At 72.1% G+C, this 111,694-nt stretch carries 103 protein-coding genes (1 of these 103 cut by a window edge); 57 read left to right on the top strand and 46 right to left on the bottom strand.

Going from position 1 to position 111,694, the window contains the following annotated elements; genetic code table 11:
• Window positions 1-453, bottom strand: the 5' portion of a protein-coding gene (locus JTN19_RS02895; RefSeq protein ID WP_206930291.1) for an enoyl-CoA hydratase/isomerase family protein. Its footprint begins 336 nt before the window's first position; only the first 453 of its 789 coding nucleotides appear in the window; its start codon is at window positions 451-453; its stop codon lies off the left edge, out of view.
• A gap of 10 nt (window positions 454-463) precedes the next feature.
• Window positions 464-1,444 (bottom strand): Bug family tripartite tricarboxylate transporter substrate binding protein, encoded by a 981-nt coding sequence (locus tag JTN19_RS02890; RefSeq protein WP_206930288.1) that lies wholly within the window; start codon window positions 1,442-1,444, stop codon window positions 464-466.
• Between the two features lie 121 nt (window positions 1,445-1,565).
• Between JTN19_RS02890 and JTN19_RS02885 the strand changes: the two genes are divergently transcribed.
• Window positions 1,566-2,441 (top strand): LysR family transcriptional regulator, encoded by an 876-nt coding sequence (locus tag JTN19_RS02885; RefSeq protein WP_206930286.1) that lies wholly within the window; start codon window positions 1,566-1,568, stop codon window positions 2,439-2,441.
• 229 nt (window positions 2,442-2,670) lie between these two features.
• Here the strand turns inward: JTN19_RS02885 and JTN19_RS02880 are convergent, their stop codons facing one another.
• From JTN19_RS02880 to JTN19_RS02870, 3 genes are read right to left on the bottom strand one after another with little or no spacing between them, the layout of a single operon-like run.
• A complete protein-coding gene (locus tag JTN19_RS02880; protein ID WP_206930284.1) occupies window positions 2,671-3,261 on the bottom strand; it encodes a DUF4189 domain-containing protein in 591 nt (196 codons plus the stop codon).
• A 42-nt stretch (window positions 3,262-3,303) separates the two neighbouring features.
• Complete coding sequence (locus JTN19_RS02875; protein ID WP_206930274.1) at window positions 3,304-5,061, bottom strand: glycosyltransferase; 1,758 nt, start codon at window positions 5,059-5,061, stop codon at window positions 3,304-3,306.
• Window positions 5,062-5,064: 3 nt separating this feature from the next.
• The gene (locus JTN19_RS02870; protein ID WP_206930272.1) at window positions 5,065-6,492 is read right to left on the bottom strand and encodes a mannose-1-phosphate guanylyltransferase/mannose-6-phosphate isomerase; all 1,428 of its coding nucleotides are present in this window, start codon (window positions 6,490-6,492) and stop codon (window positions 5,065-5,067) included.
• Between the two features lie 83 nt (window positions 6,493-6,575).
• On the opposite strand from JTN19_RS02870, the gene JTN19_RS02865 reads away from it, so the two are divergent.
• Together JTN19_RS02865 and JTN19_RS02860 are read left to right on the top strand one after the other, a co-directional pair.
• On the top strand, window positions 6,576-7,922 hold the full coding sequence (locus JTN19_RS02865; RefSeq protein ID WP_206930270.1) for a glycosyltransferase family 4 protein: 1,347 nt from the start codon (window positions 6,576-6,578) through the stop codon (window positions 7,920-7,922).
• Window positions 7,919-8,476, top strand: coding sequence for a DUF4214 domain-containing protein (locus JTN19_RS02860; protein WP_206930268.1), 558 nt, complete (start codon window positions 7,919-7,921; stop codon window positions 8,474-8,476). The genes JTN19_RS02865 and JTN19_RS02860 overlap by 4 nt, the downstream gene beginning before the upstream one ends.
• Before the next feature lie 384 nt (window positions 8,477-8,860).
• On the opposite strand, the gene JTN19_RS02855 is transcribed toward JTN19_RS02860, so the two are convergent.
• From JTN19_RS02855 to JTN19_RS02835, 5 genes are all read right to left on the bottom strand, one after another.
• A complete protein-coding gene (locus JTN19_RS02855) occupies window positions 8,861-9,604 on the bottom strand; it encodes an SDR family NAD(P)-dependent oxidoreductase (protein WP_206930266.1) in 744 nt (247 codons plus the stop codon).
• Window positions 9,601-9,921: a YdhR family protein gene (locus JTN19_RS02850; protein ID WP_206930265.1), complete on the bottom strand. Its 321-nt coding sequence runs from the start codon at window positions 9,919-9,921 to the stop codon at window positions 9,601-9,603. The genes JTN19_RS02855 and JTN19_RS02850 overlap by 4 nt, the downstream gene beginning before the upstream one ends.
• Window positions 9,914-10,765, bottom strand: a complete 852-nt coding sequence (locus JTN19_RS02845; RefSeq protein WP_206930264.1) for a fumarylacetoacetate hydrolase family protein — start codon at window positions 10,763-10,765, stop codon at window positions 9,914-9,916. Before JTN19_RS02845 ends, JTN19_RS02850 begins: the two co-directional genes overlap by 8 nt.
• A gap of 51 nt (window positions 10,766-10,816) precedes the next feature.
• The gene (locus tag JTN19_RS02840; protein WP_206930263.1) at window positions 10,817-11,806 is read right to left on the bottom strand and encodes a M14 family metallopeptidase; all 990 of its coding nucleotides are present in this window, start codon (window positions 11,804-11,806) and stop codon (window positions 10,817-10,819) included.
• A 69-nt stretch (window positions 11,807-11,875) separates the two neighbouring features.
• Window positions 11,876-12,604 carry a DsbA family protein gene (locus JTN19_RS02835; protein WP_206930262.1) on the bottom strand — a complete coding sequence of 243 codons (729 nt, stop codon included), beginning with the start codon at window positions 12,602-12,604 and terminating at the stop codon, window positions 11,876-11,878.
• A gap of 191 nt (window positions 12,605-12,795) precedes the next feature.
• Here JTN19_RS02835 and JTN19_RS02830 point away from each other — a divergent pair, with 191 nt between their 5' ends.
• The 6 genes from JTN19_RS02830 to JTN19_RS02805 all read left to right on the top strand — a co-directional run bounded on the left by JTN19_RS02830 (window position 12,796) and on the right by JTN19_RS02805 (window position 19,319).
• Window positions 12,796-14,163 carry a gamma-glutamyltransferase gene (locus tag JTN19_RS02830; RefSeq protein WP_206930261.1) on the top strand — a complete coding sequence of 456 codons (1,368 nt, stop codon included), beginning with the start codon at window positions 12,796-12,798 and terminating at the stop codon, window positions 14,161-14,163.
• 46 nt (window positions 14,164-14,209) lie between these two features.
• Window positions 14,210-15,331 (top strand): pyridoxal phosphate-dependent aminotransferase, encoded by a 1,122-nt coding sequence (locus tag JTN19_RS02825; protein ID WP_206930400.1) that lies wholly within the window; start codon window positions 14,210-14,212, stop codon window positions 15,329-15,331.
• Window positions 15,332-15,379: 48 nt separating this feature from the next.
• A complete protein-coding gene (locus JTN19_RS02820; RefSeq protein WP_206930260.1) occupies window positions 15,380-16,288 on the top strand; it encodes an EamA family transporter in 909 nt (302 codons plus the stop codon).
• A gap of 209 nt (window positions 16,289-16,497) precedes the next feature.
• Window positions 16,498-17,046 (top strand): GcrA family cell cycle regulator, encoded by a 549-nt coding sequence (locus JTN19_RS02815; RefSeq protein ID WP_206930259.1) that lies wholly within the window; start codon window positions 16,498-16,500, stop codon window positions 17,044-17,046.
• A 53-nt stretch (window positions 17,047-17,099) separates the two neighbouring features.
• Entirely contained in the window at window positions 17,100-17,966 is an 867-nt protein-coding gene (locus tag JTN19_RS02810) for a DMT family transporter (RefSeq protein WP_206930257.1), read from the top strand.
• Between the two features lie 39 nt (window positions 17,967-18,005).
• The gene (locus tag JTN19_RS02805; protein ID WP_206930255.1) at window positions 18,006-19,319 is read left to right on the top strand and encodes a carbohydrate porin; all 1,314 of its coding nucleotides are present in this window, start codon (window positions 18,006-18,008) and stop codon (window positions 19,317-19,319) included.
• Window positions 19,320-19,343: 24 nt separating this feature from the next.
• On the opposite strand, the gene JTN19_RS02800 is transcribed toward JTN19_RS02805, so the two are convergent.
• The 11 genes from JTN19_RS02800 to JTN19_RS02750 form a co-directional block, all read right to left on the bottom strand.
• Window positions 19,344-20,459 (bottom strand): branched-chain amino acid ABC transporter substrate-binding protein, encoded by a 1,116-nt coding sequence (locus tag JTN19_RS02800; RefSeq protein ID WP_206930253.1) that lies wholly within the window; start codon window positions 20,457-20,459, stop codon window positions 19,344-19,346.
• 140 nt (window positions 20,460-20,599) lie between these two features.
• A complete protein-coding gene (locus JTN19_RS02795) occupies window positions 20,600-21,310 on the bottom strand; it encodes an ABC transporter ATP-binding protein (protein ID WP_456315785.1) in 711 nt (236 codons plus the stop codon).
• The gene (locus JTN19_RS02790) at window positions 21,307-22,146 is read right to left on the bottom strand and encodes an ABC transporter ATP-binding protein (RefSeq protein WP_206930250.1); all 840 of its coding nucleotides are present in this window, start codon (window positions 22,144-22,146) and stop codon (window positions 21,307-21,309) included. The genes JTN19_RS02795 and JTN19_RS02790 overlap by 4 nt, the downstream gene beginning before the upstream one ends.
• Complete coding sequence (gene livM / locus JTN19_RS02785) at window positions 22,146-23,450, bottom strand: high-affinity branched-chain amino acid ABC transporter permease LivM (RefSeq protein ID WP_242530804.1); 1,305 nt, start codon at window positions 23,448-23,450, stop codon at window positions 22,146-22,148. The genes JTN19_RS02790 and livM overlap by 1 nt, the downstream gene beginning before the upstream one ends.
• The gene (locus JTN19_RS02780) at window positions 23,447-24,361 is read right to left on the bottom strand and encodes an ABC transporter permease subunit (RefSeq protein ID WP_206930248.1); all 915 of its coding nucleotides are present in this window, start codon (window positions 24,359-24,361) and stop codon (window positions 23,447-23,449) included. The genes livM and JTN19_RS02780 overlap by 4 nt, the downstream gene beginning before the upstream one ends.
• A gap of 70 nt (window positions 24,362-24,431) precedes the next feature.
• Complete coding sequence (locus tag JTN19_RS02775; protein WP_206930247.1) at window positions 24,432-24,821, bottom strand: DsrE family protein; 390 nt, start codon at window positions 24,819-24,821, stop codon at window positions 24,432-24,434.
• Complete coding sequence (locus JTN19_RS02770) at window positions 24,818-25,618, bottom strand: HesA/MoeB/ThiF family protein (RefSeq protein WP_206930245.1); 801 nt, start codon at window positions 25,616-25,618, stop codon at window positions 24,818-24,820. The genes JTN19_RS02775 and JTN19_RS02770 overlap by 4 nt, the downstream gene beginning before the upstream one ends.
• An 18-nt stretch (window positions 25,619-25,636) precedes the next feature.
• Window positions 25,637-26,071 (bottom strand): dUTP diphosphatase, encoded by a 435-nt coding sequence (dut, locus tag JTN19_RS02765; RefSeq protein WP_206930243.1) that lies wholly within the window; start codon window positions 26,069-26,071, stop codon window positions 25,637-25,639.
• Window positions 26,068-27,249, bottom strand: a complete 1,182-nt coding sequence (coaBC, locus tag JTN19_RS02760; protein ID WP_206930380.1) for a bifunctional phosphopantothenoylcysteine decarboxylase/phosphopantothenate--cysteine ligase CoaBC — start codon at window positions 27,247-27,249, stop codon at window positions 26,068-26,070. Before coaBC ends, dut begins: the two co-directional genes overlap by 4 nt.
• 2 nt (window positions 27,250-27,251) lie before the next feature.
• On the bottom strand, window positions 27,252-28,595 hold the full coding sequence (locus JTN19_RS02755) for a glutamate--cysteine ligase (RefSeq protein ID WP_206930241.1): 1,344 nt from the start codon (window positions 28,593-28,595) through the stop codon (window positions 27,252-27,254).
• Window positions 28,573-29,337, bottom strand: coding sequence for an RsmE family RNA methyltransferase (locus JTN19_RS02750; RefSeq protein ID WP_206930239.1), 765 nt, complete (start codon window positions 29,335-29,337; stop codon window positions 28,573-28,575). Before JTN19_RS02750 ends, JTN19_RS02755 begins: the two co-directional genes overlap by 23 nt.
• Between JTN19_RS02750 and ubiA the strand changes: the two genes are divergently transcribed.
• From ubiA to JTN19_RS02665, 17 genes are all read left to right on the top strand, one after another.
• A complete protein-coding gene (gene ubiA, locus JTN19_RS02745) occupies window positions 29,330-30,265 on the top strand; it encodes a 4-hydroxybenzoate octaprenyltransferase (RefSeq protein WP_206930237.1) in 936 nt (311 codons plus the stop codon). The genes JTN19_RS02750 and ubiA overlap by 8 nt on opposite strands.
• Window positions 30,262-30,906, top strand: coding sequence for a class I SAM-dependent methyltransferase (locus tag JTN19_RS02740; RefSeq protein ID WP_206930235.1), 645 nt, complete (start codon window positions 30,262-30,264; stop codon window positions 30,904-30,906). Before ubiA ends, JTN19_RS02740 begins: the two co-directional genes overlap by 4 nt.
• A 29-nt stretch (window positions 30,907-30,935) precedes the next feature.
• Entirely contained in the window at window positions 30,936-31,358 is a 423-nt protein-coding gene (locus tag JTN19_RS02735) for a type IV secretion protein Rhs (RefSeq protein ID WP_206930233.1), read from the top strand.
• A 65-nt stretch (window positions 31,359-31,423) separates the two neighbouring features.
• Window positions 31,424-31,843, top strand: a complete 420-nt coding sequence (locus tag JTN19_RS02730; protein WP_206930224.1) for a MaoC family dehydratase — start codon at window positions 31,424-31,426, stop codon at window positions 31,841-31,843.
• Window positions 31,836-32,432 carry a TIGR00730 family Rossman fold protein gene (locus JTN19_RS02725; protein ID WP_206930221.1) on the top strand — a complete coding sequence of 199 codons (597 nt, stop codon included), beginning with the start codon at window positions 31,836-31,838 and terminating at the stop codon, window positions 32,430-32,432. Before JTN19_RS02730 ends, JTN19_RS02725 begins: the two co-directional genes overlap by 8 nt.
• On the top strand, window positions 32,429-33,346 hold the full coding sequence (locus tag JTN19_RS02720; RefSeq protein WP_206930219.1) for a bifunctional riboflavin kinase/FAD synthetase: 918 nt from the start codon (window positions 32,429-32,431) through the stop codon (window positions 33,344-33,346). The genes JTN19_RS02725 and JTN19_RS02720 overlap by 4 nt, the downstream gene beginning before the upstream one ends.
• A gap of 147 nt (window positions 33,347-33,493) precedes the next feature.
• On the top strand, window positions 33,494-36,298 hold the full coding sequence (gene ileS / locus JTN19_RS02715; RefSeq protein WP_206930217.1) for an isoleucine--tRNA ligase: 2,805 nt from the start codon (window positions 33,494-33,496) through the stop codon (window positions 36,296-36,298).
• A complete protein-coding gene (gene lspA / locus JTN19_RS02710) occupies window positions 36,295-36,798 on the top strand; it encodes a signal peptidase II (protein WP_340643267.1) in 504 nt (167 codons plus the stop codon). The genes ileS and lspA overlap by 4 nt, the downstream gene beginning before the upstream one ends.
• Complete coding sequence (locus tag JTN19_RS02705) at window positions 36,795-37,373, top strand: DUF3035 domain-containing protein (protein ID WP_206930214.1); 579 nt, start codon at window positions 36,795-36,797, stop codon at window positions 37,371-37,373. The genes lspA and JTN19_RS02705 overlap by 4 nt, the downstream gene beginning before the upstream one ends.
• Before the next feature lie 64 nt (window positions 37,374-37,437).
• On the top strand, window positions 37,438-38,844 hold the full coding sequence (locus tag JTN19_RS02700) for a M16 family metallopeptidase (RefSeq protein ID WP_206930212.1): 1,407 nt from the start codon (window positions 37,438-37,440) through the stop codon (window positions 38,842-38,844).
• Window positions 38,844-40,124, top strand: coding sequence for a M16 family metallopeptidase (locus JTN19_RS02695; protein WP_206930210.1), 1,281 nt, complete (start codon window positions 38,844-38,846; stop codon window positions 40,122-40,124). The genes JTN19_RS02700 and JTN19_RS02695 overlap by 1 nt, the downstream gene beginning before the upstream one ends.
• A 36-nt stretch (window positions 40,125-40,160) precedes the next feature.
• A complete protein-coding gene (gene pgi, locus JTN19_RS02690; protein ID WP_206930208.1) occupies window positions 40,161-41,795 on the top strand; it encodes a glucose-6-phosphate isomerase in 1,635 nt (544 codons plus the stop codon).
• On the top strand, window positions 41,792-43,486 hold the full coding sequence (gene mutL / locus JTN19_RS02685) for a DNA mismatch repair endonuclease MutL (protein WP_206930206.1): 1,695 nt from the start codon (window positions 41,792-41,794) through the stop codon (window positions 43,484-43,486). Before pgi ends, mutL begins: the two co-directional genes overlap by 4 nt.
• Window positions 43,487-43,503: 17 nt before the next feature.
• A complete protein-coding gene (locus tag JTN19_RS02680; protein ID WP_206930196.1) occupies window positions 43,504-44,166 on the top strand; it encodes a histidine phosphatase family protein in 663 nt (220 codons plus the stop codon).
• 54 nt (window positions 44,167-44,220) lie between these two features.
• Window positions 44,221-45,273 carry a peptide chain release factor 1 gene (gene prfA, locus JTN19_RS02675; RefSeq protein WP_206930194.1) on the top strand — a complete coding sequence of 351 codons (1,053 nt, stop codon included), beginning with the start codon at window positions 44,221-44,223 and terminating at the stop codon, window positions 45,271-45,273.
• Window positions 45,273-46,145, top strand: coding sequence for a peptide chain release factor N(5)-glutamine methyltransferase (gene prmC / locus JTN19_RS02670; protein WP_206930192.1), 873 nt, complete (start codon window positions 45,273-45,275; stop codon window positions 46,143-46,145). Before prfA ends, prmC begins: the two co-directional genes overlap by 1 nt.
• 147 nt (window positions 46,146-46,292) lie before the next feature.
• Window positions 46,293-46,754 (top strand): DUF4167 domain-containing protein, encoded by a 462-nt coding sequence (locus tag JTN19_RS02665; RefSeq protein WP_408901844.1) that lies wholly within the window; start codon window positions 46,293-46,295, stop codon window positions 46,752-46,754.
• A 99-nt stretch (window positions 46,755-46,853) separates the two neighbouring features.
• Here the strand turns inward: JTN19_RS02665 and mltG are convergent, their stop codons facing one another.
• The 3 genes from mltG to JTN19_RS02650 form a co-directional block, all read right to left on the bottom strand.
• Window positions 46,854-47,822: an endolytic transglycosylase MltG gene (gene mltG / locus JTN19_RS02660; protein WP_206930188.1), complete on the bottom strand. Its 969-nt coding sequence runs from the start codon at window positions 47,820-47,822 to the stop codon at window positions 46,854-46,856.
• Window positions 47,823-47,883: 61 nt separating this feature from the next.
• Complete coding sequence (fabF, locus tag JTN19_RS02655) at window positions 47,884-49,167, bottom strand: beta-ketoacyl-ACP synthase II (RefSeq protein ID WP_340643266.1); 1,284 nt, start codon at window positions 49,165-49,167, stop codon at window positions 47,884-47,886.
• Between the two features lie 24 nt (window positions 49,168-49,191).
• A complete protein-coding gene (locus tag JTN19_RS02650) occupies window positions 49,192-49,434 on the bottom strand; it encodes an acyl carrier protein (protein WP_184382379.1) in 243 nt (80 codons plus the stop codon).
• 184 nt (window positions 49,435-49,618) lie between these two features.
• On the opposite strand from JTN19_RS02650, the gene JTN19_RS02645 reads away from it, so the two are divergent.
• Window positions 49,619-51,085, top strand: coding sequence for a cytochrome P450 (locus JTN19_RS02645; protein ID WP_340643265.1), 1,467 nt, complete (start codon window positions 49,619-49,621; stop codon window positions 51,083-51,085).
• Here JTN19_RS02645 and JTN19_RS02640 read toward each other — a convergent pair.
• Window positions 51,036-51,596, bottom strand: coding sequence for a hypothetical protein (locus JTN19_RS02640; RefSeq protein ID WP_206930177.1), 561 nt, complete (start codon window positions 51,594-51,596; stop codon window positions 51,036-51,038). The genes JTN19_RS02645 and JTN19_RS02640 overlap by 50 nt on opposite strands.
• A 195-nt stretch (window positions 51,597-51,791) precedes the next feature.
• Between JTN19_RS02640 and JTN19_RS02635 the strand changes: the two genes are divergently transcribed.
• From JTN19_RS02635 to JTN19_RS02615, 5 genes are all read left to right on the top strand, one after another.
• Window positions 51,792-53,792 carry a hypothetical protein gene (locus JTN19_RS02635; protein WP_206930175.1) on the top strand — a complete coding sequence of 667 codons (2,001 nt, stop codon included), beginning with the start codon at window positions 51,792-51,794 and terminating at the stop codon, window positions 53,790-53,792.
• Window positions 53,793-53,795: 3 nt separating this feature from the next.
• Complete coding sequence (locus JTN19_RS02630) at window positions 53,796-54,485, top strand: glutathione S-transferase family protein (protein ID WP_206930173.1); 690 nt, start codon at window positions 53,796-53,798, stop codon at window positions 54,483-54,485.
• Between the two features lie 114 nt (window positions 54,486-54,599).
• Window positions 54,600-55,568, top strand: coding sequence for a Bug family tripartite tricarboxylate transporter substrate binding protein (locus tag JTN19_RS02625; protein ID WP_206930171.1), 969 nt, complete (start codon window positions 54,600-54,602; stop codon window positions 55,566-55,568).
• A gap of 7 nt (window positions 55,569-55,575) precedes the next feature.
• Window positions 55,576-56,007, top strand: a complete 432-nt coding sequence (locus tag JTN19_RS02620; RefSeq protein WP_206930169.1) for a tripartite tricarboxylate transporter TctB family protein — start codon at window positions 55,576-55,578, stop codon at window positions 56,005-56,007.
• Window positions 56,008-56,025: 18 nt separating this feature from the next.
• Window positions 56,026-57,522 carry a tripartite tricarboxylate transporter permease gene (locus tag JTN19_RS02615; protein WP_206930168.1) on the top strand — a complete coding sequence of 499 codons (1,497 nt, stop codon included), beginning with the start codon at window positions 56,026-56,028 and terminating at the stop codon, window positions 57,520-57,522.
• Between the two features lie 108 nt (window positions 57,523-57,630).
• On the opposite strand, the gene JTN19_RS02610 is transcribed toward JTN19_RS02615, so the two are convergent.
• Window positions 57,631-58,401 carry an SDR family NAD(P)-dependent oxidoreductase gene (locus JTN19_RS02610; protein ID WP_206930157.1) on the bottom strand — a complete coding sequence of 257 codons (771 nt, stop codon included), beginning with the start codon at window positions 58,399-58,401 and terminating at the stop codon, window positions 57,631-57,633.
• 126 nt (window positions 58,402-58,527) lie between these two features.
• Here JTN19_RS02610 and JTN19_RS02605 point away from each other — a divergent pair, with 126 nt between their 5' ends.
• From JTN19_RS02605 to JTN19_RS02585, 5 genes are all read left to right on the top strand, one after another.
• Complete coding sequence (locus JTN19_RS02605) at window positions 58,528-59,520, top strand: TAXI family TRAP transporter solute-binding subunit (protein ID WP_206930155.1); 993 nt, start codon at window positions 58,528-58,530, stop codon at window positions 59,518-59,520.
• Window positions 59,521-59,658: 138 nt separating this feature from the next.
• Window positions 59,659-60,891, top strand: coding sequence for a CaiB/BaiF CoA transferase family protein (locus JTN19_RS02600; protein ID WP_206930153.1), 1,233 nt, complete (start codon window positions 59,659-59,661; stop codon window positions 60,889-60,891).
• Window positions 60,888-61,727 (top strand): HpcH/HpaI aldolase/citrate lyase family protein, encoded by an 840-nt coding sequence (locus JTN19_RS02595; RefSeq protein ID WP_206930151.1) that lies wholly within the window; start codon window positions 60,888-60,890, stop codon window positions 61,725-61,727. Before JTN19_RS02600 ends, JTN19_RS02595 begins: the two co-directional genes overlap by 4 nt.
• 100 nt (window positions 61,728-61,827) lie before the next feature.
• The gene (locus JTN19_RS02590) at window positions 61,828-62,814 is read left to right on the top strand and encodes a tripartite tricarboxylate transporter substrate binding protein (protein ID WP_206930149.1); all 987 of its coding nucleotides are present in this window, start codon (window positions 61,828-61,830) and stop codon (window positions 62,812-62,814) included.
• A gap of 320 nt (window positions 62,815-63,134) precedes the next feature.
• Complete coding sequence (locus JTN19_RS02585; protein WP_206930147.1) at window positions 63,135-64,622, top strand: flavin monoamine oxidase family protein; 1,488 nt, start codon at window positions 63,135-63,137, stop codon at window positions 64,620-64,622.
• A 105-nt stretch (window positions 64,623-64,727) separates the two neighbouring features.
• Here the strand turns inward: JTN19_RS02585 and JTN19_RS02580 are convergent, their stop codons facing one another.
• Window positions 64,728-66,854, bottom strand: coding sequence for a DUF294 nucleotidyltransferase-like domain-containing protein (locus JTN19_RS02580; RefSeq protein WP_206930138.1), 2,127 nt, complete (start codon window positions 66,852-66,854; stop codon window positions 64,728-64,730).
• Window positions 66,851-67,483, bottom strand: coding sequence for a hypothetical protein (locus JTN19_RS02575; protein ID WP_206930127.1), 633 nt, complete (start codon window positions 67,481-67,483; stop codon window positions 66,851-66,853). The genes JTN19_RS02580 and JTN19_RS02575 overlap by 4 nt, the downstream gene beginning before the upstream one ends.
• 283 nt (window positions 67,484-67,766) lie before the next feature.
• Here JTN19_RS02575 and JTN19_RS19985 point away from each other — a divergent pair, with 283 nt between their 5' ends.
• From JTN19_RS19985 to JTN19_RS02550, 5 genes are all read left to right on the top strand, one after another.
• Window positions 67,767-68,033, top strand: a complete 267-nt coding sequence (locus JTN19_RS19985) for a DUF4212 domain-containing protein (RefSeq protein WP_242530803.1) — start codon at window positions 67,767-67,769, stop codon at window positions 68,031-68,033.
• A 15-nt stretch (window positions 68,034-68,048) separates the two neighbouring features.
• Window positions 68,049-69,899, top strand: a complete 1,851-nt coding sequence (locus tag JTN19_RS02565) for a sodium:solute symporter family protein (protein WP_242530802.1) — start codon at window positions 68,049-68,051, stop codon at window positions 69,897-69,899.
• A gap of 108 nt (window positions 69,900-70,007) precedes the next feature.
• Entirely contained in the window at window positions 70,008-70,409 is a 402-nt protein-coding gene (locus JTN19_RS02560) for a hypothetical protein (protein ID WP_206930116.1), read from the top strand.
• A 71-nt stretch (window positions 70,410-70,480) separates the two neighbouring features.
• Entirely contained in the window at window positions 70,481-71,239 is a 759-nt protein-coding gene (locus JTN19_RS02555) for an enoyl-CoA hydratase/isomerase family protein (RefSeq protein WP_206930106.1), read from the top strand.
• Window positions 71,236-72,555, top strand: a complete 1,320-nt coding sequence (locus tag JTN19_RS02550) for a Zn-dependent hydrolase (RefSeq protein WP_206930105.1) — start codon at window positions 71,236-71,238, stop codon at window positions 72,553-72,555. The genes JTN19_RS02555 and JTN19_RS02550 overlap by 4 nt, the downstream gene beginning before the upstream one ends.
• Window positions 72,556-72,570: 15 nt before the next feature.
• Here JTN19_RS02550 and JTN19_RS02545 read toward each other — a convergent pair whose 3' ends face one another.
• The gene (locus JTN19_RS02545) at window positions 72,571-73,968 is read right to left on the bottom strand and encodes an aminotransferase class I/II-fold pyridoxal phosphate-dependent enzyme (RefSeq protein WP_206930103.1); all 1,398 of its coding nucleotides are present in this window, start codon (window positions 73,966-73,968) and stop codon (window positions 72,571-72,573) included.
• A gap of 164 nt (window positions 73,969-74,132) precedes the next feature.
• On the opposite strand from JTN19_RS02545, the gene JTN19_RS02540 reads away from it, so the two are divergent.
• From JTN19_RS02540 to JTN19_RS02530, 3 genes are read left to right on the top strand one after another with little or no spacing between them, the layout of a single operon-like run.
• The gene (locus JTN19_RS02540) at window positions 74,133-74,378 is read left to right on the top strand and encodes a DUF1127 domain-containing protein (protein WP_206930101.1); all 246 of its coding nucleotides are present in this window, start codon (window positions 74,133-74,135) and stop codon (window positions 74,376-74,378) included.
• A 28-nt stretch (window positions 74,379-74,406) separates the two neighbouring features.
• Window positions 74,407-75,279 (top strand): class I SAM-dependent methyltransferase, encoded by an 873-nt coding sequence (locus JTN19_RS02535; RefSeq protein ID WP_206930099.1) that lies wholly within the window; start codon window positions 74,407-74,409, stop codon window positions 75,277-75,279.
• Between the two features lie 17 nt (window positions 75,280-75,296).
• A complete protein-coding gene (locus JTN19_RS02530) occupies window positions 75,297-75,776 on the top strand; it encodes a glutathione peroxidase (protein WP_206930096.1) in 480 nt (159 codons plus the stop codon).
• A gap of 114 nt (window positions 75,777-75,890) precedes the next feature.
• Here JTN19_RS02530 and JTN19_RS02525 read toward each other — a convergent pair whose 3' ends face one another.
• From JTN19_RS02525 to JTN19_RS02515, 3 genes are read right to left on the bottom strand one after another with little or no spacing between them, the layout of a single operon-like run.
• The gene (locus tag JTN19_RS02525) at window positions 75,891-77,117 is read right to left on the bottom strand and encodes an MFS transporter (RefSeq protein ID WP_206930094.1); all 1,227 of its coding nucleotides are present in this window, start codon (window positions 77,115-77,117) and stop codon (window positions 75,891-75,893) included.
• 51 nt (window positions 77,118-77,168) lie between these two features.
• Window positions 77,169-77,561, bottom strand: a complete 393-nt coding sequence (locus tag JTN19_RS02520; protein WP_206930092.1) for a hypothetical protein — start codon at window positions 77,559-77,561, stop codon at window positions 77,169-77,171.
• Window positions 77,558-78,601 carry a hypothetical protein gene (locus JTN19_RS02515; protein ID WP_206930090.1) on the bottom strand — a complete coding sequence of 348 codons (1,044 nt, stop codon included), beginning with the start codon at window positions 78,599-78,601 and terminating at the stop codon, window positions 77,558-77,560. The genes JTN19_RS02520 and JTN19_RS02515 overlap by 4 nt, the downstream gene beginning before the upstream one ends.
• Before the next feature lie 94 nt (window positions 78,602-78,695).
• On the opposite strand from JTN19_RS02515, the gene JTN19_RS02510 reads away from it, so the two are divergent.
• Both JTN19_RS02510 and JTN19_RS02505 read left to right on the top strand, forming a co-directional pair.
• The gene (locus tag JTN19_RS02510; RefSeq protein ID WP_206930087.1) at window positions 78,696-79,667 is read left to right on the top strand and encodes a 2-hydroxyacid dehydrogenase; all 972 of its coding nucleotides are present in this window, start codon (window positions 78,696-78,698) and stop codon (window positions 79,665-79,667) included.
• A gap of 210 nt (window positions 79,668-79,877) precedes the next feature.
• Window positions 79,878-81,605, top strand: coding sequence for a DEAD/DEAH box helicase (locus tag JTN19_RS02505; protein WP_206930085.1), 1,728 nt, complete (start codon window positions 79,878-79,880; stop codon window positions 81,603-81,605).
• 3 nt (window positions 81,606-81,608) lie between these two features.
• Here JTN19_RS02505 and JTN19_RS02500 read toward each other — a convergent pair whose 3' ends face one another.
• Window positions 81,609-82,934: a cytochrome P450 gene (locus tag JTN19_RS02500; protein ID WP_206930083.1), complete on the bottom strand. Its 1,326-nt coding sequence runs from the start codon at window positions 82,932-82,934 to the stop codon at window positions 81,609-81,611.
• A gap of 121 nt (window positions 82,935-83,055) precedes the next feature.
• Between JTN19_RS02500 and JTN19_RS02495 the strand changes: the two genes are divergently transcribed.
• Entirely contained in the window at window positions 83,056-84,285 is a 1,230-nt protein-coding gene (locus tag JTN19_RS02495; RefSeq protein ID WP_206930081.1) for an NAD(P)/FAD-dependent oxidoreductase, read from the top strand.
• A 3-nt stretch (window positions 84,286-84,288) separates the two neighbouring features.
• Here the strand turns inward: JTN19_RS02495 and JTN19_RS02490 are convergent, their stop codons facing one another.
• The 4 genes from JTN19_RS02490 to aroB form a co-directional block, all read right to left on the bottom strand.
• Window positions 84,289-85,590: a PRC-barrel domain-containing protein gene (locus JTN19_RS02490; protein ID WP_206930079.1), complete on the bottom strand. Its 1,302-nt coding sequence runs from the start codon at window positions 85,588-85,590 to the stop codon at window positions 84,289-84,291.
• A 123-nt stretch (window positions 85,591-85,713) separates the two neighbouring features.
• Window positions 85,714-86,706: a hypothetical protein gene (locus JTN19_RS02485; protein ID WP_206930077.1), complete on the bottom strand. Its 993-nt coding sequence runs from the start codon at window positions 86,704-86,706 to the stop codon at window positions 85,714-85,716.
• A gap of 258 nt (window positions 86,707-86,964) precedes the next feature.
• Window positions 86,965-87,984: an NADP-dependent oxidoreductase gene (locus JTN19_RS02480; RefSeq protein ID WP_278008334.1), complete on the bottom strand. Its 1,020-nt coding sequence runs from the start codon at window positions 87,982-87,984 to the stop codon at window positions 86,965-86,967.
• Window positions 87,981-89,660, bottom strand: coding sequence for a 3-dehydroquinate synthase (aroB, locus tag JTN19_RS02475; protein WP_340643264.1), 1,680 nt, complete (start codon window positions 89,658-89,660; stop codon window positions 87,981-87,983). The genes JTN19_RS02480 and aroB overlap by 4 nt, the downstream gene beginning before the upstream one ends.
• Window positions 89,661-89,714: 54 nt before the next feature.
• Between aroB and JTN19_RS02470 the strand changes: the two genes are divergently transcribed.
• Both JTN19_RS02470 and JTN19_RS02465 read left to right on the top strand, forming a co-directional pair.
• A complete protein-coding gene (locus JTN19_RS02470; RefSeq protein ID WP_184382349.1) occupies window positions 89,715-89,861 on the top strand; it encodes a hypothetical protein in 147 nt (48 codons plus the stop codon).
• Between the two features lies 1 nt (window position 89,862).
• On the top strand, window positions 89,863-90,759 hold the full coding sequence (locus tag JTN19_RS02465; RefSeq protein ID WP_206930072.1) for a tyrosine recombinase: 897 nt from the start codon (window positions 89,863-89,865) through the stop codon (window positions 90,757-90,759).
• Window position 90,760: 1 nt separating this feature from the next.
• On the opposite strand, the gene JTN19_RS02460 is transcribed toward JTN19_RS02465, so the two are convergent.
• A complete protein-coding gene (locus JTN19_RS02460; protein ID WP_206930061.1) occupies window positions 90,761-93,079 on the bottom strand; it encodes a methyl-accepting chemotaxis protein in 2,319 nt (772 codons plus the stop codon).
• A gap of 126 nt (window positions 93,080-93,205) precedes the next feature.
• Here JTN19_RS02460 and JTN19_RS02455 point away from each other — a divergent pair, with 126 nt between their 5' ends.
• Together JTN19_RS02455 and JTN19_RS02450 are read left to right on the top strand one after the other, a co-directional pair.
• A complete protein-coding gene (locus JTN19_RS02455) occupies window positions 93,206-93,847 on the top strand; it encodes a flavin reductase family protein (protein ID WP_206930059.1) in 642 nt (213 codons plus the stop codon).
• A gap of 72 nt (window positions 93,848-93,919) precedes the next feature.
• Window positions 93,920-95,575, top strand: a complete 1,656-nt coding sequence (locus JTN19_RS02450) for an ABC transporter permease (RefSeq protein ID WP_206930057.1) — start codon at window positions 93,920-93,922, stop codon at window positions 95,573-95,575.
• Between the two features lie 22 nt (window positions 95,576-95,597).
• Here the strand turns inward: JTN19_RS02450 and JTN19_RS02445 are convergent, their stop codons facing one another.
• Genes JTN19_RS02445 through recG form a run of 6 tightly spaced genes read right to left on the bottom strand, consistent with a single transcriptional unit; the run spans window position 95,598 to window position 102,551 of the window.
• On the bottom strand, window positions 95,598-96,053 hold the full coding sequence (locus JTN19_RS02445) for an NUDIX hydrolase (protein WP_206930056.1): 456 nt from the start codon (window positions 96,051-96,053) through the stop codon (window positions 95,598-95,600).
• Complete coding sequence (locus JTN19_RS02440; RefSeq protein ID WP_206930054.1) at window positions 96,053-97,045, bottom strand: DUF4340 domain-containing protein; 993 nt, start codon at window positions 97,043-97,045, stop codon at window positions 96,053-96,055. The genes JTN19_RS02445 and JTN19_RS02440 overlap by 1 nt, the downstream gene beginning before the upstream one ends.
• Complete coding sequence (locus JTN19_RS02435; protein WP_206930052.1) at window positions 97,045-98,964, bottom strand: Gldg family protein; 1,920 nt, start codon at window positions 98,962-98,964, stop codon at window positions 97,045-97,047. The genes JTN19_RS02440 and JTN19_RS02435 overlap by 1 nt, the downstream gene beginning before the upstream one ends.
• On the bottom strand, window positions 98,964-99,695 hold the full coding sequence (locus JTN19_RS02430; RefSeq protein ID WP_206930050.1) for an ABC transporter permease subunit: 732 nt from the start codon (window positions 99,693-99,695) through the stop codon (window positions 98,964-98,966). Before JTN19_RS02430 ends, JTN19_RS02435 begins: the two co-directional genes overlap by 1 nt.
• A complete protein-coding gene (locus JTN19_RS02425; protein WP_206930048.1) occupies window positions 99,692-100,405 on the bottom strand; it encodes an ATP-binding cassette domain-containing protein in 714 nt (237 codons plus the stop codon). The genes JTN19_RS02430 and JTN19_RS02425 overlap by 4 nt, the downstream gene beginning before the upstream one ends.
• 55 nt (window positions 100,406-100,460) lie before the next feature.
• Window positions 100,461-102,551 (bottom strand): ATP-dependent DNA helicase RecG, encoded by a 2,091-nt coding sequence (gene recG, locus JTN19_RS02420; protein ID WP_206930046.1) that lies wholly within the window; start codon window positions 102,549-102,551, stop codon window positions 100,461-100,463.
• A 19-nt stretch (window positions 102,552-102,570) separates the two neighbouring features.
• Here recG and JTN19_RS02415 point away from each other — a divergent pair, with 19 nt between their 5' ends.
• Window positions 102,571-102,876 carry an FAD assembly factor SdhE gene (locus tag JTN19_RS02415; RefSeq protein ID WP_340643263.1) on the top strand — a complete coding sequence of 102 codons (306 nt, stop codon included), beginning with the start codon at window positions 102,571-102,573 and terminating at the stop codon, window positions 102,874-102,876.
• The gene (gene mfd / locus JTN19_RS02410; RefSeq protein WP_206930043.1) at window positions 102,873-106,307 is read left to right on the top strand and encodes a transcription-repair coupling factor; all 3,435 of its coding nucleotides are present in this window, start codon (window positions 102,873-102,875) and stop codon (window positions 106,305-106,307) included. Before JTN19_RS02415 ends, mfd begins: the two co-directional genes overlap by 4 nt.
• A 58-nt stretch (window positions 106,308-106,365) precedes the next feature.
• On the opposite strand, the gene JTN19_RS02405 is transcribed toward mfd, so the two are convergent.
• Window positions 106,366-107,082: a haloacid dehalogenase type II gene (locus tag JTN19_RS02405; protein ID WP_206930041.1), complete on the bottom strand. Its 717-nt coding sequence runs from the start codon at window positions 107,080-107,082 to the stop codon at window positions 106,366-106,368.
• Between the two features lie 157 nt (window positions 107,083-107,239).
• On the opposite strand from JTN19_RS02405, the gene JTN19_RS02400 reads away from it, so the two are divergent.
• A complete protein-coding gene (locus JTN19_RS02400; RefSeq protein ID WP_206930034.1) occupies window positions 107,240-107,635 on the top strand; it encodes a nuclear transport factor 2 family protein in 396 nt (131 codons plus the stop codon).
• Window positions 107,636-107,953: 318 nt separating this feature from the next.
• Here JTN19_RS02400 and JTN19_RS02395 read toward each other — a convergent pair whose 3' ends face one another.
• Window positions 107,954-109,033, bottom strand: a complete 1,080-nt coding sequence (locus JTN19_RS02395) for an Ldh family oxidoreductase (protein ID WP_206930032.1) — start codon at window positions 109,031-109,033, stop codon at window positions 107,954-107,956.
• A 93-nt stretch (window positions 109,034-109,126) separates the two neighbouring features.
• Between JTN19_RS02395 and JTN19_RS02390 the strand changes: the two genes are divergently transcribed.
• Together JTN19_RS02390 and JTN19_RS02385 are read left to right on the top strand one after the other, a co-directional pair.
• Window positions 109,127-110,377: an NAD(P)/FAD-dependent oxidoreductase gene (locus tag JTN19_RS02390; RefSeq protein WP_206930031.1), complete on the top strand. Its 1,251-nt coding sequence runs from the start codon at window positions 109,127-109,129 to the stop codon at window positions 110,375-110,377.
• Window positions 110,374-111,687, top strand: a complete 1,314-nt coding sequence (locus JTN19_RS02385; RefSeq protein ID WP_206930022.1) for an MATE family efflux transporter — start codon at window positions 110,374-110,376, stop codon at window positions 111,685-111,687. The genes JTN19_RS02390 and JTN19_RS02385 overlap by 4 nt, the downstream gene beginning before the upstream one ends.
• The last annotated feature ends 7 nt before the right edge of the window (window positions 111,688-111,694 follow it).

Genomic DNA, 111,694 nt, shown 5'->3' with positions numbered 1-111,694 from the left:
GCCGCCATCGGGGATCAGCCCGCGGGCGATGAAGCTCATGGTGAAATGGGCGCTCTCGGCGGCCATGATGAAGTCGCAGCACAGGGCCACGTCGCAGCCGAGCCCCGCCGCCGCGCCGTTCACGGCCGCGATGGTGGGCTTGGGGAAGTTGTGCAGCAAAGCGACGGCGCGGTGGGTGCGGCCCTGGCGGCGCCAGCCGTTGAAGGCCACCTCCTCGGGCGGGGCCGAGAGCCGCTGCTGCATGCCGCGCACATCGCCGCCCGCGCAGAAGGCGCTGCCCGTGCCGGTGACGACCAGGGCGCGCACGGCCGGGTCCACCGCCGCCGCCTCCAGCGCCTCGATCATCAGGCCGCGCGTCGCGTCATCAATGGCGTTGCGGCGCGCGGGGCGGTTGAGGCGCAGGGTGGCCACGCCCTCATGGGTGGTCAGGAGGATGGCGCTGTCTTCGGTCATGCTGTGTTCCTCAATCGACGCGCAGGCGCGCGCGTTCCACCACCTGCGTCCAGCGCGTGCGGTCCTCGGCCAGGAAGCGCGTCAGGTCGGCGGGCTGGGCGCTGGGGGCGATCTCGTCCACGCCGCTCTCCACCAGGCGGCGGCGCACCTCGGGCTCGGCCAGCACGGCGTTCAGCGCGGCGTGCAGCGCGGCGATGCGGTCGGGCGGCGTACCGGCCGTGGTCAGGATGGCATACCAGGTGGCGGAATCGAGGTCCGGGAAGCCCTGTTCCACGCTGGTGAACAGGTCCGGCAGGGCGGCGCTGCGCGTGCGGCCCGCGATGGCCAGCGGCCGCAGCTGCCCCGCCGCGATGGGCGGCAGCAGCGGCGCCGAGGCGTTGGTCAGGATATCAATCCGCCCCGCGATGGCATCCGCCATGGACGGCCCGGTGCCACGGTAATGGATGGCGTCCAGCTCCACCCCCAGCACCACGCCGATCATGGCCCCCAGCGCATGGCCGGTGGTGCCCACGCCCGGCGTGCCGAAGCGCAGCGGCGTGCGCGCGGCGCGGGCCACGCGCTGCAAATCCGCGAGGTTGCGCGCCTCGACCGAGGGATGGACGGTGATGACGTTGGGTGCCGCGCCGATATAGCCCACCGGCGCGAAATCCCGCACCGGGTCATAGGGCAGGCGCGGCTGCACCAGCGAGGAAATCAGGAAGCTGCCGCTGCCGGCCAGCAGCAGGGTGTGGCCATCGGCCGGCGCCTTGGCCACCAAATCGTTGCCGATCAGCCCGCCCGCGCCGCCGCGGTTCTCGACCACGATGGGCTTGCCGAGGCGGGCCGACATGCCCTCCGCGATCAGGCGGCCCACGATGTCGTTGCTGCCACCGGGCGTGAAGGGAATGACCAGGCGGAGCGCGCGGTCGGGGAAGGCGGGCTGCGCGCTGGCCAGGGCCGGCAGGCCGAGGCCCAGCGCGGGGGCGAGCCGCAGGGCAGTGCGTCGGTTCATTCTGGGTGTTCCTCCGTCGCGCCGGTCTTGGCCGGCACGCGGCATTCAAAGCACCATCGCGCACGGCACGGGAAGCCGCAGAGTTTCGCACCCTGCCCCAACCCCATGTTATGCTGCGCCGATGCCGAGCGCCCTGCCCCCGCTGGACAGCCTGCGGGCCTTCCACCTGATCGCCGAGACGGGCAGCGTGACGCGCGCCGCCGCCGCGCTGGGGGTGACGCAGCCCGCCATTAGCCGCCGCCTGCGGGAGCTGGAGGCGGCGCTGGGCTGCGCCCTGGTGCACCGGAGCGCCAACGCGCTGCGCCTGACCGAGGCGGGCACGCGCCTCGCCACCGGGCTGCGCGAGGGCTTCGCCCGCATCGAGGAAGCGGCGCGGGAGGCCGCGGCCCAGACCGCCCCGCTGCGCATCCGCGCCTACACCACCTGGGCGCTGCGCTGGCTGATCCCGCGCCTGCCGGACTTCAAGCGCCGCCATCCGGGGCTGGACGTGGAGGTCAGCACCTCCATCGCCCCCGTGGATTTCGCCCGCGAGGGCGTGGATGCGGCCGTCCGCACCGCCCCGCTCGGCGCGCCCCCCACCCCCACGGCGCGGGCGCTGCAACCCGTCACCATCGCGCCTTTCGCGGCACCCGCCCTGGCGGCGCAGCGCGGGCCTGAAACCCCCATCCCGGGGCGGATGCTGGGCAGTCGGGTGCGGCCCGGTGATTGGGCGCGGTGGCGGCAGGGCGCCGGACTGCCCGAGGCCCCGCCGCCCTTGCTCTATGAGAGCACCACCCTCGCCATCCAGGCCGCGCTGGAGGGGTTGGGCACCGTCATCTGCCCGCCCGCCTTCGTGCGGGAGGAGGTGCGGGCGCGGCGCCTCGTCCCGCTGGCGCGCGCGGCGCTGCCGGCGGGCGATGGCTATTGGCTGGTGCTGCCGCCGGGGCGGGTCTCCGCGCCGCTCGCGCTCTTCGCGGAATGGCTGGTCGCGGCGGCGCGGGAGGAGGAGGGCGCCTGATCCGCGAAGGCGATATCGCCGGAGCGGTGAATCAGCCGCCCAGATATGCCAGCGCCTGATCCGCGGAGGCGATATCGCCGGAGCGGTGAATCAGCCGCCCAGATATGCCAGCGCCTGATCCGCGGAGGCGATGTCGCCGGAGCGGTGAATCAGCCGCCCAGATACGCCAGCGCCTGATCCGCGAAGGCGATATCGCCGGAGCGGTGAATCAGTCGCCCCAGAAAAGCCCTCACCGCGCGCAGATCGAGGCGATGACGCGGCAGATGGCGCCCCGCTGGCGGCGCTGGCACTGGTCCATGCCGTCGCGCGTCGCGTCCTCCACGGTGAAGCCCGCGCCGGCCACCGCCAGCATCACCGGCTGGTTGGGGTCGGGCGTGGTGAAGGGCAGCAGCCGGTCGTCGCGCGCGCCCTGCACCAGCACGGCGCAGCCCTGCTGGATCTCGACCAGGCGGCGGCAGGTGTTGCCGCCCGGCCCGGCGCGGCATTGCGCCTCGGCCCGCTGGTGGGCGATCAGCCGGTCGCGCGTGGCGGGGCTGATGCCATAGGCGCGGGCCGGCGGCGCCGCGGCATGGATGGTGGCCCAGACCACGGGCGTCTGCGCCCCGCGCTGGGCCGTGGCGGGCGGCGGCGGCGGCGCGGTGGGCACGGGCTGGGCGGGCGGTGCCGCGCGCATCGGCGGCGCGGGCGGGGTGGGCGGCGGCGGCAGGGGCAATAGCGGTTCCGCGGCGCGGCCGCGCTGCGGCTGCGCCTGTCCCGCCCCGGGCGCGCCGACAAGAACGGCGCCGACCAGGATGCCGAAAATCACCCAGACCAGCCTCATTCTCTCGAAAACTATGATATTCGCAGCCCCTGCGATAGGGCATCAGCCCAGGCGCGACAGGTGCAGCCGCTCGCCCAGGTATTCATAGGTGCGCTGCAGGTCGTGGTCGGCCGTCAGCATCAGCCCGTGCAGCATCAGGGAGAACAGGCGGTCATCCTCCGGGATGGGCCGCGCGCCGGCGGTGTCGAATTCCACCAGGATGTCTCCCGCCGGGCCGGCGGGCAGGGTCATCTCCAGGTACCGGCGCTCCTGCGCGGCCAGGCGCAGGGTCAGCCACTCCCCGGTGGAACCGTCGGGCAGATGCAGCCGCAGCCCCGTCTCCGTGGCGACGGGCGGGCCACTGACCTCGAGGAAGAGGCGCATCCCGCTGCGCTCCAGCGCGGGCAGGCGCAGCCGGGCGCGGCCCTTGGTCAGCCAGACGCCATAGGCCTCGGGGATGCTCCAGCCATCCCCCTCCAGGATCAGCGCGTTGCCCACATGGGCGGCGCGCATGGCGGCGGGGGGCATGGGGGGCTGGATCTCGAAGCCGATGCGCCGCCCGGCGATGGACCCCGCGCGCGCGAAGGGGCTGGGCAGGGCGGCCAGCGGCGCCGCCAGGTCCCGCACCAGGCCCTCCACCACCTCGCGCCAGCTTCTGAACCGCACGCGACCCGGCAGCGCCGCCTCCAGCGCCGCCCGGCGGGCAGGGTCGCGGATGAGGCCCCAGGCGAGTTCGGCCAGTTCCGGCTCGCTCTGCGGGGTGAAGTAGAGGGCGGCGGTGCCGCCGGCCTCGCGCAAGCTCGAATGGTCGGGCGCGATGACGAGCTTGCCGTGCGACAGCGCCTCGGTCACCGGCAGGCCCCAGCCCTCATAGAAGCTGTTGAAGATGGTGAAGAGGCAGCCCTCATAGAGCCGCGCGAGCTGCGCGTCCGACACGTCGCGCAGCCAGACGGCGTTGCGGCGCAGTTCGGGCGCGTGCTCCAGCAGGCGCAGCGCGGCATCGGCGCCGAAGCCCTTGCGCCCCACCAGCACCAGGCGCGGCAGCGCGTGTTCGCCATGGCGGCGCAGCAGGGTCAGCCAGGCGTGCAGCAGCAGCACATGGTTCTTGCGGCTCTCGAGCGTGGAGACGCAGAGCACATAGGGCCGCCCATCCGCCAGCGCCGCGGGCCAGGGCACGTCCTCGCCCCCGCCGCCCACCGGCGGCAGCGGCGCGTCGAGCGGCATGGCCACCACCGGGATGTCCAGCTCCGGCAGCAGGCGGCGCTGCCATTCGCGGAAGTCGCGCGCCGCGCAGGCGCTGGTGGCCACCACCCGGTCGGTCTGCAGGCAGACAGAGAGCAGATTGTCCGCGAAGCCCGAGGTGAGTTCCGGCGTGCAATGCTCCGGCACCACCAGCGGGATGGCGTCGTGGAACAGGGCGCAGAGCGCCACGCCGTGCCATTGCCGCAGCTCACGCAGGCGGTGCATCTGGCCGGGCACCAGGAAAGGCAGGCCGGGGGTGAAGACGCGGTCGCCGGCGGCGAAGGCGATCTCGGGGGCCGCCTGGTGCGCCTCGGCCAGGGTGGCGCGGGCGGCCACCCAGTCCGGCGCCTCGATGTCGGCGCCCCGGCGGGCGGTGGCGAGGAGGGCCAGCAATTCCTCGGCCGGCAGCGCGCGGAACCGGCCGCTGACCGGGTCGAAGGCCATGGGCTCCAGCAGGGGCTCGGGCGCGGCCAGCGCCGCCTCGGTCAAGGCCATCTGGACCCGCGGCACGCCCAGCGGCAGCCGGTTGATGCGGAAATAGTGCAGCAGGTCCGTCAGGTCGGTGAGGAGGCGCAGCATGCGTCAGCTGCGCCCGTAGGTGTCCTCGATCCGGACGATGTCGTCCTCGCCGAGATAGGAGCCGACCTGGACCTCGATCAGGTGCAGCGGGATCATGCCCGGGTTCTCCAGGCGGTGGACGCAGCCGAGCGGCAGGTAGACCGACTGGTTCTCGGCCAGCAGGATGCTCTCGGCGTCACGCTGCACCTGGGCGGTACCCTTCACCACCACCCAGTGCTCCGCGCGGTGGTGGTGCTTCTGCAGGGACAGCTTGCCGCCCGGCCGCACCACGATCTCCTTCACCTGGAAGCGGTCGCCCATGATGAGGCCGGAGTAGTGGCCCCAGGGGCGATAGACGCGGCGATGCGCCCCCGCCTCGGCCGCGCCCTCTGCGCGCAGCGTCTCCACCACCTTCTTCACGTCCTGCGCGCGGTGGCGCGGCATGGCCAGCACCGCGTCCTCGGTGACGACCACCACCACGTCCTCCAGCCCCAGCACGGCGGTACGGATGCCCTCGCTGCGGACCAGGCAGTTGCGGGCGTCCACGGCCGTGACGGGGCCCTGCAGCGCGTTGCCCAGGCCATCCTTCTCCGCGATGGTCCAAAGCGCGTCCCAGCTGCCCACATCGGACCAGCCGAGCTCGGCCGGGATGACGGCGGCGTGGCCCGTGCGCTCCATCACCGCGTAGTCAATGGAGATGGAGGGCGCGGCGCGGAAAGCCTCGGCACCCAGGCGGATGAAGTCCAGGTCGCGCGTGGCCGCGGCCAGGGCGGCGCGGGCGGCGGCGATGACCTCGGGCGCGTGGCGCTCCAGCTCCGTCACGAGCGTCGCGGCGGTGGCCACGAACATGCCGCTGTTCCAGACATGCTTGCCATCGGCCAGCAGGGTGGCGGCGGTGGCGGCGTCGGGCTTCTCGGTGAAGCGGGCCACGGCGTGCACGCCCGGCGCGTCGGCGAGCGGCGCGCCCATCTCGATGTAGCCGAAGCTCGTCTCGGGCGCGGTGGGCCGCATGCCGAAGGTGACGATGCGCCCCGTCTCGCGCGCCGCATGGGCGGCTTGGGCGAGGGCCGCGTGCAGGGCGGGCACGTCCTCGATCGCGGCATCGGCCGCCATGATCCAGAGCACCGCGCCCGGCGAGGCCTCGGCCACCAGGGCCGCGGCGGCCGCGATGGCGGGGGCGGAATTGCGGCCCTCGGGTTCCAGCAGGATGCGGGGGGCCGCGATGCCCACCTCGCGCAGCTGCTCCGCGATCAGGAAGCGGTGCGCCTCGTTCGCCACCACGACCGCCGGCGCGAAGCCCTCGCCCACCGCGCGCAGCGCCGTCTCCTGGATCATGCTGCGGGCCGAGACCAGCGGCCAGAACTGCTTCGGGAAACCCTCGCGCGAGAGGGGCCACAGGCGCGTTCCCGTGCCGCCGGAGAGCAGGACGGGCACGATGTCGTTCAGGCTCATGCGAATGTGACTTCCTGTGGTCTGGGCGCGGCGGCGGCGGGGCTGACCTTGTCCCGATCGGGGGACGGAGGCAAGTTGCGCCCATGCCGAACGACGCGCCCCGGGGATCGCCCCGCGTCTGGATGGATGGCTTCGGCCTCTCGCTCGTGGGCGGCACGGGCATCGCGACCTATTCACGGGGTTTGGCCGCCACTTTGGGCGAAACCGGGCTCAGACTGGGGCTGCTCTATGGCAGGCCCATCGGGGCGGGCGGCACGCCCATGGCGCGCGAGATCGCCTTCTTCGACAGCCGCACCCAGCTGGACTACCGCCTGGCGCGCCGCCTGGCGGGCATCTGGGGCCCGCAGCGCGCCATCGCCGTGCCCGCCGCGGGGGCGGTGGAGCGCGGGCTGACCTCGACCGGGCTGCACCAGACCTTCTCCACCGCCAATGTGCCGCCCTGCGACGCGCTGTGGAACGCGCATGACATCTTCGGCCGCGCGGTGGTGAACATGCGGGTGCGGCGGCGGCTGCTGCGCGTCTCGGTGCAGGGCGCGCCGCCGCCGGCGCTGATGCACTGGACGCACATGCACGGCGTGCGCCTGGAGGGCGCGCGCAACATCTACACCATCCATGACGCCATCCCGCTGCGCCTGCCCTGGGCCACGCTGGACCACAAGGATGCCTGGGTGCGGACCGCGCGCGCCGTGGCCGCGACGGCGGACCATATCCTCACCGTCTCCGAGCATTCCCGCCGCGACCTGATCTCGCTGCTGGGCGTCCCGGAGGAGCGGATCAGCAACATCTACCAGCCCGTCTACCCGCCCGCCCATGGCCTTGATCCGCGCATGTCGCGTGAGCGGCTGGCCTCGGTCTTTGGGCTGGAGGACCGGGGCTACCACCTCTGCCTCTCGGCGGTGGACCCGCGCAAGAACCTGGCCCGCGCGCTGGACGCCTACATGGCGTCCGGCATCACGCGCCCCATGATCATCGTGGGCGGCAAGAGCGGCAACGCGGAACCCGAGCTGCGCCTGCTGACCGAGGCGGGCGGCACCCGCTCCCGCGACGGGCGCATCCGCCACCTGGGCTACCTGCCGCGCACCGATGTGGAGGTGCTGCTGCGCCACGCGCGCAGCCTCTGCTTCCCCACCCTGTATGAGGGCTTCGGCCTGCCCGCCATCGAGGCCATGCAGGCGGGCACGGCGGTGCTGACCTCCAACGCCTCCTGCATGCCGGAGGTGGTGGGCGATGCCGCGCTGAAGGTGAACCCGGTGGACCTGCGCGCGCTGACCGAGGCGATGATCGCGCTCGACACCGATGACGACCTGCGGCGGCGGCTGGAGGCCGAGGGCCCCGCCCGCGCCGCCCTCTTCACCCCCGAGCGCCACGCGGCGCGGCTGGCCGCGCTGCATGCGCGGCTCGGCGTGCCCTGGCCGGAGCCCCCCGCATGACCCTCCGCGCCGCCGACCTGCTGCATGGCTCCGACGAGGATGTGGTGGTGAACCTCTATCTCGGCATCCTCGGCCGCTGGCCGGACGAGCAGGGCTTCGCCCACTACCTGGAATTCATCACCAACCGGCCGGAGCACCGGGCCGAGGCGCTGGCGACCATGATGGCCAGCGAGGAAGGGCGCCGGCGCGGCACCAGGCTCGACCCCAGCCTCGTCGCCGTGCCGCCGCACGAGGCGCTGGCCACCCAGATGCGGCTGCGCACCGAATGGTTCCGCCAGGAACTGGCCCGGCGCGACGCCGCCGCCCCCGCCACCGCCCATGACCCGGCCACGCTGGAGGAGGTGATGGCCCTGCGCCAGGAGGTGGCGGCGCTGCGGCGGGAGATGGAGGCGCGGCTGGCCGCCATCGAGGCCCGGCTTTCGGGCGAATTGCCGGCGGCGCCCGCCCTCTCGCCCGCGCTGTCGGTGGGTTACGTCAATGACCTGCTGGAGACGCTGCGGGCCGAGATGCTGGAACGGGTGCGGCGGCTGGAAATCCGGCAACTCGGCGGATAGGGCATGATGCGTTGAGGCGGAATCGCCGACAACGCTGAATCATTCTCCAGAAAAGGTTAGGCGAGGCGGCGTGAGCACAAGCGAACGCCGCATGGCCTATCCTCTGCTTGCACCGCAAAAAGAAGCGGGCCGACCGAAATGAATTCGGCCGGCCCGTGGCGCATAGGCCAGTATGGCTTCGGCTTGCCGGGAAATAGCCTCCACCGTTGTCATTGCCGACAATTCTTTCGAACTGCGGAACGACAGGGTGATTATTGCCCGGCTTTGGCGATCTGGGGCATAAGATCGGCCTTAAATTGCCGCAATGGAGAGCGCGGCGCTCGGTCTTGGCGCGGGATGGCTCAAGGCCCCGCGCCCCAGAAGGGACGGAGCGGGCCGCGTGACCTACAGCGCGATCCCACCATTCACATGCACGAGTTGCCCCGTGACATAGCCCGCGCCCGGGCTCGCCAGCCAGGCCACGGCATGGGCCACGTCCTCCGGCGTGCCGAGGCGGGCCATGGGGATGCGCGCGATGGTGGCCTGCCACTGCTCGGGCGTCATGGCCGCATGGGCGCCGGGGTCCTTGCGGGTGTAGCCGGGGGCGATGGCGTTCACCGTGACACGCGGCGCCCATTCGATGGCCAGCGCGCGGACCAGCGCCTCCACGCCCCCCTTGGCCGCCGCGGTCGCGGGGAAGGTGGCCGCGTCATTGCGGAACATGTGCGCGACGAAGGAGGAGATGGCGATGAGCCGTGGCGCCTCCCCCGCCGCCAGATGCGGCTGCGCGGCGCGGGCCAGGCGCAGGAAGGCCCAGAGCACGGCGTCCAGGCTGCGGGCGAAGCCCTCATCGGTCAGCTTGCCCACGGGCGTGCGGTCCGCGAAGCCGGCATTGGAGACCACCACATCCAGCCCGCCCAGCAGGCGCGCCGTATCCTCGACCAGCCGCGCGGGGGCGTCGGGCTCGGCCAGGTCCGCCAGCAGCAGATGCGCCTCGCCCCCCTGGGCGCGCACCTGGGCGGCCACCGCCTCCAGCCCCTCCCTGTTATGGCGGGCGTGCAGCAGCAGCGCGGTGCCGGGGGCCGCCAGCGCGCGCGCCACGGCGGCGCCGATGCCGGAGGAAGCGCCCGTGACCAGCACGCGCCTCATGCGCGGATGCCCCTGGTAACTGCGGAAAGTTCCATGTTGATGTCCCAGATGCGCGCCTGGATGTCGGTGGCGCCGCGTGCCGTCACGCGCGCCGTGTGCATGGCCTGGTATTCCAGCGCGGCCGCGCGGGTGGTGAAGGCGTAGAGGCCGCCGGCGCGGCCGGCTGGCTCATCCTCGGTCCAGATCTTCCAGGCGAGGCCGGGTGTCTCGGCCGCGATGGAATGGGCCAGCGCCCGCAGGGCCTCGCGCCGCGCCTCGCCCCAGGGTGGGGGCGAGGCGAAGTCCATCTGCAGGATGACGGTCGGCGTCTCAGGCACCGTAGGCAACGGTGCGGCTGCGCTGCTCGCCCAGGCCCTCGATGCCCACGCGCAGCTCCTGCCCGGCCTTGAGGAACCAGGGCGCCGGCTTCTTGCCGAGGCCCACGCCCGGCGGCGTGCCGGTGAAGATCACGTCGCCCGGATGGAGCGTGATGCACTGGCTGACATAGCTGACCAGCTGCCGCACGTTGAAGATCATGGTGGCGGTGCTGCCATCCTGCTCGCGCTTGCCGTCCACATCCGTCCACATGCGCAGCGCCTGGGGGTCCGGCACCTCGTCCTTGGTGACCAGATAAGGGCCGAGCGGGCCGAAGGTCTCGAAGCCCTTGCCCTTGTCCCAGGTGGGGCCGCGCTCGGCCTGCCATTCGCGCTCGCTCACGTCGTTGCCGACGGCGTAGCCGGCCACATGGTTCATCGCATCCGCCTCGCTGACATAGCGCGCGGTGGTGCCGATGATGACGCAGAGCTCGCATTCCCAATCGGTCTTGCGGCTGTGCGGCGGGATGATGATGTCGTCGAAGGGCCCGTTCAGCGCGCCGAGCGATTTCAGGAAGACGATCGGCTCCTTGGGCGGCTCCGCACCCGTCTCGGCCGCGTGGTCGGCGTAGTTCAGCCCGATGCAGATCAGGTTGGTCATGCCCGTGACGGGCGGCCCGAGCCGCGTGCCGGCGGGCACGGCCGGCAGTTCGGCCGGGTTGATGGCGGCGAGCTTGGCCAGCACGCCCGGCGCCAGCGTGTCGCCATTGATGTCGTTCAGCACGGAGGAGAGGTCGCGGATGACGCCCTGGGCGTCGAGCATCCCGGGCTTTTCCTGGCCCTTGGGGCCGTGGCGCAGCAGCTTCATGGAGGTTTCCTCACTGATCTGGCCGCATTCCGCCGCCTGGAGACCAGACCGTCAACCGGGGGGCGGAACGAGCCGTGCCAGCCGCACCGCCGTCTGCCCCGGCTGCGGCAGCAGCGAGGGCAGGACCAGCAGGCAATCCGCATAGGGGGTGCGGACTTCCGCCCCGCCATCGGTCGCGATCAGGGTGCCCTGGCGCGGCACCACCTCGCCGCCGCGCCAGGGGCGGGTGAAGGTGAAGTCCGCCGTGCGCGCGGTGACGGTGTGCGTCACCTGCGCCTGGCGGGAGGGCGCGGCGTCGGGCGCCAGGGGTGCGCCGGGCAGCACGCCCGTCTCGTGCAGCAGGCGGCGGGTGACGCGCTCCATGCGGGAGACGGTCGCCTTCTCCCAATGCCAGCCGCCCTCCAGCAGCAGGCCGCGCCGCCCGCTGCCCGCTTGGCCGAAGGGGCCGTAGTCAATGACGCGGCTGCCCGCCACATGGCCCATATCGGCCACCACCAGCGGCGGCACGCCGAGGCGCGTGGCCAGTTCCACCGCCGGCGAACGCCCGCTGACGAGGAAGAGCGGGTCCGACGGCCAGAGCATCGAATGCAGGTCCAGCACCACATCGGCCGTGTCCAGCACGGGGCGCAGGGCGCGGGCGCGGCGCAGCTCCGCGCTGCGGCGGGGGCCTTCCAGCACCTCCACGTCCCAGAGGCGGTTCATGTCCTCCTCCAGGAAGCGCGAGGCCGTGGGGTCGTCCGGGTCGAAGCGGGAGAAGGCGTCGAGATTGGCGAAGACCAGCGTCAGCCGCCCCGCCGCCGGGCGCGTGGCCGCACGCAGCAGCCGGTCCAGCACGATCCCGCCCGCGATCTCGTTGCCATGGGTCAGCGCCATCACGCAGACATGCGGGCCGGGCGCCTCGGCCGCGAAGCTCCAGACGCCGGGAATGCCGTTGCCTGCGCGCCAGGGCCCGATATCGGGCGCGCGCAGCACCAGGCTGCGCGGCGGCGCGCCGGCCTCGTCCAGCAGCGCGGCCAGGGCGGGCGGCTGAGGCGGGCTCATCGCGGGGGAAGGTCCAGACCCATGGGGGGCAGATTACCCAAGCGTGGCGGTCAGTCTACCGGGGGTGGGTCAGCCGCGCAGCTGCGCGGTCAGGCGCTGCAGGGTGGCCAGGTCCACCGCGCCGGGCAGCAGGGTGGTGCCGCCCAGGATGGCGGGCGTGCCCTGGATGTCCAGCGCGCGGGCGAGGCCGAGGTTCCGCTCGATGCGCTGGGTGGTCGCGGCCTCGTCCATCTCCCGCCGCAGCCGGGCCCAGTCGAGGCCCGCGCGCTCGGCCTCGCGGCGAATCACGGGTTCGGTGATCTCCTCGCGCAGGCGCAGCAGGGCGTCGTAGAGAGGCACGTAGCGGCCCTGGCGCTGCGCGGCCAGCAGCGCGCGGGCGCCCAGCACCGAGGCGGGGCCCAGGATGGGCAAATCCACCAGCACCACGCGCACGTCGCTCTCGCGCCGGATAAGCTGGTCCATGACGGGGTGCAGCTGCTTGCAGAAGCCGCAGCGCACGTCGAAGAACTCGGCCAGCACCACGCGGCCCTGGGGGTTGCCCTTGATGGGCGCGGCGGGGTCCTGGAACAGGGATTGTGCGTGGCGGGCGATGGCCTCCGCCTGGGCGGTGGCGCGGGCCTCCTGCTCGGCGCGCTCCAGGCTTTCGAAGGCCTCGCGCAGGATACTGGGGTCCTCGCGGAGCGCCCGGCGGAGGATGTCCAGCACCTCCGCCCGCTGCGCCTCGCTCAGGCCCTGGGCCAGGGCCGTGCCGGGCAGCAGCGCGGCGCCGGCCAGCGCGATCAGGCGGCGTCGGTTCATGGGGCAAGCTCCTTCGTGCGGGCGCATGTTCCCCCGATGGGCCGCCCGCGCCAAGGGGCGCGCCTCAAAGGGGGGTCAGGGAGGGGCGCGGTTGCCGCTGGGCCGGAAGGCGTCTAAGCCCGGAGCATCATGAATACCGCAGGCGCGGCCCCTTCCGGGCGCCGCCGACGCAGGGGACGCACGACGCCAGCATGACCAGCACGGCCACCATTCCGCACTCCGCCCCGCGGGCGCTTCGCCCCCTGGTGCTCGGCGCCGCCCTGCTGGCGCTGGCGGGCTGCGGCACCGCCCGCAACCTGGTGGGCGCGCAGCCCAGCATCCCCGCCGGCACGCCCGGCTTCGTGCAGGGCTTCCTGGGCGGGGTCGCGGCCGAGGAACCCCAGGCGGCGGCGGTGGCGCGCAACGTGCTCTCGGCCGGCGGCAACGCGGCGGATGCGGCGGTGGCGGCGGGCTTCGCCATGGCGCACACCCTGCCCTCGCGCGTGGGGCTGGGCGGCGGCGGGGCGTGCCTCGTCTTCGACGCGCGGCGCAACACGACCGAGGCGCTGCTCTTCCTGCCCGGCGCCCGCAGCGGGGCGGGCGGCGACCGCCCGGCGGCCGTGCCCATGCTGGCGCGCGGCCTCTTCGCCCTGCACACGCGCATCAGCGGCGGGCGGCCCTTCGAGGAGTTGATCTCGCCCGCCGAGCAGCTGGCCCGCTTCGGCGCGCCCATGTCGCGCGCCCTGCACCAGGATCTGACGGCGGTGCGCGGCCCCCTCTTCGCCGATGCCGAGGCCCGCGCCGTCTATGGCACGCCCGCCGGCGACGTGATCCCGGTGGGCGGCAGCTTCCGCAACCCGGCGCTCTCGGCCACGCTCGCGCAGCTGCGCACGGCCGGCGTGGGCGACCTGCACCAGGGCGCGATGGCGCGGCGGCTGGAGGAACTGTCGGGTGCCGCGGGCGGCGGCGCCTTCACGGTGGCGGAACTCCGCCCCGCTCTGCCCCGCGTGGTGGACCCCGTGGTGGTGGAAGGCCGGGGCGGCGACCGCATCGCCTTCCTCCCGGCCGAGGCCGATGGCGGCCAGGCGGCGGCGGCCCAGGCCTTCCGCGCGCTGGCGGCCGGGCAATCCCCCGCGCCGCAGCCGGCCCTGCTGCCGGCCAGCGCGGGGCTGATGGTCTATGACCGCAACGGCAATGCCGTCAGCTGCGCCTTCACCCTAAACAACCTCTTCGGCACCGGCCGCACCATGCCGGGCATGGGCTTCCTGCTGGCCGCCGCGCCGCAGCCGGGCCGCGCGCCGCTGCTCTCGGCCTCGCTCGGCTGGTCGCCCAATATCCGCGCCTTCCGCATGGCGGCGGCGGGCTCGGGCCAGGGCGCGGCGCCGCTGGCGGTCGCCGCGCCCACGCACGCCATCATGCTGCAAGGCGCGGCGCCCGACGCCACGCTGGCCGCGGTGCCGGAGCCCGGGCGCGTGCAGCTCGGCGCCTGCGCGCGCTACCTGCCGGGGCTGCAAGGCGCCTGCACCACGCTGACCGACCCGCGCGGCGCCGGCGTCGCGCTGGGTGCCACGGACCGCTGAGGTGCTGAAGGTCGGGCGCGGGGCGCAATCCCCGCCCTTCCTGGTCATGGACGTGATCGCGGCGGCCAATGCGCGCGCCGCGACCCTGCTACCCGGCGCGCCGGGCATTTTGCGGATGGAGGTGGGCCAGCCCGGCCATGGGGCGCCGCAGGGCGCCGTGGAGGCCGCCACGCGCGCCATGCGCTCGGGCCATGCGCTGGGCTATACGGAGGCCTTCGGCCTGCCCTCGCTGCGCGCACGCATCGCGCGGCACTATCTTGAGCATTATGGGCTGGTGGTGCCGGTGTCGCGCATCGCGGTCACGGTGGGGGCGTCAGGCGCCTTCCCCCTGGCCTTCCTCGCGGCGTTCGACCGGGGCGACCGCATCGCCATGGCCACCCCCTTCTACCCGCCCTACGCCAACATCCTGGAGAGCCTCGGCATGGAGGCGGTGCTGCTGGAATGCGGCCCCGAGACGCGCTTCCAGCCCACCCTCGCCCTGCTGGAGGCGATGGACCCGCGCCCGGACGGGCTGGTCATCGCGAGCCCCTGCAACCCCGCCGGCACCATGCTGCCGCCCGGGGAGCTGGAAGCCATCGCGCGCTGGTGCCACGCCAACGGCGTGCGGCTGGTGTCGGACGAGATCTATCACGGGCTCTCCTGGGGCACGGTGGCCGAAGCCAGCGCGGCGGGTTTCAGCGACAGCGCCATCGTGGTGAACAGCTTCTCCAAATACTGGTGCATGACGGGCTGGCGCATCGGCTGGATGGTGCTGCCCGAGGATCTGGTGCGGCCGGCCGAATGCGTGGCCCAGAACATGTTCATCAGCCCGCCGCACATCGCCCAGGTGGCGGCCGAGGCGGCGATGGATTGCGTGGGGGAGCTGGAGGCCATCAAGGCCGGCTATGCCCGCAGCCGCGCCCTGTTGCTGGACGGGCTGCCGCGCGCGGGGCTGGACCGCATCGCGGCGGCGGATGGCGCCTTCTACCTGTGGTGCGACGTGGGGCACCTGACGAATGACAGCCTCGAATTCTGCACCCGCATGCTGGAGGGCGCGGGCATCGCGGCCACGCCGGGCGTGGATTTCGACCGCGCGCGCGGCGGCCGCTTCCTGCGCTTCAGCTATTGCGGCGTCGAGGCCGAGATGACCGAGGTGCCCTCCCGGCTGCGGGCCTGGCTGGGGGGCTGACGCGGCGCGGCGCCGGGTCTAGCGTGGCTCCACTTCGGGGGCCGCAACTTGTCGCTTTGGGTTCTGATCACGCTCTGCGCCGCGCTGTTCCAGACCTGGCGCACGGCCTTGCAGCAGCGGTTGCGCGGGCAGCTCTCCCTCAATGGCGCGGCGGTGGTGCGCTACCTCTATGGCGTGCCCTTCGGGCTGATGATCCTGGGCACCTACTGGCTCATCTTCGGCGGCAGCTTCGGCGCGCCGACGCTGTGGTTCCTGGCCCTCTGCGCCATGGCGGGGCTGGCACAGATCTTCGGCACGAACCTGCTGATCTCCTCCTTCGGGCCGCGCGGCTTCGCGGTGGGGACGGCCTATTCCAAGACCGAGGCGGTGCAGGCCTCCATCATCGCGGTGGTGGTGCTGGGTGAGGTGCTCTCGCTGACCTCCTGGGCCGGCATCGCGATCAGCGTGGGCGGGGTGATGTATCTGACCCTGGCGGGCCGCGGGCTGAGCCCCGCCGAAATCCTGCGCGCCACCACCCAGCCGGCGGCGCTGCGCGGCATGTCGTCGGGCTTCTGCTTCGCGCTGACGGCCATCTGCATCCGCACCGCCAATGCCGAATTGCCGGGCGAGGACGTGCTGCTGAAGGCGCTCTTCGCCGTGGTGCTGACCAATGCGATGCAGACCGTGATGCAAGGCGGCTGGCTGCTCTGGCGTGAGCCCGGGCAGATCACCGCCGTGTTCCGCACCTGGCGGGACAGCGCGAAGGTGGGGGCGCTGTCGGCCGCCGGCTCCTCCTGCTGGTTCATGGGCTTCGCGCTGGCGCCGGTGGCCCTGGTGCGCGCGGTGGGGCAGGTGGAGATCCTGTTCACCCTGCTGTTCAGCCGCTTCTTCCTGGGCGAAAGGCTCAAGGGCAAGGACGTGCTGGGCGCGCTGATCCTGGTGGCAGGCGTGGTGCTGGTGCTGCTGGGCACGCGCTGAAAGAATTGCATTCCGTTAAAATTCAGTGGGATCGCCATAAAATGGCAACGTGTTAATGATTCCCAATGAGTCCCTGAGGATTCGGCCACCACCCGAAGTGGAGTGACAAGGCTTTTCCACAAGTTTCTGCCGACTCGAGACAATCCAGCGCTTGTAGGTCAATAGTCCGCTTTGCTACATCATCTGGTATTCAGCCAAGGGGCATCCAGATGGATTGGACGTCGGAAGCGATCGAGCGCCTTCGCGCGCTGTGGTCCGAAGGGCATTCCACCGCGGAGATCGGGCGCCGCATGGGCGTCTCGAAAAATTCCGTTGTGGGTAAGGCGCATCGCCTGCAATTGCCCGCGCGGCCGAGCCCCATCCGCCGCGACCCCGCCGCCCCGCGCCCCGTCGCGGCCGGCCGCCGGCCGACGCTGCCGCCGCTGCGCGTGGTGGCCGCCGCCCCGCCCGTGGCGCCGATGCCGGCGCAGGTGATGGCCGCGCCCGCTGCCACCCCCCTGCCCGCGCGACCCGAAGCCCGCCGGCCCGAGCCGCGCGTGGCCGAGATGCCCGCCTCCCTCGGCGCGCCCAAGCCCGCGCAGGTGGTGCGCCCCTTCGCCCGCGCCAGCGCCCGCACCTGCTGCTGGCCGATCGGCGAGCCCGGCACGCCCGGCTTCCGCTTCTGCACGGCGGAATCCCTAAACGGGAAGCCCTATTGCGCCGAGCACGCGGCCGTCGCCTATGTCCGCGTGAAGGACCGGCGGGAGGACGCGGCGTAACGCGCCACAGCTTCATGGTCCGGCGCGCGGGCCGCGCCGGATAAAGGTTCCTGATGGACCGGCCCCTTCACGGCGTGGCGCTGCAACTCGCGGCGCTCATGCTCTTCGTGGTGATGGACACGCTGTTCAAGCTGCTGTCCGACTTCCACGCCGTGCAGCTGGCCTGGGCCCGCTTCACCTTCTCGGCGCTCGCGGTCGCCATCGCGCTGCGGCTGGTGATGGGGCGCCTGCCCTGGCGGTCCCGCGCGCCGGGCCTGCAGGTGCTGCGCTCCCTGCTGCTGCTGGGCTGCACGCTGACCTTCACCGAGGCGCTCGCGCATATCCCCATCGCGGACGCGACCGCCGTGGGCTTCGCCTCGCCGCTGATCACGGTAGCACTCGCCGCGCTGCTGCTGCGCGAGAGGGTGGGCTGGCGGCGCTGGGCGGGGGTCGCCATCGGCTTCGTGGGGGTGATGATCGCGGTGCGGCCGCCCTTCCTGACGGGCGAGGCGCTGCACTGGGCCTATCTGCTGCCGCTGTGCACCGCCACCATGTTCGCCTTCTACTCGATCCTGACGCGGCGGCTGTCCAAGCTCGATGATCCGCGAACGACCATCATGCACACGGCACTCGCCGCCGCGCTGGCCGCCAGCCTGTTGCAGCCCTTCGTCTTCACGCCGCCCGGCGCGGTGGAATGGGTGGGGCTGGTCATGGTGGGGTTGCTGGGGGCGCTCAGCCACGGGCTGCTGGTGCTGGCCTATGCGCGGGCGCCGGCCAGCCTGCTGGCGCCGCTCTCCTACAGCCAGCTCATCTGGGCGATGCTGGCGGGCATCCTGGTCTTCGCGGACTGGCCGGACCTGTTCACGCTGGTGGGCGCGGCGGTGATCGCGGCTGGCGGGATTTTAATCGCGCTGCCACGTCGCGCGGCCACGCCGGGCTGATACTGTTATAAAATAACATTATCACCTGCGGAATCCTTGATGCGCCACCTTCTCCCTGCCGCGCTGCTTGCGCCGCTGCTGCTCTCCTCACCCGCCCATGCCCATGGCGACAATGGCTGCGAGGAGGGCCTGGCCCTCACCCCCGGCCTTTGCGCCAGCGTGCAGGGCACGCTGGACACGGTGGGCGTCGCCACCGGCGGCGTGCGGCGCGGCGTCTCGGCCGTGGGCCAGGTGCGGCTTGGCCTGACGGCCGATTTCGGCACGCTCGCCGGGCTGGATGGCTGGCGCGGCCATGCCAGCGCCATGGGCATATGGGGCCGCCAGCCCACGCTGGACCGCGTGGGCAGCCTCGCACCCGCCAGCAACATCGAGGCGCTGACCACCTTCCGCCTGTTCGAACTCTGGCTGGAGCGGGACCTCTTCGGCCACGGCTCCTTCCGCTTCGGCCAACTCGCCGCCGACAGCGAATTCGCCACCGCCAGCGCGGCCGAGCATTTGGTCAACGGCACCTTCGGCTGGCCGGTGGCGCTGGCGGGCGCGCTGCCCTCGGGCGGGCCGGCCTATCCGCTGGCCACACCCGGCCTGCGCCTGGCGCTGGGCGACCCGGAGGAGGCGACGGGCTTCCGCATCGGCCTCTTCTCGGGTGATCCGGGCGGGCGGTACCTCGCGGATGCGGACCCGCAGCGCCACAACCGCCACGGGCTGAACTTCAGCACGCGCGGCGGCGCCTTCGTGATCGCGGAGGCGGTCACCGGCGGCAGCGCGCCCGAGGCGCACACCCCGCGCCCCTGGACGGTGAAGCTGGGCGGCTGGTACCACTCCGCGCGCTTCGACGATGTGCGGCGGGACGACATGGGCCTCTCGCTCGCCGACCCCGCCAGCAGCGGCCAGCCCCGGCGCATCGCGGGCAATTACGGCGGCTATGCCGTGGCCGAGGCGGTGGTCTGGCGCGGGGAGGGGCAGCACGTGGCGGTCTTCGCGCGCGGCTTCGCCCAGCCCGGCGACCGCAACGCCGTGTCGCTGCAACTGGATGCGGGCCTGGCCTGGAGCGGCCCCTTCGGCCGCGAGGCGGACACGCTCTCGGTCGGCGTCTCGCACGCGCGGATCGGCGCGCGCTCACGCCGCCTGGACCGCGACCTGATCGCCTTCGGCGAGGACCGCCCCGTGCGCAGCCACGAGACGGTGCTGGAGGTGAACTACAACCTCTCGGTCATCGAGGACCGCTTCGCCGTGCGGCCCTTCGTGCAGGCCATGTTCAACCCCGCCGCCGGCGAGCCCGACGCCCGCCGCAGCCCCACGCGCGCCCTGCCGGACGCGATGCTGCTGGGGCTGCGGCTGACGGCGGGGTTCTGAAGCCCCTGTCTTGCCGCGCGGAGGTCAGCTGATCTCCGCGTAGGCCCCGTTGTTCCAGCGGTAGAAGACGTAGTCGGGCTCGGTCGGGTCGCCCTTGTCGGTGAAGCTGATGGGCCCCAGCACCGACTGCCACGGCCCGCCCGACTTCAGCGTGGCGGCGATACGGCGCGGGTCATCGGCATTGGTGCGCGCCATGGCCGCGGCCCAGATCTGCAAGGCGGCGTAGGTGTAGAGGACGTAGCCCTCCGGATCCACATTGCGGGCGCGGAAGCGGGCCACGACCTCTGCCGCCGTGGGGCGCCGGCGGGGGTCGGAGGCGAAGGTCATCAGCGTGCCCTCGCCCGCCGGGCCCGCGATCTGCCAGAACTCGTTCGTCACCAGCGCATCGCCGCCGATGAGCGTCAGGTTCAGCCCGCGCTCGCGCGCCTGGCGCAGGATCAGCCCGCTCTCGGTGTGGTAGCCGCCGATGTAGAGCACCTGGATGTTCGCCGCCTGCAGGCGGGAGACGATGGCGTTGTAGTCGCGCTCACCGGGCGTATAGGCGGCGAAGATCTCCTCCTGCTTGCCGGCGGCGTTCATCGCCTTCTTCGTCTCCTCCGCGAGGCCACGGCCATAGGCGGAGTTGTCGTGCAGGATGGCGACACGCTGGTCGCCCATCTGTCGCGCGATATGCGTGCCGGCCACCTGGCCCTGCTGGTCGTCGCGGCCACAGACGCGGAAGGTGTTCCACTTGCCTTCCTCGGTGAAGCGCGGGTTGGTGGAGGCGGGGCTCATCATCAGCACGCCCTCCTCCGCATAGACGTCGCGCGCGGGGATGGAGGAGCCGGAGCAGAAATGCCCCGCGATGAAACGCACGCGGCGCGAGGCGAGCTGGTTCGCCACGCTCACCGCCTGGCGCGGGTCGCAGGCATCATCGCCGATTTCCAGCGCCAGCTGCCGGCCCATCACGCCGCCGGCCGCGTTCAGGTCGGCCACCGCGGCCTCCGCGCCGATGCGAAGCTGCGTGCCGAAGGCGGCATACTGGCCCGTCATGGGGCCGACCGAGGCCACGCGGATGGGGCCGGACTGCGCCTGGACGAGGGAGGGCGCCGAGAGCGCGGCGGCCCCCGTGGCGCCGAGCAGGACACGTCTGTTGAACATTCTTTCCTCCTGGATGGGGCCGTGACGGCCGTGGGAAAAGGCTAGTCGAAGCGCGGCACGCGGGGGAACAGGAAAGCTTCTGGAGCGCGATCCGCGCAGGCGGAATCGCCGGAGCGGTGAATCGCCCTGCCCAACAAAAGCTAATGCCCGCCCAGATAGGCCTCCCGCACCTCCGGCCGCGCCAGCAATTCCGCGCCCGTCCCCGCCATGGTGATCTGGCCGGTGACGAGCACATAGCCGCGATGGGCCAGGCGCAGCGCCTGGTTGGCGTTCTGCTCCACCAGCAGCACCGTCAGCCCTTCCTCCGCGTTCAGGCGGCGGATGGTGTCGAAGATCATCCGCACGATGAGGGGGGCGAGGCCGAGCGAAGGCTCGTCCAGCAGCAGCAGGCGCGGGCGCGACATCAGCGCGCGGCCGATGGCGAGCATCTGCTGCTCCCCGCCCGAAAGCGTGCCGCCGCGCTGCGCCTGGCGTTCGTGCAGGCGCGGGAAGATGGCGAAGACACGCTCCAGCTCCGGCCCCGGGTCATGGCCAGCCACCTGCGCGCCGATCAGCAGGTTTTCCCGAACCGTCATGCGCGGGAAGATGCGCCGCCCCTCCGGCGCCTGGGCGAGGCCCAACTGCATGATCTCGTGGGTGGGCATCTGCGTGATGTCCCGCCCCTCGAAGCTGATGCGGCCCGAGCGCGCGCGCGGGTCGCCGCAGAGCGTCATCAGCAGGGTGGACTTGCCCGCGCCGTTCGCGCCGATCAGCGTCACGATCTCGCCGGGATGGACCTCGATGGTCACGCCCTTCAGCGCCTGCACCGCGCCATAGCCGGCGGTGACATTGTCCAGGTGCAGCATGGTCATGGCGTGGCCTCGGAGGGGGCTTCGTCCTCCTCCCCCTCGCCCAGATAGGCCGCGATGACGCGCGGGTCGGCGCGCACCTCGGCGGGCGTGCCGTCCGCGATCTTCTTGCCATGGTCCAGCACCACCACGCGGTCGGAAATGCCCATGACCACGCCCATGTCGTGCTCGATCAGCAGCAGGGAACAGGGCGGCTCGCCCTCGGCAGCCGCGCCATCGCGGATGGCGCGCAGCAGGCGGGCGAGGTCCACGGATTCGCGCGGGTTCAGCCCCGCCGCGGGCTCGTCGAGGCAGAGCAGCAGGGGCGAGGTGCACATGGCCCGCGCGATCTCCAGCCGCCGCTGCTGGCCGTAGGGCAGCGCGCCCGCGGGGTCGTCCGCGCGCTCGATCAGGCCCGTCGCCTCCAGCCAGCGCGTGGCGCGCGCGATGGCGCCACGCTCCGCCGCCGGATAGCGCGAAAGGCCCAGCACCGCCCCGATGGCGAAGCCCGAGGCGCGCATCAGCGCCCGGTGCTGCGCCACCAGCAGGTTCTCCAGCGCCGTCATGCCGGGAAAGAGGCGGATGTTCTGGAAGGTGCGCGCGATGCCCGCGCGCGCGATGTCGTGGCCCTGGAGCTTCTGCAACTCGGTGGCGCGGCCCTCCCGGTGCAGCAGCAGCCGGCCGGCGGTGGGGCGGTAGAAGCCCGTGATGCAGTTGAACACCGTGGTCTTGCCCGCGCCGTTGGGGCCGATGACGGCGGTGATGTCGCCGGCGCGCGCGGTGAAGCTCACCTCGTCCACCGCCTTCAGCCCGCCGAAGCGCATGGAGAGCGCGTCCACCTCCAGGATGGGTTGCGCCATCAGCCGCGGCCCTCGGCCACATGCTCGCTGCCGATGCGGCGGCGCTCGCGCAGCACCACCGTGGGCTGGCGGCTGCCGACGAGGCCACGGGGGCGCCAGACCATGATCAGCACCATCGCCGCGCCGAAGACCAGCATCCGCCATTCCTCCAGGTCCCGGAACAGCTCGAAGCCGCCGATCATCACGATGGCCGCGATGGCGACGCCGATCTGGCTGCCCAGCCCGCCCAGCACCACGATGGCGAGGATGATGGCGCTCTCGATGAAGGTGAAGCTCTCCGGGCTGATGAAGCCCTGGCGCGTGGCGAAGAAGGCGCCGGCGAAGCCGCCGAACATGGCGCCAATCATGAAGGCCGAGAGCTTCGTGTTGCGGATGTTGATGCCGAGGCTGCGGCAGGCGATCTCGTCCTCGCGCATCGCCTCCCATGCGCGGCCCAAGGGCTGCCGGCGCAGCCGCACCGAGACCCAGTTGGTCAGCATGGCCAGCGCCAGGATCAGGTAATACAGGAAGATCACGCGGTGCACCGGCGAGGGCTCGATGCCGAAGAAGCCCGCGAAGGTGCCGGGGCCGCCCTCCATGGAAAAGGGCAGGCCGAAGAAGGAGGGGCGCGGAATGCCGGAGATGCCGTTCGACCCACCCGTCAGCGAAACCCAGTTCAGCAGCACGATGCGGATGATCTCGCCAAAGGCGAGTGTGACGATCGCCAGGTAGTCGCCCCGCAGCCGCAGCACGGGAAAGCCCAGCAGGATGCCCCAGAAGGCCGAGAGGATGCCCGCCAGCGGCAGGCAGAGCCAGAAGGAGAAGCCGAAATACTGCGCCAGCAGCGCATAGGAATAGGCGCCGACCGCGTAGAAGGCGACGTAGCCGAGGTCGAGCAGGCCCGCCAGGCCCACCACGATATTCAGCCCCCAGCCCAGCATGATGTAGGTCAGCACCAGGATGCCGAGATCCAGCTCATAGCGGCCCACGCCGGGAATGGCCGGCAGCAGGAGTGCCACGCCCAGCAGCACCGGCCCCAGGATGCGCGCGAGCCAAGCCGCCTGGGTGGCGAAGCGGCCGGGCTTGGACAAATCCGCCATGGCCGCCCGCGCCTCGCGCCGCGCGAGGAAGATGTGCATGGCCAGACGCCCCGCCATGACGAGGCCCACAATGATGGCCACATCCGTCCAGCGCGTGCGGATGAACAAGGCGCCGGTGGGCGCCACATCCGTCCTGAGCCCCACCAGCGGCGCGAAGAGGCCGAGCGCCACGAGCCCGGCCAGCAGCATGTCCTTGAGCGCCGCCTGGGGGTCGAGGCCCCTCATACCTTCTCGACCTCGGCGCGGCCGAGCAGCCCCGTCGGCATGAAGATCAGCACGATGGCGAGGATGGCGAAGGTGGCCACGTCCTTGTAGGCCACGCTGAAATAGGCGGACCAGAAGGTCTCGATCAGCCCGATCAGCAGCCCGCCCAGCACCGCGCCGGGCAGCGAGCCGATGCCGCCGAGAACAGCCGCCGTGAAGGCTTTCACCCCCGCGAGGAAGCCGATGTAGAAATCAATCACGCCATAGCGCAGCAGGTACATCATGCCCGCCACGGCCGCGAGCGAGGCGCCGATGACGAAGGTGATGCTGATGACGCGGTCGGTGTTGATGCCGAGAAGCTGCGCCATGCGCCTATCCTGCTCGCAGGCGCGCATGGATCGGCCGAGGGCCGTGCGCGTCACCAGCCAGGTGAAGACGGCCAGCACCGCCAGCGTGACCAGCACGATGACCAGCTGCATCCAGCTGACCTGCACGACAAACGTGCCCTCGGTCAGCACCGTGAAGCCGCCGGGGACGATGGGCTCCAGCGGCTTCACCCGCGCCCCCTGCGCCACCTGCACATAGTTCTGCAGCACGATGGACATGCCGATGGCGGAGATGAGCGGCGCCAGGCGGAAGGAGCCGCGCAGCGGGCGGTAGGCCACGCGCTCCACCGTCCAGCCATACAGCGCGGTGACACACATGGAGACCAGCAGCACCAGCATGATGGCGCCCGGCCCCTCCATGATCCCGCCCGAGAGCAGCAGCACGATGGTGATGAGGGCCACGAAGGCGCCCACCATGAAGATATCGCCATGGGCGAAGTTGATCATGCCGATGATGCCGTAGACCATGGTGTAGCCCACGGCGATGAGGCCGTAGATCATCCCCAGGGCCACGCCGTTGATCAGCTGCTGCAGCGCATAGGCCAAGTTGTCACCCCCCGGTGGGTTCCGTTGCGGCAAGGCTGCCGCATCGGCCGGTGGGGGTGCAAGCCTCGGATTACAGTGTCACCACCTGGCCGGCGCCCACGGCGTTCAGGAAGGTGACGAGGCCCGCCACCTCCACGCCGGGTGCGAGCGGCGCCTCGTGCAGGCCCTCGGCGCGCAGCCCGGCCTCGCAGGCGATGCGGCGCAGGGACAAGGCTTCGGCGGCCTCCAGCAATTCGGCGAGGGTGGCGATGCCGGCGGCGGCCAGCCTCTCCTCGCGCGCATCGAGCAACAAGGGGTTATCGGCCAGCAGCGCGCGGCAGCCGGCATTGGTGGCGAAGAGCGTCACCTCGCGCCCGATGGCGGCGGCGGCGGTGGCGGTCATCAGCGCGTAATGCGCGCGCTCATGCCCGCCCGAGATCAGCAGCACGCCCAAGCTTGTCTGGATAGGGGGCGCGCTCATCCCGGATGCGCCGAAAGGTCATGGATGGTGGCGTGCTCGCCGCACAGCGCGCAGGCCGGGTCGCGCCGCAGGCGCACGGTGCGGAAGCGCGCATCCAGCGCGTCCCACAGCAGCAGGCGGCCGGACATGCCCTCGCCGATGCCCATGACCAGTTTCAGCACCTCGGTGGCCTGCAAGGTGCCCATCACGCCCACCACCGCGCCGAGCACGCCGGCCTCCGAGCAGGAGGGCACGAGGCCGGGCGGCGGGGGTTCGGGGTTCAGGCAGCGGTGGCAGGGGTGCGGCGCCCCCTCATGCGCGCGGAACACCGAAAGCTGGCCCTCGAAGCGCAGCACGGCCGCGCTCACCAGCGGCTTGCCCAGCAGATGGCAGGCATCGCCCAGCAGGAAGCGCGTGGGGAAGTTGTCGGTGCCGTCGCAGATCACGTCGTATTGCGGGATCAGTTCGCGCGCCGCCGCGGCGTCCATGCGGCGGGGATGGAGTTCCAGCTTCACCTCGGGGTTCAGGCCCCGCAGCGCCTCCGCCGCGCTGTCCACCTTCCGCTGGCCCACCCGCGCGGTGGCGTGCGCCACCTGCCGCTGCAGGTTGGAAAGCTCCAGAACGTCATGGTCCACCAGCCCCAGCGTGCCCACGCCGGCCGCCGCCAGATACAGGGCCAGCGGCGAGCCGAGCCCGCCCGCCCCCACGATCAGCACCCGCGCCGCCCGCAGCTTCGCCTGGCCGATGGCGCCCACCTCGCGCAGCAGGATGTGCCGCGAGTAGCGCTGGAGTTCGTCTTCGGTGAAATCGAGGTCCATGGCGGCGGATATGGGGTGTCAGCCCGTGGAACCGAAGCCGCAGGCGCCTCGCCGCGTCTCGGGCAGCACCACCACCTCCTCGAAGCCGGCGCGCGTCACGGGCGCGAAGACGGCCTGGGCGATGCGGTCGCCGCGCGCGATGGCGAAGGGGGCGTCCCCGGTGTTGAGCAGGATGACGCCCACCTCGCCGCGATAATCCGCGTCCACCGTGCCGGGCGCGTTCAGCACCGTCACGCCATGCTTGAGCGCGAGGCCGGAGCGCGGGCGCACCTGCATCTCATGGCCCTCGGGCAGCGCGACCGCGATGCCGGTCGGCACCAAGGCGCGACCGCCGGGCGGCAGCACCATGTCGCGCGCGGCCAGCAGGTCCATGCCCGCCGCGCCCTCGGTGGCATAGGCGGGCAGCGGCAGGTCGGCGCCATGCGGCAGGCGCTGCACCAAAACGCGGATCATGCCAGCGCCTCCGCCACGCGCGCGGCGAGGCGCGCCGCCACCTCCTCCTTGGGCGCGCGCGGCCAATCCTCGACGCCCGAGGCGGTGACGAGGTGCACGGCGTTCTCCGCCCCCCCCATCACATCGCCCGAGACGTCATTGGCCACGATCCAATCACAGCCCTTCCGCGCCAGCTTCTCGCGCGCGTGCTGCACCACCTTCTCCGTCTCCGCGGCGAAGCCCACCACCAGGCGCGGACGGCTGGCATGGCGCGAGAGCGTGGCGAGGATGTCGGGGTTCAGCGCCATGGCGAGCGTCGGCGCCTCCGCACCCGGTTCCTTCTTCATCTTCTGCCCGGCCTCGGCGGCCACGCGCCAATCGGCGACAGCGGCGGCGCAGATGGCGGCATCGGCGGGGAGTGCGGCCTCGCACGCCGCCAGCATCTCGCGCGCCGTCTGCACGCGCACCACCTGCACGCCTGCGGGGTCCGGCACCTGCACCGGGCCGCTGACCAGCGTGACGCGCGCGCCCAGCCGGGCCAGCGCCGCCGCGATGGCGTGCCCCTGCTTCCCGCTGCTGCGGTTGGCGATGTAGCGCACGGGATCAATCGGCTCATGCGTCGGTCCGCTGGTGACGAGCACATGGCGGCCGTTCAAAGGCCCGCCCGACAGCACGGCCCGGATTTCAGCGAGGATCGCGTCGGGCTCCATCAGCCGCCCCGCGCCGCTCTCCGGCTCGGCCATGGCACCCTCCACCGGCCCGGCGAAGCGCACGCCGCGTGACGCCAGCAGCGCCACATTCGCGCGCGTGGCAGCGTGCTCCCACATGGCGGGGTTCATGGCGGGTGCGACCAGCACCGGCGCGCGGGTCGCGAGCAGGACGCACCCGGCCAGATCATCCGCCAGCCCATGCGCCATCTGCGCGAGACGGTTGGCGGAGGCTGGCACCACCGCCACCACCTCCGCCCAGCGTGCCAGGCGGATATGGCCGATCTCGGCCTCGGCGGCCCAGAGGTCATCCTGCACCGTCTCGCCCGTGATGGCGGCGAGGCTTTCCTTCGTGACGAAACGCGCCCCGGCCGAGGTCAGCACCGCGCGCACCGTCGCCCCCTCCGCACGCAGCAGCCGCGCCAGCATCAGCGCCTTGAACCCCGCCACGCTGCCCGAGACGATCAGCAGGATCCGGCGGCCGTGCAGCATGGTCACATCTCGCAGAAGCTGAGGGCCTGGGCGGCATCACCCGCCCAGGGCCCGTGGTAGAGCTGGAGGACGCGGTCCGCCTGCGTCATCCCGCTTTCCGCAATTTCCCAGAGCGGCGCGAGATAGGCTTCCTCGCCCAGGCCGCGCGCGCGCAGCCCGTCGGCGCTGATGGCCAGCACCTCCCGCGCCACGTCACGCAATTCGCGCCCCGCGATGCGCGCCTGGAGGGCCTGCTGCGGCACCTCGGCGCGCATGGCCATGACCTCGTCCAGCGTCCAGCTGCGGGTCAGCGCGCGCGCGGCCTTCTGGGACGCGTCGTCATAGAGCAGCCCCACCCAGAAGGCGGGCTTGGCCAGGATCATGGCGGCGCTGCCGGAATCGGCGCCGCGCATTTCCAGGAAGCGCTTCAGGCGGACCTCGGTGAAGACGGTGGTCACATGGTCCGCCACATCGCCCATGGTGGCGGGGATGCCGGCGAGGGCCTGCAAGCGGCCCGCCATGAAGTCGCGGAAGGAAGCGCCGGCCACGTCGTGCAGCACACCATCGCGCGCCACGAAATACATGGGCACGTCCAGCACATATTCCGCGAAGCGCTCGAAGCCGAAGCCCTCCTCGAAGACGCAGGCGGGAATGCCGGTGCGGTCCGGGTCCGTGTCGGTCCAGACGCGGCCGCGCAGCGACTTGAAGCCCGAGGGCTTGCCCTCCAGCAGCGGCGAGGACGCGAACAGCGCGGTGGCCAGCGGCTGCAAGGCGAGCGAGACGCGCAGCTTCTCCACCATGTCGGCCTCGTCGCCGAAGTCGAGGTTCACCTGCACGGTGCAGGTGCGCAGCATCATGTCGAGGCCGAGGCCGCCCTTGGTGGGCATGTAGCGCCGCATGATCTTGTAGCGGGACTTGGGCATCCAGGGCATCGCCTCGCGCGTCGCCACCGGGTGGAAGCCCATGCCGGCGAAGCCGAGGCCCAGCGGGGCCGCCACCTCATGCACGTCGCGCAGATGGGCGGCGAGTTCCAGGCGCGTCTCGTGCAGGGTCTGCGTCGGTGCGCCGGAGAGTTCGAACTGCCCGCCCGGCTCCAGGCTGACCGATTCGCCCCCGCGCGTCAGGCCGATGACGTTCCCGGCATCCGTGATGGGCGCCCAGCCCTTGGCCTCAATGCCCTCCAGCATGGCCTGGATGCCCTGGTGCTCGTAGCTCGGCGGCGTGCCGTCCGCGCGGCGGAAGCCGAACTTCTCGTGCTCCGTGCCGATGCGCCAGGCCTCGCGCGGCTTGCAGCCGGCGGCGAACCATTCCGCCAACTGACGCGCGTGGGTGATCGGCGTCGGGTCAGCCTGGCCGGGGTTGGACATGCGGTGCTCGTGTTCCTGATGCGTCAGGCGGGTGGTCGAGCGAGAGGGACATCGCCGACAGACCCGCCACCAGCGCCGTCTCCGCGCGGAGGACGCGCGGCCCGAGCGAGGCCAGTGAAACAAAGGGCCGCCGGGCCAGATCGTCAAGTTCGGCCCGTTCGAACCCGCCCTCCGGCCCCACCAGGAAGGCGCAAGGGGCTGACAATGCGGGCAGAAATTCCAGCAGGGGCCGGGCTTCGCGCCGTTCGGCGGCGACATACAGGGGGGTGCCGTCCCAGCCATCCAGCACGGCGTGCAGCGGGCGGACGGGGTCCACCACCGGCACCGACAGCCGCTCGCTCTGCTCGGCGGCCCCGCGGGCGATGGCGGCGAGGCGCTCGGTCTTGCCGCCCTCGGCCACGCAACGGCGGGTTAGCACGGGGATGATGCGGGTGGCGCCCAGTTCGGTGGCCTTTTCCACCGCCCAGCCCATCGCATCGCGCTTGAGGCCGGCGATGAGGGCGCGCAACTCGGGCTCCACCACGGGTTCGCGCCGGCGGGGGCCGATCCGCACCGCGCCGCGCTCCTTCCGCAGGGCGGTGAGTTCGGCGTCGAACTCGCCATCGGTGGCGTTGAAGGCGCGCAGGGCGGCGCCGGGGGCGCGGCGCAGCACCACGCCCAGATGGTGCGCCTGGGCGGGGGTGAGGGCGCATTCCGCCCCCTCCGCCAGCGCCTGTTCCATGTGGACCCGAGGGATGGACATGGCCCGATGTGCCGTGCTGCATGGCGCCGTGCAAGGCTACACCGACATTCGAACCCAGGGTTGGGTCGCGCGCCTTCCGGCCGCCTGGCGGCCCTATGCGCTGCTGATGCGCGCCGACCGGCCCATCGGCGCCTGGCTGCTCTTCCTGCCCGGGCTGTGGGGGATCGCGCTGCTGGCGCCGTCCTGGGGCTTCGGGCTGTGGCTCGCCTTCCTGTTCCTGCTGGGCGCCTTCGTGATGCGCGGCGCGGGCTGCGTGGTGAACGACCTCTGGGACCGCGACATTGACGCGAAGGTGGAGCGCACGCGGGGCCGCCCGCTGGCCTCCGGCGCCGTCACGCCGCGGCAGGCGGTGGCGTTCCTCGCGCTGCTCTGCACCATCGGGCTGGTGGTCCTGCTGCAACTGAGCGCCACGGCCATCTGGCTGGGCGTGCTGTCGCTGCTGCCCATCGTGCTCTACCCGGCGGCCAAGCGGGTGACGGACTACCCGCAGCTTGTGCTGGGCTTCACCTTCGGCTGGGGCGCGGTGATGGGGCCGGCGGCGGCCTCGGGCGCGCTGGGGTGGGAGGTGCTGCCCCTCTACGCCGCCACCATCCTCTGGATTCTCGGCTACGACACCATCTACGCCCACCAGGACCGCGAGGATGACGCAATGCTGGGCATCGGCTCCACCGCGCTGAAATTTGGTGAGCGCACGCGGCCCTTCCTCGCCGCCTGCTATGCCGGGACGGTGGCGCTGCTGGCGGTGACGGGCGCGGTGGCGGGGCTGTCGGCCTGGTACTACCTGGCCCTGCTGGTGCCGGCGGGGATGCTGGCCTGGCAGATCCGGGCGCTGGACATCCATGACCCCGCGCGCTGCCTCGCCCTGTTCAAGTTCAACCGCGAGGTGGGCTTCGTGGTGGCGCTGGCCATGCTGGTCGGCCGGGTTTGAACGCCGAGGGCTTCATCACGGCGCAGACCACCATCGGCACGGCGCCGCTGGTGCCGGAAATCCGGCTGCATCTGGCCAGCGAGATCACCCCCATCTGGCACGCCAGCGAGGAATTCCTGGCGCGGAAGGGCATCGAGCCCCCCTTCTGGGCCTTCGCCTGGCCGGGCGGGCAGGCCCTGGCGCGCAGCATCCTGGACGCGCCCGAACGGGTGCGCGGGCGGCGGGTGCTGGATTTCGCGGCGGGCTGCGGCATCGCGGCCATCGCCGCCGCGCAATCGGGCGCCGCGATGGTCGAGGCCGCGGAAATTGACCCCATGGCCGTCACCGCCATCCGCCTGAACGCCGCGCTCAACGGCGTTTCCGTGACCACGCAGGACCGCGACGTGGTGGGCGACCCGCCCCGCTGGGACGTCATCCTGGCCGGGGATGTCTGCTACGAGGCGCCGATGACCGCCCATATCCTGCCCTGGCTGCGCGCCATGGCGGCGGCGGGCATCGAGGTCTGGCTGGCCGATCCGGGCCGCGCCTACCTCCCGCGCGAGGGGCTGGAACCCCTCTCCCGCCACGCCGTGCCGACCTCCCTGGAACTGGAGGATCGCACGCTGCGCGAGGTCACCATCGCCCGATTGCTGCCTTCTTGACGCCATGAGGGCGGGGAAGGCTTCGCCGCATGTGGCCCGCCTTCCTCACCGCCCTCCTCCTCTCCCTGCCGGCGCTCGACGCCTCGGGGCAGACCAAGCGCGAATTCGATGCACAGGGGCGCAGCCTGGGGCGCGAGGAGCGGCGCGGCGACACGCTGCGACAGTATGACGCGCAGGGGCGCGCCACCGGCCGCAGCGAGCTGCGCGGGGACACGCGGCGCGACTATGACGCCCAGGGGCGTGCCACCGGCCGGGCGGAGGTCCGGGGCGACACCACCCGCCTCTATGACGCGCAGGGCCGCGCGGCCGGCCGCACCGAGACGCGGGGCGACACCCAGCGCCACTACGACGCCCAGGGCCGCATGACCGGCCGCTCCGAGACGCGCGGCGGCGTGACGCGCCATTACGACGCCCAGGGCCGCCAGCTGGGGCGCACCGAGACGCGCCGCTGAACCCTGTTGCGCCCGGCGCCTGAGCGGCTACACCCTGGCCGCGAGAAAGCAGGGGCTGCTAGCACATGGACGGTTTCGCCTTCGAGGACCTCAGCGTCGGCCAGACGGCGCGCTTTTCCAAGACCATCACGGAAGCGGACATCCTGATGTTCGCCGCCGTCTCGGGCGACACCAACCCCGTCCATATTGATGCCGAGCACGCGGCCGGCACCATGTTCAAGCAGCGCATCGCGCATGGGATGCTTTCGGCCGGGCTGATCTCGGCCGTGCTGGGCACCAGGCTGCCGGGGCCGGGCACCATCTATATGGGCCAGACGCTGAAATTCCGCGCGCCGGTGAAGATCGGCGACACGGTGACGGCGGTGGTGGAAATCACGGCGCTCGACCCGGCCAAGCGCCGCGCCACGCTCAGCACCACCTGCCTCGTCGGCGGCAAGCCGGTGATCGAGGGCGAAGCGACGGTGATGGTGCCGGCCCGTGGCTGACGCGCCCTTCCGCCGCGTCTGCGTCTTCTGCGGCGCCCAGCCGGGGGCCGACCCGCGCCATGCCGAACTGGCCACGGCACTCGGCCGCGCCATCGCGGCGCGGGGCCTCGGCCTCGTCTATGGCGGGGGCAAGGTGGGGCTGATGGGCATCGTGGCCGATGCCGCCATCAAGGCCGGCGCCGAGGTGATCGGCGTGATCCCCGAGGCGCTGATGGACCGCGAGCTCGGCCATGGCGGCGTGACCGAGCTGCGCGTCGTTCCCTCCATGCATGTCCGCAAGCAGATGATGAACGAGCTCTCCGACGGCTTCGTGGTGCTGCCCGGCGGCATCGGCACGCTGGAGGAAAGCGTGGAAATCCAGTCCTGGGCGCAGCTCGGCATCCATGGGAAGGGGTTGGTCTATCTCGACACGGATGGCTACTGGGCGCCCTTCTTCGCCCTGCTGGACCGGATGGTGGAGGGCGGATTCGTGCAGCCGCGCCACGCGGGCCTGGCGCTCCGCGCCGACACGCCCGAGGCCGCGCTGGACGCGCTGGAGGCCTGGACGCCGCCGGCCATCACCCGCTGGATGACGAAGACCGAGACATGATCCACACGGATTGGCGCGCCCTGCCGCCCGAGGCGCGCGGCGGGACGGTGGCGCTCGGCAATTTCGACGGGGTGCACCGGGGCCATGCGGCGGTGCTGGCCGCCGCCCACCAGGCGCGGCCCGACCTGCCTTTGGTGGCGCTGACCTTCGAACCCCACCCGCGCGAGCACTTTCGGCCCGATGACCCGCCCTTCCGCCTGACCCTGCTGCCGGCCAAGGCGGCGGCGCTGGCGGGGCTGGGCGCGAAGGCCGTGGTGGCGGTGCCCTTCGACGGCGCGTTCAGCACCATGTCGGCCGAGGCCTTCGTGGAGGACGTACTCCACCGGGGCCTGGGTGCCAGGCACCTGGCCTGCGGCGGCGACTTCGCCTTCGGCCACCGGCGCGGCGGCAACATCGCCGTTCTCCAGGCGGCGGCCGAGGCGCGGGGCATCGGGCTTTCCATAGTGCGGCATTTGGCGGACAGCGAGGGGCCCATCAGCTCCACCCGCATCCGCCGGCAATTGCAGGATGGCTATCCGGAACGCGCGGCGGTTCTGCTCGGGCGCCCCTGGTCCATCCGCGGGCCCGTCACGCACGGGGATGCGCGGGGGCGGACCATCGGCTTTCCCACGGCCAACATTCCGCTCGGCCGCCACCTGGAGCCGGCGCGGGGCGTCTATGCCGTGCGCGCGACCCTGGCCGATGGGCGGGTGGTGCCGGGCGTCGCCAATCTCGGCCGCCGGCCGACCCTGGGAGGCGACCCCGTCTCGCGGCTGGAGGCGCATCTGTTTGATTTCCAGGGCGACCTCTACGGGCAGGAGGTCGAGGTCGCGCTGCTGGCCTTCATCCGGGATGAGCGCAAATTCGCGAACTTCCAGGAACTCACCACCCAGATCGCGGCCGATGCCGCGGCCGCCCGCGCGCTGCTGGCTTGACCAGGGGTGCGGGGCGCACGCATATCCACAGCATGCACCAGGCGCCGATCTTTCGAATTCCCGGCCCGGTCCTCGTCTGAGGGCCGGGAACCCCTTCGCGCGCCACCCCTGACGCCCCGCCTTGCGCGGGGATGAGACCCTCGCCCCATGAACGACGCCCCTCCCCCGCGCGACTACCGGCAGACGGTCTTCCTGCCGCAGACCCCCTTCCCGATGAAGGGCGACCTGCCCAAGCGCGAGCCCGCCATGCTGGCCCGCTGGGCGCAGCAGGATTTGTGGCGGAAGCTGCGCGAGGCCTCGGCCGCGCGGCCGAAATTCGTGCTGCATGACGGCCCGCCCTATGCGAACGGCCCGCTGCACATCGGGCACGCGCTGAACAAGATCCTGAAGGACGTCATCAACCGCGCGGCGCAGATGTCGGGCTATGACGCCGAATACGTGCCCGGCTGGGACTGCCACGGCCTGCCCATCGAGTGGAAGGTCGAGGAGGAATACCGCGCGAAGAAGAAGAACAAGGACGAGGTGCCCGTCCTGGAGTTCCGCGCCGAATGCCGCGCCTATGCCGCGCATTGGCTGGAGGTGCAGCGCAAGGAATTTTCGCGCCTGGGCGTCGCGGGGGATTGGGCGAACCGCTATGCCACGATGGATTTCCCGTCCGAGAGCGTGATCGTCGAGGAGATCGGGCGGTTCCTGATGAATGGCTCGCTCTATCGCGGGCTGCGGCCGGTGATGTGGAGCCCGGTGGAAAAGACGGCGCTGGCCGAGGCGGAGATCGAGTATCACGACCATGTGAGCCCGACGCTGTGGGCGCGCTTCCCGATCGTGAGCGGGCCGGAGGCGGGCGCCAGCGTGGTGATCTGGACCACGACGCCCTGGACCATCCCTGGCAACCGCGCCGTGGCCTATGGGCCGGAGATTGACTACGCGCTGGTGCATGTGGAGGGCGTGGCCGAGGGCAGCCATCTGCGCGTCGGCGAAACGCTGCTGGTCGCCCTGCCCCTGCTGCCGAAATTCGCCGAGGATGCGGGGCTGGGCGCGCACAGCCTGCACCGCGTGCTGAAGGGCGCGGAACTGGCCGGCGCCATCGCCGCCCACCCGCTGCGCGGGGCCGGCTACGATTTCGACGTGCCGCTGCTGCCGGGCGATTTCGTCACCACCGAGGCCGGCACCGGCTTCGTCCACATCGCCCCCGGCCATGGCGAGGACGACTTCAACCTCGGCCGCGCGCATGGGCTGCCGGTGCCCGAGACGGTGAATGATGACGGCACCTTCACCCACCACGCCCCCGGCTTCGAAGGCCTGCACGTCTTCAAGGCGCATGATGCCGTCTATGCCGCCTGCGAAGCCGCCGGCACCCTCGTCGCCAAGGGCAAGCTGACGCACAGCTACCCGCACAGCTGGCGCTCCAAGAAGCCCGTCATCTTCCGCGCGACGCCGCAATGGTTCATCGCGATGGATGACAGCAATGCCATCCGGCAAAAGTCGCTCGACGCCATCGCCGCCACCACCTTCATCCCCGATGTCGGCCGCAACCGCATCGGCGGCATGGTGGCCTCGCGGCCCGACTGGTGCATCAGCCGCCAGCGCGCCTGGGGCGTGCCCATCGCCGTCTTCGTCGAGAAGCGCACGGGCGAGGTGCTGCGCGACCCCACGGTGATGCAGCGCATCGTGGACGCCTTCCGCAGCGAGGGCGCGGATGCCTGGTACCAGCCCGACGCGGCCGCGCGGTTCCTCAATCCTGAGGCCGGCTCCGCCGGCGGGGGCAACGACCGCAACCCGGACGACTACGAACAGGTCATGGACATCGTGGATGTCTGGTTCGAATCCGGCTCCACCCACGCCTTCGTCCTGCCCCCGCGCGACCTGCCTTTCCCGGCCGATCTCTATCTGGAAGGCAGCGACCAGCATCGCGGCTGGTTCCAATCCTCGCTGCTGGAATCCGTCGGCACGCGCGGGGTGGCGCCCTTCAAGGCCGTGCTGACGCATGGCTTCGTGCTGGATGAGAGCGGGCGGAAGATGTCCAAGTCGCTCGGCAACGTCACCGCGCCGCAGGAGGTCATCGCCAAATACGGCGCCGATATCCTGCGCCTGTGGGTGATGAATTCCGACACGGCCGAAGACCTCCGCATCGGCAAGAACATCCTGGAGCAGCAGGCGGAACTCTACCGCCGCATCCGCAACACGCTGCGCTGGCTGCTGGGCAACCTCGCCGGCTTCGACGGCACGGAGCGCGTGCCGGTGGCCGAGATGCCGGAACTCGAACGCTGGGTGCTGCACCGGCTGACGGAACTGGATGCGCGCGTGCGCCGCGCCGTGGCCACGCATGACTGGAACGGCGTGCTGCCGGACATCCACAATTTCTGCGCGACGGACCTCAGCGCCTTCTATTTCGACATCCGCAAGGACAGCCTCTACTGCGACGCGCAGGATTCGCTGCGCCGCCGCAGCGCGCGCACGGTGCTGGACAGCCTGCACCGCTGCCTCTGCGCCTGGCTGGCGCCGGTGCTGGTCTTCACGGCGGAGGAAGCCTGGGCCGCCCGCTTTGGCGAGGGGGCCGAAAGCGTGCATCTCCAGCTCTTCCCGGAACTGCCAGAAAACTGGCGGGATGACGCGCTGGCCGCGAAATGGGCCGATATCCGCCGCCTGCGGAAGCTGGTCACGGGCAGCCTGGAGGACCACCGGCGCGATGGCACCTTCGGCTCCTCGCTCCAGGCCGCGGTCACGCTGACCCTGGCGCCGGCCGACGCGGCCGCCACGCTGGACGCCGCGACCTGGGCGGAAACCCTCATCGTCTCGAAGGTCACGCTGGCGGAGGGGGCGGAAACCAGCCTCGACGTGGCGCTGGCCCCCGGCCAGAAATGCGACCGCTGCTGGAAGGTGCTGGAGGAGGTGGGCCAGTCCGCCGCCCACCCCACCCTCTGCCGCCGCTGCGAGGCCGTGGTCTCCGCGTGACGCACCCCCTCCGCACCGGCCTCATCTTCGCCGCCCTGCTGCTGCTGGCCGACCAGGCCAGCAAGTGGTGGATCCTGGAGGTGGTGGAACTGCCGCTGCGCCAGCACATCCCGCTGCTGGCGCTGGGCCCGGTGGGGCTCGACCTCACCATGGTCTGGAACCGGGGGGTCACCTTCGGGTTGTTCTCGGGCGAGGGCGCCTGGAACCACGTCATCCTGGCCGGAATCGCGCTGGTGGTGGCGGGCTTCCTGCTGCGCTGGCTCAGCCGGGCCGAGACGCGCCTCGTGGCCCTGGCGCTCGGCGCCGTCATCGGCGGCGCCATCGGCAATGTCATTGACCGGCTGCGATTTGGCGCGGTGGTGGACTTCGTGGACGTTCACGCCTGGGGCTGGCACTGGTATGTGTTCAACGTCGCTGACGCGGCCATCGTGTGCGGGGTGCTCGCCCTGGTGGGGGACGCCTTGATCCGGCCGGAAAGCAAGCGCAAGGAAGCGTCATGAAGCTTGCCCCTCAATTTCGCCCCCTGCTGGGCGCCGTGCTCGCAGCGGGCCTCCTGGCCGGCTGCGGCCAGGACACCGCCCGCACGCTCGGCCTGACGCGCGACGCGCCGGATGAATTCCAGGTGATGACGCGCGCGCCGCTCTCCATGCCGCCCTCGCTGGGGCAGCTGCCGCCGCCGCGCCCGGGCACCACCCGCCCGCAGGAACGCGCCGCGCGCGAGCAGGCCGAGGCGCTGCTGACCGGCGGCGTGCCCGGCCGCCCCGCCGCCCCCACCCCGGGCGAGGCCGCCCTGCTGGCGCAGACCGGCACCCCCGTGCCGCAGGACATCCGCTCCACCCTCGACCAGGAAGCCACCCGGACCGAGAATGTGAACCGCACCCTGGTGGACCGGGCCCTCTTCTGGCGCGACCCGCCGCCCCCCGGCGTGCCGGTGGACCCGAACCGCGAGGCCCAGCGCCTGCGCGAGAACGCGGCCCTGGGCCGCCCGGTGGTGGAGGGCGAGACGCCCATCATCCAGCCCGAGCGGCGCGGGGTGCTGGAAAACCTCAGCCTGGATCGCCTGCGCTTCTGGTGATCCTGACCACGGGAAGCTTGGCGGCATTCTGGCGAAGCCGCCCCCGCCTCCCCACATGCGGCGGATGATCGCATTGACCCGCCGCACCGCGCTGAAGGGCGCCGCCGCCAGCCTGGCCCTGCCCGCCCTCGCCACCCCGCGCGAGGGGCTGGCCCAGGCGGCCACACCCCCGCTCCGCACCGCCCGCCGCGGGCCGGACCAGCCGCTCTTCGGCGCCGTGAGCTGGACGCTGGACAACGGGCTGCGGGTGGTGCTGGCCGAGAACCGCCGCGCGCCGGTGGCGGCCCATTACCTCTATGTGGCGGCCGGCTCCGGCGAGGACCCGGCGGGCAAGTCCGGCATCGCGCACTATCTCGAACACATGATGTTCAAGGGCAGCCCCAACGTGCCCTCCGGCGCCTTCAGCCGCGTGGTGGCGCGGGAGGGCGGGCAGGACAACGCCTTCACCAGCCGCGACATGACGGCCTATTTCCAGACGGTCGAGGCCTCGCGCCTGCCGCTGATGATGCGGCTGGAGGCGGACCGCCTCGCCGCCCCCCTCATGCCGCCCGATGAATACGAGGCCGAGCGGTCCGTGGTGCTGGAGGAACGGCGCCAGGTGGTCGAATCCAACCCCCGCAGCCGCTTCCGCGAGGAGTTCGACGCCACCCTGTGGGGCCCGCAGCATTGGCGCGGCCGCCCCATCATCGGCTGGGAGGATGAGATCCGCGCCATCACCCGGCAGGACATGATCGATTTCCACGCCCGCTTCTACGCGCCCTCCAACTGCACCCTGGTGGTGGCGGGCGATGTGCGCGAGGCCGATCTGCGCCGCTGGGCCGAGGAATTCTACGGCCCCGTCCCCTCCCGCCCCGAGGTCATCCGCGACCGCGCCGCCCCGCCCGAGGCGGCGGGCGAGGCACGCCTGATCCGCCGCGACCCGGGCGTGCGCGAACCCTCCTTCCTGCGCGCCTTCGCCGCCCCCTCCGCCACCTGGGGCGACCGCTCGCGGCATGACGCGCTGGACGTGCTGGCGCATCTGCTGGGCGGCGGCACCGGCTCGCGCATCCACAAGGCGCTGGTGGAGGAGGGGCTGGCCGTCGGCGCCGGCGCCTCCTATTCCGGCCAAGTGCTGGGGGTTGGCAGCTTCTTCCTCTATGCCACCCCCCGCCCGGGCGTGAGCACGGAGCGCATCGAGCAGGCGCTGAACACCGTGCTGTCCGAACTGCTGGATTCCGGCGCGACGGAGGCCGAGCTGCGCCGCTCCATCCGCCAGGAGACGGCCGGCGCCCTGCTGTCGCTGGATGGCTTGGGCGCCGCGCCGCGCATGCTGGGCGGCGCGCTGTCCATCGGCCTGCCCTTGGACGCCGTGGAGTTCTGGCCGCAACGCCTCGCCTCCGTCACCCTCGAACAGGTCAATGCCGCCGCGCGCCAGGTTCTCGGCGCGCCGGGGGCCAACATGGCCGGCTGGCTGCTGCCCGGAGACGCCTGATGTCCGAGACCCAGTTCGGCGTGACGCTGCCCGCGCGGCGCGGCTTCTCCGTGCCCATCCAGATCGTCGAGGCGGGCGGCGTCACCGCCTGGCTCGTCGAGGATCATTCGGTGCCCGTCGTCTCGGTCGCCTGGTCCTGGGCCGGCGGGCAGGCGCTGGAGCCCGAGGGGCGCGAGGGGCTGGCCGGCATGGCGGCCTCCTTGCTCACCGAGGGGGCGGGCGACCTGCGCGCCACCGAGTTCAGCGATGCGCTCTCCGATGAGGGGATCGGCCTCGGCTTCTCCGCCCGCGCCGATGTCTTCGAGGGTAGCTTCCGCACCCTGACCGACGCGCTGCCCCAGGCCGTGCCGCTGGCGCGGCTGGCCATGACCGCCCCGCGCCTCGACGAGGACGCCGTGGCCCGGGTGCGCGCCCGCGCCCTGCTGGCCGCGCGGCAGCAGACGGAAAGCCCCGGCGCCGTGGCGCGCCGCGCCTTCTGGGAGGCGGGTTTTCCCCGCTCCAGCCTCGGCCGGGCCGCCACGCCCGAGACCATCGGGACCATCACCACCGGTGACATCCGCACGGCGCTGGAAGCGCAGCTTCATCGCGGCGGCGTGCAGGTGGTGGCCGCCGGCGCGCTGGACGCGGCCGGGCTGCGTTCCGTGCTGGGTGAGCTGTTCGGCGCCCTGCCCCCCGGCACCCCGCCCGAACTCACGCCCCCCGGCCCCATGGAGATGTTCGGCAAGATGCTACGCCCCATGCCGGGCCCGCAGTCGCACATGGTCTTCGGCCAGGACGCCCTGCCCCCCACCGACCCGGACTGGGAGGCGAGCCAGGTGGCGCTGCGCATCCTGGCGGGCGGCGGCTTCAGTTCGCGCCTGATGCGGACCATCCGCGAGGAGCGCGGGCTGACCTATGGCATCGGCGCCGGGCTCTCCGTCGCCTTCGGGCAGGCGCTGGTGCAGGGCGTCGTCTCCACCGAGAACGCCCGGGCCAGCGAGGTCTGGCGCCTGGTGCGCGAGGGCTGGACGGAAATGGCGCAGGACGGCCCCACCGAGGAGGAGCTGCGCGACGCGGTCGCCTTCCTGGCCGGCTCCCTGCCGCTGCAATTCACCGACAGCCGGCGCACCGCCTCGCTTTTGCTGGGGCTGCGCCAGACCGGCCGCGCACCCGAATGGCTGGCCGGGCGGCCGGCGCGGCTGGCGGCGCTGACGCGCGAGGACGTGACGCGCGCGGGGCGGCGCTTCCTGCGCGCGAACACCCTGGCGCTGGCGGTGGCCGGGCAGCCGCAAGGGCTGTAACCTTCCCTCCGGCAAAGGATTTCAGGAGGGGCCAGGATGGCGGCAGCGGTGGGGGCGGCGATGGAAGCGGCATGGGCGAAGGTCGAGGCATTGGCGGCGGCGCCCGGGGCGGCCGCCATCCGCCCGCTCTTCGCGGCCGATCCGGACCGCTTCGCCCGCTTCCACCACAAGGGCGGCGGGCTGCTGCTGGACATCTCCAAGACCTCCGTCTCGGACGAGGTGCTGGCCGCGCTTCTGGACCTCGCCCGCGCGGCCGATGTGGCCGGGGGGCGCGACGCCATGGCCCGCGGCGAGCAGGTCAACAGCACCGAGCGCCGCGCCGCCCTGCACATGGCCCTGCGTGGCGACCTGCCGGGCGCGGGCGGCGAGGCGCACCGGGAGGCCGCCGAGGTGCTGGCGCGCATGGAGGCCTTCACGACCGCCATCCATCGCGGCGAAATCCGCGGCGCCACCAACCAGCGCTTCGACACGGTGCTGAACATCGGCATCGGCGGGTCCGACCTCGGGCCGGTCATGGTCGGGCGCGCCCTGTGGCGCGCGGGCGACCCGATGCGGCCCATCCACCTGGGCAATGTGGACGGGCATGGGTGGGAGACGGTGCTGCCCAGCCTCGACCCGCGCCGGACCCTGGTGCTGGTGGCCTCCAAGACCTTCACCACCCAGGAGACCATGGCCAATGCCCATCTGGTGAAGCGCTGGATGGAGGCGAGCGTGGGGCCGAACGGCGCGGCCTCGCATTTCGCGGCGCTGTCCACCAACCTGAAGGCCACGGCGGAATTCGGCATCGGCGAGGACCGGGTCTTCCCCTTCCGCGACTGGGTGGGGGGGCGGTTCTCGCTCTGGTCGGCCATCGGGCTGTCGCTCGCGCTGTCGCTGGGCTGGGACCGTTTCGCGGCCCTGCTGGAAGGGGCGCGGGCGATGGACCGGCATTTCCTCGACGCGCCACTGGAGAAGAACCTGCCCGTGCTGCTGGCGCTGGTGGAGGCCTGGCATGTGAACGGCCTCGGCCTGCACCGCCGCGCCGTGCTGCCCTATGACGAGCGCCTGCGCCGCCTGCCCGCGCACCTGCAGCAGCTGGAGATGGAAAGCCTCGGCAAGGGCGTGACCGTGGACGGCACCCCCGTGCCCCGCGCCACCGGCCCCGTGGTCTTCGGCGAGCCCGGCACCAATGCCCAGCACAGCTTCATGCAGCTGGTCCATCAGGGGCCGCGCCATGTGCCGGTGGACTTCATCCTGGTGGCCCGCCCCGACCACACCCATGCGGACAACCACAACATCCTGCTGGCCAACGGCCTGGCCCAGGCCGAGGCGCTGCTGATGGGCCGTGACGCGGAGGCCGTGCGCGCCGAGATGGAGGCCGCCGGCGTGGCGGAGGCCGAGATCGCGCGCCTGCTGCCACACCGCGTCTTCCAGGGCGACCGGCCTTCCAACACCATCCTCATGCCCCGCATGGACGAGGCGGCGCTGGGGGCCTTGATCGCCCTCTATGAGCACAAGGTCTTCGTGCTCGGCGCGCTCTGGGGCATCAACCCCTTCGACCAATGGGGGGTGGAGCTGGGCAAGGTGATGGCCACGCCCATCGCGCGGGAGTTGGAGACGGGCGAGGTCGGCGCGCATGATTCCAGCACGGCCGGGCTGCTGGCCGAGTTGCTGAAACTGGGCGGGGGATGATCCGCCTCCTCCCCGACGCGACCGCCAACCGCATCGCCGCCGGCGAGGTGGTGGAGCGCCCCGCCGCCGTGGTGAAGGAGCTGGTGGAGAACGCGCTGGATGCCGGCGCCCGCCACATCCGCGTGGAGCTGGAGGAAGGCGGCATCGGCCGCGTGCTGGTCGAGGATGACGGGCATGGCATGTCGCCCGAGGATCTGGAGCTGTGCGTGGAGCGCCACGCCACCTCCAAGCTGCCCGAGGAAGCGACCCTCTTCGCCATCGGCACGCTGGGCTTCCGGGGCGAGGCGCTGCCCTCCATCGGCGCGGTGGCGCGGCTTTCCATCACCACCTGCCCGCGCGATGGCGCGGCCCACCGCATCACCGTCGAGGGCGGGCGCAAGGGGCTGGTGCAACCGGCCTCCGGCGCGCCGGGCACGCGCGTCGAGGTGACGGACCTCTTCTTCGCCACGCCCGCCCGGCGGAAGTTCCTGCGTTCCGCCCGCAGCGAAGGCGATGCGGCCATGGATGCGCTGCGGCGCCTGGCCCTCGCCTGGCCGCAGGTGGGCTTCGAGGCCAGCCTGGATGGGCGACGCGTCCTGAACCTGGCACCTGCCCCCCGCGAGGCGCGGGTCGAGGCCCTGCTGGGCCCCGAATTCGCCGCAGCCGCGCGGCCGGTGGAGGGGCCGGGCATCACGGGCCTGGCCGGCGGGCCGGCCTTCACCCGCGCCACCTCGGCCGAGCAGCATTTCGTGGTGAATGGCCGCCCGGTGAAAGACCCCATGCTGCGGATGGCGCTGCGCGCCGCCTATCGCGACGTGACGGCGCCGGGGCGGCACCCGGTGGCGGCCCTTTTCCTGGAGGTGCCGCCCGCCGAGGTGGATGTGAACGTCCACCCCATGAAGACCGAACTGCGCTTTCGCGATTCCAACGGGGTGCGGGGCGCGGTGATCTCGGCGCTGCGGCGCGCATTGGGGCAAGGGGTCGTGGGCACGTCGCTCGGCTATGCGGGCCCGTCAGGGCTGCGCTTTTCCACGCCCCCGCCGCCGCTGACCGGCTTCGCGGAGGCCCGCCTGCCGCTCGCCTTCGCCCCGCCCGTGCCGGTCGAGGCCGCTCCCCCCGAACCCGTGCCGCAGGACCACCCGCTCGGCCGCGCCGTGGCGCAGATGATGGACACCTACATCCTGGCGGAAGCGCCCGATGGCGCGCTGATCCTGGTGGACCAGCACGCCGCCCATGAGCGCCTCACCCACGAACGCCTCAACGCCGAATTGCTGGAAGGCGGCGTCCGCAGCCAGCCCCTGCTGATCCCCGCCGTGGTGGAACTGCCCGGCGCGGCGCGGCTGGTGGAGGCGGCGCCCGACCTCGCGCGCCTGGGCTTGGAGGTGGAAGGCTTCGGCCAGGGCGCCGTTCTGGTCCGCGCCCTGCCCGCCCTGCTCGGCACCGCCGACCCCGCGCCCATGCTGCGCGACCTGTCGGAAGAACTGGCCGAGGGCGGCGAGGGCCAGGCGCTGGCCCTGCGCCTTGATGCCGCGGTGGCGCGGCTCGCCTGCCATGGCTCGGTGCGCGCCGGGCGCCGCCTGACGCCGGCCGAGATGGATGCGCTGCTGCGCGCCATGGAGCGCACGCCGCGCGCCGCCACCTGCAGCCATGGCCGCCCCACCTATCTGCGCCTGGGCGCGGGGGAGATGGCGCGCTTGTTCGGGCGGGGGTGAATCCTATCTCATTGTCCATGTTGCACCGCCGCACTGTTCTCGCCCTGCCCCTGCTGGCCACGCCCGCGGCGGCCCAGCACGCCTTCCTCCCCACGCCCGAGGCCCTGTCCTTGCTGCGGGCGGGCGGGCTGAACCTTTACATCCGCCACGCCATCACCGACCGCACCCAGCGCGACACCGGCCGGCGCGGGGACCGCGCGGGGCAGCGCAACCTCAGCGAGGCCGGGCGGCAGCAGGCGCGGCGCCTGGGCGAGGCCTTTCGCGCCCTGAACATCCCCGTGGCCGAGGTGCTGACCAGCGAGGTCTTCCGCGCCGCCGACACGGCCGAACTCGCCTTCGGCCAGGCGCGGGTGGAACGCGACCTGATCGCGGACGACTACACGCCAGGCAGCGCCACCGACGATGCCCGCGCCGTCTCGCGCCGGCTGGCGCAGCCGGTAGGGCAGATCGCACATGGCGGAAATCCGCCATTGCGTGAATCTGCCCGGAATGAAACGGCCGGCGGGAACCGCGTCATGGTCGGGCATATCGTGCCGCTGGGCATGATCCTGGGGCGCGGCCTGGCGCAGGGGGAATTCCCGGAGGGCTCCATGGGCCTCTTCCGCCCGCGCGGCGCCGACTGGGAATTCCTGGGCTTCGTGACGGCGGAGCAGCTGATCGCGGCCGCGGGGTCGCGCTGAAGGCGCGCGGCGAGAGGCTTGCGCTGACGCGCCGCGTGGGGCATCGCCCCTGCCATGCCTCTCCCTGAAAGCCTCGACCGCCTGATGACGCGCGCCGCCGAACTCCGCGCGGAGCTGGAGACCGCCGACGGGTCGCAATTCGGCGCCCTGTCCAAGGAGCTCTCCACGCTGGAGCCGCTGGTCGAGAAGGTGGCCGAATACCGCGCCCTGGAAAACGCCCAGGCCGAGGCGGAATCCCTCCTCTCCGACCCCGAGATGCGCGAGCTGGCCGAGGCCGAATACCACGACGCCAAGGCCCGCCTGCCTTTGCTGGAACGCGAAATCCGCCTGATGCTGCTGCCGAAGGACGCGGCGGATGAGCGCAGCGCCATCCTCGAAATCCGCCCCGCCGCGGGCGGCGACGAGGCGGGGCTTTTCGCGGGCGAGCTGTTCCGCGCCTACCAGAAATACGCCGAAACCCGCGGCTGGCGCTTTTCCGTGCTCGACTACGACGAGAACGAGCTGGGCGGCGTGAAGGGCGCCACCGCCGAGATCGAGGGCCAGGGCGTCTTCGCGCGCCTCAAATTCGAAAGCGGCGTCCACCGCGTCCAGCGCGTGCCGGCCACCGAGACGCAGGGGCGCATCCACACCTCCACCATCACCGTCGCCGTCCTGCCCGAGGCGGAGGAGGTGGATGTGAAGGTCGAGGACAAGGATTTGCGGATTGACACCTACCGCGCCTCCGGCGCCGGCGGGCAGCATGTGAACAAGACGGACAGCGCGGTGCGCATCACGCATCTCCCCACCGGCATCGTGGTCGCGATGCAGGAGGAGAAGTCCCAGCACAAGAACCGCGCCAAGGCCATGAAGGTGCTGCGCGCGCGCATCTTCGACGCGCAGCGCCAGGCCGCGGACTCCGCCCGCGCCGCCGACCGCCGCAGCCAGGTCGGCACCGGCGACCGCAGCGAGCGCATCCGCACCTACAATTTCCCGCAGGGCCGCGTGACGGACCACCGCATCGGCCTGACGCTGCACAAGGTGGACCGGGTGATGATGGGCGAGTTCGACGACATCTTCGACGCCCTCATCAGCGAGGACGAGGCCCAACGCCTGGCCGCCGAGGCCTGATGCCCAGCGTGGGCGCCCTGCTCTGCCAGGGCGGGGCGGCGCTGCGCGCGGCGGGCATCGAGAATGCCCGGATGGAGGCGCGCTGGCTGCTGGCCCATGCGCTGGACGCCACGCCCGAGGCGCTGCTGCGCGACCCGCGCGCGGAAGTGTCCCCGGACGCCGCCGCCCGTTTCGAGGCAACCCTGGCCCGCCGCGCGGCGCGGGAACCCCTGGCCTTCATCACCGGCCGCGCCGGCTTCTGGACGCTGGAGCTGGAAGTCGCCCCGCACACCCTGATCCCCCGCGCCGACACCGAGACGCTGGTGGAGGCGGTGCTGGCGCGCGGCGTGGCGCCCCGCCGGGTGCTGGACCTCGGCACCGGCACGGGGGCCTTGCTGCTGGCCGTGCTTTCCGAATTCCCGGCGGCCACCGGCGTCGGCGTGGACCTGAAGCCCGAGGCCGCGGCGCTGGCCGCGCGCAACGCGGCGCGGCTGGGGCTTTCGCCCCGCGCCGCCTTCCTGGCGGGGGATTGGGGGACGGCGCTCGACGCCCGCTTCGACCTGGTGCTGTCCAATCCACCCTATATCGCGGCCGGCGATATCCCGGCGCTGATGCCCGAGGTGGCGGAACATGAGCCGGCCTCAGCGCTGGATGGCGGGGCGGATGGGCTGGACGCCTACCGCGCCCTCGCCACCGCCCTGCCAAGCCTCCTGGCCCCGGGCGGGGCGGCCGTGCTGGAGCTTGGCCAGGGCCAGGCCGAGCCCGTGGGCGCGCTGGCCCAGGCCGCCGGGCTGTCGGTTGCAGGGCTGCGCGCCGATCTTTCGGGCATTCCGCGCGCAATCCTTCTGGAATCGGGGCAGAAAGCCATTGGCGGCGGCGCGGACAGGGGCTAAGGTTGGAATGTCCACAGGGGCCGGAAGGCCGGTGGACAACGCTCGGGCCCGCGGGGCCTCGGTGAAGTGCAGCGAATGGCGCGACCGGCCCGTCCGGCCCGCCTTCATGAGACAGCAAAAGCACAGCAGCGGATGAACATGAAGCGCATGCGCCGTGGCCATCGCCATGGCGGCGGTGGCGGCGGTGGCGGTCAGTTCCGGCACACGGGCGGCGGCAACAGCGGGAACCAGCCCCTCAATCGGAATCACGTCTTCGATTCCAGCGGGCCTGATGTCCGGCTTCGCGGCACCGCCCAGCAACTCTTCGAGAAATACCTCCAGCTCGGCCGGGACGCGACCAGCGCCGGCGACCGGGTGGCGGCCGAGGGCTATTTCCAGCACGCGGAACACTATTTCCGCATCCTGGGCGCCATGGCCGCGGCGCAGCAGCAGCCCCCGCCGCAGGAACGCCGCCAGCGCGAGGCCCCCGATTCCTCCCCCCAGGAGGGCGAGGGCGAAGGCCAGGACGGCACCCATCCGCTGGAGGCCGAGCTGGCCGGCGAGGCGGAAGCCCTGCCCATGCCGCAATCCCGCCGGGCGGCGCCCCAGCAGGAAGAACAGCCGGGCTGAAGGGTGGGGGCATCGCGCCCCCTTCGCCTTTCGGCGGGCCTTACGGCGCCCGGCGCAGCGCGCCCTTATTGCGCTCTGCGCAGCGCGCGCCAGCACACCCTATTGCGCTCTGCGCAGCGCGCGCCAGCGCGCGACATTCCTGTTGTGTTCCTCCAGCGTGCGGCCGAAGGCGTGGCCGCCCGTGCCATCCGCCACGAAATAGAGGTAGTCCGTCGTCTCCGGCTGGGTGGCGGCGCGCAGCGATTCGCGGCCCGGCGAGGCGATGGGCCCCGGCGGCAGGCCACGGATGCGGTAGGTGTTGAAGGGGTGGTCCTCGTTCAGGTCCGCCCGCGTCAACGCGCGGTCCAGCGGCATCCCCTGCCCCGCCCCATAGGCCACGGTCGGGTCCGATTGCAGCATCATCCCGCGCCGCAGCCGGTTGATGAAGACGCCGCCGACCAGGCCGCGTTCCCCCGCCACACCCGTCTCGCGCTCGATGATGGAGGCCAGGATCACCGCCTCGCGCGGGGAGGCCAGGGGCAGGTTGGGCGCGCGGGCGGCCCAGGCCTCCTCCACCGCCTGTTCCATGGCGGCGGTGGCGCGGCGCACGAGGGAGGCACGGCTGTCGCCCAGGGTGAAGGCATAGGTCTCCGGCAACAGGGCGCCTTCCGCGATGGGCGGCGTCTCGCCGGTCAGGCCTTCCATGTCGTCAATGAGTTGGGTGATCTGCCGCGCCGTCAGCCCCTCGGCGATGGTCAGGCGCCGCTGCACGGGCCTTCCCTCACGCAGCACGGTCAGCACCTGGCGGATGGAGGCGCGGGCGGGGAAGGCGAATTCGGCGGCGCGCAGCGGGCCTTCATTGCGCGTCAGAACGGCCGCGGCGGTGAAGAGGCGGGCGTCGGAAATCACCCCGCGCTCGGCCAAAGTGTCGGCGATGGCCCCGGTGCCCCCGCGCGGGATCACCACCTGGGCGGGTTCGGCCAGCGGGCCGGGCGCATCCACCTCGCGCCAGGCCATGAAGGCCAGGATGCCCGCCAGCACCGCCAGCGCGAGCACAAGCGATCCCAACAGGCGCAGCACGCGCAACATCAGAAGTTGACCGTCAGGGGAAAGCCCGGGCGCCGCCGCGAGGGGCGCCCGGAAGCCCGCGTCAAGGCGCCGCCCGGAACACCACCGAGGCGTTGGTGCCGCCAAAGCCGAAGCTGTTGGACAGCGCCACCTCGATCTTGCGTTCCTGCGCGGTCTTGGCCACCCGGTCGATCGGCGAGGGGCGCGAGGGCTCCTCCAGGTTCAGCGTGGGGGGCGCCACATTGTCGCGGATGGCGAGGATGGAGAAGATCGCCTCCACCGCGCCCGCGGCCCCCAGCAGATGCCCCGTGGCCGACTTGGTGGAGGACATGGCGAGGCCCTTGGCCGCGTCACCCCAGAGGCGCTCCACGGCCGAAAGCTCGATGTCGTCGCCCATGGGCGTCGAGGTGCCGTGGGCGTTCACATACTGCACCTGCTCGGGCGTGATGCCGGCCGAGGCCAGCGCCGCCTTCATGGCGCGGTAGCCGCCCTCGCCATCCTCGGTGGGGGAAGTGATGTGATAGGCGTCGCCGCTCATGCCGTAGCCGATGACCTCGGCGTAGATCTTCGCGCCGCGTGCCTTGGCGTGCTCGTATTCCTCGAGCACGACCACGCCCGCGCCCTCGCCCATCACGAAGCCGTCGCGGCCCTTGTCCCAGGGGCGGGAGGCCTCGGCCGGCGTGTCGTTGTAGCCGGTGGAGAGCGCACGCGCGGCGCAGAAGCCGCCGATGCCCAATTCGCAGATGGCGGCCTCGGCGCCGCCGGCCACCATCACATCGGCATCGCCCAGCGCGATGAGGCGCGCGGCGTCACCGATGGCGTGCACGCCGGTGGCGCAGGCCGTCACGGCCGAATGGTTCGGGCCCTTGAAACCGTAGCGGATGGAAACCTGCCCGGAGGCGAGGTTCACCAGCGCGGAGGGAATGAAGAAGGGCGAGAGGCGCCGGGACTTGCCCGCGGCGACCAAGCCGCCCGCCTCCTGGATCACCTCCAGGCCGCCGATGCCGGAGCCGATCATCACGCCGGTGGCGCAACGACCCGCTTCATCCTCGGGGGCCCAGCCGCTGTCCTCGATGGCCTCGGCCGCCGCCACCCAGGCAAGCTGGATGAAGCGGCCCATCTTCTTCTGTTCCTTGACGGGGATCCATTCGTTGAGGTCCAGGCCGCCCTCGGCGCGGGTTCCGGGGGGAACCTGGCCCGCGATCTTGGCCGGCAGGTCCTTCACGTCGAAGGACTGGATGGCGGAGATGCCGCTTTCGCCATTGACCAGCCGGCGCCAGAAGCGCTCCACCCCGAGCCCGAGCGGGCCCGTGATTCCCATGCCGGTGACAACGACGCGCCGCGGCGCGAATCCTGGCGCAAACACGTTATGAAACCCCGTGGAGAAGGCTCAGGCCGCGGCCTGCTGCTTCTCGATGAACTCGATCGCGTCCTTGACGGTCTGGATCTTCTCGGCCGCGTCGTCGGGAATCTCCACGCCGAAGGCTTCCTCGAAGGCCATCACCAGCTCGACCGTGTCGAGGCTGTCCGCGCCCAGGTCGTCAATGAAGGACGCCTCGGGGGTCACCTTGGCCTCTTCGACGCCCAGGTGCTCGACCACGATCTTCTTCACCTTTTCGGCGGTCTCACTCATCGCGAAAATCTCCTGCTGCCGCGGGCCCGACATCCGGGCCGGCTTCCCCCCGAGTCTTGCCCAGGCGGGTTATCATGAAAGGATGCGGGCCACTAGGCCGCTCAGGCGACCCTGACAAGCCTGGGATATGGCATTTTCACCAGGGGGAAGCAGCGCGGGGGGTGTTCACATCGCGTTTCCCCATGTGACGCCTCACCATAAGAGCCCCTGGGGGGCCATCCTCCTGGACATCGCGCCCGGGGGTGGTCTACCGCCTGGGTTCCTTCCCCTGGTCCGAGGCCGCCGCCTGAGCATTTCCCTCCCCCCGGCCGAGCCCTACCTCCCGCCCCGCCCCTCCCGGCACCGCGGGCGGCTGCCCATCTGGCGGCTCTTCCTGATCGCGCGGCGCAACCTGCTGGGCGTCTGGAGCGAGCAGTTCTTCGACCAGTCGCACATCCGGATGAAGGTGCTCAGCCGCAACATCTTCGTCTTCAACATGCCGCCGGCCATCCAGTCGGTCATGATCGGCCAGCCGGAGGTGTTCGAGCGCAAGTCGCCCCAGATGCGCCACGCCCTCGAACCCCTGCTGGGCGACGGGCTGCTGATCTCGGACGGGCTGGTGTGGAAGGAAAGGCGGCGGGTGGTGCAATCCGTCACCCACCCCTCGCGCATGGCGAGCCTGACCCCCGTGATGACGGCGGTCGCCGTTGAAACCCGCGACGCCTGGGCCGCCCTGCCGGCGGGCGCCGAGCTGGACATGCTGGAGGAGATGGGCCGCTTCACCGCCGAGGTGATCGGCCGCACCATCTTCGGCACGGCCGTGGGCCGCCGCGCGACCGCGACGGTGGTCGAGGCCTTCGCGCGCTACCAGGCGCGGATTTCCAACACCGACCTCACCTCCGTCATCGGCCTGCCGGACTGGACGCCCCGGCTGAACGGGCTGCTGCGGCGGGGCGAGGTGCGGCGCATCCATCGCGTGGTGGACGGGCTGATCGAGGAGGTGCTGAACGCCGCCGGGGGTGAACTCTCGCTGGTGGCCGGCATGGCCTCCCACCCCGGCATGACGCGCGAAGCCTTCCGCAACGAGGCCATCACCATCTTCATGGCCGGGCACGAGACCACGGCCAACCTCATGGCCTGGGTGTGGTTCCTGCTCTCCCAGGCGCCCTGGGCCGAGGCCGCGCTGCACGAGGAGTTGGACCGGGTGCTGGGCGGCCGCGCCCCGGGCTTCGAGGACCTGCCGAACCTCCCCTACACCCGCGCGGTGGTGGAGGAGACGCTGCGCCTCTACCCGCCCATCCCGCTGCTGGCGCGCGAGGCGAACGCCGACACGGAGGTGACGGGCGTTCCCGTGCCCAAGGGCAGCATCGTCATCGTGGCGCCCTGGGTGGTGCACCGCCACCGCGCCTATTGGAGCGAGCCCGACGCCTTCCGGCCCGAGCGCTTCCTGCCCGGGGCGCCGCCGCCCGCGCGCTTCACCTACCTGCCCTTGGCGCTGGGGCCGCGCATCTGCACCGGGCAGCATTTCGGGCTCTACGAGGCGATGATCGCGGTGGCGACCCTGGCGCAGCATTTCCGCCCGCGCCTGCGCCCCGGCCATGTGGCCGAGGCCGTCAGCCGCCTCAGCCTGCGACCGGGGGAGACGCTGCCCATGCGGCTGGAGCGGCGCTGACGCGCGCATCATCCCGGCGCCAGGCGGCGGGCCAGCCGGCCAGTTCACCCACCTGCTCGCCGGCGGCGAAGAGGGTCAGGGGGGCCTCCGACAGGTCCACCTGGCAGCGCAGCGCCAGGGGGCTGCCCGCACGGGTGGCGGCATAGGGGAAAAGCGGGTCGCGGGTGCGCGTCCAGAGGATGGGGCTGGCCTCGCATTCGGCCAGCGTCCGGGCGCGCCAGCGCCGCACCAGCGCCTCGAAGGTCGTCCGGTCCAGTTCCTGCGCCTCGAGCAGCCCTTCGCGAAAGCGGTTCTGCAGGGCGTAGCTGGGGCGGAAGGCACCGGTGGCGGGGTCCAGCGCCAGCAAGGCGGCTTCCCCGTTCGCGCGGCGCACCTGCATCATCGGCCGGCCCATCGGGGCGAAATACCGGTCGGCGGGGCGTGCGGCCCCGCTGGCCTGGGAAAGCCCCTGCCAAAGCCGACCCGCTGCGACCCCCTCCGCTGCGTTGCTGTCCGCTGCGACGCTGTCCATGGCGTTCCCTCTAAACTTATATGAAAATTATGCGTAGGGCGCTCAATCCTCAATTAAAAAAGATGGCGCCGGTGTGACAGAGGGAAAACGCGCGTCACGGCCGGCCGGTTGCGGCGGGTGGCCGGGGGCGGGCCGGCGTGGTCAGATGCCGCGGCGGCCGCCCTGGCGCCGCGCATGCACATGGAGGCCAAGCCCATGATTCGCCGCAGTTTGCTGCCTGCCCTCCTGCTTATTGTCGGCACGCCGGCCCTGGCGACGGAGCTGCCGGTGCGGGGGGTGATGCTCTCCTCCGCGGGCCTCGCGCAGATCATGCGGGGCGGCATGGTCGCGCCCGATGCCGGCGCCGTGACCTTCCGCGTGCCGCTGGCCGATGTGGACGACATCCTGCGCTCGCTCGTGATCGCGGACCCGGCGGGGCGCGTCGAGGGCGTGCGCCTGCCCGCCCAGGACCTCGCCGCCGAGGCCTTCCGGGGCCTGCCGCTGCGCCCGCACGATTTCGACAGCCGCGCGGCGCTGTTCAACGCGCTGCGCGGGCAGGAGGTGGCGGTCGGCGCCATCGAGGGGCGCATCGCGGAAGCGGGCGAGCATGAGGGCCGCCTGCGCCTGACGCTGCTGACCGCGACGGGCCTGCGCGCGCTGATGCTCGACCCCGCCGACGAGGTGCAGCTGCGCGATGCCGGCCTGGCCGCGCGCCTGGCCCGCGCCGCCGCCGCGCTGGCCGAGACGCGCACCGCCGACACGCGCACCGTCACGGTCGCGCTGCGCGCGGGCGCCAATGCCCCGCGCGAGATTGCCGCGGCCTATGTGGCCGGTGCGCCGCTGTGGAAGCCCTCCTGGCGGATCACCGTGCCGGGCTTCGGCGAGACGGGTGCCGAGGCGCGGCTGATGGGCTGGGCGGTGGTGGAGAACCACACGGGCGCGGACTGGTCGGGCATCCGGCTCTCGCTGGTGTCGAGCGAGGCGGCGGCCTTCCGCCAGGCCCTCTACACCCCCGTGCTGCTGCCGCGAATCGAGCTGCCCATCGAGGGCAGCGGCCAGGTGGAGGTGCGCCCGGACACGGGGGGCCGCCCGCGGCCCACGCCTCCGCCGGCCCCCTTGGCCCGCGCCTTCGCCCTGCCCGCGCCCGCCGCCGCGCCGGTGGCGGAGGCCGCGCCCGCCGCCCCGCCCGTGGCCGCCGAAGCCTCGCTTGGCCGGGTGGCCTTCGTGCTGGTGGACCCCGTGACCATCCAGGCGGGCGAGACGGCGAACGTCCCCTTCCTCGACATGCGCCTGCCGGCCGAGCGGCTGTGGTGGGTGCAGGACCTCGCCGCGCGCCACCCGCTCCAGGCGCTGCGCCTTCGCAACGCGGCGGACCACCCGCTGCCGCCCGGCCTCGCCACCATCTATGGCAGCCAGGGCGCCGAGACGGATGGTTTCCTGGGTGACGCGCAATTGCCCGGCATGCCGGCGGGCGCCACCCGGCTGCTGGCCTTCGGGCGCGACCAGGGCGTGCAGATCGGCGCGGCGCGCGACGACCGCACCGACCCCACCGGCGTCACCTTCCGCCGCGGCGCCGTGCTGGTGGCGCAGCGCGCCGTGCACCGGCTGCGGCTGGCGGTGGATGGCGGCGCCCAGCGTGGCACGCTGGTGCTGGACCTGCCGCGCCGCGCGCGCGAGACGCCGCAATTCCAGCCCGTCGCCGAGGGCGATTTCGGCCTGCGCGTGGAGGTGACGCTGGAGGGCGCCGCCGCCGAGCACAATTTCGAGTGGGAACGCCGGACGACGCGCACCATCCCCCTCTGGGATCCCGCCCTGCCCGAGCCCCTGCCGCCCATCTGGCGCGACCTGGCGCTGGACCGCGACACCGCCCGCCTGCCCGGCGGCACCGACCGCCTGGCCGCGCTGCGCGAGGTGCTGGAACGCCTGCCCGCCGGCGCCGACGGCCGCGCCGGGCTGGAAGGCCTCATCACCGCCTATGCCGAGGCGCTGCGGCTGATGGACGCCTTCCGCGCCGCCGCCCGCGACCACGCCGCCGCCGAAGCCGCCCTGCTGCGCGCCCGCCGCGCGGCGGAGGATCGCACGGGCGCCGAACGCGAACAGGCGCGGGTGGCGCTGAACGCCGCCTCGCTGGCGGCGGAGCGCAGCGGCCGCGCGGCCGACGCCGCCTGGACCACCTGGCGCGCGGCGGCGCAGCGCGTCGTGGCCTGGGAGGGCTGAGCCATGGCGCGGCAGCTCTACGAACTCTGCGGCACCGACCCCGCCCGCGTCTTCAGCCCTTTCTGCTGGCGCAGCCGTTTCGCGCTGGCGCACAAGGGGCTCGACTTCGAGAGCATCCCCTGGCGCTTCACCGAGACGGAGCGCCTTGCCTTCGCGAAGCATGACAAGGTGCCGGTGCTGGTGGATGGCGAGCGCGTGGTGCCGGATTCCTTCGCCATCGCGCGCCATCTCGACGAGGCCTATCCGGAACTTCCCAGCCTGATGCACGGGCGCGCCCACGCCTATCGCTTCATCCAGTCCTGGACCGGGACGGTGTTCCACGCGGCGCTGATCCGGCTGATCGTCTCGGACGTGCCGCCGCTGCTCGACGAACCGGCGCGGAGCTACTTCATCGCCAGCCGGGAAAAGCGCTTCGGCATGAAGCTCGCGGAGGTGACGCGCGACCGTGAGGCGCGGTTGCCGGAATTCCGCGCCATGCTCGCGCCATTGCGCGACACCGTCACGGCGCAGCCCTATCTCGGCGGCGACGCGCCCGACTACGCGGACCATGTGGTGATGGGCGCCTTCATGTGGGCGCGCGGCGCCAGCCCGCTGCGCCTGCTGACGGAGGATGATCCCGTCTGGTCCTGGCGCGAGCGCATGCTGGACGCCTATGGCGGCCTCGCCCGCGCCACGCCCAGCGCCGAGGCGTGAGGCCCCGTTCACGTTGACCGCGCCTCATCCCGTGTTACCGTGCGCCGACACAGGGGGAGGCGGGCGCCGGCGGGCGTCTGTGTCCATGAAACAGAACAGAACGGGAGCCACGCCATGACGCGCCTTCACCGACGCAGCCTGTTGTCCGCCACCGCCATGGGCGTGCTCGCCACGCCGGCCATTGCCCAGGGATGGCCCTCGCGTCCCATCGAGATGCTGATCGGCTTCGCGGCGGGCGGCGGCACGGACATCCTGGCCCGCACCCTGGCGCCCTTCATGGAAAAGCACCTGGGCGGCGGCGCGCGCATCGGCGTGGTGAACCGTCCGGGACCGGGCGGCGAGATCGGCTTCACGCAGCTGGCCCAGGCGCGGCCCGACGGCCACACCATCGGCATGCTGAACGCGCCCGCCTTCATCACCATCCCGCATGAGCGGCGCACGCGCTACACCTTCGAGAGCTTCGAGTTCATCGCGAACCTCGTCTCCGACCCGGCCTCGATCAACGTCCACCCGTCCAGCGAATTCCAGACCATTGACCAGCTGGTGGCCTGGGCGAAGGCCAACCCCGGCCGCATGACCATCGGCATGCAGGGCACGGGCTCCGCCATGCACCTGGCCACGCTGGCCTTCATGCGGAAGGTGGACATGCGCGCCACGCTGGTGCCCTTCCCCGGCACCGCGCCCAACCGCACCGCGCTGCTGGGCCGGCACATCATGGCCAGCACCTTCGGCATCGGCGAGGCGGCGCCCTTCGTGAAGGAAGGGCAGATCCGCAACCTCGGCTTCATGGCCGCCAGCCGCTGGGATGAGCTGCCGGACGCCAAGACGATGCGCGAGCAGGGCATTGACGTGGTCGCGGGCTCGGACCGTGGCCTCGCCGCGCCCGCCGGCACGCCACCCGAGATCATCGAACGCCTGTCCCGCGCCGTGACGGCGACGCTCGCCGACCCGGAATTCCAGGTGAAGGCGCGCGAACAGCTGCTCTTCCTCGCCCCCATGCCGCGCGCGGAATACCGCACCTACCTCACCGGGCTGAACGAGGAGATCGGGCGACTCTGGCGCGAGGACCCCTGGCGCCGCTGATCCCGCCATGGCCCTGCACCGCGACAGCATCGCCGCCCTCTTCATCCTGCTGCTGGTGGCGGGGGGCTGGTACGATTTGCAAGGGGTGGCGACCGACGCCGCCATGTTCCCGCGCCTCATCCTGGGCGCCATGGGCATCCTGGCCGTGCTGATGTTCACGGCCGGGCTGCGGCGCGCGGCGCCGGAGGCGCGCTTCGTCGAGCATGCCCGCAACCTGGCCATCACGGTCGGGCTGACGGCCCTCTACGTCCTCGCGGTGGAGCCGGTGGGGTATTTCCCCGCGACCTTCGTCTTCGTGGCGGTGCTGGCCTTCGCATTGGGCCTGCGGCGGCCGCTGCTGGTGCTGGCGGCGAGTGCGGCCTTCACCGGCGCGGTGTGGCTGGTCTTCGTGGCCGCCTTCAGCCGGCGCCTGCCGCCCGGCCTGTTCCTCGACAACTGACCGGACGGAAAACGCGCCATGTGGGATGGGCTGCTCCACGCGATCCCGGGCGTCTTCGCCTGGCAGAACGTATTGGCCATGGTGGTGGGCACCATCGGCGGCATCGTCATCGGCGCGCTGCCGGGGCTTTCGGCCACCATGGGCATCGCGGTGCTGATCCCGCTGACCTTCGGCATGGAGCCGCTGGTGGCGCTGGGCATGATGGCGGGCATCTACAATGGCGCGATGTATGGCGGCGCCATCCCGGCCGTGCTGCTGCGCATCCCGGGCACGCCGGCCGCCGTCTGCACCACGCTGGACGGCTACCCCATGGCGCAGCGGGGCGATGCGGCGCGGGCGCTGCAGATCTCCTGCCTGTCCTCGGCGGTGGGGGGCATGGCGTCGGCGATCGCGCTGATCGCGCTCGCGCCGCCGCTCGTGCAGGTCACGCTGCTGTTCGGCCCGGCGGAGTATTTCTGGGTGGCGGTGTTCGGCCTGTGCAGCGTCTCGGTGCTGCTGGGCAAGGACCCGGTGAAGGGCCTCATCGCCGCCTGCTTCGGCCTGCTGCTGGGCACGGTGGGCATTGACGGCGTCTCGGGCCATGAACGCTTCACCTTCGACGACATGAACCTGGCCGGCGGGCTGCATGTGGTGGTGGTGCTGACGGGGCTCTACGCCCTGCCGCCCATCTTCATGCTGGCCGAGGAAGCCGCGCGCCGAAGCGCCAATGAGGGCATGGCGGTGCTGCGGGCCTCGGTGGGCCTGTTCCATGGCTGGACGAAGTTCATCAAGACCTGGATCCGTTCCTCGCTGATCGGCATCGTCATCGGCATCCTGCCGGGCGCCGGCGGCTCGCTGGCCGCCTTCCTCAGCTACAATGAGGAGAAGCGCGCCTCGAAGGACCCCGACAGCTTCGGCCAGGGCAATGAGAACGGCGTGGCGGCGGCCGAATGCGGCAACAATGCCGACAATGCGGCGGCGCTGATCCCCGCGCTCACGCTCGGCATTCCGGGCAGCGCGGTCACGGCCATCATCCTGGGAGGGCTGCTGATCCATGGCTTGCAGCCTGGCCCCGCGCTGTTCCGCGACCATGGCGACGTGGTCTATGGCTTCATGATCCAGATGCTGATCACCAGCGTGCTGATCATCTTCTTCGGCGGCGTGGTGGCCAGCCGGCTCTTCGCCAATGTGCTGCGCATTCCCTCCGCGCTGCTGGCGCCCTGCGTGCTGGGGCTTTGCGTGGTGGGCGTCTACAGCGTGCAGGACAGCATGTTCGACGTGTACCTGATGTTCGGCTTCGGCCTGATCGGCTACGCGATGGACCGGCTGCGCTTCCCGCTGGCGCCGGTGGTGCTGGGCGTGGTGCTGGGCGGCATGGCGGAGAGCAACCTGCGCCTGGCGCTGATCATCGCGCAGGGGGACTACATCCAGCTCGTCTCCTCGGTGGTGTCGCAGATCGTGATCGCGATGATCCTGGTGGTGCTGGCCGTGCCGCTGATCCGCGCGCGGCTGGCGAAGAAGGTGGGGCTGGGTTGAAGGACGCGCGGCCGATTCACGCCCCCGCCGTGCCGGCGCTGGCGATCGGACGCGGGGCTGCGCGGCCGATTCACGCCCCCGCCGTGCCGGCGCTGGCGATCGGACGCGTCAGTAGGCCATCCAGCCCCCATCCACCATCAGGTTGTGGCCGGTGATGTAGGTGGCCTCGTCGCTCGCCAGGAACAGCGCGGCTGAGGCCACGTCGTCCGGCCGGCCCAGCCGCGGCCAGGGCGTTCGCATGTGCGAGTATTCCAGGCTGTCCGGCGCGTCGCCCAGGGGCTTGCCGGTCAGGATGCGGCCCGGCGCCACCGCGTTGCAGATGATGTGGTCCGCCGCGTAGTCCACCGCCACTTGGCGCGTGAGATAGACCACCGCCGCCTTGCCCGTGCCATAGGCGATGTCGGCCGGTGCGGCCACCATGCCGTGCTGCGAGGAGATGTTCACGATGCGCCCCCGCGCCTCGCCCCGCACGGGCTGCGCGAGGAATTGCTGCACCGCGCGCTTGCAGCCGAGGAAGACGCCCTTCGCGTTCACGGCCATCACGCGGTCCCATTCGGCCTCGTCCACGTCGAGCAGCTTGCCGCCACGCCCGCCGATGGCGGCGTTGTTCACCATCACGTCCAGCCGGCCGAATTCCGCCACCGTGGCCGTGACCAGCGCGTCCACATCAGCCCAGCTTGCCATGTCGCAGCGGTGGAAGCGCGCGGTGCCGCCCGCGGCCTCGATCAGCGCGCGCGTGGCCTCGCCGCCCTCGCGCACCGTCTCCGTCACATCGGCGATGACGACCACGGCGCCCTCGGCCGCGAAGCGCCGCGCGATGGCGCGGCCGATGCCCGAGGCGCCGCCCGTCACGATCGCCACCCTGTCCCTGAGACGCATCCCCGCTTCCTCGCGCATTGATCTGGCCCGGCCATCCGTGGTTAACCCGAAGGGTCGCCACGAATGAGGCACGGCGCCGCGCGGACTGACACGCGGCGCGATCATGTCACGGGAGGTTATAGAAACATGCAACGTCGCATCCTGCTGGCCGGCACCGCGCTCGGCCTCGCCGCGCCCGCCCTGATGGGCCGGGCCTTCGCCCAGCCCCGCGATCCGTCCTGGCCCCGCGCCATCAACATGGGCACCGCCGCCCCCGGCGGCACCTACGCGCTGTATGGGCCCGCCTGGGGCGGCCTGGCGCAGGAAGCCACGGGCGTGAACATCTCCTACCGCACCACGCAGGGCCCGAACCAGAACATCATCCTGGTGCAGCGCCGCGAAGTGGAAGTCGGCATGGTCACCATGGGTGTCGCGCTCCAGGCCTGGAACGGCTCGGCGCCCTGGACGCAGGGCAACCGCTTCCGCGACATCCGCGCGCTGTTCCCCATGTATGACACGCCCTTCCACGGCATCACGCTGAAGCGCAGCGGGCTGACGAACATGGCCGCGCTGGCGGGCAAGAACGTCGGCGTGGGCCCGCGCGGCGGCACGCCCGGCACCTATTTCCCGCTGATGTTCGAGGCGCTGAACATCCGCCCCGCCGCCATCCGCTTCGGCTCGGGCAGCGACATGTCGGGCCAGCTGCAGGACGGGCTGCTCGATGCGTTCCTCTTCGCCTCCGGCGTGCCCATCCCCGCCTTCTCCGAGGCGGAGACGCAGGGCGAGGTGAACTTCATCGACTTCACCGCCGCCGAGACGCGCACCCTGACCGAACGCTTCCCCGAGCTGACGGCCAGCACGCTGCCCGCCAACACCTACCGCACGGCCGGCCGCGCGCTGAACGTGGTGGGCATGTTCAACTTCGCCATCGCGCATCACAGCCTGCCCGAGACGCTGGCCTATGAGATGACGAAGGCGGTGCTGAGCCAGAATGCGCGGCTGCGCCAGGCCGTCGCGGCGGGTTCGGAGACGCTGGCCGAGAACGCCAGCAAGAACACCTTCCTGCCCTACCACCCCGGTGCCGCGCGCTACCTGCGCGAGGTGGGCCAGAACATCCCCGACAACCTCGTCGGCGCCTGAGGTGCAAGGCGCCTGATCCGCGGAGGCGGCATCGCCGAAGCGGTGAATCAGTCGCTGAAACGCTCCCGGGGCGGGTCGCATTGACCCGTCCCGGGGCAGCCCATAGCGTCGCCCCCAGGTTCGAGGGAGGCGAAGCGAATGCTCACGCGGCGGGAATTCGACGCGGATGCGCGCGGCGCGCTGGACGGCGTGCGGGTCGTGGACCTCTCGCGCCTCGTCGCCGGCAACATGCTCACCAAGGTGCTGGCGGACCACGGCGCCGAGGTCATCAAGGTCGAACCGCCCGCGGGTGATTCCCTGCGCGCCTGGAAGGTCGGCGGCATCGAGACCTCCTGGAAGACCTGGTGCCGCAACAAGCGCAGCCTCTGCCTCGACCTGCGCCAGCCGGATGCCATCGCCGTCGTGAAGCGCCTCGTGGAAGGGGCCGCCATGCTGGTGGAAAGCTTCCGCCCCGGCGTGCTGGAGGAGATGGGGCTGAGCCCGGCCACGCTGCACGCCATCAACCCGCGCCTGGTCATCGCGCGCATCTCGGGCTGGGGGCAGACGGGGCCCTTCGCGCACAAGCCGGGCTTCGGCACGCTGGTCGAGGGCTATTCGGGCTTCGCGGCGCTGAACGGCTTCGAGGACCGCGAACCCGTGCTGCCGCCCATGTTCATGGCCGATGCCTATGCGGGGCTGTATGGCGCGGCCACCGCCATGATCGCGCTGCGCCACGCCGAAGTGACCGGCCAAGGCCAGGTGATGGACCTCTCCCTCTTCGAGCCGATCTTCACGGTGCTGGAGCCGCAGATGGCCAACCACCGCATCACCGGAAAGGTGAAGCCGCGCACCGGCAGCCGCAGCACCAACACCGCGCCGCGCAACGCCTATCGCACGAAGGATGGCGGCTGGGTGGGGCTCTCCAGCTCCACCCAGGCCATGTTCGTGAAGCTCATGCGCAGCATCGGCCGGCCTGAGCTGGTGGAGGACCCGCGCTTCCGCACCAACGCCGACCGCGTGCGGAACCTGGACGAGATTGACGGCGTGGTGCGCGACGCCATCGCGCGGTTGACGATGGAAGAGGCCCTGGCGCAGTTCGACCGCGACGGCGTGACCATCGGCCCCATCATGGACGTGGCCGGCCTCGCGCGGGACCATTACGTCGCGGGCCGCGAGGCGCTGATCGAACTGCCGGACGAAGAGATGCCCGGCGGCTGGCTGCCCACGTCGGGCGAGACGGCGCGGCTTTCCGCCACCCCCGGCATCCAGCGCAACGCCGCGCCCACGCTCGGCCAGGACAATGACGCGCTGCTGGCACCGCTGCTGGGCGAGGCCGAACTCGCCCGGCTGCGCGCGGCCGGCGTGGTGCTCGACGGAGGACGCAATCCATGAACCGCATCTGGCGTTCCATGCTCTATGTGCCGGCGAATGTGCCGCGCTTCGTGGCGAAGTCAGCCACTTCCGGCGCCGATGCCGTGCTGCTGGATTTGGAGGACAGCGTGCCCCCCGACCGCAAGGCGGAGGCCCGCGCCGCCCTGGCCGAGGCGGTGCCCACCGCGCGCGGCGGCGGCGCCGATGTGCTGGTGCGCGTGAACCGCCCGCTGGCACTCGCGGTTGGCGACATCGAGGCCGCCATCGCGGCGGGCGCCGATGGAATCCTGCTCACCAAGGCGCTGGGCCCGGACCATGTGCAGCTGGCGGCCGAAATGCTGGCCGCCGCACCCCGCCCCATGCGCATGATCGTGATGATCGAGACCGCCGCCGCCCTGCCCCGCATGGCGGAGATGGCGCGCGCCTCACCGCTGGTCGCGGGCCTGCTGATCGGCGCCGAGGACCTGGCCGCCGAGATCGGCGCGGCGCCGGATGACGAGATCGTGGCACTCGCCAAGCGGCAGATGGTGCTGGCCGCCGTCGCGGCGGGTGTCGCGCCGCTCGGCACGCTCGGCACCGTGGCCGACTATCGCGACGGGGAGAAGCTGCGTGCCCTGGTCGCGCGGTCCCGCCGCGCGGGGCTGGTGGGGGCGAGCTGCATCCACCCCACGGTCGTGCCCATCCTGAACGAGGGCTTCTCGCCCAGTGCCGCGGAGGTGGACCTCGCGCGGCGGCAGCTCGCGGCCGCCGAGGAAGCCGCGCGCGAGGGCCGCGGCTCCTTCGTCGTGGATGGCATGATGGTGGACGAACCCATCCTGATCCGCGCGCGGCGCACGCTGGCACTCGCGGGCGGCTGACGGGGCGCGGGTTGCGCCCTGGGCCTCCCGGTTCCAAACTGCGCCTCGACCAGTCGGCGTGCCTTGGCGCACCCGGCGATCCACCGGGAGGATAAAACCCATGACCATCATCCGCGCGGGCGGCATTGGCCGCCGTGGCACCTTTTTGCTGGGCGCCGCCGGCGCCGCCTCGCTCGCCACGCCGGCCATCGGCCAGTCGCCCTTTCCCAACCGTCCCATCCGCCTGATCTGCCCCTGGACGCCGGGCGGCAGCACCGACATGCAGATGCGCGCCATCGCGGAAATCGCGTCGCGCAAGCTGGGCCAGCCCATCACCATCGAAAACCGGCCCGGTGCCGGCGGCGTCATCGGCCCGCAGGCGGTGGCCCAGGCGCAGCCCGATGGCTACACGCTGGGCCAGCTGCCCATCAGCGTGTTCCGCCATCCGCAGATGGTGCAGCGCCCGCTGTTCAACCCGCTGGAGGACTTCACCTACGTCATCCACCTGACGGGCTACCTGTTCGGGACGGTGGTGCGCGCCGACAGCCCCATCCGCACCCACCAGGAACTGATCGAGCGTGCGAAGGCGCAGCCTGGCCGCATCTCCTACGGCTCGCCGGGCGTGGGCACTTCGCTGCACATCACGATGGAGCAGATCGCGCTGGCGGCCGATGCCGAGTTCCTGCACGTGCCCTTCCGCGGCTTCGCGGAGAACATCGCCGCCCTGCTGGGCGGGCAGATCGACGTGCTGGCCGACAGCTCGGGCTGGGCGCCGCTGGCGCTGGATGGCCGCGTGCGCGTGCTGGCGGTGTGGGGGCGTGAGCGCGCCAAGCGCTTCCCCGACGTGCCGACGCTGCAGGAGGTGGGCGTGCCCGTCGTCTCGGCCTCGCCCTATGGCTTCGGCGGCCCCAAGGGCATCCCGGCCGAGATCGTGGCCAAGCTGCACGACGCCTTCAAGGAGGCGCTGGAGGACCGCGCGCATCTCGACGTGCTGGACCGCTACGACATGCTGCCCTGGTACATGAACAGCGAGGACTACGCCGCCTTCGCCCGCCGCACCTTCGAGGAGGAGGGCGTGATGATCCGGCGCCTGAACCTGCGGATCTAGAGCGGGACGCGCGGAGGCGGGATCACCGAGAAGGCTGAATCCCGCCCGCAACGAAGGCTGGAGCCGGCTGCGTGAACGCGGCACGGCCTGGTGCCGGACCGGCTTCGGCGCGATCACCGAAGCCCTGAAGTCGCCGCTCAGCCAGGGCTGCGGCGTGACAGGCCAGATTCGTCACGCCGCGACGCCTGATCCGCAAGGGCGGCCGCGTGGGACATCATGTGCGCCGCAGCACACGTCCTGGTTGCGGGGCGCGTGCCCGGAACCTTAACCTTGGCCGTAAGCGGCGAAAGCCGCACGTCCAGGATGGAGGGCCGAAGACCATGGCGCGAACCCCGATCTTCGGCCAGTTGCAACACGCCTTCGCCATGGCCGCCCTGGCACGGCGCACGGACGCCCCGCCCGGCGCGGCGCCGCTTCCTCACCGCTTGCCGCGCCGCGCGCTGCTGGCCGGCGGCGCGGGCCTCGCCATCGCCCGGCCTGACCGCGCCTTGGCGCAAAGCGACCGGCGCGTGGCCATCATCGGCGGCGGCCTGGCGGGGCTGGTGGTGCTGGACCGCCTGGTGGGCGCCGGCCTCACCCGCGTTTCCCTGCACGAGGCCAGCACCCGCCTGGGCGGGCGCATCTTCAGCGGACCGGGGTTGCTCGGGGCCGGCACGGTCGTGGAACTCGGCGGCAGCTTCATCAATTCCGAACATGCGGACATGCTGGCCCTGGCACGCCGCCTGCGCCTCGCGCTGGAGGATGGCGAGGAAGGCCCCGCCGCCGAGCTCGAGACCACCTATTTCGTGCAGGGCGCGCGGCGCGGCGTGGCCGAGATCGTGGCCGAGGCGGGTGGCTTCCTGCCCGCCCTCGACCGCCTGAAAGCCCTGCCCGAGCCGGAGCAGGACGCGATGTCCGCCGCCGCGATGATGGACCGGGCGGGCATCACCGGCTGGCTGCGCCGCCTGCTCGACCTCGGCCTCACCCAGGAGATGGGGCTGGAGCCGGAACTCATGTCCGGCCTCTACTTCACGCACAGCTTCACGCCGGGGCCGGAGATGCTGCGCCGCGGCCTCTTCTCCTCCGACCAGCGCTACCAGGTGGCGGGCGGCAATGACCGCGTGCCGGCCGCGCTGGCGCGGCTGCATGCGGCGCGGATCGAGACGGGGCGGCGGCTGGTGGCGCTGCGCCCCGCGGGCCAGGGCTATCGCGCCATCTTCGCGGGTGGCGGCGCGGTGGAGGCGGAGGTGATGGTCCTCGCCCTGCCACTGACCACGCTGCGCCAGGTCGAGATCACGCTCGACCTGCCGCCGCTGGCACGACGCGCCATCACCGAGACGCGCTATGGCACCAACGCCAAGCTCTTCGCCGGCACGAATGCCCGCCCCTGGCGCGCGGCGGGGCAGAGCGGCGAATGCCTGAACGACCTGGGCTACCAGACCATCTGGGAGGACCACGCCCGGCCCGGCACGGGCATGGGGGCCATGACCATCTTCGCGGGCGGCCAGGCCGGGCTCGACTTCCTCATGGACCGGCCGGACATGCGCGCGCGCGCCGCCATGGCCTCGGTGGATCCGGCGCTGGCGGGCGCGGGGGCGGGTTTCAATGGCCGCGCCAACCGGATGCACTGGCCCTCCAACCCCTATGCGGGCGGCAGCTACACCTGCTTCGCACCCGGGCAGATGACGGAATTCGCCGATGCGCTGGCGCCGCGCGCCGGGCTGTATTTCGCCGGCGAGCACATGAGCGAGGACTATTCCGGCTACATGAACGGCGCCGCCGAAAGCGGGCGGCTGGTGGCGGAGGCGATCCAGGCCGCGCTGGCCTGAGGCGGGCCAGAGCATGCCGCGTTCGCATGCGTTCGTGCGGCCTGCTCGGCCATTGTTGAGGGCAGGGTTCAGCGTTCTGGTGATTCCACCTCAAGGCCTCCCGCTCTACATCCCCTGCAACAGGTCGCGCAGCATCTCGCGCATCGTCTCGATGCGGCCCAGCGCGTCCTTCAGATGGTCCTGGTCCTGGCGCGACAGCCGCGCCAGTTCCACCCGGTTGCCGGGGGTGATGCCGGCTTCCAGATCCGCGATCTGCTGCGCCAGCAACAGGCGCAGCAGGAAGCCGTGCACATCGGCCAGCAGCGCGGCATCCGTCTCGCCCCGGCCTGCCCGTTCCGCCGCCTGGCGCAGCCGCCGCGGCGTGGACAGCGCGGTGACGCCGTGGCGCAGCGCGATGACGCGCGCGCCAGCCGTGATGGGCAGCAGCGCGCCCGATTTCAGGTCCACCCGCCCCGCCTCGTCGCGCCGGATACGCCCGAACAGGCCGAGCGGCGCCACATGCCCGCCGGCGATCTCGCCCATGGCGCGCAGCAGGGCGGGCGCAGCGCGCGCCGTCTCGGTAGCGGCCACGCGCAAACCCTCGGCCAGCGCCGCGCCGCCCGCCGTGGGCGCATGGGCCGGCGTGAAGTCGTAGAAGATGTCGAGGTTCAGCATGGCGGCCGGCTCCGGCCGCCGCGCCCAATCGGCCAGTTGCGCGCGCCATTCCGACAGCCGCCGCCGCCAGGGACGGTTGCGCGCCATCACACCGCCCTTGCAGAGCGGAATGCCGGCCTGGTCCAGCGTCTCGTTCACGCGGGTGGCGAGGCGCGTGAACCAGTCCTCGGCCGCGTCCAGGTCGCCCGCATAGTCATCCGCGATGACCAGCGCATTGTCCTGGTCCGGCGCCAGCAGGCTCTCGCCCCGGCCGCCCGAGCCCAGCACCAGCAGCGCGTAGTCCGCCGGCGGCGGGCCCAATTCGGCCTCGGCCAGCTCGGCCGCGCGGGCGGTCATGGCCCGGTTCTCGGCGGCGATGATGGCGGCGACGGCGCGCGCCTCCAGCCCATCGGCCAGCAGCCCGGCGGCCAGGCCCGGCAGCGCCGCCTGCACCCGCGCCAGGTCGGCGGCCCGCGTCGCGGCCGCGATCTCGTCGCCCACGGCGAGCGTGGCCAGCGCGCGTTCGCGCAGCAGGGTGCGGAGCGTGAAGACGCCGGCCAGCCGCCCGCCCTCGGTCACGCCCAGGTAGCGCAGGTGCCGCCGCGCCATCAGCCCCAGCGCGCGATAGAGGAAGGTGTCGGCCGGCGCGGAGAGCACGGGTTGGCTCATGAAGCGCGCGATGGGGGCGGCCATGGCCTCCGCGCCGCCTTCGGCCATGGCGCGCAGCATGTCGCGCTCGGTGACGATGCCATGGCCCCCCTCCGCCTCCACGAAGACGCTGCCGATGCCCCGCGCGTGCATGAGCTGCGCGGCCTCATGCACCGTGGCCGTCTGCGCGATGGCGATGACGGGGCTCGACATCACGTCACTCAGGCGCGTGCGGTAGAGGAAGCTGTCCGTCGCCCGCTGCCCGCCCGCGCGCATGGCGGCCAGCGCGTAGTCGGGCCGCCCGCCGCCGGGCATGCGGTCGAACCAGCCCGCGCGTTCCTGCCGCGCGATGAGGTCGGTGGCGCGGCGGGACAGCGTCTCGGCCTCGCCCAGGGTGCGGATGCCGGCGGCCTGCAATCGCGGCAGCAGGGCGGCGTAGATGCGCGCGGTGGCCTGGGCATCGCCCCAGGCGGTGTGCCGCCCCTCCACCGCCACGCCGAGGCCCAGCGCCAGCCCGTCCAGCGAGGTGTCCACCAGGCCGCGGTCCAGCCCGGCCGCGAGGAAGGCCACGTCCAGCACCCGCGGCTCGCGCCAGGGGAGGTTGTGGCGCCGCGCCTCGTGCCGCAGCACGGAGAGGTCGAAATGGATGGAGTGGCCCACCACCACCGCATCGCCCAGCCAGTCCAGTAATTCGGGCAGCAGGGCGGGAAGGGGCGGGTGGGCGGCCACATCGGCATCGGTCAGCCCATGCACGCGGCTCGCCACGGGCGGGATGGGAATGCCGGGGTTCACGATGCGGTCGAAGGGCGGGTCGGGCAGCAATTCCGCGCCGCGCATCCTCACCGCGCCCACCTGCACGATGCGGTCCTGCCGCACGTCGAGGCCCGTGGTCTCCGTGTCCAGCACCGCCACCTCCAGCGCGATCAGCGGCGTGGCGGCGGAGATGGTCACGGCACGCGCATCCGTGCCGAAAGCTCCGCGGCCAGGCCCGGCAGATCGAGCTTGCGGCGCAGCTTCGCCTGGTACTCGATGAAGCGGAAGGCCACGTTGTTCACCACCATCATCTTGTCGGCCTGGCGCACGCTCTCCTCGATGGGGGCGTGTTCCAGGAGGCGCAGCGCGGTGGCGATGGAGATGGCGTCGGGCTTCAGGGGCGGGCGGGAGAGGAAGACGGGCAGGCGCGCGTCGAACTCCGCCACCAGGTCATCCCAGCCGGAGGTGGCGCGGTGCTCGGGCAGGGCCTCGCTCTCCAGCACCTCGCGGTAGAGCGCGGCCAGGACGGGGGCGCGCAGGGCGGGGTCGGGCGGCAGGCGGTCGCGCAGTTCGGCCTCCAGGATCAGGATGAGGTCCTGCGCCGCGACGCCGAATCCCTCCCATTTGCAGATGGTCAGCGCGAATCCGAAATCCGCGTCCTGGAACAGGCGCGGCCCGGCCAGCAAAGTACGGGCGCGCAGGTAGGAATAGCTGGCGCCCTGGGCCAGGTAGGCGGCGCCGGCGCGGATGGCCTCGACGGCGGCCGGCCAGTCCGCGCGGCCGCGCGCCTCCTTGAAGATGGCCCCGATCCAGCCCTGCACCGCCATGCCGCCCCCCTTTGCGGGCCGAGTGTGCCGGGTGGCAGGGCGCCGCCGCAAGCGCACGGACAAATGAACATGAAATTTGACAGAATTTATGTTTGACGGCCGTTGCCCTGCTGCGGGAGCATCGTTTCGCGCAGCAATCGGTCATCAGACACCGTGCGGAACCGAAATTCTGACTCCGGCCAAGGTCCGGGATGTTTGCGCGTGCAACCAGGGGGTGGGTCCGGGACGCAAGGACTGGCGTCTTCGCGGGGCCTTCACCCCACCACGATGGGAGGGATGGGCATTGTCCGAAAAGCTGCCACCGGAAGTGGCGGAGGCGCACTGGGCCAAGACGCGAAATCTGATGTGGATTTCGCTGGGCATCTGGGCGGTCTTCAGCTTCTTCATTCACATGCTCGTCACGGTGCTGAATGGCGTCGTGATCGCGGGCTTCCCGCTCGGCTTCTACATGGCCGCGCAGGGGTCGCTGATTGTCTTCGTCGTGCAGATTTTCTGGTTCGCGCACCGGCAAAATCAGATCGACGAGGAATTCGGCGTGGCCGAAGACTGAGGGGAGGAACGCAACATGTCCCTCTCCATGAAGGGTGATTTCACGGACAATCTGGGCAAGATCTACGGCATCTATGTCGGTGGTTTTGCCGCCTTCGTGCTGCTGATGGCGCTGGCCTCCATGGTCGGCGTGCCCGACCGATGGATCCTCTGGGCCTACATGGCCGCGACCATCGGCATCTATGCCTTCATCGGCATCATGTCGCGCACCGCGCAGGTCTCGGAATACTACGTGGCCGGGCGCTCGGTGCCCGCGGTCTACAACGGCATGGCCACCGGCGCCGACTGGATGTCGGGGGCGAGCTTCGTCGGCATGGCCGGCACGCTCTTCGTGCTGGGCTATGACGGGCTGGCCTTCGTGCTGGGCTGGACGGGCGGCTATGTGCTCGTGGCCGTGCTGCTGGCACCCTACCTGCGGAAATTCGGCGCCTACACCGTGCCGGACTTCCTGGGCACGCGCTATGGCGGCAACGCGGCGCGCCTCGTCGGCATCATCGTGCTGTTCGCCTGTTCCTTCACCTACATCACGGCGCAGGTCTATGCCTCGGGCATCATCGCCTCGCAGTTCCTGGGCATCGACTTCGGCATCGCCGTCTTCGCCGGCCTCGCGGGCATTCTCGTCTGCTCCATGCTGGGCGGCATGAAGGCGGTGACCTGGACGCAGGTGGCGCAGTACATCGTGCTGATCGTGGCCTACCTCCTGCCGGCCGTCTGGATGTCCACCGTGCAGACGGGCGTCCCGCTGCCGCAGCTGATGTATGGCGGCGCGCTGACGCAGATCGCGGAATACGAGCGCATCCTGAACGTGGCCCGCACCCATGTGGCCCCGTTCCAGACCTACAGCCCGCGCGACTTCTTCTTCCTGATCTTCTGCCTGATGGTCGGCACCGCCTCGCTGCCGCACATCCTGATGCGCTTCTTCACCACGCCCACCGTGCGTGAGGCGCGCAAGTCCGTGGGCTGGTCGCTATTCTTCATCTTCCTGCTCTACTTCACCGCGCCCGCCTATGCCGCCTTCTCGAAGTTCAACCTGATGGGTCTCTTCGTGAACGCGGAGGGCTACCGCCTGGCCTTCACCGCCATCCCGGCCTGGATGCTCGAATGGGGCTCCATCGCGGGGCACCAGCTCGTCACCATCTGCGGCGTGAAGGCGGAAAGCGTCATGGCCATCCAGGCGGCGTGCGAGGCGCGCGGCCATGTCGGCGGCTTCCCCTACAGCGAGCTGCGGCTGAACAACGACATGATCGTGCTGTCCACGCCCTCCATCGCGGGCATGCCGATCTGGGTGGTGGGGCTGGTGGGCGCGGGCGGCTTCGCGGCCGCGCTGTCCACGGCCGATGGCCTGCTTCTCGCCATCGCCAACGCGCTCAGCCACGACGTCTACTACAAGATGATCGACCCCAAGGCCGACACCAAGCGCCGGCTGCTGGTGGCGAAGATCCTGCTGGTCATCGTGGCCATCGCGGCCGCGCTGCTGGCGCGCACCCAGCCCTCGGACATCCTGTCCATGGTGGCCTGGGCCTTCTCCATCGCGGCGGCGGGTCTCTTCGCGCCCCTTGTGATGGGGGTGTGGTGGAAACGCACGACGAACATGGGCGCCATCCTCGGCATGGCGGCCGGCTTCGGTGTCACGATGTTCTACCTGGTGGGCAACGTCTACGGCATGGACCTCGTGCCGCGCAGCGGCGACGAGATCAGCTGGTTCGGCGTCGCCGCCATTTCCTCGGGCATCTTCGGCGTGCCCGTGGCCTTCATCGTCACCATCGTGGTCTCGCTGGTGACGCCGCCACCCAGTCCCGAAATGCAGGACTTCGTGGATCGCCTGCGCCTGCCCAAGGGCGGCAACATGATGGTGCAGACGCACTGAACCGGGGCGGGGCGCGCCGGCTTGCCGGCCGCCCCGTTCTTCCCGAACATCAGCTGGGGCGCGGGTCCATCACGGTCCCGCGCCCTTTTTCCACACGAGGCTTCCGGGATGCAGGCTTCCGCCCTACGCGGCCTTTTCTACCTCGCCCTCGCCTATGTCATGGCGGTGGGGACCTTCCTCATCGGCGGGGCGCCGCCCATCGTCGCCATCTACCTCGGCGGCACCTATGCGCTGACGGCCATCGCCGCACTGCTCTTCTCGCGCGGCGTGCTGGAATTCGCCATCGGCGTGGACCGGGACATCGCCTTCTTCGTGGTGCTGCGGCGCCTGACGGACCCGCTGCTGGCGCTGGTCGCCCCCCTCTCGCCGGGCTTCCTGCTGCCCTTCGCCGTCTCGCTCTACGGCGCCTTCCTCTTCTTCTTCCTGAAGCTGTTCCTGTTCGGCGACGCCTTCCTGGGCGTGCCGCCGCTGTTCATCCTGCTCTTCCTCGTCATTGCCTCCGCGTTCTGACCGGCAACCTTGCCTCGACGTGGAGGATGTTCCGCGCCACCCTTGCGGCAGAGGCACGACGAGGAAGGCCCTTGAACGACACGACCACGGATGCCGTGCGGGCGGAGCATGACGGCCCCGTCACCACTCTCTGGCTCAACCGCGCCGCGCGCGGCAACGCGCTGGGCGCCGAGCTGGTGGAGGCGCTGGAGTCGGCGCTGGACACGGCGCTGGGTGCCGGCGCGCGCCTGATCATCCTGCGCGGCGAGGGGCGGCATTTCTGCACGGGCTTCGACCTGTCCGACCTCGACACCGCCACGGAAGGCGACCTCGCGCTGCGCGTGCTGCGGATCGAGCTGCTGCTGCAAAGGCTGCACGCCCTGCCGGTGACGACGCTCGCCATCGCACAGGGCCGGGCCATGGGCGCGGGGGCAGACCTCTTCGCCGTCTGCGACCACCGCCTCGCCCTGGAGGGCTCCAGCTTCGCCTTCCCCGGCCCCGCTTTCGGCCTGGTGCTGGGCACCGGACGTCTGGCGGGCCTGGTGGGCGACGGCGTGGCGCGGCGCCTGCTGCTGGCGGGCAGCACCATCCCGGCGGAGGAGGCCGCGCGGATCGGCCTCGCCACGCAACACCTGCCGGAGGACGCGCTGCCCAAGGCCATCGCCGCCGCGCGCGACGCCGCGCTGCGCCTCGACGCCCCCACCGTCGCCGCCCTGCACGGCCGCACGCGCCGCGCCGACGACGCGGGCGACCTCGCGGCGCTGGCGCGTTCGGTCGCGCGACCGGGGTTGCGCCAACGCATCCTGGACCACCGCGCCCGCACCCTGGCCGCGAAGGCCCCGCGCGCATGAGGCCGCGCGGCGGTCCCGGCCCCGCCATGCCGCCCATGGCGCTGCCCAGCCTGGGGCTTCGCGCGGCGGTCGCCGCCCAAACGCCCCTGGTGCAGCGTCTGCTGGACGAGGTGGCGAGGGTGGGCGCCGACCCGCCCGGCATCACGCGCGAGGCCTTCGGCCCCGGCGAGAACGCGGGTTTCGCCCTGGTGGCCGAGGCCGGCACGGCGCTGGGCCTGACGGCGGCGACGGACGCCGCTGCAAACCTTTCCCTGCGCTGGGCGGCGCGCGAGCCTTCGGCCCAGCCACTGCTGATCGGCTCGCATCTGGACAGCATCGTGCAGGGCGGGAATTTCGATGGGGCGGCGGGCGTCATCGCGGGGCTGGGCGCCGTGGCCGCCCTCAAGGCGGCCGGCGTGGCCCCGCGCCGCGACATCGAGGTGCTGGCCCTGCGTTGCGAGGAGGCCGTCTGGTTCGGCCTCGGCCTGGTGGGTTCGCGCGGCATGCTGGCGCGGCTGCCGCCGGGCGCGCTGGACCTGCCGCATGCCCGCACCGGGCGCAGCCTGGCCCAGAGCATCGCCGCCTGCGGCGGTGACCCCGCGCGGCTGCGCGCCGGCACGCCGCTGCGCGACCCGCGCGAGATCGGCGCCTATCTCGAAGTGCATATCGAGCAGGCGCCGCAGCTGATCGAGGCCGGCGCGCCGCTCGGCCTCTGCCTCGCCACGCCGGGCAACCTCCGCCACCCACGCATCCGCATCCTGGGCGAGGACGCGCATACCGGCCTGCCGCACCGCTTCCGGCGCGACGCCGCGATGGCCGGGGCGGATTTCGCCCTGGCCCTCGAACGCTTCTGGCTGGCGGAGGAGGAGGCGGGCTACCCCATGGCCGTCACCATCGGCCGCTTCCACACCCTGCCCGACCGCCACAGCATGACCGTGGTGCCGGGCGACTTCGCCCTCAGCCTCGACCTGCGCGGCTATGATGCGGGCCACCTGCAGGCGCTGGAGGCCCAGCTCGGCGCCATCGCGGCCGAGGTGGCCGAGCGCCGCGCCGTCACCATCATCCTGGGCGAGCGGAGCTGGGCGGCGCCCGGCATCATGGATGACGGCATCGTGGAAGGGCTGGCGGGCGCGGCCGCGCGGCTCGGCATCGCCGCCCCCCGGCTGAACAGCCCGGGCAGCCATGACGCCAACAACTTCGCGGCGGCCGGCGTGCCCACCGGCATGCTGCTGGTCCGCAACGCGAATGGCAGCCACAACCCGCGCGAGGCGATGGAGACGGCGGACCTGATGGAGGCCATCGCGGTGCTGGCGGAGTGGATCGCGGCCGGGCCGTAGGGCGCGGCTGAAGGGTCAGATCACCGCGCCCTCGTCCAGCCGCGCCGCGGCCTCGTCGCGTACCAGCCCCGCGATGATCTCCAGCGCGGGGCCGAGCTCCGTCTCCGTCACATTGCCCAGGCAGAGGCGCAACCCCGCCTCGGGCGCCGCCGGGTCCGCCATGAAGGCGAGCGGCGAGGCGATCTGGATGTTGCGCTGCCCCGCCCGCCGCACGATGTCGCGCGCCCGCGCCACCGGCATGGGCAGCCAGACCTGCAACCCCGGCAGCGCGGTGGGGAAGACGGCATCGCCCAGCACCTCCCGCGCCAGGGCGTGGCGGCGGGCGGTCTCGGCGCGGATGGAGGTGGCCACCGAATCCAGCAGACCATCGGCCACCGCGTGGCGCATCAGCGCGCAGGAATGCGGGCTGGTCATGCAGGTGGTGGATTGCAGCCAGTCACAGGCCGGGTCCACCAGCGTGGGCGGGCAGGCCAGGTAGCCGAGCCGCAGGCCGGGGGCCAGGCTCTTGGAGAAGCTGGAGGCGTGGAACACCCGCTCCGGCGCCAGCTCCGCCAGCGAGGGCCCCGCCTCGGGCGCCAGGCAGGCATAGACGTCGTCCTCGATCAGGATCAGGTCATGCCGCCGGGCCAGCGCCACGATGCGCGCGCGCCGCGCGGCGGACATCACGGCGCCGGTCGGGTTCTGCAAGGTGGGGACGAGGTAGAGGGCGCGCGGCGGGTCAGGCGCGCGCAGCGCCGCCTCCAGCGCGTCCGGGCACACGCCCTCGGCGTCCAGCGCGATGGGCACGAGGCGCCGCCCCAGCCGCCGCGCGGCCGTCAGCGCCTGGGGGTAGCTGAGCGCCTCCACCGCCACCGGCCCAGCCGGCGCGGTGGCCAGCGCGATGAAGATGGCGTGCTGCGCGCTGGTGGTAATGAGCAGGTGCCCCGGATCCACCCGCAGCCCCCGCGCCGCGGCCAGATGCGCGGCGAGGAATTGCCGGTCCTGCGGGGTGCCGGCGGGCGGGCTGTAGCTGGCGAAGAGGGCGGGGTCGAGCGCGGCGGCGGCGGCCGAGAGCATGTCCGACAGCATGCGCGGCGTAAGGATGGCCGCGGGCAGGTTCACGCTGAAATCCAGCCGGTCCGGCGCGCGGCGGGGTGCCGCCAGCACGAACATGCCCCGCCCATGCTCCGACCGCGCGAGGCCGCGCCGCTGCAAGGTGGCATAGGCGCGGGTGACGGTGCCGACGCTCAGCCCCAGCTCCCGCGCCAATTCGCGGTGGGCGGGCAGGCGGGCGCCCACGGGCAGGTGGCCGCGCGTGACGTCCTCGGCCAGGGCGGCGGAGAGCCGCTCATGCGCGAGGCCGGTTCCGGGGGCGAGGCGGGGGGTCCAGTCGGTCAGTGTCCCGGGCTCCTGGCTGGTGATGTGCCGATACACTTGTAGCGAAGGCGTGGCTGCCCGTCGAGTCGCGCATGGATGGGGCCAAGCGATTGAAAAGGCTTGCCTCCCAGACACTCCGGATGTTGCTGCGCTGCGAAGGGACTGATTGACACATCCGCGTGACACTGGCCCGATGTGTCTCCGCAAGGAGGTAGTGTATCATGACACATCTGCCCACCCGCCCCTTCCCCCCGCTGCGCGCGCCCCAGGCCAGCGCACGCGACCCCTGGGCCCCGCCGCCGCCGCGCGGCGCCTGGCACCGCTTCGTCGCCTGGTGCCGCGACGCCGCCCAACGCCGCCGCAGCCGCCGCCTGCTGGCGCAGCTCGACAGCCGGCAGCTGCACGACATCGGCATCTCGCGCAGCGAGGCGGCCGCGGAGGCGCAAAAGCCCTTCTGGCGGCTGTAGGACACCCCATCTGCGAGGGGTGACACGCATGCCCCTCCCCGCCGCCGCCGACCTGCTGCTCTGGGCCTGGACGCCCTGGCGGCGCCTGGCGGCGGCCGATCTCTACGAGAGCCTCGCCACCCAGGCCTTCACGCGGGAGGGGCTCTACCTGAACCTGGGCCTCTGGCGCAGCGCCCGCACCATTGACGAGGCCTGCCCCGCGCTCGCCGCCCTGGTGGCGGAAGCCGCCGGGATGGGCCCGGCGGACGAGGTGGTGGATGTGGGCTTCGGCTTCGCCGACCAGGACATTCTCTGGGTGCGACGCTTCGGATCGAGACACATCACGGGCCTGAATGTGACACCCGTCCATGTGCGGCTCGGCCGGGCGCGGGTGCGGCGGGCGGGTCTGGCCGACCGCATCACGCTGCGGCTGGGTTCGGCCACCGCCATGCCCGTGCCCGATGCGTCCTGCGACGTGGTGACAGCCGTGGAATGCGCCTTCCACTTCCACACGCGCGAGGCCTTCCTGGCCGAGGCGCACCGCGTGCTGCGCCCGGGCGGGCGGCTGGTGCTGGCCGACATCATTCGCGCCGCCCCCGACGCGGACCCGGCGCGCCGCCGCTGGCAGGAGGTCAGCTGGCGGGGCTTCGCCGCCAAGTTCGACATCCCCGCCGCCAATGCCGACACGCGCGAGGCCTACCTGGAAAAGTTCCGCACGGCCGGTTTCACCGAGGCCACCGCCACGCCCATCGGCCAGGACGTCTTCCCCGGCTGGCACCGCGCCCTGGCCGAGGACCCCGCGCTGTTCGCCCGCCTGCCCGCCTCGGGCCGCCTGCCCTACCGGCTGCTGCGGCGGCTACCGGCGCCGTGGGTCTATGCGGCCCTCGACTACGTGCTGGCGGTGGCGCAAAAGCCGCGGTGAGAACAGGAGAGGCGCAGATGGGCTTCCACGACTTCACCGCGACGCGCAATGACGGCACCGAACAGAGCCTGTCCGATTATCGCGGCAAGGCCGTGCTGGTGGTGAATGTCGCGTCCAAATGCGGCTTCACCGCGCAATACAAGGGTTTGCAGGCGCTGTATGAACGGCTGCACCCGCGCGGCTTCGAAATCCTCGCCTTCCCCTGCGACCAGTTCGGCCACCAGGAACCCGGCACCGACGCCGAGATCGCCAGCTTCTGCGAGACGAATTTCGGCGTGACCTTCCCGCTGTTTCGCAAGATCGAGGTGAACGGCAAGGGCGCCCACCCGCTCTACCAATGGCTGAAGGCCGAGAAGGGCGGCGTGCTGGGCAGCGCCATCAAGTGGAATTTTTCCAAGTTCCTGGTGGCGCCCGATGGCCGGGTGGTGGACCGCTTCGCCCCCACCACCAAACCCGAGGCCCTGGTGCCGAAGATCGAGGCCGTGCTGCCAGCCTGACGCGGCGCGGCGCCATGCTTTGCCGCGACTGATTCACCGCTCCGGCTACCGCCTCCGCGGATCAGGCGCTTTGCCGCGACTGATTCACCGCTCCGGCGATGCCGCCTCCGCGGATCAGGCGCGCTCGCGCCGCTGCCGCCGCAGCAGCTCCGCGATGATGACGAGCTGGACGAGGTTCACCGCGATCCCGACCCACCAGGCCGCCGCGTAGAACCCCACGCGGTCATAGATGAAGCCGGCCAGCCAGGCGCCGGCGGCCATGCCCGAGAGGCTCACGAACAGCAGCACCGGCACGCGCCAGGCCGCCTCCAGCGCCGGGAACAGCCCGCGCACCGCCAGCACATAGGCGGGAATGATGCCGCCGAAGCCCAGCCCGTAAGCAGCCGAGACGAAGAACAGCCCCGCCTCGTCCTGCGTCGCCAGGAAGCCCAGCATCCCCACCACCTGGGCGAGCGAGCCGAACATCACCGTCCACAGCCCGCCGATCCGGTCCGACAGCCAGCCCCAGAACTGCCGCGCCAGGAAGGCACAGAGCAGCAGCACCGACAGCATGGCCGCGCCCCTTGAGGCCGCGATGCCGAGGTCGCCGCAGAAGGCCACCAGATGCGCCGCGGGCATGGCCATCGGGATGCAGCACAGGAAGGAGGCCGAGGCGATCACGGCCAGCGCCACATTGGGCCGCATCCCCAGCACGCGCCGCCCGGCCGAGGCCCGCACCCCGCCATAGCCGCCCACCGGCACCGGCGCCGGCGCCGGCGCCGGGCGGATCACCAGCGCCCCCAGTGTCACCACCACCGCCGAGGCGAAGATGCCATAGCCCAGCATGGTCCATTGCCACCCCACCCAGGCGATCGCGCGTTCGAACACGAAGGGCCAGACGAAGCCCGCGATGTATTGCCCGGACGAGACCAGCGCCAGCGCCGTGCCCCGCCTGCGGTCGAACCACAGCGAGGCATAGGCCACCATCGGCGCGAACAGCGCCCCATTGCCGAACAGCCCCACCCCCAGCCCGATCCCCACCAGCAGCGACCAGGCCTCCCCCAGCGAGGCAAGCCCCAGCCCGAGCAGGATGGCGAAGCCCCCCAGCATGGCCACCGCCCGCTGCCCGAAGCGCGAAGCCAGCAGCCCGCACATCACCCCGCCCACGCCCGTGCCGAGATAGGCGAGCGAGGTGGCGAGCGAAGGCAAGGACCGCCCGGTGCCCAGATCCTCCGCGATGGGAACGAGGCCGATGACGACCGTCAGCGGCGCGCCGGCCGCCAGCGCCAGCATGGTCGTGGTGGCGAAGGCGATGGTCCAGGAGGCGCGTGTCTCCACGCTGGCCTCGGCAGCATCCGGCATGGGTTCCCTCCGGCGGCCAGTCTCCGTGCGGGCGGGGCGCGCCGCAAGCCGTCAGGCCGTGACGCCGTATTCCGCGAGTTCCGGCCGCATGGCCTCGATCACGAAGTCCACGAAGGCGGCGGGCGCGTCGAGGTAGAATTCGCGGTCCGAATAGGCGCCCACCATCGCCTCCAGCCCGCGCGCGCCGAACCAATCCGCCAACGCCTGCAAATCCGCGCGCGGCGTGTCGCTGAGGAAGGCGATCTGGGAGCGCAGCTTGTCCTCATCCCGCGCCGTGGTGGCGCTGCGGCTGAATTGCAGGTCCACATTGGCGCCCGGCTGGCGCAGCCAGATGGCGCGTTCGGTGCGGCGCAGCTCCACGAAGCCTAGGCATTCGCGCAGCATCTCCACCACCAGCTCGAAATGCGCGGCGTCGAGGCGGTTGGCGACGTGGTTGAACCTCATGCGGATGGCCTCCTGCGGATGCGCCAGGTGGTGTGGGCGTCGCCCCAATCGTCACGCTCGGGCGTGTCCAGCAGCAGGAAGCGGTCATGGACCTGGAGCATGCCCTCCACCAGGCCCTGCCAGCCCTCGAAGACGCAGGGGTGCAAGGGGCCGAGGCCGCGCAGCAGGCGGAAGCCCGTGCGGCGGACCAGCACAGCGGCGCCGTCCGGGATGATCTCGGCCGCATCCCCCTCCGCCTCCGCCCAGGCGGCGAGCAGGCGGGCGAAGCCCATCGCACCCCCCTCGCCCGCGACGCCCAAACCCTCGGCGGTGGCGTGGAAGCTCTGCGCGCCGACGAGGCGGCCCGCGACATTGCCCAGATGCCGCGCCTCGGCCGGGCCCAGCACCTCCGCGAGGCGCGGCAAGCCGCTGCGGATGTATTCCATCGCGTAGTTGCGCGCGGCCTTGGCCTGGCGCTCCGCGGGCCAGTCGGCCTCGGGCAGGCGCGGGGCGGCCGCGGGGTCGAAGGGCGGCGGGTCCTCGCCGGGACGGAAGAGCAGGCGTTCCTCCTGCGCCAGGTCGCGGTCATGCTCGAGAAAATATCCGGAAAGGCCGTGCTGCCCGTCCGTGGTCTGCGCGGTGCAGACGAAGCCGAGGCGCGGATTGCCCAGCGACACCCCGTTCTGCGCGTACCAGCCGCGCAGCATGGCGCGCGAGACCTCGGACGGCACGCCGCAGATGGACGCACCCGGATAGACCCAGCGCGGCGGCACGAAGCGCACCCAGGCCTTGCGGTCGCTCTCGCGCATGAATTCGACGGAGACGCCGCCCACCTGGTTCGACAGGTAGTGATAGGCCGCCGCCCGCACCGCATCGGGCAAATGCTCCAGGCCGAGCTTGCCGAGGCTCGCCAGGAATTTCTCGTGATGCTGGTGGCGGAACAGGCGGAACACCCATTCGGCGGCGTCGGCCGCGCCGCGCCGGAGGCTGACCGTCAGCATCAGCCCGGTGAAATAGGCGTGGTAGAGCTCCGCCACCGCGGCCCAGCGTCGTTCCTGCATGCGCGGATGGTCCCGGCGCGCCGAAGCGAAGTCAACGCGTCTGGCCGAGCGGCCGCGTCCATGCCCATCATTCCCGCATGGAGAAACACGCCCGATGACCCACAAGCTCGTCCTGATGGAAAACCCCATGAGCCCCGTCGAGATGGCGCGCGACATCCTGCCGCGCGGCTTCGACATGGTGGTGGCCCGCCCCGGCACGCCCGCCTTCACGGAAGCGATGCGCGAGGCGGAATTCCTGGTGGGCTTCGCCAGCGCCGGTTTCGACGCCGCCTTCTATGCCGGCGCACCCCGGCTGCGCCTGCTGCAATTGCTGAGCGCCGGCTATGACCGCTGCGACATCGAGGCCGCGCGCGGCGCGGGCGTGCCCATCAGCACCAATGGCGGCGCCAATGGCAATGCGGTGGCCGAGCACGCGCTGATGCTGATGCTGGCGGTGGGCAAGCGCCTCATCTGGCAGCACCGCACCGTCACCGCCGGCGGCTGGCGCGGCCAGTCCAAGGAACAGCCGGGGCTGATCGAGCTGCGCGGCCGCACGCTCGGCATCGTGGGGCTCGGCAATATCGGCAAGAAGGTGGCGCGCCTGGCGCGTGCCTTCGGCATGCACGTGATCTACTTCGACCAGGCGCGGCTGACCGAGGAGGCCGAGGACGCGCTGGAGGTGCGCTTCCGCCTGCTGCCCGAGATCCTGGCGCGGTCGGACATCGTCTCGCTGCACGTGCCGCTGACGGCGGCGAGCCGCCACATGATCGGCGCGCCCGAACTCGCCGCCATGAAGCCCAGCGCCATCCTGGTGAACACCAGCCGCGGCCCGGTGGTGGACGAGGTGGCGCTGCATGACGCGCTGGCCGCGAACCGCATCGCGGGTGCCGGGCTGGACGTATTCGACCAGGAGCCGCCCGCGCCCGGGAACCCCCTTTTCACCCTCGACAACGTGGTGCTGACGCCGCACCTCGCCGGCCCCACGGCGGACAACGTGCTGGCCCGCTTCCGCAACGCCTTCGACAATTGCCAGCGCGTGGCGCGGGGGCAGAAGCCGTTCTGGGTGATTCCGGAGCTGGCGGAATAGCGCCGGCAGGACAAGCCGGGGTGTGGATCGGCCGCGCATCGGCCCGCGTCCGATCGGCTTCGGCGCAGCCGAAGGCGTGAAGCGGCCGCGAAACGACCAGCGTCCGATCGTCCCTGGCGCAGCCAGGGCGTGAATCGGCCGCTCAACAAGGGTCTGCCCCGCGCGATCCGCGCTTGACGCGGCGCGCGCGGGGGCACACCCCTCCGCCCCATGTCCTCCGAACCTGGGTCCTTCGACCATCTGCCCGCCCCGCTGCAGGCCGCCCTCTCCGGCCGCGGCTATGCCCAGCCGACCCCCGTCCAGGCCGCCGTGCTCCAGCCGGAGGCGGCGGGGCGTGACCTGCTGGTCTCGGCCCAGACCGGCTCGGGCAAGACCGTGGCCTATGGGCTGGCGCTGGCGCCCGAGCTCCTGGGCGAGGCGAAGCACCTGCCCAGCCCCGGCGCGCCGCTGGCGCTGGTGGTTGCGCCCACGCGCGAACTCGCCCTGCAGGTGAAGGCGGAGCTGACCTGGCTCTACGCCCCGGCCGGGGGCCGCGTCGTCTCCTGCGTGGGCGGCATGGACCCGGTGGCGGAAAAGCGCCTGCTGATGCAGGGCGCGCACATCGTCGTCGGCACGCCCGGCCGGTTGCGCGACCATCTGGAGCGCAACAACCTCCTCCCCATGGCACTCCGCGCCGTCGTGCTGGACGAGGCGGACGAGATGCTGGACCTCGGCTTCCGCGAGGACCTGGAAGCCATCCTCGACGAAACCCCGCCCGAACGCCGCACGCTGATGTTCTCGGCCACCGTGCCGCGCGGCATCGCCTCGCTCGCCAAGGGCTACCAGCGCGACGCGCTGCGCATCGAGGCCACCAGCCAGGGCGAGGCGCATGGCGACATCGAATACCGCGCCGCCCTCGTCGCCCCGCATGAGCTGGAGCGCGCGGTGGTGAACGTGCTGCGCCTCGAAGACCCGCGCATCGCCATGATCTTCTGCGCGACGCGCGCCACGGTCGCCCGGCTGCGCGGCAATCTGGCGGAGCGCGGCTTCTCCACCGTGGCGCTCTCGGGCGAACTCTCCCAGGCGGAGCGGCTGCGCGCGCTGCAAAGCCTGCGTGACGGGCATGCGCGCATCTGCGTGGCGACCGATGTGGCCGCGCGCGGCATTGACCTGGCCGATCTCGGCCTCGTCATCCACGCCGAACTCCCGCGTGACCCGGAGACGCTGCTCCATCGCAGCGGCCGCACGGGCCGCGCCGGGCGCAAGGGCGTGAGCGTGCTGCTGGTGCCGCACACCCGCCGGCGCCTCGCCGAGCGGCTGATCCAGGCCGCCAAGGTGAAGGCGAGCTGGGGCCCCGCGCCCTCGGCCGAGGCGATCCGCGCGCGTGATGCCGAGCGCCTGGCCGAACAGGCTTTGGCCCTCGCCGCCGAGGAGCCGGCCGAGCAGGACGTGGCGATCGCGCGCCGCCTGCTGGCCGACGCCGCCCTCGCCGCGCGCGGGCCGGAGGCGCTGGCCGCCGCGCTGGTGCGCGTGCTGCGCGCGCCGCTGCCCGCACCCGAGGAACTCTCCGAAATCCAGGAGCGCCCCGCCCCGCGCGGCACCCTTCCGCGCGACCCTGGGCCCCGCGACCCCCGCCCCACCCCGGAGGAGGGCGGCGGCCAGGGCGTGTGGTTCCGCATGGATGTGGGCCGCGCGCAGAACGCCGACCCGCGCTGGCTGCTGCCCTTCCTCTGCCGCCGGGGCCATGTGACGCGGCAGGAGATCGGCCGCATGCGGATCATGGAGCGGGAGACGCAGTTCGAAGTGGCGCCCTATGCCGCCGCCCGCTTCGCCACCGCGGCCCGCCGCGCCGTGGGCGAGGATGCGAACATCCGCGTCGAGCCCATGCAGAACCTTGGCCGCCCAGGGGGGCGCCCAGCGGGCCGCCCGCCGGGCCGCAAGCCGCCGCCGGGGCGCTGAAGGCTACGCCGCCGCGCGCGGCGCCAGCCGCAGGCGCAAGCTGAAGGCGTCCAGCAGGCCCGGCATGGGCTGGCCGGCATCCAGCGTGCCGGGCTCCACCACCGACACATCGCGCGACATGATGATGGGGGCGAGCACCGCGCTGGCCAGCATCGGCACCAGGTGGCGCGCCGGGCAGATGCCCGGGCCGCCGCTGAAGGGAATGAGGGGCCAGCCCGCCGCGCGCGGGCCGTCGCGCCATTGCTCCGGGTCGAAGCGGTGGGCGTTGTCCAACCTCTCGTCGTCGCGGTGGAAGAAGGGCGCGTAGATGATGAGGTGCGCGTCGCGGGGCAGGCTGTCCGCGCCCCAGGCCGTCTCCTGCCGCGTCTCGCGCAGGATGACGGGGGTGGTGGGCCAGAGGCGCAGCGCCTCCAGCACCGTGCCGCGCAGATAGGGCAGCTTCGCGCGGCTCTCGGCCGTCGCCACATCCTCGCGCGCGCGCGCCATGCCCTCGGGGTGCGCGGCCAGCAGCGCCAGCGCGCGGAAGGCCGCCATCGCCCCCGGCTCGAAGGCGAAGAGCCAGTGGGCCACCTGGTGCGAGGGCGCCTCGTTGCCCTGCTTGTCCGCGGCCGCGATCATGGCGGCGAGCGTCCCGGGCTCGGCCCGTTGCAGGTGGTGGTCCACGCGCGCGTGGAACTCCGCCAGCAGCCCCTTGCGGCGCGGGTGCAGGAAGGCCCAGTTCGCGGCCTGGCGCAGCTTGGCCAGCATCTCCGTCACCGCCTCGTCGTCGCGCGCCGCCTCGCCCAGGGTGACGCGGCGGACCATGGCGTGCCAGGCGGCGTTGAAGGGGCCCCATTCCAGGTCGCCCTCCGTGCCCGCCTCGCGCAGCAGGCGGTTCGCTTCCTCCTCGGCCACGGCGACGAATTGCGCGGCCATGCGATGCACGTCGTGCTTGCTGTCCAGCACCTCCTCGTTGAAGCGGCGGCGCACGGCGCGGTCCTGGCCCTCCGAGATCAGCGACGCATGCGGCTCCAGATGCGCCAGCGCCGCGGTCTTCTCCCGGCTGGCGGGCGAGAAGACCTCGGTGTCGTCCAGCACGCGATGGACATCCTCGGGCGCCATCACCAGCACCTGGGTGCGGAAGGGCAGGTTCAGCACCAGCGGCCCCGTGCCATAGGTCGCGCGCAGCCTCTGCATGCGGCGCACCCCGCGCCCGTCCAGGTCCAGCCGCTGCGCGATGCGCGTCACGGTGGGGCGGCGGATGATGACGCCCTTGGCGAAGGTGGGGCCGATGACCTCGGCGAGGGTCGCGATGGTGTCGGCGAGGCTGGCGCGCTTGAGGCCCTGCATGGCGGCGTCTCCTATCCCTGTCCTTGAAAAACGGGTGCGGCACCGAGGGGTTGCCGTGCGCGGGGCTTGTCCTGGGGCGGCGTTTTCCGCAGCGTGGCGGCGTGCGGAACGGGTGGGTGCGATGGCGAATTCGGCGCTGGTGCTGGGGGCGGGGATGGTGGGCGTGTCGGTCGCGCTGCACCTGCGGCGGCGCGGCTGGGACGTGGTGCTGCTGGACCGCGACGGCCCGGGCGAGGGTGCCTCCTTCGGCAATGGCGGGCTGATCCAGCGCGAGGCGGTCTTCCCCCACCCCTTCCCGCGCGAATTTTCCGAACTGCGCCGCATGGCGTCCAACCGCACGGTGGAGGTGGCCTACCATCCAGGCGCCCTGCCCGGCCTCGCCGCGCCGCTGCTGCGCTACTGGTGGCATTCCGAACCGCGCCGCTACGCCGCCGCCGTGGCCGGCCATGCCGCGCTGATCGCCACCTGCCTGGATGAGCACATGGCATTGGCGCAAGGCACCGAAGCCATGGCGCTGATGCGGCCCATCGGCTGGATGCGCCTCTACAACGACCAGGCCAAGCTCGACGCCGCGCTGGCCCAGGCGGAGGCGGCGCGCCAGGGTTACGGCATCAACTACACCCTGCTGGACGGCGCGGCGCTGGCGGCGGCCGAGCCGCACCTGAAGGTGTCACGCCTCGGCGCCATCCACTTCACCGACCCCGTCTCGGTCAGCGATCCGCACGCGCTGACGCTGTCCTATCTGCGGCGTTTCGAGGAGGCGGGCGGCCGCTTCGCGCGCGGCGACGCCACCACGCTGGAACGCGCGGGCAGCGGCTGGCGCGCGGGCGGGGAGGAGGCGGCGCATGTGGTGGTGGCGCTGGGCGCCGCGGCCGGAAAGGTGACGCAAAAGCTGGGCTACGCGCCGCCCCTCTTCGGCAAGCGCGGCTATCACCGGCATTTTGCGCTCTCGGGGAATGCGGTGCTCAACCGGCCCATCCTGGACGTGGGCAGCGGCTTCCTGCTGGCGCCCATGCGGGCCGGGGTGCGGCTGACCACGGGCGCGGAATTCACCCGCGACGTGGCGCCACCCACGCCCGTGCAGCTCGCCCGCGCCGAGCCCATCGCGCGGAACCTGTTGCCGCTGGCGGATGCGGTGGAGGAAACGCCCTGGATGGGCGTGCGCCCCTGCACGCCGGACATGCTGCCCGTGATCGGCAAGCTGCCCGGACAGGCGAATGCCTGGTGCGCGTTTGGACACGCGCACCAGGGTTTCACGCTCGGCCCCAGCACGGGCCGGCTGCTGGCGGAAATGATGACGGGCGAGGCGCCCTTCCTGGACCCCTCGCCCTATAGCCCGGCCAGGTTCTGACCCTCAGCGGTACATCCGCACGCCGTTCCAGCCGCGCTGCTGGCCGACCTCGGCGACATTTGCGCGCTCATAGCGGGGCAGCTGCTCGAGCTGCTGGCGCGTCAGGTTCATCTCGGCACGCTCACCGTTGATGCTGATGTTCTCGATCGGCACCACGGCCTGGCGCGTGCCGATGCCCAGGAAGCCGCCCCACTCGACCACCGCGGCGCGCACGACGCCCTGGTTGTCCACGAGGAGGTTCTCGATCTCACCCGCATCGCGGCCATTGGCGCCGACGACATTGGTGCCGACCAGCGCGGAGGCGCGCTCGAGCGGCAGGCCGCCGCCTGCCTGCGGCTGCGCGGGCTGGGCCTCGGCCTGCTGCGCCGGGGCGGGCTGCTGTGCCTGAGGCTGGGCCTCGGCCTGGCGCTCATGCCGCACCGTGGCCTCGCCCTGCTGCTCGTAGCGGATCTGCGGCTGGCCCTCGGCCTGGCGCACCACGACGCGCGGCTCGACCCGCTGCACCTGCACGCGCGGCTGCCCCTCGGAGACGCGCACCTGCGGCTGGGCGGCTTCCGACAAGGCCACGCGCGGCTGCTCCTGCTGCACCTGCACCTGCGGGTCCGGCATCTGCACCGTCACCTGCGGGGCGGGCTGGCGCACGATGATCTCGGGCTGCGGCACGATGACCGTGATCACGGGCTCGGGCTGCGTCACCGTCACCTGCGGCGGCGGCTGCGTGACCTGGAGCTGCGCCGTCGGCTGCTCCACCACCACGGCCGATTCACGGGCGCCCTGCTGCGCCTGGGGCTGCTGCCCTTGCGCCTCGGCCTGCTGCGCCTGCCCCTGCGCGGGCTGCCCGCCCGCGAGCTGCGCGCGAATCACGGGAATGACGCCCTGGAGGTTCTGGATGGCCGTGCGGGCCTGCTGCGCGTTGACATTGTCACCCTGCAGCACCTGGTGGGCCGCGGCGACATGCTGCTGGGCCAGGCGATAGCCCTGCTCGCGCCGCTGCGCCTCGGGCACCTGGCCCATGGCCTGCTGCACCTGCTGCACGGCCTGGCGGGCCTGCTGCACGGCCTGCGGCTGCGCCGCGCCGGCGCCCATGCCGCCGAACTGCTCCTGCGCCTGCTGAAGCCGCTGCTCGGCCTGCTGCAACTGCTGCGCGGCTTGCTGCTGCTGGGCCTGCTGGGCCTGGCCCGTGCGCGGCTGCGCCTGCTGGGCCTGGGCCAGGCCGGTGACGCCAAAGGCGAGCGCCGCGCCCATGGCGGCGGTGGCCAGCAGGCTGGTCCGCCCGGGGCGTTGTCGTGTGATCTCGTTGTTCATCGTCTGTGTCCTCTCTTGCTGGGGCGTAGCGCCGACGCGGGGGCGTCGGTTGCCGTGTTCGGACAGGCCTTCCATCGGAAATGACCGGGCGGGGGATGCCCCCCGCCCGGCCGTGCCGTCGCCTCAGTTCGAGGCGGGCTGCGGGACCACCGCGCCGGTGTTGCCGTCAATGCGGACGCGCATCTCGCGGTCGTCGCGCTTCGCGCGGGCGGTGATGTTGTCGCCGTCGCGGGACACGTCACTGACCTCGGTGAAGCCGCGCTGCTCCAGCAGGTTGCGGGCCTGGTCCTCGTTCAGCCGCGCCTCGTCCTGCACCTGGCCGGTGCGGGCATTGACGCGCAGGTCCTCGACATCGCGGCCATAGCGCTTGGCCTCGCTCACCTTGAAGTGATCGCCGTCGCGCTCGATGCCGCTGATGTCGGTGTAGCCGCGGGCGGACAGCATGCCGCGGATCTGCTCCTCGCTCATCGTGGCCTGCTGGCCGGGGGCCGCGCCGCCCGGACGCATGGGGTCACGCTGGCCGGTGGTGCCGGCCTGCGGCGCGCCGCTCATGCCGGGCTGGGCGCCCATCTGGCCGGGCTGCGTGCCGGTCTGGCCGGGCGTGGTGGCCTGGGCGAAGGTCTGCTGGTCCTGCATCAGCGAACCGCCCTGCGTGCCGCGCTGGCCGCCGGGCTGAGTCGCGCCGCCCTGCGTGCCCTGGCCGGGACGCGTGGCGTCACCCTGCGTGCCGCGCTGCCCGCCCTGCGTACCGGTCTGGCCACCGGGGGTCGTGGTGCCGCCCGGCGTGCCGGCCTGGCCGCCGGGGGCCGTGGTGCCGCGCTGCGTGCCGGCCTGGCCGCCCGGCGTGGTGGTGCCCGGCGTGGTCGCGCCGCCCAGCGTGCCGCCGCGGGCGTCAGGGGAGGTCGGGCCGCGCTGCGTGCCGGCCTGGCCGGCGCCCGGCGCGGTGGTGCCGCCCTGCGTGCCAGCGGTTCCGCCCTGGGTCCCACCTTGCGCCATGGTCCCGCCCGCGGCACTGCCGGGGGCGCTCGGGTTCACGCCCTGCGCGAGCGGCGCGCCGGCGATACCGATGGCGAAGGCGCCCGCGAGCGCGGTGGTGGTGATGAAATGCTTCTTCATTGCGACTGTTCTCCTCGAGACGGGTGTTGTTGTGCGGCCCGGAGGCCGCAGTTCTTCCTCCGCGCCTTGCGGCGCGTTGGTGCACGGGTCCCTTGGTCTTGGGGTGGGCGTCGCCGTCATCGGCTGAGGCCCCCGCTACGGTGCCGCCGCGTGGGCGGCCCGTGCTGAACCAACCCGCGACCGGCGCGCGGGTTCCGAAAAAACGCCCGAATTGTGTCGAAGAGAACCTGCGCGGGGCCTTGTGGCCCCGCGCGCAACTCAGCCGATGCGAACGACCAGCTTGCCGAAGTTTTCGCCCTGCAACAGGCCGATGAAGGCACGCGGCGCGGCGGCCAGGCCGTCGGCCACATCCTCGCGCCAACGCATGCGGCCCTGGGCGATCAGCGGCGTCATCTCCGCCAGGAAGGCGTCATAGCGGGGCCAGCCCGTATCGCTGACGATGAAGCCCTGGATGCGGAGCCGCTTGCGCACCACGGGGCCGAGATTGGGGCCGGGCGGCGCGCCGGCCGCATCGGCGCCGGGGGCGATGTTGTATTGCGCGATCATCCCGCACATCACCATCCGGCCGAAATCATTGAAGCGGGGGAAGACCGCTTCCTGCACATGGCCACCCACGTTTTCCCAATAAACATCAATGCCATCCGGGCAGGCGGCGTCGAGCTGCGGGTTGAGCGGCTGGCGGTGGTCGAGGCAGGCGTCGAAGCCCAGCTCCTTCACCACGAAGTCGCACTTGGCCTGGCCGCCCGCGATGCCCACCACGCGGCAGCCGCGCGCCTTGGCCAACTGCCCCACCACCTGGCCCACGGCGCCGGAGGCGGCGCTGACCACGACGGTTTCACCGGCCTTGGGCGTGCCGATATCCTCAAGCCCGACCCAGGCCGTCAGCCCCGGCATGCCCAGCAGGCCGAGATAGGCCGAAAGCGGCGCGACGGACGTGTCCACCTTCCGCAGCCGCGCCGCATCCATCACGCAGAAGCGCTGCCAGCCCTGGCCGCCCATCACCACATCACCTGGCTTGAAGCCGGGGTCGTTGGAGGTGACGACCTCGCCCACCGTGGCCCCTTCCATGACGGCGCCGAGCGCCACGGGCTTCGCGTAGCTCTTCGCGTCGCTCATCCGCCCGCGCATATAGGGGTCGAGGCTGAGGAAGCGCGCGCGGACCAGCACCTGGCCCGGGCCGGGCGTGGGCGGGGCGGTTTCCACCACCTCGAAATCCTCGGGCACGGGCGCGCCCTGGGGACGGCGGCGCAGCAGGACCTGCAGGTTCGTCTCAGTCATTCGGAACATCCTTCATCCATCAGCAGGCGGCGCACGGCGTCTTCCTGCACCGAGGAATCGGTGAAGGCCTCGCCCGCGCCGCGCAGCAGCACGAAGCGCATGGCGCCCTCGCGTGCCTTCTTGTCGGCCTTCATCCGCGCGATGAGGCGCGTGGCGGAAAACCCGCGCGACAGGGAGGCGATACGGGCGGGCAGCCCCACCTCGCGCAGGTGTTCGCGCACGCGACCGGGCCATTCCTGGCTGCACAGCCCCATGCGCGCGGAGATCTCGGCGGCGAGGCCGAGGCCCACCGCCACCGCCTCGCCATGCAGCAATTCGCCGCCATAGCCGCATTCGGCCTCCAGCGCGTGGCCGAAGGTGTGGCCGAGGTTGAGCAGCGCGCGGCCGCCCTCGGGCTTGGTCTCGAACTCATCCTCCGCCACCACGCCGGCCTTGAGGCGGCAGCTTTCCAGCACGGCATGGGTCAGGGCCGCGGGGTCGCCCTGCATCGCCGCCGCGCCATTGGCCTCGCACCAATCCCAGAGCGGGCCTTGCAGCAGTCCGTGCTTGGCCACCTCCGCCCAGCCCGCGCGCAATTCGCGCGGCGGCAGGGTGGCCAGCGTGGCGGTATCGGCCAGCACCAGCTTCGGCTGGTGGAAGGCGCCCACCAAATTCTTGCCATGCGCGGTGTTGATGCCCGTCTTGCCGCCCACCGAACTGTCCACCTGCGCCAGCAAAGTGGTGGGGCATTGCACGAAGGGCAGGCCGCGCAGCACGGAGGCCGCCGCGAAGCCCGCGAGATCCCCCACCACGCCGCCGCCGAGCGCGATCACCACCAGACGACGATCCGCGCGCGCGGAGAGGATGGCGTCCACCACTCGTTCGAATTCCGCGAAGGATTTGCTGGCCTCGCCCGGCGGCACCAGGATTTCGGCGGCGAGCTGGATGCCGCCATCCGCCAGCCCCTCGCGCAGCGCGGGCAGGTGCAGCGGCCCCACCGCGGCATCACTGACCACGACCGCGCGGCGGCCTTCCACCCGCTGCGCGATCTCGGCGCCGGCGCGGCGCAAAAGGCCGGGGCCGATCAGGATGTCATAGGCGCCGCGCGCCAGCGCCACCTGCATGCGCGCGGGCGGGCGGTGCGCGGCGATGGCCTCGGCGAGGCGGCGCGTGGTGGTCTCGGGGTTCTCGTCGGTGCAGAGCAAGGTGATGTCGGCCTCGGCATAGCTCGGGTGGCGTTGCGCCATCAGGCGCTCCAGCACCGCGCGCGGATCGGCGTTCTGGAACATGGGGCGATGCTCCCGCCCCGCCACGCGGCGCAGCAGCACGGAGAGGCGGCACTTCAACCAGACGGAGAGCGCGCCCGCCTCGCGCACCGCTTCGCGCGTGACGGGGTCCACCCAGGCGCCGCCGCCGGTCGCCAGCACGATGGGCTCCTTCCGCGCCAGCAGGCGGGCGATGACGCGGCGTTCGCCCTCGCGGAAATGCGCCTCGCCATAGCGGGCGAAGATTTCGGTGATGGGGATGCCGGCCGCCGCCTCGATTTCCGAATCGGCGTCCAGAAACGGCATGCCCCAGCGCGCCGCCAAGCGTTTGCCGATGGAGGATTTGCCGGCGCCCGGCATGCCCACCAGCACGATGCTGCGCGCGGATGGCGTTTCGGGAACAGGGCTCAGGGGGGCGAGGTTGCGTGACACGGCGACGGAAGGTAGCACACCGGCCTGTTCGCGCGAGGGGACGCACCGCCCATCATGTTCCGCCGCCCCATCCTGACCTTGATCCTGCTGCTGCTGCTGGGTGCCGCGGGGGCCGTGCTGTGGTTCGCCGCCTTCCCGCCGCCCGTGACGCCCACCGCGGTGGAGCGCATCATTCCGAATGATCGCTTCCAGGTGAGGTAGCGTGTCCGGCGCGCTGCTCGAGGCCTTCCTGGAGATGATGGCGGCCGAGCGCGGCGCCGCCCGCAACACCACCGACGCCTACCGCCGCGACCTGGAGGATGCGCTGGTGGCGCTGGGCGGTGACCTGGCGACAGCGGGCCCCGATTCGCTGCGTCAGTATCTGCGCGGCCTGGCCGCCATCGGGCTTTCGCCCCGCACCCAGGCGCGGCGCCTCTCCGCGCTGCGGCAGTTCTTCCGCTTCCTGGCGCGCGAGGGCCACCGCGCCGACGACCCGACCGAGCTGCTGGACAGCCCCAAGCTGCCCGCCCCCCTCCCCCGCGCGCTGACCGAGGCCGAGGTGCAGGCCCTGCTGGCCGGCGCCGAGACCCTTCCGGGCGAAAAGGCCGCCCTGGCCGTGGCCGCGATCGAGATGATCTATGCCTCCGGCCTGCGCGTTTCCGAACTGGTGACGCTGCCGGCCGGCGCGCTGCGCGAGGACACGCCGCTGGTCATGGTGCGCGGCAAGGGCGGGCGGGAACGGCTGGTGCCCCTCTCCCGCCGCGCGAAGGAGGCGGCGGCCCAGGCGCGGGCGGGGCTGGTGGAGCGCACGAAGGGCAAGCCGCGCACCGGGCGCTATCTGCTGCCCTCGCGCGGGGCCAATGGCCACATGACGCGGCAGAGCGTGGGGCTGCTGCTGAAGCAGGCGGCCGAGGCGGCGGGGCTGGACCCCGAGCGCATCAGCCCCCATGTGCTGCGCCATTCCTTCGCCACGCACCTTCTGGCGCGCGGCGCCGACCTTCGCAGCCTGCAAATGCTGCTGGGCCATGCCGACATCGCCACCACGCAGATCTACACGCGCGTGATGGAGGAGAAGCTGCGGGCGGTGCTGGCCGAGCACCACCCGCTCGCGGCGGGTTAGTTCAGGCGCGCACCTGCCGCAGGAACTCCGAGGCCTTGCCGCGCAGCGAACCGGCCTGCTGCGCCAGATCGTTGGCCGCTTCCAGCACATGCCCGGCGGCCCCGCCCGTCTCGCCCGAGACGCGGCGCACATCCTCGATGCGGCGCGCCACCACGGCCGTGCCGTCGGCGACCAGCGTGGCGCTGCGGGCGATCTCGCGCGTGGCGGCGCCCTGTTCCTCCACCGCGGCGGCGATGGCGGCCGTCACCTCGTTCATGCGCTCGATGGTGGCGGTGATGGAGCGCAGCGCCGATACCGCCTGCTCCGTCGTGCCCTGGATGCCGCCGATCTGCGCCGCGATCTCCTCGGTCGCCTTGGCGGTCTGGGCGGCGAGGTTCTTCACCTCGCTGGCCACCACCGCGAAGCCCTTGCCGGCCTCACCGGCGCGCGCCGCCTCGATGGTGGCATTCAGCGCCAGCAGGTTCGTCTGGCCGGCGATGTCGCTGATCAGCCGCACCACATCGCCGATGCGCTGCGCGGCCTGGGCCAGGCCCTGCACCGTGCCGTCGGTCGCCCGCGCCTCCTCGGCCGCGCTCCGCGCCACCTGCGCGCCCTCGGAGACCTGGCGCGTAATCTCGGCCACCGAGGCGGCCAGTTCCTCCGCACTCGCGGCCACCGCCTGCACATCGGCGCCGGCGCGGGCCGAGGCCTCGGCCACCGCCTCCGCCTCGCGGCCCGACAGCGAGGCCGCCTGGGTCAGCCCGTTGGCGGAGGTCTGCATCTGGCCCGCCGCATTGGCCACGGCGTCCACCACCCCGCCGACCTCCACCTCGAAGCTGTCCGCCAGGCGGGCCTGGGCCGTCACCAGCTGCCAGGTCAGCATGGGGCCCATGTAGCGGCCCTCGCGGTCCCGGATGGCGGTGACGTTCAGCTCGATCACCTCGCCGCCCAGGCTGATGCGGGTGCGGTGGGGCAGATGGCGGTCATCCGCCATCATGTCGCGCTGATGCGCGGGGTTCTTGTGGAACACGTCCATGCTGGCGCCCATCAGCGCATCGGCCTTCACCGGCAACACATGCTCCACCGCGCGGATCACGCGCACGGCCTCGGGGTTCACATAGGTGATGCGGAAATCATCCTGCGGGTTGGCCGTCATGACGCCCAGGTTGAGCTGTTCCAGCATCTGGCCCTGGGCGAAGGCCTTGCGGACCTCGCCGCGCAGCCCCTCCAGCGCGCCGGCGATGCGGCCGATCTCGTCCTGGCGGTCCTGATGCGGCACGGGGGCCGAGGTGTCGCCCGCCGCGATGTCGCGGATGGCGCCGGCCAGCCGGGCCAGCGGCGTGGCGATGGCCCGCGTGGTCAGGAAGGCGAAGGCCAGCATGAAGGCCACGATGACGCCGCCCGTCACCACCACCACCTGCTGCAGCACGGAGGCGCTGTGCATGGCCTCCGCGGCCAGGTCCTCGCTGCTGGCGCGCAGCCCCGCGCCCGCGGTGTCCAGCGTGCCCGTCAGCGCCTCGCGCGCCGGGGCCAGGCGTTCGGATTGGATGGCCTCGATCTCGGCATTGCGGGTGGCCAGCGCCTCGGCCGCGCTGGCCACGGCGGCACCGGCATTGGTCAGGCGCTCCGCCTCGAAGCGCATGCTCTCCGGCACCTGGGAGGCGAAGCGCCGCCCATGCACGCGCGACTGCGCGGCCGCGCGCCGCAGCCGGTTGACCGCCCCCGCATCCCCGGTGGCGAGGTAGCGCTGGGCGCTGAGCCGTGCGTCGTTCACCGCCTGCACATAGGTGTTCAGCGTGTCGCGCAGCTCCTCGCGCTGCTCGCCCTCGGCGGCGAACTGCACATTGGCGTTGGCGGCTTCCACCGCATGGTCGAAATCGGGCTGGCGGGCGAAGAATTCCCCGTCGCGCGTGGCCAGCAGCGCGGCGCGCGCCTGCACCAGGGAGGCGGCCAGCGCCTCCATCTCGCGCAGCCGGGCCTCGGCGGCGGAAAGCGCCGCCAGGATGTTGGCGCCGGCCGTGCCCGCACGGTCCCGCGCGGCCCCCAGCGCGGCGGAGGCATCGGCCATGGCCCGGCGCTGGCCTTCGGCCTCGCGCTCCAGCTCGGCCTCCGACTGGGCCAGGACCACGCCGCGCTCATGGCTGTAGGCGCGCCAGATCTGCTGGCCGACCTCGATGGAGTATTGCCGGGCCTCGCTGCCCTGCCGGGCCTCGCCATTGGCGCGTTCGAGCTGATGGGCCTGGAACATCACGGCCGCGGCGAGCGCCGTCAGCAAGGTGATGGTCAGGCCCGCGCTGATGGACAATTTCGTCGCGACACGCAGGTTGTTGAACAGACGCATGGGTTTTCCTCGCAGGCCGATCGGACCCAGGATCGCCTGCCCCGCTTAAGCGAGGATGAACGCCACCCCCTCGACAGGCCGGGCGCCCCCGCCCAACTTGCGGCCACCAACCGGAGGCCACCGCCCATGATGTTCGATTTCGAGAAGATGTCCCCCGCCGACTGCTACAAGCTGGTGGTCAGCACCGTGGTGCCGCGCCCCATCGCCTGGGTCGTGACGCAGGACGAGGCCGGCGTGGTGAACGCCGCCCCCTATTCCTTCTTCAATGCCTTTTCCTCCAACCCCGTCGTGGTCGGCATCGGCTGCGGGCCGCGGCCCGAGGGCAGCCCCAAGGACACGCTGGCGAACATCAAGGCCACGGGCCAGTTCGTCGTCTGCCTCGTGCCCTATTCCCACATCCAGCACATGAACATCACGGCCACCGACTTCGCCCCCGGCGTGGACGAGCTGGCCGAGGCGGAACTGACCCAGGTGCCGTCCAGCAAGGTGAAGCCGCCCCGCATCGGCGAGAGCCCCGTGGCCCTGGAATGCGAGACCTTCCAGCTGGTCGAGGCCGGGGAGCACACCATCGTGCTGGGCCGCGTGGTCGGCATGCATGTGCGCGACGACGCGGTGATGGACCCCGCCCGCCACTACATTGATACCCCCAAGCTCGACCTCGTGGGCCGCATGCATGGCCGCGGCTGGTATGCCCGCACGACCGACCGGGTGGAGGTGCCCCGCCTGACCATGGCGGAATGGGAAGCGCGCAAGAACAAGAAGGGGTGACCCGCCGGGGCATGGCGGGCCCGGCCGCCTTGGGGTAAGGCTGCGCGAGATGAGAATGCCTCGCACCTTCCCATGAGCGCAACCACCGCCACCCCCGCTTTGGCGCGTCCGCGCCGCGCCCCCTTCTGGGCGCGGCTGACGCTGCTGGTGGCGCTGGTGCTGGCCATGCCCATCGGCGCGGTTCTGGCGGCGGCCGTGACGCCCGCCGGCGCCGTGTGGTGGCACATTGCCACCACCTTCCTGCCCGAGATGCTGGCCACCACCCTGGTGCTGGGCCTGCTGGTGGCGCTGCTGGCCGGCAGCGCGGGGGCCGTCACCGCCTGGCTCGTCACCTGCTGCCGCTTCCCGGGCCACCGGGTTCTGGAGGTGGCGCTGCTGCTGCCCCTGGCGATGCCCGCCTATGTCGCCGGCTATGCCTGGACCTGGCTGATGGACGTGGCCGGCCCCGTGCAGTCCACCCTGCGCGAGGCGACGGGGCTGCGCTTCGGCGAATACTGGTTCCCGGAGATGCGCAGCCTGGAGGGGGCGGCGCTGGTGCTCTCCATGGTGCTCTACCCCTATGTCTACCTGCTGTGCCGCGCGGCCTTCCTCGCGCAATCCACCTGCCTGGTGGAGGTCTCGCGCACGCTGGGCCATTCGCTCTCGCGCGTGTTCTGGCATGTGGCGCTGCCCCTGGCGCGGCCCGCGCTGGCGGCGGGCGTGGCGCTGGTGCTGATGGAGACCTTCGCCGATTTCGGCACGGTGCAGTATTTCGGCCTGCGCACCTTCACCACCGGTATCTACGAGGCCTGGTTCGGCATGGCCGACCGTGGGGCCGCCAGCCAGCTCGCCGCCGTGCTGCTGATGTGCGTGGCGCTGCTGCTGGCGCTGGAACACGCGAGCCGCGGCGGCCGCCGCTTCCACCCCATGACGACGCGCCACGCCCCCTTCCAGCCCGTGCCGCTGCGCGGGTTCAAGGCGGCGCTGGCGCTGCTGGCCTGCCTGGCGCCGCTGGCGCTGGGCTTCCTGGTGCCGGCCGGCGCGCTCTTCGCCCTGATGCTGGAGGCGGGCGACCCGCTGGCGCCGCGCCGCTTCCTGCCCTTCCTGCTGAACTCGCTGACGCTCGCTTCCATCACCGCCGTCCTGGCCGTGATCATCGCCGCCTGGCTGGCCTGGGCGGCGCGGCTGCACCCGGGGCGAGGGCAGCGCGTGGCGAACCGGGTGGTGTCACTCGGCTATGCCGTGCCGGGCTCGGTCATCGCGGTGGGGGTGCTGGTGCCCTTCGGGCTTTTCGACAACGCGCTGGATGGCTGGATGCGCGCCAGCTTCGGCATCAGCACGGGGCTGCTGCTGTCGGGCACCATCGTGGCGCTGGTCTTCGCCTATCTGTCGCGCTTCCTGGGCGTGGCCTTGCAGGCGGTGGAGAGCGGGCTGACGCGCCTCAAGCCCTCCTTCGGCATGGCCGCACGCTCCTTGGGTTGCGGGCCGGGCGAGGCGGTGCGGCGGGTGGAATTGCCGCTCTCGCGCGGGGCCATCTTCACCGCGGCCATCCTGGTCTTCGTGGACACGATGAAGGAATTGCCGGCCACGCTGATCGTGCGGCCCTTCGACTTCGACACCCTGGCGGTGCGCGTCTACAACCTCGCCTCCGATGAGCGCCTGGCGGAGGCCAGCACCTCCGCGCTGCTCATCGTGGTGGCAGGGCTTCTGCCGGTGGTGGCGCTGACGCGGGCGATGCGGCGGCGGTAGCGTCGGATCGTCTTCGGTGAAGTCACCGAAGACGTGAATCCGCCGCGTCAGCAAGCAGGCGCAAGCGCGCGATGGCGATCACCGCCCGCGCCTCGCGCGTCAGCGCGTAGCCATCCAGCGCCTCGGGCCGCGCCCAGGCCACCGCGTCCACGTCATCGCCGGGCCTTGCCTCGCCGCCCGTCCATTCGCCGCAGAAGTCCACGATGGTGTAGTGGTAGCGCACCGCGCCCGCGTCATCATGCGTCACCGCATCCACCACATCGGCCAGCAGCAGGGGGCCGACTTCGATACCGGTCTCCTCCAGGAGTTCGCGCCGCGCCGCCTCCTGCGTCGTCTCACCCAGGTGCTGCGCGCCGCCGGGCAGCGACCAGGAGCCGATGCGCGGCGGCTTGCCGCGCCGGACCAGCAGCACCTCCTCGCCCCGGAAGGCGATGACGCCGATGCCGATCCAGGGGCGGTCCGGGTATTCGCGGGACATCAGGGCAGCAGGTCGGCGAGGCGCGGGACCAGCGCCTTCTCCTTCCAGTCGCCCACGCGGTAGGCCCAGCCCTGCCAGCGGGCGTGCAGCGCCTGGGCCTCCGGGCCGCCATCGGCGCGCAGCACCAGCCAGAGCTGCCCGTCCAGCATTCGCGGCCAGGCGGTGATGTTCACCTCGTCGGTGTAGGTGAAGCGGGCCTCGCCCAGCGCCTGGCCTTCCAGCGCGGTGGCCGGGCGGACATCGGTGAAGGTCAGCAGGTCGAAGGCGCGGCCCACATCCTCGAGCGCCGCGGGCGCGGTGCCGGGGGCTTCGGCGGGCGTGATCACGCGCAGGGGCGCATCCACCTCCCCGGCGCGTTCCAGCACGAGTTCCGGCTCGCCCGCGCGGCGGATCTCCACGCGGCGCAGGCGGTCGGGGGCCAGCATGGCGATCTCGCGGTCCACCCAGAGATGCGGGTCGCCATCGGGCACCACGCGGCCTTCGGCGAGCCAGGACCGCGCCTCGCCCTCGCGGCGCAGGAAGATGGCGTCCGGCACCTGCGCCTGGGGGCGGGTGCGGCGCGTGCCGAGGATCACATCCAGGATCACGCCGCCCTGCGCGTCCAGCACGCGCAGCCGCGTGGCGGTGCTGCCGGGCGAAGTGGGGTCATCCACGCCGAGGCGCGCGTGCAAGGCCGGGTCGCTGGTGCGTTCCTCGACGAGGCGCAACTCGCTCACACCCGACAGCAATTCGCGCAGCTTCGGCACGCGCGCCGGGTAGAGCGCCAGTTCCTCGACCACCCAACCCTCGCCTGCGCGCAGCATCGTGCTGCGCTCGGCATTGCGGATGATCTCGACGCGCGCCGCCTGGGGCAGCCGCGTGGCGAGGTCCGGGAAGGCCAGCGCGCCCGGCGTGAATCGCCCCGGCCGCTCGCCCGCCGGTGCCAGCAGGATGGCGGCCGCCACGGCTGCGGCGCCCAGCCCGCCGATGACGAGAACGCTGCGCCGTCGCATCACGCGCGCGCCGCCGCGCGACGCCTTGCGCGCAGCAGCCCCAGCACGATGGCCAGCACCGTCAGCAGCAGCGGCACCGCCACGATGTTCAGGATGCGCAGGTTGCGGTCCAGCGCCTCGATGTCGCGCCGCAGCTCCAGCTGCACGGCGCGCAGCTGCCTTCGCGTGGCCGCGATCTCCTCGCGCGCGCGCTCGATCTCGGCGCGCTGCGCCTCGGTGATGACCACCTGGTTGGTGTTGCGCGCGCCCTCGCCCGGTGTGCCCTGGCGGAGTTCGCGCAGGCGCCGCTCCGTGGCCTGGAGGCGTTCCGTCAATTGCCGCTCGGTCTGGCGGAACTGGGCGTCAGCGCGGCGGCGGATGTCCTCCACCACCTCGAAGGGCCGCTGGCTTTCCCCGCGCGAACGCAGGCCGATCATGGCGTCGCTGCCCGAAAGGCTGTCGGCCAGGTTCACCACGAAGGGTCCGTTGTTGGAGAAGGGCGCGATGGTCTGCTGCCCGAAGAATTCCTGCACGCGCACCCAGAAGCGGTCCTCCAGGATGTCGCTGTCATGGATGACGACAAGGTTCGCGGGCCCGTTGCTGCGCGCCAGGTGGGCGGGAAAACCCTCCGGCCGCGTGGCGCCTTCCGGCAGGGCCGGCGGCCCGTCCTGGAAGGCCGAGAGCAGGTTGCCCCGGATGCGCGCCGCGATCACCCGGCGTTCCCCATCGGCGCGGAATTCCGCCAGGATGCGCGTGGGCGAGGGCTCGCGCCGCACCTGCGCCGCGTCCAGCAGCATGGATTGCGCGGAGCTGGTCAGCAGCGGGATGAACTCGATCCCCGCGCCCTCACGCGGGCGCAGATGCCCGGCGGAGGCCACGCTCACCTGTTCCAGCAGCGCGGTGGATTGCTCCTCGCGGTTCAAACTGTCGCCCTGCAGGTTGAACCAGGCCACGTAGTCCACCGCCTGCACGCGCTCATTGGGCCCGGCGCGCACGCGCCAGGCGCCGCGCAAATCGAGCACCACCTGGTCGGCCGGCGCCTCCACGCCCCAGGCTTCCAGAAGGCGATCGAGGCGCGAGGCGGTGTCGGTCGGCGGCGCGCCGGTGGGGCCGGGGCGCGTCGCCTGCATCTCGCTGTGCGGGTCTATCATCACGATCAGGCGGCCGCCGCGCATGACGAACTGGTCCACGGCGTATTGCGCCGCTTCCGGCAGGTTCTGCGGGTGGGCCAGCAGCAGCACCTGCACCTCGGGCGGGATCACCTGGGCGTCATAGCCCAGCTCCTGCACCGTATAGGCCTCGCGCAGCTGGCGGATCACGATTTGGGGCTGGGCGAGCTGCGGCTGGCGCATCATCATCGCGCGCGGATCGCCCGAAAGCGGCAAGGGCGAGAGCACGCCCAGCACGGGCTTTTCCGGATTCGACAATTCGAAGACGAGCCGCGTCAGATCCGCTTCCAGGAAGCGTTCGCGCTCGGGCTGGAAGAAGGGGATGGCGCGCTCGGTGTCCACGAGGTTCGCGCCGGCCACGCCGAAGAAGACCTGCTCGCCGCCCTGGTCCAGCGGGACGCCCTGCAGGCCGAGCGCGATGGCGCGGTCCTCCGTCTCCGAGAAGGGCTCGGGGTCGTAGAGCTCCAGCCGTACCATCCCGCGCGAGGCCGCCACATATTCGCGCAGCATGTCGCGCACGCGCTCGGCATAGGCGCCGTATTGCGGGATCTCGGCGCCCAGGCGGCGCGAATAGAAGAAGCGCAGCGTCACCGGGTCGCGCAGCCCCTCCAGCACCTGCCGCGTGCCGGGCGATAGGGTGTAGAGGCGGTTCTCCGTCAGATCGAGGCGCGCGGAGGAGAGCAGCCGGTCGGCCAGCAGATTGACGCCCACGGCCAGCAGCAGCGCGGCCAGCACGCCGAGCGTGGACAAGGCAAGACGGGTGCGGCGCATCAATCGGCCTTCCTGTGTTCGAGGATGGCGGCGTTCAGCAGCAGCCAGACCGCGATGAAGCTCGCGAAGAAGATCACGTCGCGCGCCGCGATCACGCCGCGCGCGAAGCCCGCGAAGCGCTCGGCCACGGAAAGCCCCCGCGCCACCTCCGCCAGCCAGGGCAGGTTGGTGGAGAGGAACTCGGTCACGATGGTCGAGCCCGCCGCCGCGAACAGGAAGCACCCCGCCACGGCGAGGACGAAGGCGATGACCTGGTTGCGCGTCATGGCCGAGATGGCCGCCCCCACCGCGAGATAGGCGCCGGCCACCATCAGGCAGCCGAGATAGCCGGTCAGGATCACGCCATTGTCCGGCTCGCCCAGGTAGTTGACGGTGATGACCAGCGGGAAGGTCAGCGCCAGCGCCACGGCGCAGAAGGCCCATGCGGCGAGGAATTTCCCCACCACCGCCTGCCCGGTCGTGATGGGCAAGGTGAGCAGCAGTTCCACCGTGCCCAGGCGCCTTTCCTCGGCCCAGAGGCGCATGGTCAGCGCCGGCACCAGGAAGAGGAACAGCCAGGGCACGAAGTTGAAGAAGGGCAGCAGATCCGCCTGGCCGCGCGCGAAGAAGCCGCCCACCGTGAAGGTCAGCGTGCCCGACATCACCAGGAAGATCACGATGAAGACGGTGGCGACGGGGGTCGCGAAATAGGCGGCGAATTCGCGCCGCGCGACGGCGAGCATGGCCCTCATGCCGCTTCCCTCATGGTGAGTTCCCGGAACACCTCGTCCATGCTGCGGCCATCGGCCACCAGCGCGGCGGGCGTCGCATCGGCCAGCACGCGGCCGCGCGCGATGATGATGGCGCGCGTGCAAAGCGCGCCCACCTCCTCCAGGATATGCGTCGAGATGATGATGGCCTTCTGCGGCGCCATCTCGCGGATCAGGGCGCGGACCTCGTGCTTCTGGTTGGGGTCGAGGCCGTCGGTCGGCTCGTCCAGCACCAGCACCGGCGGGTCATGCAGCAGGGATTGCGCGAGGCCCACGCGGCGCTTGAAGCCCTTGGACAGCGTCTCGATGGGTTGCAGCCGCACGCCCTCCAGCTGCGTCAGCGCCATGGCACGGGCCACCTCGGCCCGGCCCACGCCGCGAATCCGCGCGCAGAACCGCAGAAAATCCTCGACGGCCATCTCGGGATAGGTAGGCGCGCCCTCCGGCAGGAAGCCCAGATGGCGCTTCGCGGCGACGGGGCGTTCCACCACATCCTCGCCGCAGATGCGGGCCGTGCCTTCGCTGGGCAGCATGAAGCCCGCCAGCATCCGCATGGTGGTGGATTTGCCGGCGCCATTGGGGCCGAGGAAGCCCACCACCTCGCCCCGCGCCACGTTGAAGGACACGCCATCCACGGCGGTGAAGCCGCCGAAGCGCTTCGTCAGGCCCTCGATCTCGATCAGCGCGGTCACGATGCCCCCTTCCCTGTCGGCGCCCGATTTAAAAGCCCTGACCCGCAATGCAAGGTCAACCCGCCGCCAGGAAGGCCACCGCCTCCGCCTTGCCGAACAGCGCCAGCAGGGTCCGGGCGGCCTCACCGCGCGGGGTTCGCAGCTCCGGGTCGCGGTGCAGCAGCAATTCGGCGTCCTGCGCGGCCATGGCGATCAGGTCGCGCATGCGCCCCGCGGCGCGCTGGGCCGCGGCCTCGTCCTCGCCGCGCAGGGCCAGGCGGTAGAGCTGTTGCCCGGCCTGGCGGGTGCCGAGCGCGTCCCCGCCGCCGCGAATCCGCAAATCCTCCTCCGCGATCACGAAGCCGTCCTCGGTGTCGCGCAGGATCAGAAGGCGTTCCTTTTCCCGCTCGGACAATGCCTCGGAATGGACCAGCAGGCAGGAGGAAGGGCGCGACCCCCGCCCCACCCGCCCGCGCAGCTGGTGCAGGGCGGAAAGGCCGAAGCGTTCCGCCTGCTCGATGAGAATGATGGTCGCCTCGGGCACGTCCACCCCCACCTCGATGACGGTGGTCGCCACCAGTATTTGCGTGCGGCCGGCCGCGAAATCGGCCAGCGCGCCTTCGCGCAGGGGCATGTCCAGCTCGCCATGCGCGAGGCCGACGCGGCCCGGGAAGCGTTCGGAAAGTTCCGCGAAGCGGGTTTCGGCGGCGATGCTGTCATCATGCTCGCCGCCGGTGATGGCGCGGACCACCCAATAGGCGCGCTCCCCCCGTGCGAGCGCGGCGTCGAGGCGTTCGATCACGTCCGGCAGCCGGGCGGCGCTGACCACGCGCGTCGCGATCGGCTGCCGCCCGCGCGGCTTCTCCCCGATGCGGCTCACCTGCATCTCGCCCCAAAGCGTCAATTGCAGGGTGCGCGGGATGGGGGTGGCGGTCATCACCAGCATGTCCGCCCGCTGGCCCTTGGCGGCCAGTTCCAGCCGCTGGGCCACGCCGAAGCGGTGCTGCTCATCCACCACGGCCAGGCCGAGGTCCTGGAACTCCACCCCCTCCTGGAACAGCGCATGGGTGCCGATGGCGAGCTTGATGGACCCGTCCGCGAAACCGGCCAGCACGCGCCGCCGCTCCGCCCCCTTCACGCTGCCGGCCAGAAGCGCGACGGGCACGGGGGCAAGCGCCTCCAGGGTGCGGAGGTGCTGCCGCGCCAGGATTTCCGTGGGGGCCATCAGCGCCGCCTGCGCCCCGGCCTCGACGGCCTGGAGCATGGCCAGCACCGCCACCAAGGTCTTGCCTGAGCCCACATCGCCCTGCAGCAGGCGCAGCATGCGGTGCGGGGCTTCCATGTCGGCGCCGATCTCGGCCAGCGCCATGCGTTGCCCCGGCGTGGGCTCATGGCCGAAGCGGGCGAGGGCCTGGGCGCGGAGCCTGCCATCCCCCCGCAGCGCGCGCCCCGGCACAGCCCGGTTGCGCCGCCGCAGCAAAGCGAGCGCCAGCTGGTCCGCCAGCACCTCGTCATAGGCCAGACGCTCCCAGGGGGCGGGGCCGGGGCGGCGGTCGGGGAGGTGCAGGGCGCGCAGGGCGGCGGGGAAAGCGGGCCATTTCTCCCGCGCCAGCAGGGGGGCGTCATGCCATTCGGGCAGGTCGGGCAGCAAGGCGAGGGCTGCGCGGATGGCCGGCGCCAGGTGGCCGCGCTTCAGCCCCTCCGTCAGCGGCCAGATGGCCTCCAGCGTGGGCAGGGCCGCCGGGTCCGCCGCCACCTCGGGGTTGATGCAGGAAAACCCGTCGCCCTCGGGCCGGATTCGCCCCGCGATCCAGCGGGGCATGCCGCGCGGCAATTGCCGCTCCACCGTGCCCAGGAAGCCGCCCATGAAGCGCAGGGTGACGCCCTGTTCGGTGCGGACCTCCACATAGCGGCGGCGGGTGGCGCGGCTTTGCGCGGCGCGGGCTGCCAGCGGCGTCACGGCCAGGATGGCGTCCACCCCCTCCGGCGCCTCCTCCGGCCGGGTCACGGCCACGCGTTCGGTGATGCGCTCCGGCAGGTGGAACAGAAGGTCCAGCACCCGCCCGCCCCCCGCCGCCTTCTCGATCAGCGCCGCGCGCGCCGGCCCCACCCCGGGCAGGGTGGCCAAGGGCGCGAACAGGGCAGGGAGGCTGACAGGATTGGACACAGGGTCCTATATGCCACCCGTGACCCCGACTGACGAAACCCCCGAGCTTCCGCCCCGCCAACGCCGCCTCCTGTTCCGCGCCCTGCACCGCGGCACCAAGGAGTGCGACCTGATGCTGGGCGGCTTCGTCCGCCGCCACATCGCGACCCTGGACGCGGCCGCGCTGGAGGAGCTGGAGGCCATCCTGGAAATGCCGGACGTGGACCTGGCGGACTGGCTTTCCGGCCGCCGCCCCATCCCGGCCGAGGCCCGTGGCCCCCTCCTGCTGCGGATCGCCGCCGAATCGGCCACCCCCGGCGCCGGCAAGCCGGACCATCTGCGATGACGCTGGACGTCCATGGCACGCCCGAGGGCTATGACGCCCTGCTGATCCGGGCGCGCCGGGCGGAAAGCCAGGCGCCCGTGCTGCATGTGTGCCGGGACGATGCCCGCATGGCGCGCCTTGCGGACGCTTTGGGCTTCTTCATGCCCGAGGCCGAGATCCTGCGCCTGCCGGCCTGGGATTGCCTGCCCTATGACCGCGTCTCGCCCAACCCCGAGATCGTGGCGGAACGGGTGGCGACCCTGGCCGAACTGGCGGCCCCCGCCGCCCGCCCGCGCATCGTGCTGACGACGGTGAACGCGCTGGTGCAGCGCGTGCCGCCCCGCGCCGTCTTCGCCGGCGCCGCGCTGAACCTCCGCAAGGGCGGGCGGGCGGCGATCGAAGCCGTCACGGGCTTCCTGGAAACCAATGGCTACAACCGCACCGGGACCGTCATGGAGCCCGGCGAATACGCGGTGCGCGGCGGCATCCTGGACCTGTTCCCGTCCGGCGAGGCGGAACCGCTGCGCATTGATTTCTTCGGCGACGAGATCGAAAGCCTGCGCAAGCTCGACACCGGCACCCAGCGTTCCGGCGCGCAGGTGGACCGGCTGACGCTGCGCCCGGTGGGCGAGGTGTTTCTCGACCCCGCCTCCATCGAGCGCTTCCGCGTCGGCTACCGGGAATTGTTCGGCAACGCCTCGGCCGAGGACCCGCTTTACGCCTCCATCAGCGCCGGGCGCCGCCACCCGGGCATGGAGCATTGGGCCGGCCTCTTCCACGAGGCCATGGAAACCCTGCTGGACTACCTCCCCGGCGCCAGCGTCAGCCTGGACCACCAGGCGGAGGATGCGCTGGCCGCACGCCTGGAAATGATCGCGGACCACTACGAGGCCCGCCGCACCCCTTCGCGCCTCAACGAGAACGAGGTGCCCTACCGCCCCGCCCCGCCGCGACTGCTGTATCTGGACCGGCGCGGCTGGGATGCGATGCTGGACGGGTTGCAGGTGCTGCGCTTCTCCCCCTTCGCCCAGGCCGCGGGCGCCGCCGGCATGGATGCCGGCGGGCGGCCCGGCCGCCTCTTCGTGGACATCCGCCAGGCGGGCGAGAACGTCTTCCGCGCCTATGCCGCCCATGCCGAGACCGAGCAGGGCCGCGGCCGCCGCCCCATGCTGGCCGCCTGGACCCGCGGCTCGCGCGAGCGGCTGGTCACGCTGCTGCGCGAGAACCGCGTGGCCGCCGAGCCGGTGGAGGACTACTACGCCTTCCAGAAGCTCGCCCCCGGCGTGGTCGGTGTGGGCATCCTCGGCCTGGAACGCGGCTTCATCGCGGACGGGCTCTCCATCACGGCCGAGCAGGACTTGCTGGGCGAGCGCATTGCCCGCCCCGCCCGCCGCCGCAAGCGCGCCGACCAGTTCATCGCCGACGCCACGCAGATCGAGGTGGGCGACCTGCTGGTCCATGCCGACCACGGCATCGGCCGCTATGACGGGCTGGCCACGCTGGACGTGGGCAACGCCCCGCATGACTGCCTGCGGCTGATCTATGATGGCGGCGACAAGCTCTTCGTGCCGGTCGAGAACATCGAGATCCTCTCGCGCTTCGGCACCGAGACGGCGGGTGTCGCGCTGGACAAGCTGGGCGGCGCCTCCTGGCAGGCGCGCAAGGCCAAGGCCAAGCAGCGCATCGCGGACATGGCCGCCGGCCTCATCCGCCTGGCCGCCGAGCGGCAGACGCGCGAAGCCCCCATCATCGCGCCCCCCGAGGGCAGCTATGACGAGTTCTGCGCCCGCTTCCCCTATGCCGAGACCGAGGACCAGGCGCGCGCCATCGCGGACGTGCTGGAAGACCTCGCCGCCGGCCGCCCCATGGACCGGCTGATCTGCGGCGATGTGGGCTTCGGCAAGACGGAGGTGGCGCTGCGCGCCGCCTTCACCGTCGCCATGGCCGGTTCCCAGGTGGCGGTGGTGGTGCCGACCACCCTGCTCGCCCGCCAGCATTTCCGCACCTTCACCGCGCGCTTCGAGGGGCTGCCGGTGCGCATCGCGCAGCTCTCGCGCATGGTGACGGCGAAGGAGGCGGCCGAGGTGAAGGCCGCGCTCGCCGATGGCAGCGTGAACATCGTGGTCGGCACCCATGCGCTGCTGGGGACGGGCATTTCCTTCGCCGATCTCGGCCTCGTCATCGTGGACGAGGAGCAGCATTTCGGCGTGAAGCACAAGGAACGCCTGAAGGAACTCGAAGCCGGCGTCCATGTGCTGACGCTGACCGCCACCCCCATCCCGCGCACCCTGCAACTGGCGCTGTCCGGCGTGCGCGAGATGAGCGTGATCGCGACCCCGCCCGTGGACCGCCTGGCCGTCCGCACCTTCATCATGCCCTGGGACGGGCTGGTGCTGCGCGAGGCCATCCAGCGCGAACGCTTCCGCGGCGGACAGATCTTCTGCGTGGTGCCGCGCATCGAGGACATGGCGCGCATGGCCGAACGCTTGGCCGAGATCGCTCCGGAAACCCGCGTGGTCCAAGCGCATGGAAGGCTGTCCGCCACCGAGCTCGAACAGGTGATGACCGAGTTCGCGGATGGCAAATATGACATCCTCCTCGCCACCAACATCGTGGAATCCGGCCTCGACATGCCGGCGGTGAACACGCTCATCATCCACCGCGCGGACATGTTCGGCCTCGGACAGCTCTACCAGCTGCGCGGGCGCGTGGGGCGCGGCAAGCAGCGCGGCTATGCCTACCTGACCTGGCCCGCGCATCACCGCCTGGCGCCCACCTCGCAGAAGCGGCTGGAGGTGATGCAGACGTTGGACAATCTCGGCGCCGGCTTCACCCTCGCCAGCCACGACCTCGACATCCGCGGCGCGGGCAACCTGCTGGGCGAGGAGCAGTCGGGCCAGATCCGCGAGGTCGGCATCGAGCTCTACCAGGAGATGCTGGAGGAGGCGGTGGCGGATTTGCGCGCCGGCTCCCGCGCCAAGCGTGAGAGCGAGGGCAATTTCACGCCGCAGATCAACCTCGGCCTCGCCGTGCTGATCCCGGAGAACTATGTGGCCGAATTGCCGGTGCGCCTCGGCCTCTACCGCCGCATCGGCGGCCTCGCGACCGAGGGCGAGGTGGAGGCCATGGCCGCGGAACTCGCCGACCGCTTCGGCCCCATCCCGCCCGAGGTGGAGAATTTGCTGCAGGTGGTGGCGCTGAAACTGGCCTGCCGCGCCGCCGGCGTGGAGAAGGTGGATGCCGGCCCCAAGGGCGTGGTGCTGGCCTTCCACAAGGGCCGCTTCGCCAACCCCGCCGGCCTCGTGAACTGGGTCCAGGCGCAGAAGGGCGTGGTGGTGCTGCGCCCGGACGGGAAGATGGTGCTGGCCCGCGAACTGCCCTTCGACGCGCGGATCAAGGCCGCACGCGGGCTGGTGTCCAACGTGCTGAAGGTGGCGAAGCAGGCGGCGTAGCGCCTGCCCCACCAATCTTCCACCGCGGCCGATTCACGCCTGCGGCGATCGGACGCGGTCAGCACTCCAGCTTCGCCGCCAGGTCCACAAAGCTCTCCGCCACGCAATCCCACGGGTCCTCGGCCGTGAGGTCCGTGCCCTGCGCCGGCCCATGCTCCGTCGGCCGCGCCACGAAGGCGGTGGCGAGCCCGGCCTTCCGCGCCGCGCGCAGATCGCCATTGTGGGCGGCCACCAGGCAGACCTGGTGCGGCGCCAGGCCCAGGATTTCGGCGGTGCGCGTATAGGCCTCGCGCTGCGGCTTGTAGGCCTGGGTGGCCTCGGCCCCCAGCACCGCGTCCCAGGGAATGCCCGCGCGCTTGGCCATGTTCGCCAGCAGCAGGATGTTGCCGTTGGACGCCGGCGCCAGGAAATATTTGCGCCGCAGCCGCGACAGGCCGAGCAGCACATCCGGCCAGGGGTCCAGCCGGTGCCAGGCGCGGTTCAGGTGGTCCAGATCGGCCTCGGTGCAGGAGGCGAGGTCAATGCCGTGGTCCTTCAGCACCAGTTCCAGGTTTTCCCGGTGCAGCACGTCCAGCCGCGTGAAGGGGCGGCGGCCGGCGCGGCATTCCTCCATGGCGGGCTGGTAGCGGCGGCGCCAGGCATCGGCCACCGCGAAGGGGTCGAGGTGCGCGCCGCCTCGGGCGGGCAGGAACTCGGCCAGGGCGCGGGCCACGCCGCTGCGCCAGTCCACGACGGTGCCGAAGACGTCGAACACCAGGGCCTGCACCTCCTTCATGGCGCCGTCTCCGTGCGGGGTGGGTGCTGGTCGCATGTCGCCGTGCGGGCTGGTTGGGCCATGGGTGTTCCTCCTGCGGGGCATACTCCCCCGTCATCCCCGCGTGCGGAAGCCCCGCGGCTGTGGCATGCTGGCCGCAACACGACAGGAGGACACGATGCCCGAAGGTTCCATGACCCTGCCCGCCCTCGCCGCCATCGAGGCCGTGGTCCGCACCTATCTCGACGGGTTGCACGAGGGCGATGCCGAGAAGATCGCCGCCGCCTTCCACCCCTGCGCCCATCTCTACAGCGCCCCCAAGGGCGAGGTGGTGGACTTCCCCCGCGCCGATTGGCTGACGGCCATTAAGGGCCGGCCCTCGCCGCAGTCGCAGGGCCTGGCGCGCGAGGACCGCATCCTGGCGATTGACATGGCGGGCGATGACGCGGCCTGCGTGAAGGTGAATTGCTGCATCCCGCCGCGCTACTTCACCGATTTTCTTCTGTTGCTGAAGACCAGCGAGGGCTGGCGGATCGTGGCCAAGAGCTTTCATACCGAACTTCGTTCGGTATGATTTTTTAAGCCCTCAGACGCCGGGCGCGGCCTCCGGCCGCTTGGCTTGCGCGCCGCGTAAGGCGCGCTGAGCGCGCGGTCGGTCCGGGCGCGGCGCCGGCCTTGCCGGCGCATCCTCGCAAGACGGCGTTACCTGGCGGAGGTGGCAGCGCCGCACCCGCTCCAGCGCCCGTGGCAGGCTATGATTTTCTTGACTTTTCAAGGCGTTCCCGGCATGAAGCCAAGCCGTCGCCGCATGGCCGCACGGGGTCGGCACCTCCCCCGCGGTAAGATCGTAAGATGGTAAGATAGTAAGGCGGCGGGGTGATGTTCCCGGCCCTCAGGCGCCGGGCGCCGCCTCCAGCACGAACGGCACCCCCGCCCGTTCCGCAATCTCCCGCACATGCCGCTCCAGGCTGGCCGGAATGGGGATGCCCGCCTCCAGCCGCTCCGCGCGGGAAAAATCCTCCGGGTCACCGGGGATCAGCACGGGCTCCTCCGGGTTGGCGGGGCGGGCGCCGCGCAGCACCTCCACCACGCCCGCCATATCGGCCGTATAGGCGTCCATGTCGCGGAAGGCGCGCGGGTCCAGCGCCAGCATCATGTGGCCGATATTGTTGGGCTCATCCGTGCGCTGGCTGCGGTTGCGGATGGGCGAGAAGCTGGCGCCCACCATCGTCCCCGCCAGGATATGGACCATCAGCGCCAGCCCGTATCCCTTGTGCTCGCCCAGCGGCGTCAGCCCGCCCTCCTTGCGCTTGAAGACGTAGTCGTTGGCGGCCGCGTGGTCGGTCACGGGGTTGCCCGCGCCATCCACCACCCAGCCGGGCGGGACGTCCTTCTCCTTCAGGTGATAGACCTTCACCTTGTTCGCCGCGACGGTGGTGGTGGCCATGTCCAGCACCACCGGCTGGCCTTCCCCATTGGGCGCGGCGAAGGCGATGGGGTTGGTGCCCAGCACCGGCTCCGCGCCGCGCGGCGGGACCATGCTGATGCCGCGCGTGGAGGAGAACACCATCCCCACGAAGCCCGAGGCCGCCGCCATCCGCGCGTAATAGCCTGCCGCGCCGAAATGGTGGCTGTTCACCACCCCCACCGCGCCGATGCCATGGATGCGCGCCTTCTCCACCGCCATCCGCATGGCCATCACGGCGGGCGGGTGGCCCAGCGCGTCGCCGCCATCCACCAGCGCCGTGGCGCCGAATTCCCGCACGACGCGCGGCTGGCCGGCGATGCGCAACTGCCCCAGCCGCAGCAATTCCTCATAGCCCATCAGCATCGAGATGCCGTGGCTGTCCACGCCCATCAGATCCGTCTCGGTCATCACCTCGGCCGTGGTCTCGGCCAGCGCCGCGGGGCTGCCCCAGGCCAGCAGGATGGAGGTGATCTGCGCGCGGACGGATTGGTGCGTGGCGTTCATGGCGTGTTCCTTGTCCCTTGCCGGACCTTCCGCGTGGGCGGGCGCGGGGTCAACGCCTTCACGCGCGCCCTGGTTTGGGCAAGCATCCTTCCCATGGAACCTCCGCAACATGTGATCGTCGTGGGCGCCGGCATCGTCGGCCTCTGCGTGGGCTGGCACCTGGCGCGCGGAGGGGCCCGGGTCACGGTGCTGGACCGCGACGGGCCGGGCGAGGGAACCTCTTCCGGCAATGCGGGGGCGATCTCGGCGGGGTCGGTCGCGCCGCTCGCCATGCCGGGGGTGCTGAAGCAGGTGCCGGGGATGCTGCTGGACCCCAAGGGCGCGCTGCACATCCCCGCCCGCTACTGGCCCGCCGCGCTGCCCTGGCTGTGGCGCTTCGTGCTGAGCGCCAGGCCCGAGCGCGTGCGCGAGATCGCCGCCGGCATGGCCACGCTGCTGCACGGCGCGGAAGAACGCCACCGCGAGATCCTCGCCGCCGAGGGCGCGCTGGACCTGATCCAGGAGCACGGCCAGCTCTACCTCTACCGGGATGCGGAGCACCTCAGGAAGGACGACGCCGCCTGGGCGCTGCGCCGCGAACACGGCCAGGTGACGCAGGTGCTGGACCGCGCCGGCATCCTCGCCCTCGAACCCGGGGTGTCCGACACCTACCAGGTCGGAATCTTCCTCCCCGACCAGGGGCATTGCGTGAACCCGCTGCGCCACGCCCGCACCGTGGCGCGCGGCATCGAGCGCATGGGCGGCACCATACGTCGCGCGACCGTCGAGGCGCTGGCCACCGAAGGCCCCCGCGTGGTGGGCGTGCGCGCCGGCGGCGAGACCCTGCTGGCCGACCGCGTGGTGCTGGCCGCCGGCGCCTGGTCCGCGAAGCTGCTGGCGCCCCTGGGCATCCGCATCCCGCTGGAGAGCCAGCGCGGCTATCACGTCATGCTGCCCGACCCCGGCATCATGCCGACGCGCCCCCTGGTCCCGGCCGACCGCAAGGCCTTCATCACGCCCATGGAGGGCGGGCTGCGCATCGCCGGCACCGTCGAGTTCGGCGGCACTGAGGCGCCCCCCACCGCGGCCCGCGCCGCCCTGCTGCTGGAGGATCTGCGGAAGGTCTACCCGCAGGCACGCACGGAGGGCGCTGAGCCGCACTGGATGGGCCACCGCCCCTGCCTGCCCGACACCTTGCCCGTGATGGGGAAGGTGGCCGCGCATCCCGGGCTGTGGTGCGCCTTCGGGCATGGGCATCTGGGGCTGACGGCCTCGGCGCCGACCGGCGCGCTGATCGCCGGCGCCATGCTGGGGCCGACCCCGAATACGGACCTCTCGCCCTTCGCCGCGGAGCGCTTCGCATGAGGCCCACCGCAGGTGAGCTGGCCCGGCGCATCCTGGCGCTGGCGGCGCCGACCACGCTGCTCTCGGCGCTGCAGGTGGTGGCGCTGCTGATCGAGACCTGGATCGCGGCCAGGCTGGGGCGCGAGGCGCTGGCGGGCTGGGCGGTGGTGCTGCCCTTCGCGCTGCTGCTGGGGCAGATGTCGGCGGGGGCCATGGGCGGCGGCGTGGTCAGCGCCATCGCCCGCGCGCTGGGGGCGAAGCAGCCGGAGGAAGCGGCGGCGCTCGCCTTGCACGCGCTGCTGATCGCGCTGGGCTTCGCCATGATGTTCGTGGTGGTGCTGGCGGTGTTCCCCTGGACGGTGCTGGGCTGGATCGGCGGGCCCGTCGCTGCGGCGGCCGGCGCGCCCTATGCGGCGGTGATGTTCGGGCTGGGCGCCGTTCCGGCCTGGCTGGCCAATACGCTGGCCTCCATCCTGCGCGGCGGCGGGCGGCATGGGCTGGCGGCACGGGTGCTGAACCTGGCCTGGCTGGCCTATCCCGCGCTGGGCTTCCTGCTGGCGGACACGCTGGGGATGGGGCTGGTGGGGCTGGGGCTGTCCTTCGCCCTGTGCTTCTGGGTGGCGGCGGGCGTCATGGCGGCGGTGGTGGCGAGCGGGGCCGCGGGCTTCGCCGTGAAGCTGCGGGTGCCGCTGCGCTGGGCGCGGTTCCAGCGCATCCTGGCCGTGGGGGCCACGGCCTGCTTGCTGGCCTTCGTGGCGAACATGACGACCATCCTCGTCACGGCGCGGCTGGCGGTGCATGGCGCGGCGGCGGTGGCGGCCTATGGCGTGGCGGCGCGGCTGGAATTCATGATGATCCCGCTGGCGTTCGGCGTCGGCTCGGCCTTGACCGCGCTGGTGGGGCGCGCGGTGGGCGGGGGCGATTGGGAGACGGCGCGGCGCACGGCCTGGGTGGGCGGGGGCATGGCGCTGGCGCTGTGCTCGGCCATCGGGGTGAGTGTCGCGGTGTGGCCGATGGGCTTTTCCCAGTTGTTCGCCTCGGACGCCGAGGTGGCGCGCATCGCGGCGGAGGCGCTGCGCTGGATCGGCCCGGCCTTTGGCGGCTTCGGACTGGGGATGGCCATGTATTTCGCGGCGATGGGCGCGGGAAAGATGGGCTGGCCCGTGGTGGCGGGCTTTTCGCGGCTGGGGATTGCCGTGGTGGGCGGGTGGCTGCTGAGCGACGTGCTGGGGATGGGGATGGCGGGGCAGTTTTTGGCGGTGGCGCTGGGGATTACGGCTTATGGGGTGTTGGCGGCGGGGGCGGTGTGGGGGGGGGTTTGGGGTGGGTAACTACTAG

Origin of the sequence: Roseococcus thiosulfatophilus, assembly GCF_017311575.1 — a bacterium.
Taxonomy (GTDB): domain Bacteria; phylum Pseudomonadota; class Alphaproteobacteria; order Acetobacterales; family Acetobacteraceae; genus Roseococcus; species Roseococcus thiosulfatophilus.
This window is presented reverse-complemented; position numbering and strand designations above follow the sequence as displayed.

Coding starts and splice junctions, on each gene's coding strand:
- ileS (WP_206930217.1), top strand. CDS start 33,494: ATGAACGACGCCCCTCCCCCGCGCGACTACCGGCAGACGGTCTTCCTG.
- JTN19_RS02620 (WP_206930169.1), top strand. CDS start 55,576: ATGGCCCTGCACCGCGACAGCATCGCCGCCCTCTTCATCCTGCTGCTG.
- mutL (WP_206930206.1), top strand. CDS start 41,792: ATGATCCGCCTCCTCCCCGACGCGACCGCCAACCGCATCGCCGCCGGC.
- JTN19_RS02445 (WP_206930056.1), bottom strand. CDS start 96,053: ATGTCCCGCGAATACCCGGACCGCCCCTGGATCGGCATCGGCGTCATC.
- JTN19_RS02705 (WP_206930214.1), top strand. CDS start 36,795: ATGAAGCTTGCCCCTCAATTTCGCCCCCTGCTGGGCGCCGTGCTCGCA.
- JTN19_RS02515 (WP_206930090.1), bottom strand. CDS start 78,601: ATGCAGGAACGACGCTGGGCCGCGGTGGCGGAGCTCTACCACGCCTAT.
- JTN19_RS02815 (WP_206930259.1), top strand. CDS start 16,498: ATGGATTGGACGTCGGAAGCGATCGAGCGCCTTCGCGCGCTGTGGTCC.
- JTN19_RS02615 (WP_206930168.1), top strand. CDS start 56,026: ATGTGGGATGGGCTGCTCCACGCGATCCCGGGCGTCTTCGCCTGGCAG.
- JTN19_RS02510 (WP_206930087.1), top strand. CDS start 78,696: ATGACCCACAAGCTCGTCCTGATGGAAAACCCCATGAGCCCCGTCGAG.
- JTN19_RS02535 (WP_206930099.1), top strand. CDS start 74,407: ATGCCCCTCCCCGCCGCCGCCGACCTGCTGCTCTGGGCCTGGACGCCC.
- JTN19_RS02890 (WP_206930288.1), bottom strand. CDS start 1,444: ATGAACCGACGCACTGCCCTGCGGCTCGCCCCCGCGCTGGGCCTCGGC.
- JTN19_RS02825 (WP_206930400.1), top strand. CDS start 14,210: ATGGACGTGATCGCGGCGGCCAATGCGCGCGCCGCGACCCTGCTACCC.
- JTN19_RS02880 (WP_206930284.1), bottom strand. CDS start 3,261: ATGAGGCTGGTCTGGGTGATTTTCGGCATCCTGGTCGGCGCCGTTCTT.
- JTN19_RS02485 (WP_206930077.1), bottom strand. CDS start 86,706: ATGAAGAAGCATTTCATCACCACCACCGCGCTCGCGGGCGCCTTCGCC.
- JTN19_RS02480 (WP_278008334.1), bottom strand. CDS start 87,984: ATGACTGAGACGAACCTGCAGGTCCTGCTGCGCCGCCGTCCCCAGGGC.
- JTN19_RS02435 (WP_206930052.1), bottom strand. CDS start 98,964: ATGCGCCGCACCCGTCTTGCCTTGTCCACGCTCGGCGTGCTGGCCGCG.
- JTN19_RS02860 (WP_206930268.1), top strand. CDS start 7,919: ATGACCCTCCGCGCCGCCGACCTGCTGCATGGCTCCGACGAGGATGTG.
- mfd (WP_206930043.1), top strand. CDS start 102,873: ATGACGCTGGACGTCCATGGCACGCCCGAGGGCTATGACGCCCTGCTG.
- JTN19_RS02540 (WP_206930101.1), top strand. CDS start 74,133: ATGACACATCTGCCCACCCGCCCCTTCCCCCCGCTGCGCGCGCCCCAG.
- JTN19_RS02525 (WP_206930094.1), bottom strand. CDS start 77,117: ATGCCGGATGCTGCCGAGGCCAGCGTGGAGACACGCGCCTCCTGGACC.
- JTN19_RS02565 (WP_242530802.1), top strand. CDS start 68,049: ATGTCCCTCTCCATGAAGGGTGATTTCACGGACAATCTGGGCAAGATC.
- JTN19_RS02595 (WP_206930151.1), top strand. CDS start 60,888: ATGAACCGCATCTGGCGTTCCATGCTCTATGTGCCGGCGAATGTGCCG.
- JTN19_RS02830 (WP_206930261.1), top strand. CDS start 12,796: ATGACCAGCACGGCCACCATTCCGCACTCCGCCCCGCGGGCGCTTCGC.
- JTN19_RS02665 (WP_408901844.1), top strand. CDS start 46,293: ATGCGCCGTGGCCATCGCCATGGCGGCGGTGGCGGCGGTGGCGGTCAG.
- JTN19_RS02700 (WP_206930212.1), top strand. CDS start 37,438: ATGATCGCATTGACCCGCCGCACCGCGCTGAAGGGCGCCGCCGCCAGC.
- JTN19_RS02800 (WP_206930253.1), bottom strand. CDS start 20,459: ATGTTCAACAGACGTGTCCTGCTCGGCGCCACGGGGGCCGCCGCGCTC.
- JTN19_RS02450 (WP_206930057.1), top strand. CDS start 93,920: ATGAGCGCAACCACCGCCACCCCCGCTTTGGCGCGTCCGCGCCGCGCC.
- mltG (WP_206930188.1), bottom strand. CDS start 47,822: ATGTTGCGCGTGCTGCGCCTGTTGGGATCGCTTGTGCTCGCGCTGGCG.
- JTN19_RS02520 (WP_206930092.1), bottom strand. CDS start 77,561: ATGAGGTTCAACCACGTCGCCAACCGCCTCGACGCCGCGCATTTCGAG.
- JTN19_RS02650 (WP_184382379.1), bottom strand. CDS start 49,434: ATGAGTGAGACCGCCGAAAAGGTGAAGAAGATCGTGGTCGAGCACCTG.
- pgi (WP_206930208.1), top strand. CDS start 40,161: ATGGCGGCAGCGGTGGGGGCGGCGATGGAAGCGGCATGGGCGAAGGTC.
- JTN19_RS02865 (WP_206930270.1), top strand. CDS start 6,576: ATGCCGAACGACGCGCCCCGGGGATCGCCCCGCGTCTGGATGGATGGC.
- JTN19_RS02470 (WP_184382349.1), top strand. CDS start 89,715: ATGTTCCGCCGCCCCATCCTGACCTTGATCCTGCTGCTGCTGCTGGGT.
- JTN19_RS02560 (WP_206930116.1), top strand. CDS start 70,008: ATGCAGGCTTCCGCCCTACGCGGCCTTTTCTACCTCGCCCTCGCCTAT.
- JTN19_RS02755 (WP_206930241.1), bottom strand. CDS start 28,595: ATGTCCAACCCCGGCCAGGCTGACCCGACGCCGATCACCCACGCGCGT.
- JTN19_RS02585 (WP_206930147.1), top strand. CDS start 63,135: ATGGCGCGAACCCCGATCTTCGGCCAGTTGCAACACGCCTTCGCCATG.
- JTN19_RS02505 (WP_206930085.1), top strand. CDS start 79,878: ATGTCCTCCGAACCTGGGTCCTTCGACCATCTGCCCGCCCCGCTGCAG.
- JTN19_RS02400 (WP_206930034.1), top strand. CDS start 107,240: ATGCCCGAAGGTTCCATGACCCTGCCCGCCCTCGCCGCCATCGAGGCC.
- JTN19_RS02490 (WP_206930079.1), bottom strand. CDS start 85,590: ATGAACAACGAGATCACACGACAACGCCCCGGGCGGACCAGCCTGCTG.
- JTN19_RS02810 (WP_206930257.1), top strand. CDS start 17,100: ATGGACCGGCCCCTTCACGGCGTGGCGCTGCAACTCGCGGCGCTCATG.
- JTN19_RS02630 (WP_206930173.1), top strand. CDS start 53,796: ATGGCGCGGCAGCTCTACGAACTCTGCGGCACCGACCCCGCCCGCGTC.
- JTN19_RS02605 (WP_206930155.1), top strand. CDS start 58,528: ATGCAACGTCGCATCCTGCTGGCCGGCACCGCGCTCGGCCTCGCCGCG.
- JTN19_RS02795 (WP_456315785.1), bottom strand. CDS start 21,310: ATGACCATGCTGCACCTGGACAATGTCACCGCCGGCTATGGCGCGGTG.
- ubiA (WP_206930237.1), top strand. CDS start 29,330: ATGGACATGGCCCGATGTGCCGTGCTGCATGGCGCCGTGCAAGGCTAC.
- JTN19_RS02720 (WP_206930219.1), top strand. CDS start 32,429: ATGATCCACACGGATTGGCGCGCCCTGCCGCCCGAGGCGCGCGGCGGG.
- JTN19_RS02805 (WP_206930255.1), top strand. CDS start 18,006: ATGCGCCACCTTCTCCCTGCCGCGCTGCTTGCGCCGCTGCTGCTCTCC.
- JTN19_RS02680 (WP_206930196.1), top strand. CDS start 43,504: ATGTTGCACCGCCGCACTGTTCTCGCCCTGCCCCTGCTGGCCACGCCC.
- JTN19_RS02385 (WP_206930022.1), top strand. CDS start 110,374: ATGAGGCCCACCGCAGGTGAGCTGGCCCGGCGCATCCTGGCGCTGGCG.
- JTN19_RS02455 (WP_206930059.1), top strand. CDS start 93,206: ATGATGTTCGATTTCGAGAAGATGTCCCCCGCCGACTGCTACAAGCTG.
- JTN19_RS02430 (WP_206930050.1), bottom strand. CDS start 99,695: ATGAGGGCCATGCTCGCCGTCGCGCGGCGCGAATTCGCCGCCTATTTC.
- JTN19_RS02530 (WP_206930096.1), top strand. CDS start 75,297: ATGGGCTTCCACGACTTCACCGCGACGCGCAATGACGGCACCGAACAG.
- JTN19_RS02695 (WP_206930210.1), top strand. CDS start 38,844: ATGTCCGAGACCCAGTTCGGCGTGACGCTGCCCGCGCGGCGCGGCTTC.
- JTN19_RS02440 (WP_206930054.1), bottom strand. CDS start 97,045: ATGCGACGGCGCAGCGTTCTCGTCATCGGCGGGCTGGGCGCCGCAGCC.
- JTN19_RS02495 (WP_206930081.1), top strand. CDS start 83,056: ATGGCGAATTCGGCGCTGGTGCTGGGGGCGGGGATGGTGGGCGTGTCG.
- JTN19_RS02730 (WP_206930224.1), top strand. CDS start 31,424: ATGGACGGTTTCGCCTTCGAGGACCTCAGCGTCGGCCAGACGGCGCGC.
- JTN19_RS02835 (WP_206930262.1), bottom strand. CDS start 12,604: ATGAACCGACGCCGCCTGATCGCGCTGGCCGGCGCCGCGCTGCTGCCC.
- coaBC (WP_206930380.1), bottom strand. CDS start 27,249: ATGCTGCACGGCCGCCGGATCCTGCTGATCGTCTCGGGCAGCGTGGCG.
- livM (WP_242530804.1), bottom strand. CDS start 23,450: ATGAGGGGCCTCGACCCCCAGGCGGCGCTCAAGGACATGCTGCTGGCC.
- JTN19_RS02405 (WP_206930041.1), bottom strand. CDS start 107,082: ATGAAGGAGGTGCAGGCCCTGGTGTTCGACGTCTTCGGCACCGTCGTG.
- prfA (WP_206930194.1), top strand. CDS start 44,221: ATGCCTCTCCCTGAAAGCCTCGACCGCCTGATGACGCGCGCCGCCGAA.
- JTN19_RS02845 (WP_206930264.1), bottom strand. CDS start 10,765: ATGAAGCTGCTGCGCCACGGCCCCAAGGGCCAGGAAAAGCCCGGGATG.
- JTN19_RS02610 (WP_206930157.1), bottom strand. CDS start 58,401: ATGCGTCTCAGGGACAGGGTGGCGATCGTGACGGGCGGCGCCTCGGGC.
- JTN19_RS02390 (WP_206930031.1), top strand. CDS start 109,127: ATGGAACCTCCGCAACATGTGATCGTCGTGGGCGCCGGCATCGTCGGC.
- JTN19_RS02875 (WP_206930274.1), bottom strand. CDS start 5,061: ATGCTGCGCCTCCTCACCGACCTGACGGACCTGCTGCACTATTTCCGC.
- JTN19_RS02460 (WP_206930061.1), bottom strand. CDS start 93,079: ATGCGTCTGTTCAACAACCTGCGTGTCGCGACGAAATTGTCCATCAGC.
- JTN19_RS02750 (WP_206930239.1), bottom strand. CDS start 29,337: ATGTCCATCCCTCGGGTCCACATGGAACAGGCGCTGGCGGAGGGGGCG.
- JTN19_RS02735 (WP_206930233.1), top strand. CDS start 30,936: ATGTGGCCCGCCTTCCTCACCGCCCTCCTCCTCTCCCTGCCGGCGCTC.
- JTN19_RS02870 (WP_206930272.1), bottom strand. CDS start 6,492: ATGAGCCTGAACGACATCGTGCCCGTCCTGCTCTCCGGCGGCACGGGA.
- JTN19_RS02640 (WP_206930177.1), bottom strand. CDS start 51,596: ATGGACAGCGTCGCAGCGGACAGCAACGCAGCGGAGGGGGTCGCAGCG.
- JTN19_RS02635 (WP_206930175.1), top strand. CDS start 51,792: ATGATTCGCCGCAGTTTGCTGCCTGCCCTCCTGCTTATTGTCGGCACG.
- JTN19_RS02550 (WP_206930105.1), top strand. CDS start 71,236: ATGAGGCCGCGCGGCGGTCCCGGCCCCGCCATGCCGCCCATGGCGCTG.
- JTN19_RS02790 (WP_206930250.1), bottom strand. CDS start 22,146: ATGGCGCAACCCATCCTGGAGGTGGACGCGCTCTCCATGCGCTTCGGC.
- JTN19_RS02855 (WP_206930266.1), bottom strand. CDS start 9,604: ATGAGGCGCGTGCTGGTCACGGGCGCTTCCTCCGGCATCGGCGCCGCC.
- JTN19_RS02885 (WP_206930286.1), top strand. CDS start 1,566: ATGCCGAGCGCCCTGCCCCCGCTGGACAGCCTGCGGGCCTTCCACCTG.
- JTN19_RS02625 (WP_206930171.1), top strand. CDS start 54,600: ATGACGCGCCTTCACCGACGCAGCCTGTTGTCCGCCACCGCCATGGGC.
- JTN19_RS02590 (WP_206930149.1), top strand. CDS start 61,828: ATGACCATCATCCGCGCGGGCGGCATTGGCCGCCGTGGCACCTTTTTG.
- JTN19_RS02575 (WP_206930127.1), bottom strand. CDS start 67,483: ATGGCGGTGCAGGGCTGGATCGGGGCCATCTTCAAGGAGGCGCGCGGC.
- JTN19_RS02775 (WP_206930247.1), bottom strand. CDS start 24,821: ATGAGCGCGCCCCCTATCCAGACAAGCTTGGGCGTGCTGCTGATCTCG.
- JTN19_RS02500 (WP_206930083.1), bottom strand. CDS start 82,934: ATGCAGGGCCTCAAGCGCGCCAGCCTCGCCGACACCATCGCGACCCTC.
- JTN19_RS02770 (WP_206930245.1), bottom strand. CDS start 25,618: ATGGACCTCGATTTCACCGAAGACGAACTCCAGCGCTACTCGCGGCAC.
- JTN19_RS02600 (WP_206930153.1), top strand. CDS start 59,659: ATGCTCACGCGGCGGGAATTCGACGCGGATGCGCGCGGCGCGCTGGAC.
- prmC (WP_206930192.1), top strand. CDS start 45,273: ATGCCCAGCGTGGGCGCCCTGCTCTGCCAGGGCGGGGCGGCGCTGCGC.
- JTN19_RS02395 (WP_206930032.1), bottom strand. CDS start 109,033: ATGAACGCCACGCACCAATCCGTCCGCGCGCAGATCACCTCCATCCTG.
- JTN19_RS02840 (WP_206930263.1), bottom strand. CDS start 11,806: ATGAGCCCGCCTCAGCCGCCCGCCCTGGCCGCGCTGCTGGACGAGGCC.
- dut (WP_206930243.1), bottom strand. CDS start 26,071: ATGATCCGCGTTTTGGTGCAGCGCCTGCCGCATGGCGCCGACCTGCCG.